Source organism: Streptomyces sp. NPDC040610, from assembly GCF_055594065.1.
Window position 1 is genome coordinate 305,102 of record NZ_JBVIXA010000005.1, and the last position, 112,960, is coordinate 418,061.

Consider the following 112,960-nt stretch of genomic DNA (forward strand, 5'->3'; position numbering starts at 1 on the left):
GCATCCTATGCGACCACGCTACGTAAGATGGTGGGAAAAAGGGGGGTGGGGGGGGGGGGGGGGGGCTGGGGGGGGGGGGGGGGGGGGGGGGGGGGAGGGGGGGGGGGGGGGGGGGGACCCCCCCCCCCCCCCCCCCACCCCCCTTTGTCGTACGCCCGACGCGCTAGTCCTTGTCGGGCTCCGGCTCGCACTTCGGCTGCGGCCCCGTCGGGCCCCCGTAGTTCGACGCGATCCGCACGTCACCGGGCTTCTTCACCGTCAGGCGCGTGAAGTCGCCCTCCTTGTAGAGGCAGCCGCCCTCCGCCCACAGCCACGGCGAGTAGGCGACGCGGACGGTGACCGAGCCGGGCTCGGGCATGCGGACGGTGAGGTGGGCGCCGTCGGCGGTCACCACGGAGCCGGGCTTGTCGACCAGCGGGACGGCGTCCTTGACGCGGTAGATCCGCCAGTTGTCGTCGTGCCAGACCTGGTCCAGATAGCTCGGCTCGCTGGTCACCAGGTCGTGCTCGCGCTCGGCGGCGCCGTCCGGCTTGCCGTCGCCCTTGTAGAGCACCACGAAGCCGACGGCCCAGTGGTTCAGCCAGGCGCGGTACGAGGACGACGTGAAGATGCCCTCCTTGACCTCGGAGACCGGCCTGCCCTCGTAGAACAGGCGGCCGCGCTCCACGTCGGCCTGGCGGTTCCAGCCGCGCGCCATGTTGATGTACGGCGACAGGACGGCCGCCTCGCGGTGGTCGCGGGCCGGGACGACCTCGACGCGGGTGCGTTCGGCGCCCAGGCGGTTGAGCTCCTTGACGACGCCGTCGGTCTCGACGGCCCAGGTGGGCACCTTGGTGTACGCCACTATGTCGGAGGTCGTCTTGATGGACACCCAGATGAGGGAGAGGGCGACGGCGCAGATCAGCACCGTCCGGTGCCAGAAGTGGCGCGGCTTGCCGCTGGGCCGCAGCAGCCGCAGGGTGGGGAACTTCCGGTTCAGGACGGCGGCAAGCAGGATCGGCGGGGCCGCGATCTCGGCGAAGCGCTCGACGTTCGTACCGATCGGGGTGGGGATCAGCCAGGTCAGGACCACGCCCACCGCGTACACCGCGGCGCCCACCTTCAGCAGCTTCCAGGAGCGCGGCGCCGCCAGGATGACGACCCCGCAGAGCAGCACCGGCGGGAAGATCCGGATGAACGCCATCGGCTGCTCGCCCTCGAAGGGGAACAGCCACGTGGTCAGGCCGACGACGACGAACGGCGGCAGGACCAGGGCGAGCGCCTTGCCCCACTCACGCAGCAGCAGATAGGCGCCGCCCACCACGACGAGGAAGAGACCGGCGACCGGGCTGCCCATGGTCGCGAGGGCCGCGCAGAGCGTGGCGGCCGCGACCCGGCGCCGGTTGGCGGTGCCGGTGACCGCCAGGACCGCGCCGACGCCGAACGCGACGCCCAGCATGAACGTCGCCCGGCCGCACACGACCTGGCACCACATCGAGAAGCCGACGATGACGGATGGCCACAGCGGTTTGCGGATGCCGCTGCGCATGATGATCGCGACGCCCATCCAGGTGGCGGCGATGCCGGAGGCCGCCGCCACGGTCCGCACGCCGAACGCGGCCATCAGATACGGCGAGATGACGCTGTAGTTGGCGGTGTGCAGACCGCCGTACCAGAAGAGGCTGTACGCCGAGCCCGGGTAGCGCCGGGCGAAGCCCGCCCACGCCTCCTGGGCAGCGAGGTCGCCGCCGCCCGTCGCGAACACGGTCCACCACAGCAGATACAGCGGCAGCACGCCGGCGGTGATCAGCAGCGGCATGCGGTACCGCACGTGCCACGGTTCGGGCATGCCACTGCCCCGGTCGGCTCGGCTGAGAGTCGGGGTGGACAGGTCGGCAGAGGCCACGGTCGGCGGTCCGTTCGGCTGGCTGGGACAACTCCTTCGGAGTAGACGCTAACCGCTGCGGAATGGTTGGCAGACAGCGACCCCGGGGGCCCGGTCCATGTAAGTATGCAACCGAATGTCTGTTCCCGCAGGTCGTTCCGGGCGAGGTCGGGTGCCCTCGCCGGGCGGGTGTGTGGGGCGGCTCACCCCGCCGCGGGGGGTGCGCAGAGGGGGCCGGGGGCGAGGGTCCTGCCGCGGGTCTCCTCGCGGACGGTGTCGAGCTGGCCGAGGAGGGTGTCGAGGCGGGTGGCCGAGGGGTCCCGGAAGTAGCGGAGCACCGCGCGGTGGAAGGCGTTCCGCAGCGCGGGCGGCATCGCGTCCGAGGCGTCGAAGCACAGCGTCCCGGCGCCGCCCGTGAGGATCGCCGCGACCTCGTCGCCGCCCGGGTCGGTCGGCCGGGGATCGTCCGCGCCGGGGAAGAACGGCCGCAGCTCCGGCTCGGCCTCCTCGTGCCAGAGCCGCCGTGCCTCGCCGCCGGAAAGCCGCTCGACCAGCTCACGGGCCTCCGGGCCGCCCCTGAAGACGGCCGCCATGTCGCCCGCGACCTCGTACGCGTCGTCGTGGGCGGCGGGCCCGGGCAGGAACCGGGCGGAAGGATCCACCCGCACACCCCCGCCACCACTCCCTTTTGCGCCCTCTTTACCCTTCGCGTTCGCATACAGATACCGGATGAAGGCGCTCTGGTGCTCATGCGTGCAGTCCAGCTCCGGCGAGTTGAGCAGCCCTCGGGGGCGCGGACGCTCGGCGTCCGGATCCCGGGTCCCTTCGTACGAGGTGGTGAGCGAGAGGTCGACCGACCTCCTGGACCGCTCGCCCAGCAGCCGCGCCCACGCGGTCCAGGCCCCCCGCACCTCGGGGCTGCGCCAGCTCAGCCGACCGGCGGCCCACCGCGCGTAGACATCGGGACCGGACCGGTGCAGGACCAGATCCTCGATCCAGTCGGTGCCGGGCCACCCGGAGGTGGCCTGAGAGGCAAGCCCGACGCACCACCGGGACACGGCACCCTCCCCAAGCCCCGCCTCTCCCTCCCCCTTCCCCTTCCCCTGCTCCCTCCCCCTCTCCTTGCTCCAGACCAGACTCTTCAGATCGACTTTCAACGGGACCCAGTAGGTGCGGTGGGAGCCGTCGATGTGGATGCGGGGGGCCCAGGGCGGGTGGCCGGGGGCGTCGAGGGGTTCGAGGCGGTTGCGGCGGGCGTACTCGGTCAACTCGCCCAGGCTGTTGAGGACGGCGACGTCCGGCGGGTCACCGGCCTCCAGCTGCGCGACCAGAGTCTCGCGCAGCGAGCGGGTGCCGCGGTAGGCGTACGTCTCGCCGGTGCCGTCGTCGAGCCGCTTCAGCATCGCCTCGAACGCGGCGCCCTCCGCGCCGGTCCACGGGCCGAGGACGACGAGGGTGTCGCGGCTCTCGGCGGAGCAGCCGCCGCTGGTGAGGGCGGCGACGAGGGCGAGGGCGGTGAGCCAGGAGGCGAGGGCCGTACGCCGGGTGCCGCGGGTCATGGGGTGGTCCCCGGGTGGGTGAGGCGGACGTACTCGCGCCGGTAGGAGTGCAGGGTGGCGCCGGTGACGGCGGCGCTGAACAGGCCCGCGGGGATCACCCAGGCGGGCGCGGGGCCGAGGAAGGTGAGGCGGCCGTCGGCCAGTTCGCGGTCCACGGAGTCCTCCAGGGCGGCGATGACGTACCGGTCGGGGGCGGCGAAGGGGTGGGCCTCGGCGGTGGACTCGACGCGCGGGGAGGTCTTGGTGGACAGGGCGCGGGCGGTGGACTCGGCGGCGCGCTGGGCCTTCTGTACGAGGACGGCGTCGGCGGCCAGGAGGGGCAGGGCGAGCAGGGGCAGGGCGGCGGCGAGCAGGGGCAGGCTGACGTACAGCCGGAAGCGGTGGTGGAGGAGGACCTGGGTGCGCCAGAGGCCGTGGACCAGGAGCAGGAACGCGACGCCGGAGACGGCGAAGGCGGCGAGGACGTCGGCGCCGGGGGCGGCGCGGCCGGCGATGCGGTCCTGGAGGGCGTGTTCGAGGGCGGTGACGCGGTCGACGACGGCGGTGGCGGTGGAGCCGGTGGCGGGGCGGCAGACGAGGGTGGCGGGGTCCGCGCGGGTGGAGCACAGGATGCTGCGGGCGTACGCGAGGGAGGCCTCGCGCAGGGCGCGGTCGGAGGCGTTGGCCTGGGCCCAGGCGGTCCAGGTGCCGTAGTCGGCGACGAGGCCCGCGACGACGTCGAGGTCCTGGCGCTCGGAGGTGGACAGGGCGCCGCTGCGGGCCACCTGGTTCAGGCGCTGGGTGGCGCGGGTGGTGCGGGTGCGGTAGCGCTCGTTGAGCCCGCTCAGCTCGACGGCGCGGCCCGCCCGCAGACTGTCGGCGGCCTCGCCGTCGGCGATCTGGAGGGAGACGCGGACGTCCGCGAGGTCGCCGAGGGCGGGGGCGGCGCGGTCCTGGATGTACGCGGCGTCGGCCCGGACGGTGCTGTGGGCCCAGGCGAAGGGGGTGAAGGCGAGGGCGGTGAGGAGGGGCAGCGCGAGGAGGCGCTCCCGCAGGTACGCGTGGTTGCGGCAGCCCCGGACACCGGGCGCCCACACCCACTTCCAGAGGCCCGAGCCCTTCACACGCACCTCCGCCTGCGCCGCGGCCCCGGCCTCGCGCGAGGAGCGGGGGTCGCCGTTGTCGCTCTCCGGGGGGCCGGGCTGTCGGCCGCAAGGCGGGGCGGCAGGTGCGGCCCGTACCGCCCTCCCGCAGTGTGTGCCCACGCTTTCCGGTGCGTCGGTGTGGGGGCCCACGCTTCCTGGCGCGTCGGTGTGGCGGCCCACGCCTTCCGGCGCTTGGCTGGGGCGGTCCACGTTCCCCGCCAGGCCGGTGCGGGCGCCGTCTCGGGTGGCTGTGTGGTGGCCGGGTGGGGAGAGGCGGGGTGGCGGTGGTGCGGTGGGCGGAGTGTGGAGGGTGGGTGGGGGGATCGGGTCATCGGGGGCCCCTGTGGTGGCGCAGGCCGAAGGGGCGGATCGCGTAGGCGCGGTCCAGGAGGCGTTCGGCCAGGAGGGTGTCGGCGCCCGCGGGGTCGCGGGCCGCCTGGTGGGCCAGGCCCACGCAGAAGCCGGAGAGGTCGACGCGGACCTGCCGCTCGGACCCGGGGAAGCGCAGCCGGTCGTCCGCCCCGCTTGCGACGTCCCGCAGCCCGGCGGCGGACACCGCACCCTCGCTCAGCAGCGCCCGCGCCACCTCCCACACCTGCGCCCGCATCCGCAGCCGCGCCTGCTCGTCGGTGAGCCCGTGCGCGTAGAAGAGCCGTCCGAGGCGCCGCACCACCTCCGCGAGATCCTCGGCGCCCCGCGCGTGGTCCGCGCACACCCGCACCGCCGCGACCCGCGCCGCCGTCCGGTGCCGGGAGTGCTGCGCCACCGCGTCCAGCGCCTCGACGGCGTAGGCGAGCGCCCGCGACCCGCCGAGCGCGAGCCGCGCCCGTGCCGCCCCGAACGCCGCCCCGCCCAGCGACGGATTGCGCACCCGTACCGCCTCGTGGAACGTGAGCGCCTCCCGCCACCGCCCGAGCCGCTCCGCACATTGCCCGAGCGCCAGCTTGGGCGCGTACTCGCCGGGAATGGCGGCGTACACCCGGTCGAAGTGCCCGCGGGCGAGCGGCACGTCGTCGGCGGCGAGCGCCAGCAGCCCGCGGTGCCAGGTGAGCCGCCAGTCGTACGGGGCCGCGCCGGGCCCGATCGCGTGCTCGGCGCGGACGAGGGCGACGGACGCGTCGTGCAGGCGCGGCGGCACCTGCGCGCCCGGCCGCAGCGCGATCCGCATCGTCAGACGGCAGCGCAGCAACTGCACTTCGGGCGACCCCGGCCACTCCGCGGTGTGCTGGAGCAGCGCGGCCGGGTCGTCGTCACCGAGCCGGCTCAGCTCGGCGCGGCGGGCGTCGTCGGGATCGGGCCGGGGGACGGGCAACTGCTGGGCGATGTCGCCGGGGCGGGGGGCTTCGTAAGGGGCGGGGGCGGGGTGCGGGCCCACCCACCGCGACAACGGCGCCGGTACCCCGAGGCCGCCGTCCAGGGCGTACGCCGACTGGAGGAACAGCGGGGACGGCTCGAAGGTCTCCGTGCGCAGGCGCAGGGAGCGCAACTCGCGGAAGACGCCCCGCAGTTGCTCGTCCATCTCGCGGGCCGTGGCGAACCGGTCGGCCCGGTGCGGGCGGGTGGCCCGGCGCAGCGCGCGGGCGAGGGAGAGCAGGCCGAGGCCGAGGCCGTCGGGGGGCAGGGGCACCGTCATCAGCTGGGTGGCGCGGTCCGGGGGCCCCGGTGGCTCCGGCGTGCCGTCGGGGCGGGCCAGGGGCGGGAGCCCGGCCAGCTCGTCCAGGTCGCCGAGCCCGCACAGGTGGCGCAGCGTCTCGCCGAGGCTGAACAGGTCGTCGGCGCCGGTGGACTCGCCGCACGGGCCGACGGTCGGCGCGCGGTAGTCCGCGGAGGTGAGCCCGGGCGCCCCCGCCCGCCGCACGCTGCCGACGTCGACGAACTTGACGGCGGCCCCGTCGTGCATGACGTTCGACGGCTTCAGGTCCCCGTACACCTTGCCGCGTTCGGGCGCGTGCAGATACCCGAGCCCGGCGAGGAACCGCACCCCGTACGCGAGCACGAACTCGTAGAAGCGGGAGCCGCCGAACTCCTCCGGATGCAACTGCGCCCGGGCCCGCACCTCTTCGAGGGTCGGCCCGTCCACGTACTGCAGGACGAGGAAGTCACCCACGTCCGGATGGTGCCCGTAGTTGAAGACCCGGATGATGTCCTCGTGGTTGAGCTCGACCAGCTCCTGCCGCTCGCGCGCGAGGGGGTGCTCGGGGGAGTCGGGTGCGGGCTGCGGCGCGGCGCCCTCGCGGCCGGCGTTGTCCGGGCGCAGGATCTTGATGGCGACCTCACGCCCGCCGACCTTCGTGTCGAGCGCCAGATACACCTCGCCCATGCCGCCGTACCCGAGCGGCCGCACCACCCGGTACTGCCGGGCGAGCAGCCGGTCCGGCGGCAGCGGCAGGCCGTCGAGCGCGTCCGGGTCCTCGCCGCGGGAGACCGCCCGGTCCAGGAGGGTGATCTCGGGCAGGACGGTCGGGTCGGGGCTCTCCGGGGGCAGCTCCACGCGGGCGGCGCGCAGCGGCGGCCCGGCGACGAACAGGGGCGGCAGGGACGACTCGGGGCGCGAGGCGTCGCCCCAGCCCGACTCGGTCCGCGTCGAGTTGGGTCGGGTGCCGGTCCCGTCCCCCTCCATGTCTCACCAGAATAGGTGCGGGAGGGGGACGTTGACGCCCGCGCGACATCAAGTGAAGTACAGGAGTCCGCAAGAGATATGACGAAGCGTCACCGTCGTGCCGCGCAGGCCCCCTCACCTCACCGGATACGCCACATCGCACACGTCGTCCTCCGGCCCCGCCGCGTCCCAGTCCGTGAAGTACACCTCGCGGCAGGGGCCCGCCTGGTCAAGGCCCTCGCGCGTGATCCACTCCTCGACGGCGTCGTACGCGCCGATGATCTGCGGGTAGGCGACCTGCGCCTTGGTGATGCGGGCGTAGGCGAGCCGCCAGCCGGGCTCGGCGCGGGCCCGGATGTCCCGCTGCCTTCCCTGCGCCTCGGCCCAGGCGCGGGCCGCCTCCGGGTCGGCGACGGGCACGCAGGCCTCGGCGGGGCCGTCGCTGTCCTCGGTGACCTCGGAGTGGTAGATGACGAACGGCGAGGCGGGGATGCCGCCGCACAGCTCTTCGGCGACCCGCTCCAGGCGCTCGAACGAGGCGTCGATCCAGGTGGACAGCTCGTGGGTGAACACATGGCGCCGCTCGCAGATGACGAACGCCTCGGGGACGTCCGCGGTGCGGATCTCGAACTTGCCGTACAAGGTGGGACTCCTTCCCGACAGCCGGCCACGGAGGTAGTCCACGAGGGTGCGCTGGGCGGCGATCCGCTCCTCGACACCGGCCCAGTACGCCCCGAGCGCCGCGGCGGCGGCCGCGTCGTCGAGCCCCACGACCCCCGCGATGTCCGCGAGCGGCATGTCGAGGCGGCGCAGGAGCGCGACGGAGCGGGCCCGCTCGACCTGGTCGGTCCTGTAGTAGCGGTAGCCGGTCGCCTCGTCCACGTACGCCGGGGGCAGCAGGCCCTGGCGGTCGTACAGGCGCAGGGCCTTGGCGGACAGACGGGTGCGGGCGGCGAAGGCGCCGATGCTCAGGAGACCGGGCTCCCTGGCGGGTTCTGGATCTCTGCCGGGTACGTCCACGTGGTCATTGTCCGTGACCGGCGGTCACCGGTCACCGAAGGCGGCTGCCTTCGGTCACCCGACCTTGGACCCTGACCCAGGGGCAAGGTCAACGCCGAGCAGGGAGTCGCGCCAGATCCGCTCGGTGAGGGCGTTGCCGTGCCGCGACCCGCGGCCGCCGACGTCGGACAGCGGCTGGAGCAGCGGATCGCGCGGGCGCAGCCGGAACAGGGTCACCGCGGTGGACACCTTGGGCGTGTACCCGGCGAACCACGCCGACTTCAGGCGGTCCTTGTCGTTGGTGCGGCCCGCCGCGACGGGCGCCCCGTCGACCCCGGCGACCTTGCCGAGGCTGTCCTCGGCGACGTCCCGCAGCACCGTGTCGACCTGCGTGGCGACGCGCGAGTCCAGGGCGCGCCGGGTGCGCGGCGGTTCGAGCCCCTCGATCTGCTCCCGCTCCCCGCCGTCCCCCTCGGCGTCGCCCTCCCTGGTCACCGACGTCACGGAGTACGGGTCGTGCTGGAGGCCGCCGCGCGCGAACGTGCCGTACGCGCTCGCGAGCCGCACCGCGCTCGGCGTGGACGTGCCGAGCGGGAAGGAGTCGTCGGGCCGCGCCATGCTCGCCTCCAGCATCCCCGCGTCCACGGCGACCTCCCGCACCCGCTCCATCCCGATCCTCTTGCCGAGCTGCTGGTACGTGGCGTTGCCGCCCTCGACCATGGCCTCGCCCGGAGTCAGCCCGCCCGGCCCCTCCTTGTCGGCGCGCAGCCCGTCCTGGAGGGCGGCGGCCAGCACGAACGGCTTGAACGCGGAGCCCGCGGGGACGCCGGAGGTGTCGGCGTTGTTGCTGAAGTGGCGGGTGGCGTCGGCGCCGCCGTACGCGGCGAGGAGCGCGCCGTCCTGGGTGCGCACGGAGGCCGCGCCGATCTGGACGCCCTTGTCCTGCGGGCGCTTCTTCGGGTCGAGGCCGTCGAGCGCGCGCCGGGCGGTGCGGGCGAGCTGGTGCACACGGCGCTTGTCGAAGGTGGTGTGGATCTTGTAGCCGCCGCGGGCGAGGTCCTTGTCGGTGAGGCCGGTGCGCTGCTTCAGGTACTTGTTGGCGATGTCGACGAGGTAGCCGGTCTGGCCGTAGTGCCCGCTCAGGCTGGTCGAGCGGGACTCCTTCTGCGGCTCGGGGAACTTCTTGTACCGGGCGCGCTCCTTGGCGCTCATCCGGCCGACGGCGACCTGCCGGTCCAGGATCCAGGCCCAGCGGGCCTCGGACCTGCGGTGGTTGGCGGCGCTCCCGGAGGGGTCGTACAGCTCGGCGCCCTTGAGGAGGGCGGCGAGCACGGCGCCCTGGCTGGCGTTCAGCTGCCGTGCGGGCACCCCGTAGTACGCGTGCGCGGCGGCCTCGATCCCGTAGGCCCCGCGCCCGAACCAGCTGCTGTTCAGATACCCCTGGAGGATCTCGTCCTTGGTCTTGCGCTGGTCCACCTTCAGCGAGATGACGAACTCCCGGACCTTGCGCGTCATCGTCTGGTCCTGCGACAGGTAGGTGTTCTTCACGTACTGCTGCGTGATGGTGGAACCGCCCTGCGTCTCCTGCCCCTTGACCATGTTCACCACGGCCCGCCCGAGCCCCATCGGGGACACCCCGGAGTCGCTGTAGAAGCTCGCGTTCTCCGCCGCGATGACCGCGTTCCGTACGGACTCGGGGATGTCGTCGAGGTCCACGTTCTGCCGGTTGACGTCCCCGGTGCTGACCATCTGCGTGCCGTCGGCCCAGTAGTACACGTTGGCCTCACGACTGGCCGCGGTGTTCTCGTCCGGTATGTCCACGGTGACGTACACGTACGTGAAGAGCCCAGCGAGCCCGCCGGTGCCGAGCAGGAAACTCCCCAACCACTGCCGCCACGACGGCAGCCACCGCCGTGCGCCCCGGCGCCCTTGCCGCGGATAGTCGATCAGCCGCCGCCGACGACGACGCGTCCGGGTCGTGATCCTCTTCGCGTGCGCGCGTACGCGTTGCGCGTGTGTCCCCATGATCCAAGAGAGTGCCCCTGGGGGAACGAGGGTTGTGCGCGGAGGTGTCAGCGGCACGTAACAGTGGGGCAGGGCGCGGTGACTTGGGGGCACTTGGCCAGGTCAGGCCCCATATCGTACGCCTGGCCCGCTCTCCTGCCCTGGAGCGAGTCGATCTTCGATCAGGGGGGCGCGCCATGAACGGTAACGGCGACGGCGACGGCATCGGTGAGGGTGGTACGGGGACGACGGGCGGGGCACGTGAAGGCGAGGTGCTCTGGGCGGCGCGCACGGCGAGCCCCGGTCTGCACGCGCTCGCCGCGGTGGCCGGGGCGGTGGCGCTGGTCGCGGTCGCCCTGACGGTCGGCGGGGCGACGGCCCCCCTGTGGGCGCTGGCGATCCCGTTCGCCGTCGTCGCCGTGACGACCCTCTGCTGCGCCTCCGTCCAGGTCGTCGTGACCGAGGTCGGCCTGAAGGTGGCCTTCGGGCCGCTCGCCCGGCCCGCCCGCCGCTGGCGCGCCGCCGACATCGAGTCGGCCCACGCCGAACACTGTCGGTGGACGACGCGGAGCGGGGCGCGGCGGTGCTGAACGGGCTGCGGAAGCGGGCGTGAACACGCGGTTGCTTCCCCCCGACGGGACGCCCCAGCCCCCAACAGAACGGAACTTCCCCCTCGTTCCCCGGCGATGAGCGGCACTCTTGAAGTGTGCCGGGCCACGAGGGGGTACTCGGGATGGACCCTCGGCAGTCAGGGAGAGCCCAGGCAGAAGCCCGGGACCTGCACGAAGTGGACCTGTACGAAGAGGACCTGCACGAAGAGGACGGGCGCGACCTGAACGACACATGACACGGCGCGCACGAGGCGCGTCGGGGGGAACTGGGGGGAGCAGTCGCCCATGCGACGCAGTGATACCGATCCACGCGTCTTACACGCCCTACGGGCCCGCACTGCGACCGGGATGTCCCTCGCGGAGCCTGTGGAAGGGCGGTTGACCTGAGGTGGACATAACGAACCACAGGCCCGAGGAGCTGAGTCCGACGCTCCGAGGGGCCTGGTACCGAGCGATGGAGGAGTCACCCGAATACGCCAACCCGTTCCTGGCACCGGAGTTCGCGGCCGGAGTGGGCCACTGCCGGGGCGGGGCACGGGTGGCGATCATGCACGAGGGCGGGGAGCCGGTCGGCTTCTTCCCCTACGAACGCGGCGCATTCGGCGTCGGACGGGCGGTGGGCCTCGGCCTCTCCGACTGCCAGGGCCTGGTGCACCGCCCCGGGTTCACCTGGGACCCCCAGGAACTGCTGCGGGCCTGCGGCCTCTCCGTCTTCGAGTTCGATCATCTCGTGGAGGAGCAGAAGCCGTTCGGCGAGTACGTCACGGGGACGTTCGCGTCGCCGGTGGTGGACCTGACGCACGGGGGCGGTGGAGACGGCGGGGACGCCGACGGCTACGCGCGGTGGCTGCGGGCGACGTACCCCGGACTCGCGAAGACGACCCTCAAGAAGGAGCGCCGCCTCGGCCGCGACCTCGGCGAGATGCGGTTCGTGTTCGACGACCGCGACCCGAGGGTGCTGCGGCAGCTCATGGACTGGAAATCGGCGCAGTACCGCAGGACGGCCCGGATGGACCGGTTCGCGAAGCCGTGGATAGTGGACCTGGTGAACCACCTCTTCCAGGTCAGACACGAGCACTTCACAGGGGTCCTCTCCGTGGTGTACGCCGGGGACCGCCCGGTCGCGGCGCACTTCGGGCCGAGGTCGCGCACGGTGTTCGCGGCCTGGTTCACGGCGTACGACCCGGAGCTGCGCTACTACTCGCCCGGGCTCATCATGCACCTCAGGATGGCCGAGGCCGCGGGCCGCCAAGGCGTGCGGATCATGGACCTGGGGCGCGGCGAGAAGGAGTACAAGGACTGGCTCAAGACCCGCGAACTCCGCGTCTGCGAGGGCTTCGCGAGCCGCCCGCACCCGGTCGCCGTCGCCCACCGCCTCTGGCGCCGCCCGGTCCGCGGCCTGCGCAACACGGTGCTGGCCCACCCCCAGCTCCGGAAACCGGCGGACCGGCTCCTGAAGACGGTGGGGGCGGTGCGGACGTCAGGGCCGGTGGGACGCCGCTGAGGGCGTTCGTTCGGCACACACCCGCGCAACCGCGCACCCGTGCGGCCACCGCCACTGGGCCGGTGGCCGCACGGCCCTGGGGCCTCGCCCCGATCGCCCGAGGCCGATGCCTAACCCTGGGCCCTGCTGATCCGCCAGTCCCCGACGTTGCTGGACCGGTTCCAGTAGGCGCTGGTGCACACGTCGTACTTGCCGCCGACGGCGCTGGTGCCGCCGTTGGTCTCCAGGAAGCTGCCGGTGGCCGAGTACAGGTTCCACAGGATGACGATGTCGCCGAACCGCACGGCCTGGTCGGCGGGCGCGGAGGTCTGGGCGAAGATCCGCCAGCTCCCGGTGTGCTCCCCGGCCCGGTCCCGGTCCTTGCTCGTGCTCACGTCGTACTTGGCGGCCGGGCCCTGGGAGGACGCGGCGTGCCCGTTGGTGTCGAGGTACCCCCCGTCGTTGGCCCACAGGTTCCGCAGATGCAGGACGTCCCCGCTGAGCACCTGCTCCCCGGCCTTCTTCCCGGTGGCGGAGACGACCTCCCAGGTCCCCGTGCCCTTGCCCCGCGTGGGCGTATCAGCGGTCGACACCCCGTACAGCGCCCCGCTCTGCTGACTCCCGCCATTGGTGTCGAGGTACCCACCGCTCCAGTTGCTGTAGCCGTTCTGGATGTGGACCTTGTCGCCGTACTTGAGTACGTCGGCCATGGCGGCCCCCTCTGGTCGATGGGTGATCCCCCTGACGGCGGCCACCCGGGCCCACCGCGTAGTGGGGACCCAACCAGCGAACGCCCCCGACGAACAGCCCTGAATCCGGCCGAGCAGCCCAAGAGCCCTGTTTCAGGCCTGCCGACGCCGTGCGTGCCCCTACGTCCGGCCGACCGAAACCGACGGCACCTGCCGAGGCGGTTCTCAGGTCTTCCCGGGGCCTCCCGTCCTCGGGTGCAGTGGGAGTGAGAACCACACGGCTTTGCCCTCCTGGGTGAGCAGGGCACCCCAGGAGGAGGCCAGTTGGTCGAGGAGGGCCAGGCCGCGGCCCGACTCCTCATCAGGGCGCGCGGTCCGGGCGTGCGGCAGGACGGGGCTGCCGTCGCTGACTTCGACGTGGAGTTCGTCCCTGGTGCGGCGCAGTCGTAGCCGCAGTGGGTCGCAGGCGTGGCGTACCGAGTTGGACAGGAGCTCGGAGGCCAGGAGGCAGGCGGTGTCGGTGAGGTCTTCGCAGTCCCAGTCCTGCAGGGTGCGGCGCAGCAAGCGGCGCCCGTCGCCCACACTCATGGGTTGCGCCGGGAGGAGCGTGGTGACGGTGGTCACCGGTGCGGGAGGGACGCGGGCGAGCAGCAGTGTCACATCGTCGGCGTAGTCCTGGAGGCCGGGCAGCAGGGAGGCGAGTACGGAGTCCGCGGCCCGATCCAGACAAGGGAGATCGGCGGTGGCCTTCTCCAGGGCGATGGCGAGGGCGTCGATCTGCTCCTCGATGTCGCTGGTCGGGGTCTCCACCAGGCCGTCGGTGTACAGGGCCAGCACCGAGGCCGGTGGCACGGTCAGGCGGGTTTCCTGGTGGGGCACCTCACCGACGCCCAGGGGCACGCTGACTGGGACCGGGAGCCTTCGGACCTGCCCGGTGGGATCCACCATCAGCACGGGCAGGTGTCCGGCGGAGCACACCGTCAGCGTGCTGTCGTCGGGGTCCAGGATCAGGTAGCAGCAGGTGACGAGCTGGTCGGGCAGTTCACTGACGACCGCGTCCAGGGCGCGCATCAGCTGCCAGGGCGGCATGCCGGTCTTGGCCAGGGCGTGGGAGGCCGAGCGCAGTTGACCCATGACGGCAGCGGCTTCCAGCCCTCGGCCCATGACGTCACCGATCAGTACTCCCACGCGGCCGCTGCCCAGTGCGATCAGATCGAACCAGTCCCCGCCCACACCTGGGCCCTGCCGGGCGGGAAAGTATCGGCTGGCGGTGTCCATGCCGGGCAGCGGGGCGGGTGAGCCCATCAGGCTGCGCTGCAGGGTCAGGGCGACGTGGCGCTGCTGTTCGTAGAGTTCGGCGAGCTGGGCCTCGGCCGCCTTGCGCTCGCTCACGTCCCGGATGGCCGCGGAGACCAGGGTGCCCTCCGGGGTCTCCAGGGGGCTGAGGCTGATCTCGACCGGGAATTCGGCTCCGTCCTTGCGCAGCCCGTACAGGTCCAGACCGGCGCCCATGGGGCGCACGCGGCGGTTGCTGACATAGCCGTGGCGGTGGGAGGGGTGATGCTGGTGGAACCTCTGGGGAACCAGGATTTCCACCCGGCACCCCAGGAGCTCTTCGCGCCGATAGCCGAACAGGGCTTCGGTCTGCGCGTTGACCAACTGGATGATGCCCGCGTCGTCCACGATGACGATGGCGTCCGGAGCGGCTTCCAGCAGGGCTCGAAAGCGTGCTTCGGCGGCCTTTCGCTCGCTGACGTCGCGCACGGCGGCAGAGATCAGGAGACCGTCGGGGGTCTGCAGCGGGCTGAGGCTGATCTCGACCGGGAACTCGGCTCCGTCCCGGCGCAGTCCGTACAGTTCGAGGTTGGCGCCCATCGGCCGGACCTGCTGGTTGTCGGAGTAGCCCAGGTGGTGACCCGGGTGCTGGTCCCGAAAGCGCTGCGGCACCAGAATCTCGACCGGACGGCCGAGCAGTTCGTTTCGTGGGTACCCGAACAGCGTCTCGGTCTGGGCGTTGACCAGCTTGATGATGCCCGCGTCGTCCACGATGACCATCGCGTCCGGAGCCGCCTCCAGCAGCGCGCGAAATGGTTCCCCGGTTACGGGGAACATGCGGGGACCCGTTCTGTGCTCACCCTGTGCCATGGAACATGTCAGCATCAAGCAGCTCCGGCGCGGGCAGCTTGTCACCAAGCGCCTGTTTCTGACTCTTCTTTGCCGGAACAGGGGCCAGGCAGTGCCCGTCGTCACTCACGTATGCGTCCTGTTCGCCACCACCGCTCCTCCTGTCGCACGTGGTGAGCCGGGCGCCCTGCCCCCCCGCACGGACGACTGCCTGGCACGGCTCCACCACCTACGGCTCCCTGCGCGCCGAGGGGTTCGGGGGCCGGGCGGCGGGCGAGGGGGCGACCATGCTGGTCGGCTGGCACAGGGCGAGCGCGATGTCGTCGGTCGGTGCGCGGCCTGTGTGCGCGGCCACCATGGCGTACAGCGTGTCGAGCGCGTCGGAGGGGGAGAGCACCGCCAGTGCGTCACCGACCTGTTCGAGGAGCGGGAAGTCGGCGCCGTTCGCATCGCGTGCCTCGCTCAGGCCGTCGGTGTAGAACAGGAGCCGGTCCCCATGCGTGAGATAGAAGCGGTACAGCCGCGGCTTCGGACCCAGGCCCAACGGGGGCGTCGGCATGAGTGGTTCCAACAGCCTGACCTGCTTGCCTGCCCGTACGGGCGCGGGGTGCCCGCAGTTGACGATGCGGACCTCGCCCGGGGCGAACTCGGCGAGTACGGCGGTGACGAAGTCCTCCGCCTCCAGTTCCGGGGCGAGCCTGGCGTCCAGGGCCGTCGCCAGGTCGGCGAGGTCGGGAGTGAGGTAGGCAAGGTCCTTGAAGGCCCCGATGGTCGCCGCGGTCGTCCGCAGGGCGTCCAGGTCGTGGCCGCGTACGTCCCCGATGAGCAGGCGCACTCCGTACGCGGTGTGGACGACGTCGTACAGATCCCCGCACACCGACGCCCCCTGCACGGCACAGCGGTGCCGGGCGCACACCTCGATGCCGCCGAACTCCACCGACATCGGCCGCAGGATCGCGTCCTGGGATGCCTGCGCGACATCGGTGGCCCGGGCCAGCGCGGCCGCGTCGGCCGTGTGCCGGGACGCATCGCGGACGGCCAGCGCGCCGCCGACCAGCAGGACGAGGAACTCGATCGCGAAACCCGGAGTCGCCACGAGGCCGTTCGCGGCGCCCGCTCCGAGAGCGAGCGACAGCGCCAGGGCCACCACCGCCGCGGTGCGCCGTGCGTCCAGGCGGGCGCAGGCGAGCACAGGACCGATGACCAGTACGGCGACTCCCGGCCGCCAACTGCCAAGACCGCTGAGGACGGCGAGCAGGACACTCACCCCCAGCGCGAGCACCGGCCGGCCCCGGCCGCGCCAACTCCGCGTGCTCGTCTTCCGCCACCACCGCCCGACTGCCCTGACGCCCATGTGCGGCCCCAGCCTCCCCCTCTGTCTCGTGAGTCCGCGGCAGAGGACGGCCACTCTGGTCCAACGCGCCGCTGGGCAGGTCCGGCCGACCGGAGAGGACCGAGAGGCGGTCGGGTGTGTTCGCCGTGGTGCGGTCATGTGAGCGCCTTGCTCGAAGAAGAGGGCCTCTCGTGACATGCGTGGCCCGGGGACGGAGTCGGGGAGAGGGCGCCGTGGCGCGGCGCGCCCGCGTCCCCGCTTCGCGAGGCCGCCTCCCAGGGCACCCGGGTGTGGACAAGGGACAGCGGTGATCCGGGATCGCCGCCCCGGATCACCGCCGCCGTCCTCCGCGGCCGCCCTACCCCTGGAACTTGGCCAGGGTGAAGTCGAGCCCCGTGCCGCTCGATGTCGCGCCGCCGGCGATGACGATGTCGTCACTGCCGGTCAGTGCGATGCCGCGAGCGACATCGGCCCCGCCGGAGTAGTCGAGGGTGGCGATGCCGTCCCCGCTGAAGCCGGTGTCCAGGGTGCCGTTGGAGTTGTAGCGGATGACGAGGGCGTCCCCGTCGACGGGGTCGATGGGGAACACGACGGATTCTCCGGCCAGTCCGGCAATGACGATCTTGCCGTCGCTGTCCACGGCGACATCGCGCGCCTCGTCGGCTCGCAAGGTGTTCACGTCCGTGGTGACCTTGCCGTCCCCGCTGAAGCCGGTGTCCAGGCTGCCGTCGGAGTTGTAGCGGACCACGCCGACCTTGATGGGGCCTGCGATGCCGAACGGCTCGGGAGCGTCGACCGCGCCCGCGAGCACGTAGTCGCCGCCTGGCGCTTGGGTGAAGCCGAACGCCAGGTCGGAGAGTCCGTTGAAGTCGGTGGTGACCTTGCCGTCGCCGCTGAAGCCGGTGTCGAGGGTGCCGTCGGAGTTGTACCTGACCAGCAGGAAGTCACTGTTGGCGCTGCCGGCCGCGACCAACTTCCCGCTGGACAGCTCCTCCAGGGCGAAGAGGTGGTCGCCGGTGCCGAAGTCCGTGATGACGATGCCGTCGCCGCTGAAGCCGGTGTCCAGGGTGCCGTCGGAGTTGTAGCGGGCGATGAAGGAGTCCGCCCCGGCCGCCCCGGCCACGAGGATCTTGCCGCTGCTCGTCAGGCTCAGCCCACGGACACCGTCGCCGAGCCCGCCGGTCAGGTCGGTGGTGACCTTGCCGTCGCCGCCGAAGGAGGTGTCGAGGGTGCCGTCGGAGTTGTACCTCGCCAGCGCCAGGTCGGCTATCTGCTCCCCTCCGGTGAACCCGCCCACCAGGATCTTCCCGTCGCCGGCGTCGATGATCGACCGGGCCATCGACAGGGTGTCGCCGAAGCCGGTGGTGACCTTGCCGTCGCCGCTGAAGCCGGTGTCCAGCGCTCCGCTGGAGGTGTACTTGGCCACGCCGAAATCGCTCGGGCCGACGCCGGGGGTGCCGAATCCCGCTCGCCCGGCGACGAACAGGGAGCCGTTGGACGTACGGAGCAGGTCGTTGCCGATCTCGGGCTCCGACGGGGTGGCGCCGAAGTCGGTGGTGACCTTGCCGCCGGTGCCGAAACCGGTGTCCAGGTCACCGGGCGCGGCCGCCGCGGTGGGTGCCAGGGCCACCATCAGGCCCACGGCCAGGGCGGACACGGCTGCCACGTGGGCTCTCCACGTCGGGCGGCCTTCGAAGCGTGGGAAACATCTGGTCATGAGCAGAACTCCTTACGCTTGCCGAGGCGATATGCCCCCGGTACGGCGGGCACCATTCCGCGCCTTTCGCACGCGTACAACCGGCGCACCGGCGGCGCCTGGATGGGCGTCAGGGCGCGCTGTCCGTTCACCGGGGCGTGCCGATGGCGACGCTCCGTAGTGCGCGCCGTGCACTCGACAGCCCCGCCGGTCGTGGACCGAGACGAACCGGTCGCCATGTACCCCGAAGCGAACGGGGACGGCCAGGCGATGCCGTGTTTCTGTCCGCATGGCCGGTGCCCCGCCACAGGGGGGTACCGCCGGAGCAGACTCTGCGGGGTTGAGTCGGGGAGTCAGCCAAGGGAGGGGGCCCGTGACACACGGCGTGCCGGGAGAGACGGGGATGGGCGAGTGGTCGGGGAACCTGCCGCCGGAGACTCGCAGTTTTGTCGGACGGCAGGACGAACTCGCCCTGCTCGACGTCATGCTGCGGCCGGACGACGGGGCGACCGAGGGCGGACGGGGACGGAGAGACCGGAACGGCGGGTGCCGACTGGTGACTCTCCTGGGACCCGGTGGGATCGGCAAGACACGTCTCGCGGTGGAGGCCGCGCGCCGGATGCGGCCCGCCTACCCGGACGGTGTGTGGCTGGTGGAGCTCTCCTGCCTGCACAACAGCGGTCTGACCGGGCCCAGCACGCTGGGGCTGGCGACGATGGAGGCGCTGTGGGTGTCCGACCAGACGACGCGCCCGGCGACGGCGGCGCTGGCCGAGTGGATCGCGGACAAGCAACTGCTGCTGGTACTGGACTCATGCGAACACCTGCTGGAGGACTGCGCGGCCTTCATCGACGAGTTGCGGCTCGCTCCGCACGTGCACATCCTGGCCACCAGTCGCCGGCGGCTCGGGCTGCCCGGGGAGCAGTGTCTGGAAGTCGAGCCGCTGCCGGTGGACGAGTCGGGTACCGCGGTTCGCGGGGACGCGGTGGCCCTGTTCGCAGAGCGGGCGACCGCCGTGCGCTCCGGCTTCGTACTCGACGAGGCCACCCGGCCGGTCGCGGTCTCCGTCTGCCGGTACCTGGACGGCATCCCGCTGGCCGTCGAACTGGCCGCGGCCCGGCTGTCCACCCTGTCGCTCGCCGAGCTTGCCGACCACCTCGGGACGCGGACGGACCACCGCCTTGCCCTGCTGGCCTCGGACGACGGCAGCGAGGAGCCGTCGCGCCACCAGGCCCTGCGCACCACCATCGGCTGGAGCCACGAGCTGTGCGCCCCGCTGGAGCGGCTGCTGTGGGCCCGACTCTCGGTGTTCACCGGCGGCTTCGACGCCGAGGCCGCCCAGGAAGTGTGTGCCGGGGGACCGCTGGCGGCCGGACAGGTGCCCGTCCTGCTGGACGAGCTGGCCGCCCAGTCCATCGTGCAGCACGACCAGCGCACCGGCACGGTCCGCTTCCGGATGCTCGACACGGTGCGCGAGTACGGCGCGGACTGGCTGGGGGAGTTGGGCGAGGAGGACGCCGTACGGCTGCGTCACCGCGAGTACTACCGACGCCTGGCCCGCGACGGCTGCGCCGAGTGGAACACCGGCCGCCAGGTGCAGTGGAGCGCACGCGTGCTGGCCGACCACGCCAACCTGCGCGCCGCGGTGGACTGGTCCCTCGACCGGCCCGACCGGCAGGCCGCCCTGGAGATCGCGGGCACCGTGGGCTTCCTGTGGCGGCACTGCGGCCATGCGCGCGACGCGAACCGGTGTCTCGACCGGGCGCTCGTCGCCGATCCGGCTCCCGGGCCCGACCTCCTGCGGGCCCTGTGGACGCGGGGCGCCGGAGCGATCCTGCAGGGCGATGTGGACACCGCGGCCGAGTGCGGACGGCGGTTGACCGACGAGGCACGCCGACAGGACGACCCGGTGGCCCTCTCCGTCTCCGCCTACCTCACGGGCGCCCACCTTGCCATGAGCGGCCGGTCGGCCGAGGCGGTCGGCCCGATGTCCGCCGCCGCCCGCCTGCCCGTCCGGGACGACTGGCTCGGTTCGGCCCAGCTTCAGTCGATCGGCGCCCTGGCGTACGCGCACTTGATGAGCGGCAAGCACGAAGCGGCCCGCGCGGTGGCCGAAGAGGTCCGCGCCGCATGCGCCCGGCGCGGCGAGCACTGGACGTGCTCGGCCGTCGACGTGGTCGTGGCGATGCTGGACCTCGCCCACGGCGACATCGCCTCGGGGGTCCGCAACGCCGCCCGCGCCGTTGCCGCACACCGGCTGCTGCGCAGCGCCGGCAGCCTCGCGGCCCTGGCCCTCGACACCCTGGCGTCCGCCACCGTCGCCGCGGGCGAAGCTCACCGGGCGGCCGAACTCCTCGGCATCGCCCAGCGCCTGTGGGACCGCACCGGCGGCCGCGCCCAACTGAACTCCCCGGAGTTGATCGCCGCCCGCCAAGCCTGCGAACGCGCCCTCCGCGACAAGATCGGTGACCCGGCCTACGAGCACGGCTACGAGGCGGGTCGCGCCATGTCGTACGAGCAGGGAATGAGCCACGCGACAGACACCACGCCCCGCGCAGCCGACTGAGCCCGCCCTGCCAAATCCGCGCCGGACGGCGGAGGCCCTGGCGCCCCAGCGGGCGACAGGGCCTTCGACCAGCTGCTCAGGCGTGCCCCCGGCAGGATTCGAACCTGCGACACCCGCTTCAGGAGCGGGACGGAATCCATGAGCGGTGGTGTTTGCCCCCGCAGGCGGCGTGGTTCAGCGACGGCACAGACCCGCCGCCACGGTCTCCTCAAGGTGCTGCACGGCTTCGCCGGTCTTCGGTTCGAGGTTCATCGTGGCGCTGGCGGCGCGGCCGTCGTCGGTGGCCCCGGCCCAGGTCCCGAAGCCGGGGATGCCGCCGCTGTGGCCCCAGAAGGCGCACTTGTCCGACTGCTGAACACGCATGATCCCCAGTCCCATGGCGTAGCGGGAGTTCCCCTTCCGCATGGGGACGGTGGTGCGCAGCTGCTTGCGCTGGGCCTTCTTGAGGAGAGGGTTGCCGTCGTCCTTGAGCAGCGCGGAGAAGAAGCGGTTGAGGTCGGAGTTGGTGGAGACGATCGCGCCCGCCGCCCAGGCCGCGGAGGGGTCGATCTCGGTGACGTTGCGCGCGGGTACGCCCGGGGGCTCCGGGCGGTAGCCCTGGGGGTGGCGTTCCCGGATGGTCGTCTCGCCGGGGGCGGGGAAGTAGGTGTGGCGCAGCCCCAGCTTCTGGATGACGCGCTTGTCGATCTGCTCGGCGAGGGGCCGTCCGGTGACCCGCTCCACGATCAGGCCGGCCACCAGGTAGTTGGTGTTGCTGTACGACCACTTCTTGCCGGGTTCGAAGACGGCCTTGTGCTTGAGGGCGATGTCGAGGGCGTCGCGGGGCGAGAGGTAGCGGCGCTCCAGGATGTCGCTGGTGACGTCGTCTTCGTAGTCGGGCAGGCCGCTGGTGTGCTGCAGGAGCTGGCGCACCGTGATGTGGTTGCCGTCGATCCCCTCGCCCCGGACGAGCCCCGGCAGATACTCGTCGACCGGCTTGTCGAGGCTGATCCTGCCCTCGCCGACCAGTTGCAGCACGACCGCCGCGGTGAACGACTTGGTGACGCTGCCGATCCGCACCTGGGCGTCGCGGGGCATCTTCGCGTGCGTGTCCCGGTCTCCCACCCCCGCGGTGTAGGTGCGGAACTTCCCCTTGCCGTCCAGCACACTCGCCAGCGCGCCGGGCGCGTGATCCGAGTCCACCAGCGTCTCAAGACCCTGTCGCACGGGGTCCGGCCGGGCGGCGCTCGCGGGTGCCGCCACACCGGCGGTGACAGCGGTGGCCAGGGCAAGGGTGGTCAGGGCGAGACGTTGACGCATCGGGTTCCTCCAGAGTGGGGTGACGGGCCTGAGCGGCGAGATCAACTCTGCTGGAGGCACCCACCGTCACCCATCAGGGATGACCCTGACCAGACCCTCGGCCTCCCCGGGAGTCCGCTCCCAGAACCTCCCTGGGAGCGGACTCCCGGTCCGCCGCGCCTCACTTGTCCTGGCGGCACTTCACAGCCGCGGCGCCGGACGCTCCCCCCGCTTCCCCTTGCCGACCGCTTTGCAGAACTCCGCGTCGACCACGTCTCCCTTCGCGCTCCAGTCGCCGTTGGCGTTGTACGTGAGGGTGTGACGGCCGTCCGGAGTGGTCACGGTCTCCGTGATGGAGCCGGGGGTGCCACCGCTGTGGCTCCACAGCTTCGCGTGGCAGCTCGTCCTGACGCTGTACAGCCCGAGGCCGTAGCCGGAGTAGTAGGGGTCGTCGGGCGTGGGCACCGTCGTCTGCATGTCCGCGAGTTGCTTCTCGGGCAGCAACTTGCCGCGCATCAGGGCGCTGAAGAACCGGTTGAGGTCGCCGGTCGTGGAGATGCCCTCGCCTGCCGCCCAGGCCCAGGACATGTTGTTCTCGGTGACGTCGTGGATCCTCGTCGCGGCGGGATCCTTGCTCAGCTTCGAGTACGCCCGGCTGCTCGGCTTCGGCAGGAAGGGATCGGCGCCCGGGATACGGGTGGTCCGCAGGCCGAGCGGGTTGATGACGCGCTCACGGATCTCGTGCCGGTAGCTGTTGCCGCTGACCCTCTCGATGATCAACCCGGCCAGGACGTAACCGGTGTTGGAGTACGCGTGCCTGGTGCCGGGCGCGAAGTCCGGCTTGTGCGACAGCGCCACCCGTATCAGTTCCCGCGGCGTGTGGGTGTCGTAGCGGTGTGCGGGGAAGCCCTCCAGCAGGTTGTCGTGCGCGAACTCGGGGTCGCTGGTGTAGTTGAAGAGCCCGCTGGTGTGGTTGAGGAGTTGGCGCACAGTGATCTTGCGGCCGTCGTTGCCGTTGCCCCGTACGAGGCCGGGAAGCCGACGCTCCACGGTGTCGTCGAGGTCGAGTCTGCCCTCGGCCTCCATCTGCAGCAGCACGGTCGCCACGAACGTCTTGGTGATGCTGCCGATCCGGAACCGGTCGTCGGCGCCGCGCGGCGTGCCCGTCTTCAGGTTGCCGACGCCCGAAGTCCCCTGCCAGGCCCCGCCCTTGCCCACTGCCGCGGCCGTGACCCCGGGGACCCCGTCGGCCACCATGGCGTCCATCGCACGCTGGGTCGCCGGGTGCCCCTTCCCGGGCTCGGCGTGTGCGGGGAACGTGAACGCGGTAGCGGCCACCGCCGCTGCGGCGAGCCCCACCATCCCGGTGCGCACTCGTCGACGTACTGCCATGACGTGCTCCTTTGCGATTGAGCGTGCCGTGCCGCGGCCGCGGCACTCACCCGGTCCGTGCGCCCCTCGTGAAGCTCGTGGGGTCGCGGTGATCCGTGGTCGCAGGGAGGGACTGCGCCCAGAAGCACAGGAGTTGACTCGCCGGGCGTATCTGTTCGGGAAATGGCCCTAAGTCAGGAGCACGGTCCTGGCTGAGGGCCATCTCCAGGAGTCCGCTCCTGGGGGCGGTCTCGTCCTGGGAGCGGATGAACTCCCGTGCCCCCGAGTGGTCCTCTGGATGACGGCCGGGGATCACCGGCGCCGTCCAGCAGAGGGGTTCTTTCGTGCACGCACACGCACCGCACAGTCGCTTCTCACACTCCCGCCGCGGTCGGCGCGGGGTGGTGGCGCTCATGGCAGCCGGGGTCGTGGCGGCCGGAGCGACGGCATCGACGAACGCGAGATCACCGTCCGCCAACTGCTCCGGCACACCAGCGGCCTGCCCGAATACCCGGACACGAAGGCCGTCCTCGCTGATCCGACGCGGTACCACGAACCGCGCGAACTCCTCGGCGCGGCCTTGGCCCAGAAGGCCCACCTCGCCCCGGGCACGAGCTGGGAGTACGACAACAGCAACCACCTGCTCGCCGACCTGATCATCCAGGAGGTCACCAAGCGGCCCCTCGCCGAGGAGATCACCAAGCGCGTCATCAACCGCGTCGGCCTGCGCCACACCTGCTTCCCCGCCCCTGGGGACATGACCATCCGCGAGGCCCACCCCAAGGGCGTGCCGCCGGCATCGCGGTGACCATGATCCCGAGTGACGCGGCCGGTCGGCATGCGGAGGCCGCGGTGGACGCGGCCCTGTGCCGCTGATCCGCGCCTCCGCATGTCGACCACAGGGCGTCCCCGGACGGGCACAGCGCCCCCTCCGGGCCCCGCGTGGCCGTCTCCCGCCAGCCGGGCCCGACCGGGGTTCAGCCCGCCGCGTTCACCGACCCGGCCTCGACCAGGCCCGACTCGTAGGCCGCGATCACCGCCTGGGCACGGTCGCGGACACTCAGCTTGGCGAAGACACTGGTGATGTGGTTCTTGACCGTGGAGGGGCTGACGCTCATCGCCGACGCGATCTCGGAGTTGTCGAGACCGGTGGCCAGCAGTTGCCACACCTCGACCTCGCGGGGCGTCAGTTCGCCCCCGCCGGGCTCCGACGACGGCGGCCGCGGACGGCGGGGCGCGGTGACGTAGGTGGAGATCAGCCGGGTGAGCAGGCGCGGCGCCACGGCCGCCTCCCCACTGTGCACGGTGCGCACGGCCGCAAGCAGCTCCTCCGGAGAGACGTCCTTCGGCAGGAATCCGCAGGCTCCGGCGCGCAGGGCGGCGACCACGTACTCGTCCATGTCGAAGGTGCTCAGCGCCAGGACCCGGCAGGCGGGCAGCTCTCGCGTGAGCCGCTCCGTTGCCTGGACCCCGTCGAGAACCGGCATCCGGATGTCCATCACCACGACGTGGGGCCGGTGTCGGTGCGCGAGCTCGAACGCCCGCTGCCCGTCGTCCGCCTCGGCCACCACGTCGATCGCCGGGTCGGGGGTCAGGATCAGGGCAAGACCCCGCCGCACGAGGGGCTGGTCGTCCGCGATCAGCACCCTGATCCGGTCCTCGGGTCCCGTCATCCGAGCCGTTCCTCTCCGTCGACCGGCGCCGCCGGAAGGGTGGCCGCCACCCGGAAGCCACCGCCGTCGAGGGCGTCGGCCACCATGCTGCCGCCCTGCAGCGCGACGCGCTCGCGCATGCCGATCAGACCGTACCCGGTGCGGCCCGCCCTCGGCCCTGCCGCACCGGCCGCCCCCGCCAGGGCGCCCACCAAGGTGTCGGCCGACGCGGCCGTGCCGTTGTCGGACACCTCGACGGCGATCCGGTCCGGGTGGTACGTCAGCCGCACGCGCGCCTGGGCCCGGCCTGCGTGCTTGCGGGTGTTGGTCAGGGCCTCCTGGACGATCCGGAACACCGCGAGACCGGTGCTCGGCGGCAGCGGACGCTCCTTCCCGAGGACCGCGAAGTCGACGGGCAGGCCGGCCTTCCGGGACTCCTCGACGAGCTGCTCAAGACTTCCGACACCGGGTTGCGGCGCTGACGGCCCCTCCTCCAGCTCGTCACCGGCCCGCAGCACGTCGAGCAGCTGACGCATCTCCCGCAGCGCGATGCGCCCGGAGCCCTCCAGGGTGACCAGGGCGTCGCGCACCACCTCGGAGCCGCCCCCGAGGTTGGCCCTCGCGCCCCCGGCCATCAGCTGCATGGTGGTGATGTGGTGGGCGACGATGTCATGCAACTCCCGTGCGATGCGGCGCCGTTCCTGGGCCACCGCGCGGTCGGCCAGCCGCCTGCGCCGGACCTCCACCACGTGCTGCCGGCGCTTCAACGCCTCGGCCGCGGCGATGACCAGCGTCGCGGCGATCACGTTGCTCACCGCGTCCCCGACCTCCGGGGGCAGCGGATGCCCCCGGCCCAGCAGCGGCACGGCGGCCGCCACGAGGGCGGCTGGCGCCGCCACCGCGAGACCGCGGTACTGGGTCACGGCGAACAGCGCCACGGCGAGTGTGCCGTTGAAGTGGTGCGGCATCGGCCCGCTCAGGTTCAGCGCCAGGCCGAGGGCCAGCACACCCGCCAATGACGCCAGTGGGAAGCGGCGCCGGGTGAGCAGCGGCACGGCCGCCAGTACGAGCAGAACCAGCGCGGTCAGGGAGACCGGCCGTCCGTCGCCCGGCCCGCCGACCGTGTAGCCGAGGAGATCGACGACGGCCGCCCCGACAGCCACCAGCCAGTCGCTGACGGTCCAGGGCCGGCCGCTGGGTCTCGGTGACGGCGGCAGCGGCCGGTGATGCGTCGACATGCTGGTGGTGGTCCCTTCCGCGGCCGGTCGATCCCGGCTTTCGCCGGTCTGCTCGCGACCTCCGTCCGGGAGCCGTCCCCCGCGGCGGCCCGCAGTCCCGGGGTGAAGCCGACGTCCGTGGACCATTTTCGCAGTGGCACCCGGCCCCGGACCGGCACCCGGGACCGATCCCTGACCAGGACCCTGGTCCTGGTCAGGGCCATGCGTCGGCCCCAGGTCCTGAAGGCGTTCTCATCCCCCGCTCTGACGACAACACCCGGTGTGTCGGCATACATGACTCACCGGGCCGGTCTCGTCGTACAGCTCGCGCACCGCGTTGTCGGTACACCGCTTCGCCTGGCTCTCACCGTACCCACGGTGGGTGACGCCGGTTCACTATTCAGCAGCCGCCCGGAACGGTTCCGGGTTCCGCCCGTGATCCAGGTTCTTCCTCGGGCCGGGCGGCCGGCCCTCCGATTGGGCGCGGTCTGTGACCGTGATCAGCGGGCGTGACATCTGTGTGGCATCCGCGAACGAAAGAGGCCTCCCGCTCGAACGAACGGGAAGCCTCTTGACTCGCTGACCTGCTACGCAGTGCTGTGCCCCCGGCAGGATTCGAACCTGCGACACCCGCTTTAGGAGTTCGATCTGAGCCCGCTCCCGCTGGTGTCGTCGACTGGTGCCGCGGCCGGACAGAGTTGCTGATGTACGCCCCCGTCCGGCGTCGTTGATGTCAGCCGTAGATGTCAGAAGCCCTCTGGGGTTGCTGCACTTCGTTGCTGTACAGCGGCGAGGCGCCGTCGCTCCGACTGAGCCCGGACCGTTGTCAGTGCAATTTGTTCTCCCTATGGAGCGATGCCTAGATCGCGTCGCATGACGGTTCTCATCGCGGATAAAATGTCCCACGTTCCGCTCCGCGCCTCTGCGGCCACTTCGATGGTTTCACCTGGTTCAGGTTCTCCGATATCGATTCGCCGCAAGATTCCATACAGGTTGCTGAGATGGCTGTTCACGGTGCTAGCTGAAACTAACACGGCGTCGGGAACGAGCATCTGAGCTTCTGCATGGCGAGCTCTGTGATCTCGTCGCATTTCGTCCACGTCGGTGCGTATCTCATCGGTAACGGCACCGGAGCGAATGGCGACAAGGTAGTTAGTCAGTGCAGTCTGATACAAGCGGGCGGAGATGTTGAGGGCGACATAGCAGACACGCCGGCCCTCAATAGTTGCTTGTTCGGTTTGATAGGCACGGTCTTCTCTGCGTTGCTGGTCGGCCCGCTCAAGTTCTCGTAACTTGTTGCTGTTGGCGCTGCGTTGAGTGAGGAGCGCCGAAGTGAGTGTGCCTACGATGCCCACGAAGGCAATAACCAGTGCGCTAGTTGATGAACTCATAACCCCTCACTCGAGCGGCTAGTCGAAGGGGTCGTCGTTGGATGGCGGCAACGGCTCGTACTCTCGCTTAATCTTGAACGTTCTCAGTGATGCAGCATCCATCTTCAGATGGAGCTTGTCATTTGCGAAGCGCTCGATCTCGTCATCCTGATTGATGCATCGCTTGTTGGGTACGTCGAGCACGACACAGGTTTTGCCCGTCACAGCAGAGGTGTACATCAAGCCGCTGACGTCGCCCTCCTCGCGCTGATGCACCTTGAGGAGGTACTCAGTCAAGATCTGAGTCGGCACGTAGTCGATCTGCTCGTAATTTTCCCGAATCGGCTGAGTCAGGTCCTTCACGAAGTCTTTGAGGAACAAAATGCCATGACGATCGGTGAACCGGTCGACATCGAATTCGGAGGGGACTGCGGGGAGCTTGCTTCCAGTCAGGTCTACTACAGTAAATCTTTGTGTTGCACGAAAGGCAGCAACGCTGACGTGGGTGTCGCCGGTGCGGACAAGGCTCTCCCTCACCGCGGTGTCTTTATCTTCGGCACCGTAGAACATGGGTATGCCGGCAGGACTCATGCGATTTGCTTGCTTCGCGTGCTCTCGCCCGGCTGTTCCCAGGTCCTTCGCTCCCCAGAAAACTTTTTCGTTTGTGTGTGTGCGGGCCCGCCAGAGAGTGTCACCTACCTCGATGGTGTGGTACAGGTTGTGCTCATCGATGTGCTCGCTCAGTGATTCCATGATTCTGGCCGGGTGAACGCCGTCGGCGTCGTAATCCTGGCCTTGCCAGTCCTTGCGCAACCAGAAAACATATCGGGATTCGTACATGACGGCTTCCCGGAATCGTTCCCAACCGGCAGAAAGAGCTTCGCTTGGTGAGTTATACCAGGCAAACGAGTCAGTCCAGAGTTTATCATTGATCGCGTCGGCCACTGCTTCCTGAAATAGTGGCTCGCGGAAGATATTGCAGTACTCTCCGACCAATTCCTCAGTGTCCAGAGTGCTGCCGATGTAAACACCGTCCTCGCTGTCGTAGGGCAGTATCTCTTGCGCGTCTCCGTAATGGGTGAATATTCCTTGAACAAAGGCGTCAATGAAGAAATCCAGCTCGGCGGCCGGACTTTCTCCGCAATAATTGCATTCCTCTTCTTTGTGGGCTGATTCCCTGACTTTCCCTGCAAGGAAAGGTTCGTTGACGCAGTTTTCGCAGACCCATGTGTCATACGTTGGAGCCCAGCCTTGTTCTTCGATTTCCATCGCATGGCGTTTTGCGAGTCCCATGCTGCCCCCGGTTCTGGATTGTGACTCGTTACTTCTTTTTTCCTGCGGGTTCGATACCCGGAGCTGTGGGGTCTTGTACCAGCTCTGCCAAAACGATGGCTGGCTCTAGGGAGTTGAGTGCGGCCAACAGGCCTCCGTGGTGCTGCCTACGGCGTCCCAGTTCAGCGGGACCCTACCCACCGCACGCCGGTCCGGTTCAACCGATCAAGAACTTTATGGCTGAACTCTACTACGTCAATTGCGGTAGTTGGCATGAGTGTTCTCGCCTAACGGTGACCGGCACTCGCAATCACATCGCGGGCGAGGACTTAGTGCTGTGTCCTCATCCTTATCAGGTCGATCATGGGGGTCTGATCGCCTGCACCAACCGCCGGTACGCCCTTGGTAGTCGGTCGTCAGAGTTCGGCTCCGACCGCAGCCGTTCGCGGCTGTTGGTATCAGCTGGTGATGTCAGACGTCAGTACGCCACTTGACTGTTCACCAGGTTGTGCTACTGGGGTGCTTGAGCTGCGCCATGGCAGAAACTTTCGCCATCCGGGAGACTTTGGATGTGTTACCTCATGCATGTACGCGCTTCGCCCCTTACTTAGCAGGGTGATGGCGTCCCCGATGCCTTTCGGATCCCAGATCGCGCGAAGGTCGTCTGAGTCACCCGCGGCATAGGTCAGTGACTCTAGCCTTTTGATCGAGGCTTTGACCTCATCGATTCCTGGGAAATCGGGCAGGGCATGGGCCTCCACCCTTGCCCGACGAATCGGACCCAAGATCGCGAAGACGTACTCTCTTCGCTGCTCGTAGTCCTTCACGTCTATGTCCCTGCGCGCGTCCATGTACTGATCCCCTGCATCGGCGGCCTCGATGAAGTGCTCAAGGGTGGTCTCGAACCGAGCGACCTCGAATTTCGCGACCTCTAGTTTGCCCTCCCACCGGATTCGATCCCGAGCCACACCTCTCTGTGTCGCCCAGGTGACGCCTCCGACGATGAGTGCGGCACCTGCTGTGAACAGAGGGGCAACGGTGGCTATGGAATCAAGCTGCATAGCCATATGTTGCACGCCCGGCCTTCCCGCAGATACCCAAATCCCCTAACCCACCACTCGCCCCAGCTTCCATCCCGTCCGCCGTCGACCCACACACCGTGGAGCGGGCGTGGTTCATGGCGTCCAGGTGGAGCGCGCCACTGTACGAACGACCTGGACGCCATGGGCCGCGTCTGCTCGGCTCTGCCTGGGTCGACGGTGGACGGGATGGGAGCCTCCCCACGCTCACCACGATGTGCCCGCGGCCGGGAACGGCGCCCCCTCCCCCCGGTGCCGGCCGATCCCCCGCCGGAGGCATGTCTTTGACTGTGGGCCGCAGAGGTCGGGTGCTCGACTCATGGCCTCCGGGCCTATCCACAGTGGGCGGGCGTCGGCGCAGCGCCCGTAGCGCGGGCCGAAGGCATGAGCGCGAAGGGCAGCGGAGCCGGAAAGCCCGCCCGGCGGAGCGGAGCGCAGCCGGGGCTTGAACCAGTAGAGAAAGTTGTAACTCAGTTCGTCTGCTGGGGCTTGAAGTTGTGTGCGCAGGCCGGGAGTTCGCTTGCCTGGCGATGGGCGATGGGCGAGGGGCAGGAAGACAACCGGTCGTATCGTCCAGGTGATCCGAGTGTCGGCATGCGTCACAGAGACCGTGCAGGGCTCCATGCCCAGGAGCGCTCTGCGGGTCTGGACCCGTCCCGCGTGTAGCCACCCCCAGGCATCGTCCGAAGCGTCGGTGTCGAGTGCCGGTGAGATGGTGCGGAGTGCGATCGCCACCCACCTGTCGGCCTGCGCTGCCGAGTAGGCGTCGAATGATGCCCGTAGCTGTCGCTCGCCCTGATGGCCTGCGGTGGTCTCCGTCCAGCACTCGCACCAGTAGCCGCGTCGGGGCCCTCTCATCCGCATGGTTGGACTCCTCGGCCGGCATCGGTGAAGAGCTCCGCGGTGACCGTGTGGCCCTTGTCGCTGTCGTGGACGACGACCCGGTGTGCGATCGCGCTGACCATGCCCAGGCCCCGGCCGTGATCTGCCTCCTCGCCCTGGTGCTCGACCTTCGGCGCGGTTCTCGTGTTCCCGTCGTCCGTGACCGACAGGGCAACCATCTGTGGTGATACCTCGACGGCGAGGGAGAAGCTGCCCGACTGGCGACCGCTCGCCGTATGCAGGATCGCGTTCGCGCTCAGCTCGCTCACGATCAGTTCGGCGTCCTCCGCCAGCGGCGAGCCACTCAGGATGTCCCGCGTCCAGCGCCGGACCCGGCTGACCTCTTCTGGGAAACCTGGGCAAGTGAGGCCCCAGACTCGGATAGTGCTCGTATACTCGTGCATACAAGTTCCTTCGTGCTGGTAGGCCGCCATGTGCAGCGGGTTCGAGCTAGACGAGTTTCACGCCGTCATGGGCGCGAATGGCCGGCGGGGATGCTGCGTCGAGTGCGTCCAGTACGCGGATCGCGTAGGCCTCGTCGGCGAGTTCGGTGACTTCTTCGCGGGTCGCCCAGCGCAGAGCGCGGGTCTCGTCGCCGGTGGTGGGCGTACCGTCGGCGGCCTCGCAGCGGAAGACCATGGAGACGATCAAGCCCGTCATGTTCTTGTAGATGCCGGTGAGGGTCGCCGGAAGCACGATCTTGATTCCGGTCTCTTCGAGGACCTCGCGTTGCAAGGCCTCGGGGATGGTCTCTTCGCGTTCGAGGATTCCGCCCGGGGGCTCCCACTTGCCGTTGTCCCGGCGCTTGATCAGGAGGGCACGATCCTGATCGTCGACGATGACTCCGGCAACGCTCACGGAGTGCGGACGGTCAGTGCTCACGGTCCTCGACCCTCTCGGATGGCTAGGCTTTCCACCGTAGCAACAACACTCGCCCACTCGTCTAGATACCTAAAGGAGTACACGTGACGTCACTCCCGAGCCTGCTCGGCGACATCGACCCCACGAGTGATCGTGCAGTCTTTCGGCAGATCGCCGACCAGCTGCGCGAGGCCATCGACCGTGGGCGATTCAAGGAGAGCGAAAAGCTGCCTTCGGAGGCCGAACTCGTCGAGCACTACGGCGTATCCCGGATGACCGTTCGGAACTCCTTCTCCGTGTTGCAGGGCGAGGGCCTGGTCCATGCCGAGCATGGCAAGGGCGTCTTCGTACGACCGCGGCCTCCCGTGCGACGGCTCGCCTCCGACCGCTTCGCCCGGCGCCACCGCGAGCAGGGCAAGTCTGCCTTCATCGTCGAGGCCGACGCGGCGGGAAGTCATCCGCAGGTCGACAGCCTGGAGGTCAAGGAGGAGAAGGCCAGTCAGGACATCTCCACCCGGCTTGGCTCGGTGCGGCGGGTGCTCGCTCGGCGGCGGCGGTATCTGCTCGACGGCCGGCCGGTCGAGTTCGCCACCTCCTACCTCCCGCTCGACATCGCGCGCGGCACGCAGATTGCCGAGCCCAACCCCGGTCCTGGCGGCATCTACGCCCGCCTCGAAGAACTGGGCCACCACCTCGACCACTTCGACGAGGAGATCCGGGCCCGGATGCCCGCACCGTCCGAGGTGAAGACGCTCCGGCTGGCCTCCGGTGTACCCGTGATCCACCTGGTCCGCACCGCGTACGACACCGAAGGGCGGGCCGTGGAGGTCTGCGACACCGTCATGGCGGCGGACGCCTACGTCCTGTCGTACCAGCTCCCGGCCACGTGAGGGCCTGACGACTGTGGCGCGCGGTGGTCCTCACCCTGAACTCGTATACGCCAACAGGCCTACTCGTATAGACGAGTTGGCAAGTTGTGTGGCACAGTGGACGGCGTTCCCGGAGATCGGGTTCGAACGCCGCATCTTGTATAGACGAGTAGATGGGAAGAACCTTGCGAACCATTCGCGTGGAGACCTCGGCCGCGACGATCCTGCTTACTGAGGCGCCCGAGCCCAAGGTCCGCGACCGTCAGACCGGCGAGATCGCCAAGGACGCCACCAGCGGTGAATCGCTGATGACGATCGGCGTCGTCTACATCGAGGAGGGCGAGTCGTCCCTGATCAAGGTGACCATCCCGGAGAGCGGAGTGGCCGAAGGGCTGACGCTCGGTGCGCCGGTCTCGCTGCCGGGACTCGTCGCCCGACCGTGGGAGAGCGTCTTCAACGGCCAGCAGCGGCACGGCATCGCCTACCGCTGCGCTGCCGTCACTCCGGCCGGCTTCCCGGCCGCCATGGGGGCCTCGGCCTGATGACGGACCTGACGACGCTTCTGGAGGTGGGTGGTCCTGTCGCCGCACTCGGCGGCGGGGCTGCCTACACCCGGGCCAAGCACCCCGGGGTCTACTGGTCTGCGGTCGGCCTGCCGATATCCACGGCCCGGCTGCTCAGCTCCTACGGCTCGGTCATGGAGGCCTGCGGCCTGTCCGTGACTCCATCCCGACTGCGTGTCCTGGCGGTCAAGGCCACAACCCGTGGGGAGATCCGTCCCGTACCGCCTCGGCGCGGAATCATCCGCCCGACCACGACCGGCTTACGGCTCCGCCTGCGGCTCGCACCGGGCCAGGAACCCGCCGACGTGGCCGCCTCGGCCGAACGGCTGCGGCACGCATGGGGAGTTCACGCCGTCTACGTGACCACGGTCAAGCCTGGCGTGGTCGACCTGCGACTCGTTGGCTATGACGTGCTGCGAGAGGTCCGTATGCCGCGCAAAGCGGCGGGCGGATTCCTGAAAGTGCCCGTAGCGCTGCGGGAAGACGCCACACCATTCGTACGCGACTACCGCGTGGTGCCGCACGGCCTCTCCCTGGGCGCCACCCTGTCGGGCAAGTCCATGTACCTGCGGCACCTCGTTGCCGGACTCGCGCCGCAGCCCGTCGCCCTGGTCGGCATCGACTGCAAGCGCGGTGTGGAGCTGGCGCCCTTCGCCTCGCGGCTGTCGGCGCTCGCCACCGATCCCGAGCAAGCTGCTGAGTTGTTGCCCGTGCTCATCAAGGAAATGGAGGACCGGTACGACCTGATCAAGGCACGCCAGAGGATCGCACCAGGCACGCCGAACGAGGAGATCACCTCCGACATCTGGGGGCTTCCCGAGCAGGAACGGCCCGTGCCCGTAGTCCTGTTCGTCGACGAAGTGGCGGAACTCTTCCTCGTCGCCACGAGGAAGGAGGAAGAGCGGCGGGACGAGATGGTCACTCAGCTCATCCGGCTTGCCCAACTCGGCCGTGCGGCCGGTATCTACCTGGAGGTGTGCGGGCAGCGATTCGGCGCCGAGCTCGGCAAGGGTGCCACGATGCTGCGGGCCCAGCTCACCGGGCGGGTCTGCCACCGCGTGAACGACGAAGCCTCCGCGAAAATGGCGCTCGGCGACATCGCCCCCGAAGCGGTCTCCGCCGCCTGCGCCATCCCTGCCGAACGGCCCGGTCTCGCCGTCGCCGGTGACACCTCTGGCGGTTGGTCCCGCATCCGCACGCCGTATCTCTCCCTGTCCGACGCTGCCGAGACCTGCCGCGCGTCGGCCCACATGGTCCCCGACCTGCCCGCGCTGGAGCCCTTCCGGCCCTCCGTGCCCGCGCAGCCGGTCGAGTCCCCGGCCAACCCGGTCGTGCAGCCGCGACCGGTCACCGGCTGAGCCGCACCTTCCCGCACCCCCGGTCGGCGTGACCGTCTCGCGCCACGTCCCTACCCCTGCCATGCCTGAATCCGGAAGGAGCCGCAGCATGCGCGCCCAACTCGGCCGTATCGATGCGGTGCTCGTACAGGCCGTCATCGCGGCAGCCTTGTCCTTCGCCCACCTGCACGACGTCGCCTCGGCGGCCGGACAGGACGGGTGGAAAGCGTGGGCCTATCCGGTCTCGGTGGATCTGTTGCTCGTCGCCGCCTGGCGTCGGCTGCGGACCGGTGACGCCAAAGCCGCGGGCTGGTGCTGGTTCGTCATCGCGCTCGCGGCCTCCCTCGGTGCGAACGTCGCCACCGCCGGACTGCTCGACATGAACCACGTGCCGGCCTGGCTCCGCATCCTCGTCGCGGGCTGGCCTGCGGTCGCCTTCCTCGGCGGAACGCTCCTTGCCCACTCGGCACCGACCGGGCACGAGGTAACCGAGGAGGACGGCCGACAGCCCGAGCGCATCGACGACCAGGAGGGCGGCCAGGAGGACGCGCCCGATCCCGTACCGGAGCTCCCGCCGCCACCGGCCACCGAACCCGCGCCCACCTCTCCAACTCCCGTCTCCGTGCCGGCCGCCCTGGTCGAGCACGCCCGCAAAGTCGCCACCGAGCACCACACCCGTACCGGAACGGCCATCGACACCACGACCCTGCGCGCCCGCCTCGGCGTCCCGATGCCCATGGCCGACGCCATCGCCGCTCAGCTCTGAAAGCTCGGAACGTTCTGAAGGGAGATCCACATGAGCGCCAACCGCCGTTTCCGCTCCGTCGCCCGTATCGGTCCCGTCCAGGTCGGCACGTCGTACGACAGTCGGGGCCGCGAGAAGCACACCGCCGCCTGCACGGCCCCGCGCTGCGGCTTCTCCGCCGACTACGACAGCCGCGCCGCCGCCGAACTGGCCGCCCGGACCCACCGCTGCCCCGTGCGCTGAAAGGACCCGCCCCCGTGACCGTCAGCCTGCCGCTCGTCGTCGTCCTCGGCTTCTTCGCCTGGGGAGCGATCAAGTTCCTCGGCGTCCGCACCTGGATCGTCGTCGTGATCGCCCTGTTCGGCTTCCTGCTTTCGCACACCTTCATGGCACCCGCGATCGACTCCGGCACATGGTCCGGCGTCGACATCGTAAACGGCTCACATGACTAGACGAGTAGGTAAGGAGAACTTCGCCGTGTTCCTGCCCAAGTACCCCGACAGTCCGACGCCGCCGCCCGCGCACATCCACACCGTGGCCGATCCGGCCCCCGTGCCGCGGCCGACGCCCCAGATATCCGTCACCTCCGGGGCGGTCGTGGCCGTCCTCGTCGGCGGTGTCGTGCTGACCGCGCTCCTGGCCGCCGTCGCCGTCACGGCCATCTCCGTCGCCGTGTGCGCCGTGGTCATTCGCTCGATGCTCCGCGACCAGCGGCGGCGCTAGTCGCCAGCACTGCCAGACCCCCGGGGCGGCCCTGATACCGCCAAGCATCCGCCGCCCCGGGGGCCCTGCCCCTCCTAGCCGAAGCCAGAAGGAGAACAGCCATCATCACCCGCGCCACCCCGCCCCCGCTCCGCGAACTCGGTCAACTGGCCGCACTCGGCACCATGCCCGCGCTCCTGCGCCAGCTCTCCGGCCTCGGCGGCTGCACGCACCCGATCCGCCTCGACGGCCACCGCACCGAGCGCGCCGTGGACACCCGCACCGGCGAGATCGGCAACGTCCTCCACCACCTCGACTCCGCAGGCCTTCCGGCCGGTCACCTTCTCGTCCGCTGCAACAACCGCCGTACGACCCGCTGTGAGGCCTGCGCGGAGGTCTACCGCCGTGACACCTTCCACCTGATCACCTCCGGCCTGCGCGGCGGCAAGGGCGTCCCCGAACGGGTCGCCGCCCACCCCCGCGTCTTCGCCACCTTCACTGCTCCCGGGTTCGGCCGGGTTCACAACCGCCCCAAGGGACCGGCCCGAACAGTCCGCCCCTGCCGCTGCGGTGTGCTCCACGACCAGGAGGACGCCGCCCTCGGCACCCCCCTGAACCCCGACACCTACGACTACGAAGCGGCCGTGCTCTGGAACGCGCATGCCGGAGCGCTCTGGAGGCGCTTCTCCACCTACGTCCGCCGGGAGGTCGCCAAGCGCGCCGGACTCACGCAGCGGGCCCTCCCCGCGTACGCGCGGGTGTCCTTCGCCAAGGTCGCCGAGTACCAGAAGCGCGGTGCGGTCCACTTCCACGCGGTCATCCGTATCGACGGCCCGGGAGGCGGTGACACCCCACCTCCCGCCTGGGCGACCGCCGAGCTACTGACCGACGCCATCCGAGCCGCCGCGACCGCCGCCCGCGTGGACGGCCCGGTCGTCGACGGACGCGCCCACGCTTTCACCTTCGGCCACCAACTCGACGTACGCACGATCCGCTCGGCCGACTTCGACGGTGGCGAGGAGCTGACTGAACGGGCTGTCGCCGCCTACATCGCCAAGTACGCGACCAAGGGCGCCGAGACTGCCACGGGAGCTCTGGACCGCCCGCTGAAGTTCCTCGCCGAGCTGGCCCAGCTCGACATCAGCGACCATGCCCGCCGCATGATCCGCACCGCCTGGGCTCTCGGCGCTCGCAAGGAACTGGCAGAACTCCGGCTCCGGGCCTGGGCCCACATGCTCGGATTCCGCGGCCACTTCTCCACGAAGTCTCGCCGCTACTCGACCACCCTCGGTGCCCTTCGCACGGCCCGCGCCGAATGGCGCGCAACGCAAGCCACAGCGGCCACCGCCGCCCCGACCACCTACGGAAATCCGGAGGTGGTCGACACGACCCTCGTCCTCGCCCACTGGGTCTACGCCGGGACCGGCCTCACCGACGCCGAAGCCTGGCTCGCTGAATCCCTCGAACCTGCCCCCGGAACAGAAGGAGAACCGACGCATGCGTGACGACGAGCTGTTGACCGTGGCCGATGTCGTGGCGCGACTCAAGCTCGGACGATCGACGGTCTATGACCTGATCCGCTCGCGTCGGCTGCCTTCGCTCACGATCGGCCGGTGCCGCCGTATCCCGGCTCGGGCCTTGCGGGACTACATCGCCAACGAACTGGAGGTAGCTGCCTGATGGCTGCTAATCGCAAGCGGAATCCGAACGGCGCGGGCACCATCACCAAGCGCAAGGACGGGCGCTATCAGTGCGCCGTGTACGTGCTCCAGCCGGACGGCACCCGTGCCCGGAAGTTCGCCTACGGCAAGACCTGGCAGGAGTGTGACACCAAGCGCCGTGCGCTGCTCGCCAAGGTTGATCAGGGCGTGCCTGTGCCGACTCGTTCGGCCAAGCTCTCCGAATGGCTGCCGTACTGGCTGGACAACGTGATCAAGCCTCGGCGGAAGCTCAGCACGTACGACAAGTACGAGGCGCATGTCCGGCTGTACTTGGTGCCGGTTCTCGGTGGGAAGCGGCTCGAATCCCTCGGGGTCGCGGATGTGCGGCGCTTCCTGGTCCTTCTGGAGAAGGCGGCCACCGCAGCAACGGCCAAGGAGTCTCACCGCGTGCTGCGTTCCGCCCTGACGGCTGCCTGCCGAGAGGAACTCATCACGCGCAACGTCGCCAAGCTCGTCGAGCCGCCCCGCACGGATAACCGGGAGCTGAATCCCTGGAGCCTGGACGAGACGCTCGACTTCCTCGCAGCCTCTCGCAGAGATCCGCTTTACGCGGCCTTCGTGCTCGCCATCGCGATGGGCCTCCGGCGGGGCGAGATCGTCGGTCTGCGCTGGTCGGACCTCGACCTCGAAAACCGCGTCCTCTACGTCCGTCAGCAGACCCAGAGGCGTCGTGGCGTCCTGTACGACGACGACCCCAAGAGCCGTCGCCGTCGCGCCGTCCCGCTGCCCGCGCTCTGCATCGCACCACTGCGTTGGCACCGGATGCGGCAGTCCGCTGCACGCACGAAGGCGGGGGAGCAGTGGCACGGGTCGGGATACGTCTTCACCACCCGCACCGGCCGCCAGGTCGAGCCGCGCAACATCTACCGCTCATTCACGCGCGTCGCCAAGTCGGCCGGCCTCCGCGTCATCCGGCTGCACGACGCTCGCCACGGCACGGCCACTCTCCTCACGGCGGCCGGAGTCGCGCCCCGCGTCGTGATGGAGATCCTTGGGCACTCGCAGATCAGCATCACGATGGACGTCTACACGCACGTCGTGCAGGACACGCAGCGTGAGGCCATGAGCCACATGGACCGGCTGCTCAGGAAGCGCCCCGGTCGTCAGTGACCGTCGCCGTTGATGTCAGATCTGGATGTCATAAGGGGTCCACCTCCGAAAATCTGGAGGTGGACCCCTTATGAACTGGTGCCCCCGGCAGGATTCGAACCTGCGACACCCGCTTTAGGAGAGCGGTGCTCTATCCCCTGAGCTACGAAGGCCGGCCTTGCTGGGAACGTGGGCTGGTCCGGTGGAATCGCCGGGCCGTGTCCTGTCGCCGCAAGGGCCTGGGCTGCCGTGTGTGGCAGTCCAGGACAGCGTAGCGGATCGAGGTGTCGGGGTGGACGGTGGTGGGGGCGGTGCCTGGGCAGGGGGCAGGAGGCAGGTCGGGCTGTGGGGGCGCCGGGTTGGCCCGCTTGGGGGGCTAGGCCGCTTCGCCTTCGAGGAGGGCGATCAGTGAGGTCAGCGTGGGCAGGGACGCCGTGGCCGTGCGGTAGATCATCACTATGTGGCGTTCCGGGGGTGGGGTGAGGGGGAGCACGTCCACGTGGGAGGGGCGTAGGCGGAGCATCAGGTTGGTGACCGGGGTGACGCCGATGCCTGCCTCCACGAGGGCCAGCGCCGCCGCCGTGTCGGTCACCTCGTGGTGGACCCGGGGTTCGAAGCCCGCTCGGCGGCAGGCCGTGCGGATCGCTCGGCCGTAGTAGGAGGAGGGGGACGGGAGGATCCAGGGGAGGGGTTCGGTGTCGGCCAGGGGGAGGGGGGCGGGCGGTCGGTCGGCGTACGTGCCCGGTGGCAGCGCCAGCGCGAAGCGTTCCGTGCGCAGGTGGCGTACGCGCAGGGCCGGGTCCCGGGGGATCGGTACGTCCGGGTAGTCCAGGCCGAGCGCCAGGTCCGCCGTCCCCGACGCCACCGCGTCGTACACGTCGTCCACCTCCATGTCCCTGCTGCGCACCTCCAGGCCGGGGTGGGCCTCGCGGGCCCGGCGCAGCGCCTCGGGCAGGATGTCCGCGGCCGCCGTCGCGAACAGCGCGACCCGGAGGATCCCGGTGATCTCGGTGCGCGTGCGCTCCACGGCCGCCACGGCCTCCGCCTCCGCGGCCAGGATCAGCTCCGCGTGCGCGGCGAGGGTGCGGCCCGCCTCGGTCAGCTCCACCCTGCGGCCCGCCCGGCGCAGCAGTTCCCGGCCCGTGGCCCGCTCAAGCGCCGCGATCTGCTGCGATACGCCGCCGGGGGTGTAGCCGAGCGCGGCGGCCACCGCCGTGATCGTGCCCCGTCTGCCGAGTTCCACCAGGGAGCGCAGTTGGGCGCTGGTCCAGTTCACGTCGTGCGCCTTCCGTCCGCTCGCTTCTGCGGTGTTTCGTCCGGGGTCTTCTGCGGTGTTTCCTCCGGCGTTCCCTCGGCACGTTCGTATAGCGGCGCTCAACGGTCACGCGCAGGATCTGTTCATGGACGTCAATGGTCGCGCTGCTGCACGATGTCCGGTAGATCGAGTCGAGCCCCTGACGAACGGGAGCGCACCTTGACCTCTCCGTCCAACGCCCCCTCCCTCGTCATCGTCGGCGGCGGCGTCATGGGCGTCTCCATCGCCTTCCACCTCGCCGAGGCCGGGGTCAGGGACATCGTCGTCGTCGAGCGCGGCACGCTCGGGTGCGGCAGTTCGGGCAAGCCGATCGGCGGGGTGCGGGCGCAGTTCTCCGACCCGGTCAACATCGAGCTGGGGCTGCGCAGCCTGCGGGCGTACGGGGACTTCGGGCGTCGGCCCGGCGGCGACATCCGGTTGGAGCGGGCCGGGTATCTGTTCCTGCTGAGCGACGACGCGGACCTCGCGGCCTTCGAGGAGGGCGTCGCCACGCAGAACGCCCTGGGGGTGCCCAGCCGCGTCATCAGCCCGCGGCGGGCGCGTGAGCTGTGTCCGTACGTACGCGACGAGGGCCTCGTCGGCGCCGTGCACTCGCCGGACGACGGCCACGCCCGCCCCGGCCTCGTCATCCGGGGCTACGCCCGCGCCGCAGCCCGCGCCGGGGTCCGGTTCCGCACCGGCACCACGGTCACCGGCGTGGACCTCGACGACGACGGCGGGCGCGTCACCGCCGTCCGCACCGACCGGGGCGTCATCCCCTGCTCCACCCTCGTGTGCGCCGCCGGAGCCTGGTCCGCCGGGGTCGGCGACGCGGCCGGGGTGCGGCTGCCCGTACGGCCCGTGCGGCGGCAGATAGCCCTCACCCGGCCGCTGGACCCGCCCGCCCCGCGCATCCCCTTCACCATCGACTTCTCCTCGACCGCCTACTTCCACAACAGCGACGACGGGCTGCTCGTCGGCCTCGCCGACCCCGCCCAGGAGGAGGGCTTCGACACGACCTGGACCGAGGACTGGGTCGAGCTGTTCCGGGACGCGGCCAGGCGGCGCGCCCCCGCCCTCGCGGACCTGGAGATCGCCGACGGGTGGGCCGGTCTCTACGAGCTCACACCCGACCGGAACGCCCTGATCGGCCGGGACCGGCGCGTCTCCAACTTCCTTTATGCCACCGGGTTTTCCGGCCACGGGTTCCTTCAGGCCCCGGCTGTGGGAGAGGTTGTACGGGATCTGTACCTCGGGCGGCGGCCGGTCGTCGACGTCACCCCGCTCGACGCCGACCGCTTCCGGGAGGGCGGCGGGGCCACCGGCGGGCGGCCCGAGGCCCACGTCGTGTGACGAGCAGGAACTGTCGGACAGGGAGGCAAGTTGATGGATCATCAGGCAGCGCGCGAGGTGTCCGGCACCATCCCCGAAGGGGCCGCCCGGCTCACCCCATGGCAGCTCCGCGCCGCCTTCGCCGCCCGCCTCTCCACGATGTACGGGCGCGAGGTCCCCGCGTACACCACCCTCGTCGACGTCTCGCGCGAGGTGAACGAGGACGTGCTGCGTGAGCGCGGCGCGGACGCCGAGCGGCTCGGGGCGATCGGGCGGGTGACCGCCGAGCGGCACGGGGCCATCCGGGTCGGGACGCCCGCCGAGCTGGCGCAGGTCGGCCGGGTCTTCGGCGCCCTGGGGATGCGGCCCGTCGGGTTCTACGACCTGCGGGAGGCCGCCGCGAGCGCCGTGCCCGTCGTGTCCACCGCCTTCCGTCCGGTCGAGGGCGACGAGCTGGCCCGCAATCCCTTCCGTGTCTTCACCTCGCTGCTCACCCCGGCCGACCCCCGCTTCTTCGACGCCGACCTGCGGGACGGGCTCGAACGGTTCCTGGGGGAGCGGGAGTTGTTCCCCGCCGAGCTGCTCGCCCTCGCCGACCGGGCGGAGGCGGAGCAGGGACTGCCGGGCGGCGACGCCGAGCGGTTCCTGCAACTGGCCGTCGGCGCCTTCGAGTTGTCGCCCGAGCCGGTCGACCGGGCATGGTACGAGACGCTGGAGCGGGTCTCCGCCGTCGCCGCCGACATCGGGGGCGTGCGGAGCACCCACATCAATCATCTGACGCCTCGGGTCCTCGACATCGACGAGCTGTACCGGCGCATGACCGACCGGGGCGTCCGGATGATCGACGCCATCCAGGGGCCGCCCAAGTGGGAAGGGCCGGACGTGCTGCTTCGCCAGACCTCCTTCCGGGCCCTGGACGAGCCGCGCGCCATGCGGCAGCCGGACGGGAGCGTGGTCCCGGGGGCGCTGCGGGTGCGGTTCGGGGAGGTCGAGGCGCGGGGGATCGCGCTCAGCCGGCGGGGGCGGGCGCTGTACGACGAGCTGCTGGCGCGGCTCGACGCGGAGGGGGCGGCCGGGGTGCACGAAGGCGCCGCCCCGACCCGCGCCGACCGCGCCCGCGCCCTGTGGCCCGACCACTTCCCCCGCACCGAGCACGCCCTCGCCGAACGCGGCCTCGCCCACTTCACGTACCACGTCGTCGCCGACCGGCCCCGCGACGGCCGCACCCCGCCGCCGGACCTGCCCGGTCTGCTCCGCGAGGGCTGGGTGCGGGCCGATCCGATCGTGTACGAGGACTTCCTGCCCCGGTCGGCCGCCGGGATCTTCCAGTCCAACCTGGACGGCTCCGGCACCCGCAAGGACGGCGAGGCGGGCGCCGCGTACGACAGCGACTGGCTGTCCGGCGCCGTCGGCCGTGACGTACTCGATCCGTTCGCCCTGTACGAGGGGCAGCAGGAACGGTCCCTCGGGCGGGTGGCGGAGGAGCTGGGGATCGGGCGGGTGGAGGTGCCGCCACCCGCCTGAGCCCGGGCCCGAGCCGCGCCCACGCCCCCTGGCCTGCCCTGCCCCCGGCCCCTGACCCGCGCGTCGCCCGGCGCGTCCGCCCACCCCGAGGCCCCCCGGCCCGCACCCCCGCCCCGAGGCCCCCGGCCCGCACCCCACCCCAAAGCCCCCGGCCCGCACCCCACCCCGACCAAGGAGACCCATGCCCCGCACCCTCCCCACCACCGACGACCTCCGCACCCGCGCCCGCGCCGCCCTCGACCGCGTCGGCGTCTCGCTCGACGAAGGCGTGGGCGGCGGCGGGACCGAGCGCGAGGTCTGTCACGCGCGGACGCCCCTGACCGGCGAGCGCCTGTTCCCCGTGCCCGCCGCGACCCCCGCCGACGTCGAGCAGGCCGTGGCCGACGCGCACGCGGCCTTTCTGACCTGGCGCTCCACACCCGCCCCGCGCCGGGGCGAACTGGTGCGCCGCCTCGGCGAGTTGCTGCGCGAGCACCAGGGCGACCTCGCCGACCTCGTCACCGTCGAGGCGGGCAAGATCCGCTCCGAGGCGCTCGGCGAGGTCCAGGAGATGATCGACATCTGCGACTTCGCGGTCGGCCTCTCCCGGCAGCTGTACGGGCGGACCATCGCCTCCGAGCGGCCCGGACACCGGCTCACCGAGACCTGGCACCCGCTGGGCGTCGTCGGTGTCGTCTCGGCGTTCAACTTCCCCTGTGCCGTGTGGTCCTGGAACACCGCCGTGGCCCTGGCCTGCGGCGACACCGTCGTCTGGAAGCCGTCCGAGCTGACCCCGCTGATCTCGCTGGCCTGCGCGCGGCTCCTCGACCGGGCCGCCGAGGACGTCGGCGCCCCCGACGGCGTGCACCGGCTCGTCATCGGCGACCGGGCCGTCGGCGAGCGGCTCGTCGACGACTCCCGGGTCGCGCTCGTCAGCGCCACCGGGTCCACCCGCATGGGGCGCGAGGTGGGGCCGCGCGTCGCCGCCCGGTTCGGCCGGACGCTGCTCGAACTCGGCGGCAACAACGCCGCCGTCGTCGCGCCCTCCGCCGACCTGGACCTCGCCGTGCAGGGCATCGTGTTCGCGGCGGCGGGCACGGCAGGGCAGCGGTGCACCACGCTGCGCCGCCTCATCGTGCACCGCGACATCGCCGACACCCTCGTGGCCCGGCTCACCGCCGCCTACGCCAAGCTGCCCGTCGGCGACCCCTTCGACGAGGCCACCCTCGTCGGGCCGCTGATCTCCACCGCCGCGCTCGACCGCATGCAGGAGGCGGTGGCCCGCGCCCAGGCCGAGGGCGGCAAGGTGCTCGCGGGCGGCGGCCGGCGGTTCGCGGACATCGCGCCCGACGCCGCGTACGTCGAGCCGGTGATCGTCCGCGTCGGCGCGCAGACCGGTGTCGTACGCGAGGAGACCTTCGCGCCCGTCCTGTACGTCATGACGTACGAGACCCTCGAAGAGGCCATCGCCCTGCACAACGACGTGCCGCAGGGCCTGTCCTCCAGCATCTTCACCCGCGACCAGGCCGAGGCCGAGCTGTTCCTGTCCGCCGAGGGCTCCGACTGCGGCATCGCCAACGTCAACATCGGCACGAGCGGGGCGGAGATCGGCGGGGCGTTCGGCGGCGAGAAGGAGACCGGCGGCGGTCGGGAGTCCGGGTCCGACGCGTGGCGGGCGTACATGCGGTCCGCGACGAACACCGTCAACTACTCGGGGAGGCTGGCGCTGGCGCAGAACGTCAGCTTCCTGTGAGGCCCTCGTTTCCTGTGAGGCGCCTGTTTCCTGTGAGGCCCTCTGAGGTTACGTAATGTCCTGAATGTTCCTTACGCGGTGTACCGTCGCCCGGACACGGCCCCCGTCCGGGCGCGGCCCGTAAGGTCCCGTGTGTAGGTGATCCCGGGGCGGCCGTCGAGCTCGATCTCGCCCGCGGGGACGAAGCCGCAGCGGGCGAGGACCGCCTCCGAGCCGGGGTTGTCGTGGGTCGTCGACGCCCGCAGGGACGTCAGGCCGTACTCGGTGGCCGCGAGGGCGCAGACCTTCTCCACGGCGGACGTGGCGAGTCCCCGGCGGGCGGCCTTCTCGGCGATGCGGTAGCCGAGTTCGGCCGAGCCGTCCGCCACGTCCACGAGGTTGACCCGCCCGAAGATCTCGCCGTCGCCGCCCACGAGGACGTGGAAGTGGCAGGCCCCGGCCTCCTGCTCGGCCAGGAGTGCCGAGTGCCGTGCGTCGAACTCGGCGAAGTAGGCGTCGCCGCGGTCCGGTACCGACGCGGCGAAGTACGCGCGGTTCTCCCGTTCGAAGGCGAGCAGGGCCGGGGCGTGGTCGGGGCGCAGGCGCTGGAGTTCGGGCATGGGAGAACGGTACGGCGGGGCGGGGCCGGAACGGCAGGGCGATCGGCCTGAGTTGTCGAGTCTCTTGCGGTGTTGGGGGGTTGTGGGGGGCTTTGTCCCTCGGGGGGCGCTGGCGTGGGCCGGGCCTGCGGGGCGCGCTGGTCCCGCCCGCGCGGACCGGCCCTGGTCCCGTCGGGCAGGCCCTAGTCCCGTGGCTCCAGGTGGAACTTGAACGCCGCCGTGCCGGGGTCGAGCGCCGTCACGCCGCCGTCGACCGTGAGGCTCGCGCCGTTCACGTACGACGCGGCGGGGGACAGCAGCCAGGCGATGGCCTCGGCCACCTCATCGGGGCGGCCGGGGCGGGCGGCGGGGGTGAGCCGGGTGGCCTCGTCGTAGGCCGCGTCGACCGCGTCGGGCCCGTCCCCGAGCCCCGCGTCCTGCGCGAACCGTCCCATCCGCCAGTCCGCCATCTCCGTACGCACCCAGCTCGGGCAGACCGAGTTCGCCCGCAGGCCGCGCGCCCCGTAGTCGACGGCCAGGGAGCGGGTGAGCTGGAGGAGGGCGGCCTTGGAGGTGGCGTACGCGGCGTTGCCCACGCCGTTGCGCAGCGCGGCGACGGACGCCACCGCGACGACGGAGCCGCGGGCTTCCAGGAGGTGCGGGAGCGCGGCGCGCAGGAGGAGGAAGGGGCCCGTGAGGTTGGTGTCCATGACGGTGGCCCAGTCCTCGGGGTCGATGTCGCCGACGGCTCCGGGGCGGCCGGTGCCCGCGTTCAGGACGAGGCCGTCGAGGCGGCCGTACGTCCGCGTGGTGAACTCGACCAGTTCCGCGACCGCGTCGGGGTCGGCGGCGTCGGAGGGGTGGGCGAGGGCGCCGGTCTCCTCGGCGATCCGGTGCAGCGGCTCGGGGCGGCGGCCGGAGACGACCACGCGGTGTCCGGCGGAGCGCAACTGGCGGGCGGTGGCGGCCCCGATGCCCGTACCGCCGCCGGTGACGATGACAACTCGGCTGTCCGTCATGGGTGTTCGGCCCTCCACGTCCCTCGGGTGCTGGTCGGGGCGTCGGTGGGCCCCCGGCAGCCAGGGTCGCACGCGGCGTTCTGGGACCGCGTGCGACCCTCCCGCCGCCCGCGCCCACCCCCGTCCGGCTGCCCGTGGGGGGCGCAGTCGGGCGGGGCGGTCAGCTGTGGGACGGGCCGTCCGGGCGCCGGCCGACGCGCTCAGGGGCATCGGCCGACGCGGTTCGTGGGGTGTTCTCCTGCCTGTGGGGCCGCTTGCGCGTCCCTCACGAGTACTGACCGTACTGGATCACGCACGTAGCGTCACCAGGCGTGCGGAGGCTCAAGATCCCCAGCGGATTGCGCCGTGAGCGCCGTCGGTGTGCTACGGTGCGGAGAGCACGTGTGTACGCCCCCTCTGGGCGCCGGTGCTTCTCTTCCCCGTTCGGGGTGCAGCTTGTTCTCGGGTGTCAGTGCTTCACGGCTGTTCTCGGGTGTCCGTGTCTGACGGCGCACCTCCACCCATCTCCACTCGGCACCCCCTGCTCGATCCCGTCGGCTCCACGCCGTACGGGGTTCTCGTTCCACTTCACGGCTCGCTCGTGGTCCGCGTTCCGTCGGCCGCGCTCCCGCCGATCCGCCCGTCGTACCAGGCGTGAACTCTCCGCCGCGCGGGCCCCCTCATTCGCATGTCCGCGAAAGGACCCACACTCATGACCAGCCAGATCCTCCACAGCGGTGTCCTGGACATCGCCCGCACCGCAGCCGACCGCAACGGCGCCGACCGCAACGGCACCGGCCGCGGCAACGCCGGTCGCGGTGCCCCCAACGGGCACCTGCGCGCCGCCGGTTGCCTCCCCGGCCCGGACGACGTGCTCGTCCCGGCCGCCCTCATCCGCCGATTCGGCCTGCGCACCGGCGACTTCGTCGAGGGCACCTGCGGCGAGAAGCCGCGCGTGCTCACCGACGTCGCCCGCGTGAACGGCCGCGCGCCCCAAGCGCCCGGCGCCCGCCGCAAGTTCGCCGACCTCACCCCGCTGCACCCGCGCGAGCGGCTGCGCCTGGAGCTGCCCGGCGGCCCCGACAGCGTGGGCGGCACCCGCGGCTCCGTCGCGACCCGCGTCGTCGACCTCGTCGCGCCCGTCGGCAAGGGCCAGCGCGGCCTGATCGTCGCGCCGCCGCGCACCGGCAAGACCGTCCTGCTCCAGCAGCTCGCCGCCGCCGTCGCGGAGAACCACCCCGAGTGCCACCTCATGGTCGTCCTCCTCGACGAACGCCCCGAGGAGGTCACCGAGATGCGGCGCTCCGTACGCGGCGAAGTGCTCGCGTCCACCTTCGACAAGGCCCCGAAAACCCACATCGCCCTCGCCGAACTCGCCGTCGAACGCGCCAAGCGGCTCGTCGAGGAGGGCCGCGACGTCGTGATGCTCTTCGACTCCCTGACCCGGCTGTGCCGCGCCTACAACAACTCCGCCGCGTCCGGCGGCCGCACCCTCAGCGGCGGCGTCGACGCGGGCTCCGTCCAGGGCCCCAAGCGCCTCTTCGGCGCCGCCCGCCTCGCCGAGGAAGGCGGCTCCCTCACCATCCTCGCCACCGCCCTCGTCGAAACCGGCTCCCGCGCCGACGACTACTACTTCGAAGAACTCAAGTCCACGGGCAACATGGAGCTGCGCCTGGACCGCAGGCTCGCCGACCGCCGCGTCTTCCCGGCCGTCGACGTCACACCGTCCGGCACCCGCCGCGAGGAACTCCTCGTACCGGCGACGGAGTTGACCGCCCTGCGCGGACTGCGCCGCGCCCTCCGCGCCCGCGACGACAGCGGCCTCGAAGCCCTCCTCGACCACATCCGGCGAACACCCAGCAACGCGGCTTTCCTACGGCAGGTACGGGAGACGGTGCCGGGGGCCGTGGCGGCGTGAGGCCTGCGGCGAAGTATCCCGCCGAGTTGTCCCAGTGATGGCTCTCTCAGCGGTCGCCGCGCGTGATGTGCACCCGATAGTTCCCCTCCAGATCCGCCCCCGCGACGGTCACCCGCACTCCCGCGTCCCGGTCCCGGAACGTTTCGCCGGGGATGTACGGCGCGTCCGAGAGTTCGGCGTGGACGTTGGGGCTGCGGGTGCAGCCGCCGCTGTCGCGGGTGGAGTCGGAGACGGTGACCGGGCCGCGGCCGGTGTCGACGTCGGCGTCGACGCGGTAGATGAGGACGCCGGGGCGGCAGACGGCCTCGTCGTTGCCCGCCTGGGTGCGGACCTCCACGGCGTAGCCGGTCTTCTTGGTGAGGGGGATGAAGGCGAGCTTCGTGCCGCCGGGCCCGGCCAGGGGGCTGAGCAGGTGTTCCGTGGTGCCGGGGGACGCGGCGCAGTTCACCTGGGTGTCGTCGAGCCAGCCCAGCTTCCACTTGTGCCAGGCCAGGAGGTCGTTGTTGGCGCCCCAGTCCTCGCTCATGATGTCCCAGTGGCCGACCGAGCCCCCGCCGTCCTGCGTGTAGAGGTCGGGCAGGCCGAAGACGTGGCCGTTCTCGTGCGGCAGGACGCGGTAGCCGGTCTGGTCGTAGCTGCCGGAGCCGTCGTCCTGGCGGCTGTAGACGAAGGACGCGTTGGAGACCGGCACGCCGTCGGCGACGGGTGCCTCGTGGTTGCCCGCGAACGTCACCGACAGGACGGTGTCGAGGGCGGAGGGGCCCGCGTTCGGGGTGACGAGGATGTTCACCAGGTCGTACTGCGAGAAGTCCACGTCCGGGTCGGCCGCGGCCACGATGTCGTCGACCAGCTCCCGGTAGCCGGGGTCGAAGGGGGCGCCGCGCTCTATCCCGTACTTCTTGAAGGGCTTCGGCATCCGCAGCCAGTCCTGGACGGGCGCCTCCGCGCGGTAGTCCACGCGGCCGTAGGAGCTGGTGCGGAACCAGTCCGTGGTCTGCGGGAAGAACTCGCCGAGCCGGTCGAGCGCGGAGCCCTCGCCGGGGGCGTCGGAGAAGTCGACCATCAGGTTCAGGGCGCGCACCGTGCCGGTGGAGCGGGCGTAGCCGGGGCCCGTGGGGATGCCCTCCGGCATCTGCACCCCGAGGTCCCCGCTGATCATGCACGGGCCGAGGGCGCTCGGCCGCGCCTGCGCCGTGGACCCCGCGGCCGAGGGCGCCTCCGCCATCAGCCGCCCGGTGCTCGCCGACGCGGTGACCGCGAGGGCGAGGGCAGTGAGCCCGGCGAGGGCCGCCGTGCGCGGGGGGACCCGTCGGGCCGCCCGGGCCGTCCCGGCCGACCGGGTGCGCGGGCGGGGGCGGGCTATCGGCTTCGGGGTCGGCTGCTGCATGCGTGGGCCCTCCACTCCGCGGCAGCCGCCGGTCCTGGCTGCACCCTGTTCGCTCACCCTGTGCCGGGGTGTGCGCGGGCGCTCGCTGAGCGCGACCGATCGTGGGTTTCTGCCGGTGGGAGGGGGTGTGCGGGGCGGCCGCGGCGGGGGTTTGGGCCATTGGGAGGGTCGCGGGTGGGGGTGCGGGCGGTGGCGGGGGTGAGGGGGCGCACCAGGCCAGGAAGAGTGTGGCGCAGGTCACATGAAAGGCGGGAAATAAGCGGGGATCGTTTCCCCGTTTAGACCGGTGTCCGTGCGAAACGGGGATCCACTCCCCGGATCGCACACCTCAGTTCTCCCACCGGGAAAATCGTTGGACCCGCCACCGCGGGCCCTGCGAACCTGAGGCCTTTGACCGCTTAGAGGAGTGTTCGCCGTGGAAACCGCCACCGTCGCGCAGCGCCGTGTATCCCGTCCGCGGGCCGACGCCCTGCGCAACCGGGAGCGGATCGTCACCGCCGCCCGCGAGATGTTCGTCGAACAGGGCCCCGACGTGCCCCTCGACGAGATCGCGCGCCGCGCCGGCGTCGGCAACGCCACGGTCTACCGTCACTTCCCCGACCGCGGCGAACTCGTGCACCACGTCGTCCTGTCGGTCACCGACCGCGTCACGGCCCAGGCCGACGACGCCATCGCGGCCGCCGAGGCCGACCCCGGGGCCGCCTTCGAGGCGCTGCGGGCCTTCGTCCACGCCGCGGTGGACGAGCGCATCGGCGCCCTCTGCCCGATCCTGTCCGAGGCCATCGACCCCGACCACCCCGATCTGCACGCCGCCCGCATCCGGCTCGAAGACGCCGTCGAAGGGCTGATGGCGCGGGCCCGCGCCGTCGGGCAGCTGCGTACCGACATCGCTGTCGGAGATCTGATGGTCGCCCTCTCCCAACTGACCAGGCCGCTGCCCGGCGCCGGCTGCCTGGTGGACTTCGACCAGTTCGTCCACCGTCATCTGCAGCTGTTCCTGGACGGCCTGATGGCACCGGCGCGCTCCGAACTCCCGGGGCACGCCGCGACGTTGGAGGAGCTGCGTCGCGATCTCGACAGTTCGCGGCCGCGGCAGCCGCGAGACAGCGAGGAGGGCCTGGGTCAAAAGTAGGACCCGACCTCACGACCAGGGGCCCATGCGCTCGCAGGCCCCTCAGGTGTCTCGTTTACCCCGTACTCACCTCTTTGTCTTCCTAGGTGGACCCACCCATGTCTCAATCACCCGTCACCCCACCCGCTCCCGACCCGATGCGCTGGAAGGCGCTCGTCTTCATCGCCCTGGCGCAGCTGATGGTCGTCCTGGACGCGACCATCGTGAACATCGCGCTGCCGTCCGCCCAGGAGGACCTCGGCATATCCGAGGGCAACAAGCAGTGGGTCATCACCGCTTACGCCCTCGCCTTCGGTGGTCTGCTCCTGTTCGGCGGCCGCATCGCCGACCTGTGGGGCCGTAAGCGCACCTTCGTGACCGGCCTCATCGGCTTCGCCGCGGCCTCCGCCCTCGGCGGCGCCGCGACCGGCGAGGCCATGATGCTCGGCGCCCGCGCGCTCCAGGGTGTGTTCGGCGCGCTGCTCGCGCCCGCCGCCCTCTCGCTGCTCGCGGTGATGTTCACCGAGGCCAAGGAGCGCGCCAAGGCGTTCGGCATCTACGGTGCGATCGCCGGTGGCGGTGGCGCCGTCGGCCTGATCCTCGGCGGCTTCCTCACCGAGTACCTGAACTGGCGCTGGACGTTCTTCGTGAACATCCCGTTCGCGATCATCGCCGCCGCCGGTGCGTACTTCGTGATCCGTGAGCCCTCCGAGGGCCGCAACCGCTCGCCGCTCGACATCCCCGGCGTGGTCCTGTCCACCCTCGGTCTGGTCGCGCTGGTCTACGGCTTCACCCGCGCCGAGTCCGACGGCTGGTCCGACGCCGTGACCGTGACGATGTTCGTCGCCTCCGTCGTGCTGCTCGCCGCGTTCGTCGTCACCGAGGCGAAGGTCAAGTCGCCGCTGCTTCCGCTGCGCGTCCTGACCGAGCGCAACCGCGGCGGTGTCTACCTCTCGCTCGGCCTCGCGATCATCGCGATGTTCGGCCTGTTCCTGTTCCTCACGTACTACCTGCAGATCGTCCAGGGCTACTCGCCGGTCAAGACCGGCTTCGCGTTCCTGCCGATGATCTTCGGCATGATCGTGGGTTCGACGCAGATCGGCACCCGTCTGATGACCCGCGTCGCGCCGCGCCTGCTGATGGCTCCGGGCTTCCTGCTCGCCGCGGTCGGCATGCTGCTCCTGACGCAGCTGGAGGTCGACACCTCGTACGCCGGTCTGATCCTGCCCGCGCAGCTGATGCTGGGTCTCGGCATGGGTACGGCGTTCATGCCCGCCATGTCCCTCGCCACGCACGGTGTCGAGCCGCGTGACGCCGGTGTCGCCTCCGCGATGGTCAACACCTCGCAGCAGGTCGGCGGCGCCATCGGCACGGCCCTGCTGAACACCATCGCGGCCTCCGCGACCACCGCGTACCTCACCGACCACGCGGCCTCCGCCACCACCCCGGCGGCGCAGAAGCTGCTCGCGGCCCAGTCGATGGTGGAGGGCTACACGTCCGCCATCTGGTGGGCGGTCGGCATCCTCGTGGCGGCGTCGGCGATCGCCTTCGTCCTGGTCAACACCGGTGCCGACGACGGCTCCGCGGCGGCCTCCGGCGATGGCGAGGGCGTCGAGGACGCGGTGAAGATCCCGGTCGTGGCGCACTGACGACCCGTACGACCCGTGTGACACGGCGGGCCGGACCTGCCCGGCGCTCCTAGCGGAGCCAGGGCAGGTCCGCCCCCACGTCCTTGGGCTGAAGTCCCTCGGCGACGATCCTCATGATCTCGCCGAGGGACTTCTGCTGTTGGGGGCTCAGCCGGTCGAAGAGGGCCTGGCGCACCGCGTGCACATGCCCCGGCGCGGTCTGGCGCAGCACCTCGAACCCCTCGTCCGTGAGGATCGCGAACTGCCCGCGCTTGTCCGTGGCGCAGTCCTCGCGCCGCACCCAGCCGCTCTTCTCCAGGCGCGCCACCGCGTGCGAGAGCCGGGACCGGGTGATCTTCGAGCTCTTCGCCAGCTCGGTCATGCGCAGCCGTCGCCGGGGCGCGGCGGACAGCTGCACCAGCAGGCCGTAGTAGACGTGCGGCATGCCCGCGTCGCGCTGGAGCTGCCGGTCGAGGAAGTCCTCCAGGAGCGTGGAGGCGTGCACATACGCCAGCCAGGTGCGCTGTTCCTCGTCGTCGAGCCAGCGCGGCACGGTGGCGTCCGCGGCGTCTACGGCGTCTGCGGTCGCGGTGGATGGCGTGTCCATGTATCCCACTGTACGAGGCCTTTCTGTGTCCCTCGGAGTGGTGTCCTCCGGGCCCACGGATTCGTGCCCTCCGAGTCCCCCGGAGCGGGGCGCGTCAACTCGTTCAGAGGGCGGGCGGGTTGAGCTCCACGCCCCGCAGCGCCGCGGCCCGCGCCAGACGGTCGCCCACGTCCAGGGCGGTGTCCGCGAACTTGATCGTGTGGTCGTCGCCGTGCGCCGCGGCCCGCGCGAAGACCTCGTCGAAGGTGCTGCGGCCCGCTTCCGCGTCGGCTTCTCGGTACGTCTCCGGGGTGGCCGGCGAGTACGCCGCGGTCACCGCCGCGCTCGCCGCCCAGGCCGCGTCCAGGGAGGCGGGCCACAGCTCGCGGGGGAGCGCGGGCAGGGTGCGCAGGACGGCGTTGGGGGCGGTCGCGGCGTGCACCAGCATGATCGGCTCGCCGTGGCCGTGGGAGGCGAAGCGGTGGACGGCGGCGGTGACGAGGTCGGTGAGGCGGGCGCGGGCAGCTTCGGGGTCATTCGTGCTCGCGGGCCACACCGGGACCGTCGTGAGCTGGGCGAAGCGGTCCGGGAGGCTGCCGTCCTGCACGGGGACGCGCTCCACCGCGGCGAGCGCGGCCGCCGCCCCGGCCGACGGCGGCAGGGCGACGGGCGTGCGCGGGGGCAGCGGGGTGTGCCGGGCGGCCCAGTAGCCGAGGCCGTGGGCCAGCTCGGCGACGCGGGGCGCGGTCTCGCCGCCGGGGCCGAGGAGGGTGCGCACGGCGTGGCCGACGCGGATCACCGGGTGCGTGGAGCCGCCCGCGATGCCCGGAAGGAACACCGGCCACCAGTCGGCGAGCACCTCGCGCCAGGGCCGCTCGGCGAGGGCGCGCTCGAAGTAGCCGATCCAGTCGGCGGCGCGCCGCGGGTCGCCCAGGGCCGTGCGCCAGTTGGCGTCGGTGACCCGGGTGTCGGGCGCGGGCATGTCCTCCAGCTTGGCGCGGTAGTAGTCGAGCCAGCGGTGCACGGAGCGGCCCTGCCCGCCTCGCACCAGGGCCTCGACGGCCATCGGTCCGTGGTTGGTGAGCCGCCCGAGCCGCTCGGGGCCGGAGGCGTGCAGGCGCTGCAGGGCCTCGTCGAGGATGCCGCTGTCGCTGATCGTGCCGGGGGCGTCGGTCCCGCCGGTGTGGCTGATTCCGCTGGTGTCGGTCATGGCCGCACGCTAAGGCGCGCCTGTGGGTGACCGTAACGGTCTGGGGTACTAGTCCCCTGGGCCTGGTCCTGGGTCCGAGCGGCCTCGCGTACCGGCTCGTGGGTGCCGGAGGTCACGTACCCGGGAATGCCGGATTTGTCCCGCTGGGCAACCATCGGGCGACGCGGGCCGTCTTCTGGGTGGGAGGACGGCCAAAGGCGGCCCTCTTCCGGTGGGACCCCGGCAGGACCCCGGCGAGACTCGGGCAGGACTCAGGCGAGACTCAGGCAAGAAAGAGCCTGTGTCACATGTGACGGCGGTCTCACGTACAGAGTGGTTGTGGATGTCGGCGCGAGCTTCGAGATCGGCCTCGGATCCCGGTCTGACCTGCACCTCTGTACGTTCCGACGGCAATCGCCCACCCGCTGTGGCGGCACAGGGTACTGCATGATCACAAAAACGGGTGCGCGGCTTGGGAATTCTGTCCGGATTCCAGTCGTTGTTTCCATCGGATGCAGAGCACCTGGGAAGGTGTGCCGTCCACCACAGGCCCGGCCCCCGGGCCCGGACCATCAGGGCCACCGGTCCATGACGGACCGACCAGTGACAACCACGCAAGGGAGCACGCATGGCAACCCGTGCCGTCGCCCGTCGTAAGTCCGCCGCCACCGGCGGGACCGACGCGGCACGCAGTGTTCGCGCCGTAGGCGGCGAGATCGCCGACCGCGACCTGGTCGGCATGTACCTCGACGAGATCGCACGCACCCCCCTGCTCGACGCCGCCAAGGAGGTCGAGCTGTCCCAGATCATCGAGGCGGGCGTCTATGCCCGGCAGATACTGGACGGTGTGGTGGGCCGCGACGCCGACGGGATCGAGGCGTCCGCCGTGTCCGCCTCGCGCGAGGAGCTCGAAGCCCTCGTCGCCGACGGCGAGCGCGCCAAGGACGTCTTCATCCGGTCGAACCTCCGCCTGGTCGTGGCCGTCGCCCGCCGCTATCCGCGCAGCGGCCTGCCCCTGCTCGACCTGATCCAGGAGGGCAACGCGGGCCTGGTCCGCGCGGTAGAGAAGTTCGACTACGCCAAGGGCTTCAAGTTCTCCACGTACGCGACCTGGTGGATCCGCCAGGCCATCACGCGCTCCATAGCCGACCAGTCGCGCACCATCCGGCTGCCCGTGCACCTGGTCGAGGAGCTGGGCCGGATCCGCCGCGTGCAGCGCGAGTTCAACCGCGAGAACGGCCGGGAGCCGGAGCCCGCGGAGATCGCCGCCGAGCTGGCGTCCACGCCCGAGCGCGTGGTCGACGTTCTCGACTGGGCCCGCGACCCCGTCTCACTGAACATGTCGGTGGACGACGAGGGCGACACCCAGTTCGGCGACCTCCTGGAGGACACCTCCGCCGTCTCCCCCGAGCAGTCCGTCCTCACCCTGCTGCGCAGCGAGGAGCTGGACGACCTCATCGGCCGCCTCGACCAGCGCACGGCCTCCATCATCAAGATGAGGTACGGCATCGTGGACGGCCGCGAGCGGACGCTGACGGAGGTCGGCAAGGAGCACGGGCTCACACGTGAGCGGATTCGGCAGATAGAGAAGCACGCGCTGCTGGAGCTGAAGAAGTTGGCGCGGGACACGGGCTTCGACGCGGCGGCCTGAGGCCGGCCGGGCGAGCAGGGGGTTCGTCCCCCTGGGCCCCGGTCTGCGGCGGTGCGTTTCCGGCGGTGCCCGTCACCGATATCGGCGCTGCGCGCCTCGTCCTCAAGCGCCGGACGGGCTGAAATCGTCGCCGGACGGGCTGAGATGGCGGCCCCAGAGAGAGGGGCTGGGGAAGTACGTCTCGGTGGCGGAGAGCCGCGAGGAATCCTCAGGGTGGGACGGCGGTCGCCGCGACGTCGCGCTTCCGTCCGGGGGTGAACGGGTAGGTGGAGAAAACCCCGCGCGGAGCGCGGGGCACCACCCCCCCGGCGGAAAGCCGAACGAGACGCTAGGCCGCACCGGACGCACGCGCCAGGCGGGTCCCCAAGTCACGCACCCGCACGACCAGTTCCTCCGGCCCGCGCACGCGAAATTCGCACTCGACCCAGATGAGCCGCGCCGCCACCCACTCCACGGGCTCGGTCACCGTCCCCCGCAGGCGGCAGCGGTCGGTGCCGAAGGCGACCAACTCGCCCAGGGAGGCGGGCAGCCGCCCGCCCACCCGGTCCGGCGGGGCGTGGAACTCCACATCCACCTCGTACGCCGTCCTCTCCTGCGGCCGCGCGAGGACACTGCGCCGCACATAGGCGTCCGCGCTCCCACCCGGCAGCATCCGCTCGGTGAACCGCACCCCCGTGGCGAACGGCTCCGACACCCGGTCCACCCGGAACGTCCGCCAGTCCTGCCGCTCCAGGTCGTACGCGACCAGGTACCAGCGCCGCCCCGTGGACACGAGCCGGTGCGGCTCCGTCAGGCGCCGCGACGGCGTCCCGTCCTTCGCCTCGTACGCGAACCGCAGCTGCTCGTGCGCGGCCGTCGCCGACGCCATCACCGTCAGCGTCTCCGGCGCGATCCGCACACCGTCCCCGGTGGCGAGCGACATCGTCGCGGCCCCGAGCGCGGACACCCGGTGCCGCAGCCGCGACGGCAGCACCTGCTCCAGCTTGGCGAGCGCCCGCACCGACGCCTCCTCGACGCCGTCCACGGCGTGCCCGGCCCCGGCCCGCAGCCCCACCGCGATGGCCACCGCCTCCTCGTCGTCGAGGACGAGCGGCGGCATCGCCTTCCCCGCGACAAGCCGGTAGCCCCCGCTCGCGCCGTGCGTCGCCTGCACCGGATACCCCAGCTCCCGCAGCCGGTCGACGTCCCGCCGCACCGTGCGCCGGCTGACGCTGAGCCGGTCGGCCAGCTCACCGCCCGGCCACTCGCGCGGGGTCTGCAACAGGGAAAGCAGTTGGAGCAGCCGTGCCGGTGTGTCCGTACTCATGAGGGGCCTCCCGTACGCCGTGGTCCCGGATCCGTGCCGAACCTGAGCCCAGGATCCCGTATATCTAGGACGTGACCTGACCTATATGACCCCTAGCCTTACGGCATGACTTCTTCCAGCAGCACCTCTACGTCAGCGGGGCACCAGCCCACGGCAGCGGGGTCCCCGACGGACCGGCGCCGCTGGTTCGCCCTCGCGATCGTCATGACGGCCGCCTTCATGGACCTGGTCGACGTGACGATCGTGAACATCGCGATCCCGTCCATCCAGCGGGACGAGGGAGCCTCGTTCAGCCACATCCAGTGGATCACCGCGGGGTACGCGCTCGCGCTCGGCGCGGGCCTGATCACCGGCGGGCGGCTCGGCGACATCTACGGCCGCAAGAAGATATTCCTCGTCGGCATCACCGGCTTCACCGTCGCCTCCGCGCTCTGCGGCTTCGCCGCCAACCCGGACATGCTGGTGGCGTCCAGGATCCTGCAGGGCGCGATGGCCGCCCTGATGGTGCCGCAGGTCCTCTCGATCGTGCACGCCACCTTCCCGGCGCACGAGCGCGGCAAGGTCTTCGGCCTGTTCGGCATGGTCGTCGGCCTCGGCGCGGTCTCCGGGCCGCTGCTCGGCGCGCTCCTGACGGAGTGGAACCTCTTCGGCCTCGAATGGCGCCCGATCTTCCTCATCAACCTCCCCGTCGGCATCGCGGGCCTGATCCTCGGCCGCAAGTTCATCGAGGAGTCCAAGGCCCCCAAGGCCCTCAAGCTGGACCTGGTCGGCGTCGTCCTGGTCACGGCGGGCGCGCTGATGCTGCTCTACCCGCTGACGCGCGGCCGCGAGCTGGACTGGCCGGTGTGGGGGTACGTGATGATGGCGGGCGCGCTCGTCGTCTTCGGCGCCCTCGTGGCGTACGAGAGGCACAAGAGCACGAAGGACGGTTCGCCGCTCATCGAGCTGTCGCTGTTCAAGGTGAAGAGCTTCGCCGGTGGCATCGCCGTGCAGACCGTCTTCGGTGTCTCGCTCGGCATCTTCTTCCTGGTCTGGACGATGTACATGCAGGTCGGCCTCGGCTGGAGCGCGCTGCGCGCCGGTGTGACGGGCGTGCCCTTCTCCATCGCGGTGTCCGCCGCGGCCGGTCTCTCCGTGCAGGTGCTCGTGCCCCGCTTCGGCCGCAAGGTCCTTCAGGCCGGTGCGCTGACCATGGCCGCGGGTGTCCTCATCTACATCTGGGAGGCCGACCGGTACGGCGCCGGGATCGCGTCCTGGCAGATGGCGCTTCCGCTGGTCGTCATGGGCCTCGGCATGGGCCTGATCGTGGCGCCCCTGACGGACGCGATCCTCTCCGAGGTGCCGCGTGAGCACGCCGGTTCGGCGTCCGGCCTCCTCAACACCGTCCAGCAGATGGGCAACGCGTTCGGCCTCGGCCTGGTGTCCGTCGTCTTCTACGGCGTCATCGACGAGAAGGTCACCCCGGACCGGATCCCGGCCGAGTTCATCAACGGCTTCCAGCACGCGCTGTGGTGGGTCGTGGCGGTCCTCGTCGCCATCTTCCTCCTGATGCTGACCCTCCCGAAGCACCCCAAGCAGCACATCGAGGGCTCGGACTCGTCCGACGACCCGACGGACACCCCGGTGTCGAAGACGCCGGAGCCCCGCGAGGCGGCGCTGACGCACTGACCCCACAGCTCCACACGGCGCAGGGCCCCGGCCACCTCTCGGTGGCCGGGGCCCTGCGCCGTGTTCTGGGACCTCGGTCCCACCCGCACCAGGGCCAAAGCCCGAACATGTCCACTGCGTGCCCGTTCATGTTTACTTCCAGAGGTCGAGGTCGTACTCTCCAAGAGAACCCACACAATCGGGCAAAAGCAGGAGGCCCCCAGCCATGTACGGCCCAGAGCGCCAGCAGGAGATCCTGCGCCTCGCCCGCGAGGGAGGCCGCGTCGACGTCCTCTCCCTCGCCGCCGAGTTCCAGGTCACCGCGGAGACCATCCGCCGCGACCTGAAGGCCCTGGACCGCGCGGGCCTGCTGCGCCGCGTGCACGGCGGCGCCATCCCGGCAGGCCGACTGGACTTCGAACCCGACCTCGCGGAACGCGAGAGCACGGCCGCGGACGAGAAGGACCGCATCGCCCACGCGGCCCTCGCCGAACTCCCCGCCGAAGGCAGCGTCATCCTCGACGCGGGCTCCACGGTGGCCCGCCTGGCCGCGGCCCTCCCACTGGAGGCGGAGCTGACGGCCGTCACGCACAGCCTCCCCACGGCGGCCCGCCTGGCCGACCACCCCGGCATCCAGCTCCACCTGGTCGGCGGCCGCGTCAGGCACCGCACGCGGGCGGCCGTGGACGCCTGGTCCCTGCGCGCCTACGGCGAGATCCGCGCCGACGTCCTCTTCCTCGCCGCGAACGGCTTCTCCACCGCCCACGGCCTGACCACCCCCGACCTGGCCGAGGCCGCCGTGAAGCGCGCCGCCGTCGCCGCGGCCCGCCGCGTGGTCCTCCTCGCCGACTCCGGCAAGCACGGCCAGGAGCACTTCGCCCGCTTCGGCGACCTCGCCGACGTGGACCTGCTCATCACGGACACGGGCCTGCCCGCGGCCGAGGCCGCGGCGATCGAGAAGGCGGGCACGGAGGTCGTACGCGCATGACGACCCGCGAAGCAGCAGCTCACGAGGCCGTGCAACGCGAAGCGGCCGCCACCGCAGCAGTAGAAGGCACCGCCGCAGCAGAAGGCGCCGCAGCAGTAGAAAGCACCGCCCACATGATCCTCACCGTCACCCCCAACCCCTCCCTCGACCGCACCTACGAGGTCCCCGCCCTCGACCGCGGCGAGGTCATCCGCGCCACCGGCGAGCGCATGGACCCCGGCGGCAAGGGCGTGAACGTCTCCCGCGCCGTCGCCGCAGCGGGCGTCCGCACCCTCGCCGTCCTCCCGCTCGGCGGCGCCCCCGGCGCCCTCGTCGCCAGGCTCCTGGACGAGCAGGGCATCGAGGTCGCCCCCGTCGACGTATCCGGCCAGACCCGCTCGAACATCTCCGTCGCCGAACCGGACGGCACCCTCACCAAAATCAACGCGCCCGGCCCCGAACTCACCCCCGCCGAGCGCGAGTCGCTGCTCGCCGCCATCGGGGAGAAGTCACCGGGAGCCGACTGGATCGCCTGCTGCGGCAGCCTCCCGCGCGGCCTCGCCCCCTCCTGGTACGCCGACCTGGTCGCCCGCTGCCACGCCGCCGGGGCCCGGATCGCCCTCGACACCTCGGGCCCCGCCCTCCTCGCCGCGCTCGCCGAGCGCCCCGACGTCGTCAAGCCCAACGCCGAGGAGCTCGCCGGAGCCGTCGGCCGCCCCCTCGCCACCGTCGGCGACGCCGTCAAGGCCGCCGAGGAACTGCGCGAACGCGGCGCCCGCGCCGTCCTCGCCAGCCTCGGCGCGGACGGCCAACTCCTCGTCGACGACTCCGGCACGTACTTCGGATCCGCCCACGTCGACGTCGTACGCAGCAACGTCGGCGCGGGCGACAGCTCCCTGGCCGGCTTCCTGATCGCGGGCGGCTCCGGCCCCGCCGCCCTCGCCTCGGCCGTGGCCCACGGCGCCGCCGCCGTCCAACTCCCCGGCAGCGCCATGCCCACCCCGTCCGACCTGTCCCCGGACACCGTCACGGTCACGTCCGAAGTCCCCCTGGACCGCGCCCTGACGGAACCCGCCCCCTGACCCCACCCCTCACCCTCGTCCCCCGCCCTCATCCCCGCCCCCGAGGGATACGCGTGCGAAGGAGCCCGCGATGAGCAGCGAAATGATCACCGCGGACCTGGTCGACCTCGAACTCGACCGGTCCGCCGACACCAAGGAGGCGGCGGCCCGCGCCCTCGCCACCCGCATGGTGACCCTCGGCCGCGTGACCGACCTCGACGGCTTCCTCGCCGACGTGGCGGCCCGCGAGGCCCAGATGCCGACGGGCCTCGACGGCGGCATCGGCATCCCGCACTGCCGCAGCGCCCACGTCACCGAACCGACCCTCGCTTTCGGCCGCTCCACCACCGGCATCGACTTCGGCGCCCCCGACGGCCCGGCCGACCTCATCTTCCTCATCGCGGCCCCCGCGGGCGCGGACGACGCCCACCTGACGATCCTGTCGTCGCTGGCCCGTCAGCTGATGAACGCGGAGTTCACGGACGCGCTGCGCGCCGCGCCCGACGCGGAGTCGGCGGCGACGTTGATCCGAGGCGAGGAACCCACCGCTGCGGCCGGTGACGCAGGCGGCGCCTTGGCTGCTGCCGCTACCGCTGAGGGCAGCGGTTCCGCTGGGGCGGAACGGGTGGGCACAGCCCCCGGTTCCGCTGAGCCCGACTCCAACGCAGAGAAGCCTGCCCCGACGTTCAGAATCGTGGCGGTCACCTCCTGCCCCACGGGCATCGCCCACACGTACATGGCAGCCGAATCCCTGGAGAACGCGGCCCGCGCCGAGGGCATAGAGATCACCGTCGAGACCCAGGGCTCCGCGGGCTTCACCCGCCTCACCCCCGAGACGATCGAGGCCGCCGACGCGGTCGTCTTCGCCCACGACGTCCCCGTACGGGACAAGACCCGCTTCGCGGGCAAGCCCACCGTCGACGTTGGAGTGAAGGCGGCCATCAACCGCCCCGCCGAACTCATCGCGGAGGCAAGGGAGAAGGCGGCCCGAGGCGAGGTCACGACCTCGGCGAACCCGACCCCGGTCGACAACGCGGGGGACAGCGGCGACAGCTACGCCACCAAGCTCCGCAAGTGGCTGATGTCGGGCGTCAGCTACATGGTCCCCTTCGTGGCGGCCGGAGGCCTCCTCATAGCCCTGGGCTTCGCCATCGGCGGCTGGAAGATCGACAAGGCCCCGTCCGTGGCGGACCACTTCATCTGGACGGACCACACCAGCTGGGCGGCCCTCCTCTTCCAGATCGGCGGCCTCGCCTTCGCCTTCCTGGTCCCGGTCCTCGCGGGCTACATCGCGTACGGCATGGCCGACCGCCCGGGCCTGGTCCCCGGCTTCGTCGGCGGCTCGGTGGCCGTCACCATCGACGCGGGCTTCCTCGGCGGCCTGGCCGCGGGCCTGCTCGCGGGCGGGGTGGTCCTCGGTATCCAACGGGTCCGCATCCCGCCCGTACTGCGCGGCATCATGCCGGTCGTGGTGATCCCGCTGATCTCCGCGGCGGTCGTCGGCTTCCTGATGTTCCTCGTCGTCGGCAAGCCCATCGCCTCGCTGCAGAGCGCGTTGACGGACTGGCTGGAGGGCCTGAGCGGCGCCAACGCGATCATTCTCGGCGTCGTCCTCGGCCTGATGATGTGCTTCGACCTCGGCGGCCCGCTCAACAAGGTCGCGTACGCCTTCGCGATCGGCGGCCTCACCCACCCGACGGACGGCTCCCTGAAGGTCATGGCCGCGGTGATGGCGGCGGGCATGGTCCCGCCCCTCGCGATGGCCCTCGCGACCACCGTACGGGGGCGGCTCTTCACCAGGACCGAGCGGGAGAACGGCAAGGCGGCCTGGTTCCTCGGCGCCTCCTTCATCACGGAGGGCGCGATTCCGTTCGCGGCCGCCGACCCGCTGCGGGTCATCCCCGCGTCGATGGCGGGCGGCGCGGTCACCGGCGCCCTGTCGATGGCCTTCGGCTGCACCCTGCGCGCCCCGCACGGCGGAGTCTTCGTGGTCCCGCTGATCGGGCAGCCGCTGCTGTACCTGGTCGCCGTCGCGGCGGGTGTCTGCGTGTCGACCGTCGTGGTCGTCCTCCTGAAGGGGGCGCGCGGCACGGCGGACCCGGCCGGTGACGGCGGCACGGCCGCCGCGGCGGCGGACGAGGCCCGGGTGCCGGTGGCCGCCTGAGGGCGCGGCGTACGAGCGGGGTGTGAAGGGCGCGTCGACACCGGCGTGCCCTTCACACGTTCCCGGACGCCCCGCGCGTGGGCATACTGCTGGTACTGCGGTTCGAACCCGGGTACGGGCACCTGGCGGGGGCCAACGTGAGCCACCTTCAGCAGAGTCACCTCACAAGCCTGCTCTCCATGGTCGGCCAGCTCACCGAGCAGGCACAGGCCGAGCTCGAGACCGACACCGAGGCGGCGCGCGTCTTCCTCGCGGTCTACTCCGGCTTCCTCATCGAGACCGGCACGGGCATCCGCTGGATCCTCGAACCGGATCTGATCGAGCACGCCACCGAGGTCATCGGCCGGCGCGCCCCCGACGCCGGTCCCGCGAGCGCGGACCTCGCCGCCCGGCTGCTCGCGACCCTGTGGGCCAGCAGCGTGCTCGCGGGCGTCGACACCGAGGACTGGGCCCGTGAGGCCCCCGAACTGCCCGCGATCTGCATCCGGATGGCTGGTTTCCTCACCGGAGAGCGTGAAGTGCCCCCGGAGGAACGGACAAAACGGAACGAGACGAGTGAGCCGTAGTGAGCCGTGATGTGCGAGATGCGTCACTTCAGGACCAAAGGCCCATTAATGCCTCTGTTGTAGATCCGGCCGCTGTTGTCTACTGAGCGGCATGTTCCAGGGTGCATCGATCGTTCAGCAGACAGGCATGGTCCTGCTCGCCGCGCTGACTGCCATCTGGGCCGTCACGTTCCTGCATGTGCAGCGCCGCCGCGCGGCGGAACCAGCGACCGGCGGCAGCCCCTCGCTGGGTTCGCTCCCGGTCCAGTCGGGGCCGCCGCGCGCGGAGTCCGTCGAGTTGACCCCGGACGAGCGCGCCGCGTTCGCCGGTCTGATACGTCAGTTCGGCCGGGGTCGGCCGTAACGACCAAGGGCGTTCGGCGGGTCCTGCGGTCCTGGCCGGACTAGCGGGACCTGGTCGCCGGATACGCCCGCGCCCGGCGCGCCATCGCCGACCGTGCCGCGCGCTCGCTGGTGTACACCTCGCACATGTGCCGGCCGTCGGCCGTCGCCGTGTGCTCGACCTCCCAGAGGCTGATCTCGGAGCCGTCGAACAGCAGGAACGCGTGCTCGTACAGCGAGAAGCCGAGCCGGGGCTCGCCGGTGCGGCCGAAGGCCTGGGTGATCTGGTGGGCGAACGCCGAGCGCAGCAGGCGGGCCATGTCGTCGCCGGGGCGGTCCGCGCCCGCCGGGTTCTCCGCGCGGCGCAGTAACCTGCGGGCGTGGTCGGCGGAGTCGTCCGGGACGTACGTGTGCCGGGGCTCGGGCGGCGGGGGCGCCTGGAGCAGGACGGGCAGGTCGCCCGCGGGGGTGTCCGGTGGGAGCGGAAGCCGGGCGGTCGCGACCCCCGCCTCCTCCTCGTCCAGATACAGCTCGTACTGCGCGTGGCTGCCGGGACCCGTGTTGTGCGCCAACTCCCAGAGGGTGAGCGCCTGGCCGTCGGCGAGCAGCCAGGTGTGGCGGAAGGTCTCGCGGTGCAGGCCCGCGCTGTGGTGCGCGGAGTGCAGTGAACTGTCGTACGCCAACGCCCGCTCGAGGCGCCGCACGACCTCGTCCGGCAGGTCGAAGGAGTTCAGGGCGCGGCTGAGCAGTCGCTCGAGGTGCTCCTCGGGGGAGGCTGGCTCGGGCGACTCGGGTGGTTCGTACGCTGTCTCGTACGGAACGCTCACGGATACTCCCGGATGCTTCCGGCGTTGCTGCATGTCACCTTGTGCGTGCATACCGTAGCCCCTGGGTCCGACATCATGTCCGGGAACGGGAAAACGATCGAGCCGCACGGCAAGTTCCCGTGCGGCTCGTTCCGTTGGCGCCCGAAGGGCACCTTGTGCGCTCTTGCGGGGCACTGAACGCGCCCCGCGCTGTGGGCCTTTCAGGCCCCTTCGGTGCCTTCAGGCACCTTCCGGTCAGGTGGCGCTGCCCGCCGTCCACTGGCTCCAGGACATGTTCCAGCCGTTCAGGCCGTTGTCCGGGGCGATGGTCTTGTCCGGCGAGCCCTTGACCGTCACGACGTCGCCGACGAGGGAGTTGTCGTAGAACCACTTGGCGACGGTGTCGCCCTGGGCGCCCTGGACGTCCCGGAGGCCGACGCAGCCATGGCTGGTGTTGGCGCTGCCGAAGATGGAGGGGGAGCTCCAGTAGTTGCCGTGGATGAAGGTGCCGGACGTCGAAAGACGCATGGCGTGCGGTACGTCCTTGATGTCGTACTCACCACCGAAGCCGACGGTCGAACCGTTCATCCGCGTCTGTGTGAACTTCTCCGAGATCACCATCTGCCCGTTGTACGTGGGGTTCTGGGGGCTGCCCGCGGAGATCGGGATGGTCTTGATGACCTTGCCGTCGCGCTCGACCGTCATGGTCCGCGCCTTCACGTCGACGGTGGAGACCTGGGAGCGGCCGACGGTGAAGGTGACCGTCTTGTCCTGCACGCCGGTCGCGTTCGCCGCGCCCTTCACGCCGTCCAGCTCGATCTTCATCGTGACCTTGGAGCCGGCCTTCCAGTACTCCTGCGGGCGGAAGTCCAGGCGCTGGTTGCCGAACCAGTGGCCGACGACCTTCTGGCCGCTGCTGGAGCTGACCGTGATGTGCGACTGCACGGCCTTCTTGTCGGTGATCGCCTTGTCGAACGTGAAGGAGACCGGCATGCCCGCGCCGACCTTGGTGCCGCCGTCGGGCGTGTACGTGCCGATGAAGCTGTTGGCGTTCGACACCGTCGTGAACGTGGCGTTCTCCGTGGCCGGGCGACCGTCGGAGTCCTTGGCGTTCGCGGTGACCTTGTACTTGGTGCCGCGCTCCAGCTGCGCCTTCGGCTTCCAGGTGCCGCCGTCGGCGGATATGGAGCCCTCGACGGCCGCGCCGGAGGCCACGTCCGTCATCTTGACGGTCGTGAGCTTGCCGTCCTTGACCTTCACGCCGGTGGCGTTGATGGAGGCGTCGGTCGCGCCGTCCTTGGACGAGATGGCGATGCGCGCGCCGGACGCGTCCTTGGACGTGTCGGACTTCTTGTCGCCCTTGGCGTCGCCGTCACCGCCGCAGGCCGAGAGGGTCAGCGCGCCGACGGCCGCGAGCGCGGCTGTCGCCAGCAGCACCCGCCGACGGCGACGGGGCTGAGGCTGCTGCGCTGCTATGTCCGGCGTTGTCACGAGCTGCTCCAAGTACGTCGTCTGGTCCAGTACGAGTAAAGAGCGCCCTGGCGGCGGAACGGTTCCGACGCGGGGGTGTGAGTGCACGCACACCGGAGCGCCCTCGTCCGACGCTAACAACACATGATTAAAGGGGACTTAATGTTCTCTATTGGCGATAGGGCTATTGCGGATAAAGATCCCGGTATGCCGGGAATGTTCCCCCTGGCGTCTCCACCGACTCCGCCGCGAGCAGCGCCCCGACGATCGCCTCCGTGACCATGTCCGCGCCCGCCGCGAGGACCTCGTTCAGCGCCAGCGGATCGGCCTCGTCCAGCGGCCGGGCGCCGGTCGACAGGGCGAACACCGTGTCGCCGTCGTGCAGCAGGTGCACCGGCCGCATGGCCCGGGCCATGCCGTCGTGCGACGTGCCCGCGAGCTTCTGCGCCTGCGCCTTGGTCAGCGCCGCGTCGGTGGCGACGACGGCCAGCGTCGTGTTCAGCGGCGGCGCCACGTTCCGCGCCGCGGCCTCGGCGAGCCGCCGCAGCGCGGCCGCGTGCACCTCGGGCGGGGGCGGTGCCACGGGGGCGGCGGCCCCGGCCCCCGTGTCGAAGAGCTGCCCGTACAGCACCCCCGTCCGCGGCTCGATCCCCGACCCCGCCGCGTTCGCCACCACGAGCGCCGCCACCGTGATCCCCGAGCCGAGCACCGTGCTCGCCGTGCCGACCCCACCCTTGACCTGCCCGACCACCGCCCCGATCCCGGCGCCCACCGCGCCCACGGCCACCGCGTGCCCGCTCTCCCCGGCCGCCGCGTCCGCCACCGCCGCCCGCCCCGTCGCCGCGTCGGGCCGCGCCCCGAAGTCACCGCCGCGCCCCAGGTCGAACACGCACGCCGCGGGCACCACCGGCACCACGTGCGCCGGGTCAGGACCGACCCGCACCCCGCGGCCCCGCTCCTCCAGCCACGCCATCACCCCGCCCGCCGCGTCGAGCCCGTACGCGCTGCCGCCGGTCAGGACCACCGCCTCCACCCGCTGCACCAGGTTCCGCGGGTCCAGCGCGTCGGTCTCCCGGGTGCCGGGGCCGCCGCCGCGCACATCCACGGCCGCGACCGCCCCGCCCTCGGGGGCCAGCACGACCGTCGTGCCGGAGAGCCAGCCGCCACCGGCGCGCCCCGCGTGCCCCACCCGCAGCCCCGCCACGTCGGTCAGCCCACCGGCCCGCCCGGATTCCCTCGGTACGTCACGTGTCGTCATGCGCCATGCGTATCACGCGTGTTGAGGGCGATCGGGCGAGGTCGCGCGGCACTCGGTCGACGTCGTACGGGACCCTGTCGAAGCCGCGCGGCACCCGGTCGACGTCACGCCGACTCCGCCCGCACCATCCGCGACGTCAGCGTCACCCCGGTCACCACCGCGAGCGCCGCCACGATCCCCGCCGCGAACACCGCCCAGCGGCCCGCGAACGTGCACGCGAGCACCGCCAACGCCGTCACCGGAAGCACCAGTTGCTGCGCGAGGCCGACCTTGAAGTAGCGCGAGTGCAGCAGCCACACCGTGAACATGTACACCGCTGCCGGGATCGTCACCGCCGCCGAGGCCGCCGTCTCCGAGATGTGCGCCTTGCCGACGGCCTGCTCCACCGCCACCTCGATGCCCGCCCCGATCGCCGCCGCCGACGCGAAGATCACGAAGTGGCCGTAACCCCACAGGAAGGCCTGGCTGTTGGAGCGCAGATGGCCGTGGATCGGCACCACGAAGTAGATCCACCAGGCGGCGAAGACGAGGAGGAGCCCGCCCGCGGCGATCGGCAGGACCTCGCCGAGCGCGTCGTTCTCGTCGATGCCCGACTTCACCGCGACCGTCGCCGCGGCGATCGTCTCGCCGAGCACGATGATCGTGAAGAGGCCGTACCGCTCGGAGATGTGATGCGGGTGCCAGGGCGTCGTCCGGGTCCGCTCCGCCCATGTCGGCACCGCCATCTCGGCGATCGCCAGCACCAGGAACGTCCACCCCCGCGCCCCCTCCGGCAGGAGCAGCAGCCCCAGCCAGCCGACCTGGCACAGCGCGACCCCGCCCGCGTACCGCAGCGCCGTGCGCCGCTCGTCCCCCGTCGTCGAGGCCGCCGCCCGCAGCCACTGGGTGATCAGGGCGAGCCGCATGATCAGGTAGCCGAGCCAGACGACCAGGAACTCGTGGTCCTGGAAGGCCTTCGAGACCCCGGCCGCCAGGACCAGGACACCGGCGATCTGGACGAGCGTCACGACCCGGTACAGCGTGTCGTCGTTGTCGTACGCCGACGCGAACCAGGTGAAGTTCATCCAGGCCCACCACATCGCGAAGAACACCATCGCGTAGTTGAGGACCCCCTCGCCCGGATGCCCCTCGGCGACCGCGTGCACCAGCTGCACACCGGCCTGGGCGACCGCCACCACGAAGCACAGGTCGAAGAAGAGCTCCAGCGGCGTCGCGGCGCGGTGCTCCTCCTCGCGGCCGCGGGCGACCATCGGACGCAGTGGGGGAGGCGGTGCGGGTGGGGCGGTCGCGGCACCCGGCGGGGGAGTGGTCGACGTCATGGGCCAACAACAGCAGAGCCCGGCGTTCCCACGTCCCGGCGCGAGCCGTGTCGGGGCCGGAGCACCCGAGTGGGCGGTGCGGGCGCCCCCTCGGGAAAATATTGTGAATGCTTTCACAAGCGAACACGGGACCAAAGTCCTCCGAGAATCCCCAGCTCACCTCGGTCCGCCTCGCGAAACCCGGGCCACAGACGGGACTTGTGGCCCTCAAGCCGGGACCAACGCGGCGCCCCGGACCGCCCGCGCGGGAGTGCAATGGAGCCGTAGCGACACGGCGACTCGGAAGGTGCGGGCGATGACTGCGACTCCTGCGGATGCGACTCCTGCGGCAACGGCGGCGCACGGCGAGGCCTGGGACGGCTTCAAGGGCGGCCTGTGGCGCGACTCCATCGACGTCCGCGACTTCGTGCAGCACAACTACGCCCCGTACGAAGGCGACGCGGCCTTCCTCACCGGCCCCACACCGCGCACCACCGCCGTCTGGCAGCGGCTCCTCTCGATGTTCCCGGAGGAGAACGAGCGCGGAGTGCACGACGTCGACATCGCGACGCCCTCCCGCATCGACGCCTTCAAGCCCGGCTACGTCGACGGCACCGCCGCCGACCACAAGGACCTGATCGTCGGTCTCCAGACCGACGCCCCGCTCAAGCGCGCCATCATGCCCAACGGCGGCTGGCGCATGGTCGAGAGCGCGCTCAACTCCTACGGCTACCCGGCCGACCCCGCCGTCAAGGACATCTACACCCACCTCCGCAAGACCCACAACGAAGGTGTCTTCGACGCCTACACCCCCGAGATCCGCGCCTGCCGCTCCGCCGGCATCATCACCGGCCTGCCCGACGCCTACGGCCGCGGCCGCATCATCGGCGACTACCGCCGCGTCGCCCTCTACGGCGTCGACCGCCTCATCGCCGCCAAGGAGGCCGACAAGGCCCGGCGCTGCCTCGACTGGCCGACCGAGCACGTCATCCGCGACCGCGAGGAGCTCTCCGAGCAGATCAAGGCCCTCGGCGAACTGAAGGCGATGGCCCTGTCGTACGGCTACGACATCTCCGGCCCCGCCCGCACCGGCCGCGAGGCCGTGCAGTGGCTGTACTTCGGCTACCTCGCCGCCGTGAAGGAGCAGAACGGCGCGGCCATGTCGATCGGCCGCATCGACAACTTCCTGGACATCTACCTCCAGCGCGACCTCGACCGCGGCCTCATCACCGAGTCCGACGCCCAGGAGTTCATCGACGACTTCGTCATCAAGCTCCGCATCGTCCGCTTCCTGCGCACCCCCGAGTACAACGAGGGCTTCTCCGGCGACCCCACCTGGGTCACCTGGTCCATGGCGGGCATCGGCGAGGACGGCCGCCCGCTGGTCTCCCGCACGACCTTCCGCGCCCTGCAGACCCTCTACAACCTCGGCCCGGCCCCCGAACCGAATCTGACCGTCTTCTGGTCCGGCCGACTGCCCCGCGCCTTCAAGGACTTCGCCGCCCGCGTCGCCATCGACACCTCGGCCGTCCAGTTCGAGTCCGACGAGCTGATGCGCCCCAAGTACGGCGACGACACCGCCATCGCCTGCTGCGTCTCCGCGATGGCCGTCGGCAAGCAGATGCAGTTCTTCGGCGCCCGCGTCAACGTCGCCAAGGCCCTGCTCTACGCCATCAACGGCGGCCGGGACGAGCTCACCGGCAAGCTCGTCGTCGAGGGCTTCGAGCCGATCGAGGGCGACTACCTCGACTACGACACCGTCGCCGAACGCTACGACGCGATGCTCGGCTGGCTCGGCAGGACCTACGTCCACGCGCTCAACGTCATCCACTACATGCACGACAAGTACGCCTACGAGCGCCTGGAGATGGCCCTGCACGACCAGGACATCCTGCGCACCATGGCCTGCGGCATCGCCGGTCTCTCGGTCGCGGCCGACTCGCTCTCGGCGATCAAGCACGCCCGGGTCAAGGTCGTCCGCGACGAGACCGGCCTCGCCGTCGACTACGAGATCGAGGGCGACTACCCGGCCTACGGCAACAACGACGAGCGGGCCGACGCCCTCGCCCAGCGGATCGTCTCCGACTTCATGGGCAAGATCCGCCGGCACCCGACCTACCGCGACGCCGTGCACACCCAGTCCGTCCTGACGATCACCTCGAACGTCGTCTACGGCAAGAAGACCGGCAACACCCCCGACGGCCGCCGCGCGGGCCTGCCCTTCGCCCCCGGCGCCAACCCCATGAACGGCCGCGACGCACACGGCTACATCGCCTCGGCCCTGTCCGTCGCCAAGCTCGACTACGACGACGCCGAGGACGGCATCTCGCTGACCAACACCATCACCCCGGACGCCCTCGGCCGCACCCCCGACGAGCGGGTCGCCAACCTCGCCGGAGTCCTCGACGGCTACATGGCGAGCGGCGGCTTCCACATGAACGTCAACGTGCTCGACAAGGCCACCCTCCAGGACGCCATGGAGCACCCCGAGAACCACCCGCAGCTGACCATCCGCGTCTCCGGCTACGCGGTCAACTTCGTCCGCCTCACCCGCGAACAGCAGCTCGACGTCATCAACCGCACCTTCCACGGCTCCCTGTGAGCCCCGGGCGCGCCCCGGGCCGCGCGCCCGCCGCGCCCCACCGACCCGCGGCCCCGGGGCCCGGCCCTCACCCCGGCCCCGGGCGCCGCGACCACCACGTCCCGTCCACGGAAGTCCTGGAGCCCCGCCATGACCGTCCTGCTCGGACCCGCCACGACCCCCGCAGCCGCCGCCACCCGCCGCCCCGTGACCGGCTCCGTCCACTCCTGGGACCTGTCCACCGGCGTCGACGGCCCCGGCACCCGCTTCGTCACCTTCCTCGCGGGCTGCCCGCTCACCTGCCTGTACTGCCACAACCCCGACACCTGGCGGATGCGCTCGGGGCGCCGGAGCACCGCCGACGACGTGCTCGCGGAGGCCGCCAAGTACACCGCGTTCATCGCGGCCGCGGGCGGCGGCGCCACCGTCAGTGGCGGTGAACCCCTCCTCCAGCCCGTCTTCACCGGCGAACTCCTGCACCGGCTCAAGCACGAGCTGGGCCTGCACACCGCCCTCGACACCTCCGGCTTCCTCGGCGTCCGGGCCACCGACGCGCTGCTCCGTGACGTCGACCTCGTCCTGCTCGACATCAAGTCCTGGGACCGCGAGACGTACCGCGAGGTCACCGGGCGCCCGCTGCGGCCGACCCTCGACTTCGCCGACCGCCTCGCCGCCCTCGGCAAGGACGTCTGGGTGCGCTTCGTCCTCGTGCCGGGACTGACCGACGACCCGGCCAACGTCGACGGCGTCGCCCGCTTCGCCGCCGGGCTCGGCAACGTCTCCCGCGTGGACGTGCTGCCCTTCCACAAGCTCGGCACGGCGAAGTGGGACGCCCTCGGCAAGGACTTCACCCTCCGGGACACCCCCGCGCCGACCGGGCGGCAGCTGGCGGCGGCCAGGGAGATCTTCGCCGCACGGGGCCTGCGGGCCGTCTGACGGCTCCCACCGCCCCGGCGGCCCCGGTCGCCGCGGCCACCCCGGCCGCTCCCGGCCCGCCGGCCGCCTCCGGCGGACGTACGCTGGAGGCATGAGCACCGCCCCCGCCCCCGAACCGCGCGATCCGAAGGACGCGAAGCCCCTGCAGGACGCCAAGAAGCCGGCGAACGCGCTGGTCTTCGACGACCCGCTGGCCCAGCAGTCCACGGACGACACGGACCGAGGATGGGGTGAGCGGCCGACGTCGTCCGGCGACAGCGCCGCCGACCTCGCCCGCTTCCTGGACGAGAAGCCGCCCCACCACATCTGAGCCCGCCGGAGCCCCCGGGCCCACCAGGGCCCCCGGGCCACGGCCTCGGGCCGGGCTACAGCCCCGAGCCGGGTTACAGCCCCGAGCCGGGCTACAGCCCCGAGCCGCCCGGCCTGCCCTCGCCGCCGGGCGTCTGATCGCCGCCCTGCCGGTCCTCCCCGCCGTTCCGCTGGGCGACCAGCACGTCGCGGATCTCCTTGAGCACCTCCAGCTCCGAGATCTCGATGACCTCCTGCGTGCCCTCCTTCGCCGCCTGCCGCGCGGCCTGCTTGGCCAGGTACTTCGCCATCGGCATGACCATCAGGAAGTAGACGACCGCGGCGGTGATCACAAAGCTGAGGGTGGCGCTGAGCACCGAGCCCCACAGGATCGGGATGCCGCTGACCGCCTCGCCGTTCTTCACCTCGCACGGCGCTTTCAGGCACGAGCTGTAGTGGTCGAGATCCTTGGTGCCCAGGGCGCCGACCAGCGGGTTGATGACGCCCTTCACCACCGAGTTCACGATGTTCGTGAACGCGGCGCCGATGACGACCGCGACGGCCAGGTCGACGACATTGCCGCGCATCAGGAAGGCCTTGAAGCCCTGCCAGATGCCCGGATCCTTCTTCTCGCTCACCACTGAGCCTTTCGTTGCATGTGCGGATTGTGCGGCAAACCGCCTCGCAACCTACGGCAGGGCGTGGCAGCCCTGTCCAATTCCATAACGCGAATGAGCGACTTGACAGGTGGTCAGCCGTGCCGTAACCGCTTCGGCCGCTCGGACGGGTATGTACCCGGCTCATCGCAGGGTCACCGCGAGCCGTGCGGTCGCGCTCGCCCCGGCGAGGCGGGCCGCCGTCGCGCGCGGCACCGCGAGGACGACCAGGGCCCCGCCCTCGGCCACCGCGTCGGAGGAGTCCGGCACCTCGGACACCCGCGCCCCGGCCGCGACCACCCGCGCCGCCCCGCCCGGCCGCGCACCCGCCGAACCCACAGACCCGGCCCCCGTGCCGTCCACCCCCGCGCCCTCGGCGGCCACGACATCCACCCGGTCGCCCGGCCGCAGCAGCCGCACCGTCGCCGCGTCCGCGATCCGCACCGGCGCCGTCACCAACCGGGCCGCCCGACGCGCCCGTTGCGGCGCCGGGCCCCCGCCGTGCTCCCCGGCGCTCACGGGCGCCGCGGACCCCTGCGGCTGCGGTCGCCCGGGCTCACGCGGCCCCGCGGTCACCAGCGCGGCCGCCGTCATCGCGAGGCCCACGGCCAGCGCCCGCCGCCGGTGCCGCAACAGGCGCCGCAGCCGCTGCCGTCCACCGCGCACATGCAGCGGGGAGAAGTGCGGCACCTGGCAGGGCGGCGGCGCACCGCTGCCCCGGCCGGGCGGAGAGGTATGTGTACGTGAAGGGACCTGCGCCATGACGACCACCACCCACCGTGAGAAGTTCGGACCCTGATCCCGGTCCTGATCCCGGTCCCGATCCCGATTCCGTTCTCACGATGCAGGCCCCCGCCAGATCCCGCTGAGCCCCGTGCACTACTCGCCGGTTGTGGACAACTCCCTCACCCGAAGGGGAAGTTCCACCCCTCGCCCCCCTCGCCCCCCTCGCCGCCCGCGTGGCCCTCGCCACCCGCGCCGCCCACCCCCAGCAGGCCGCGCCCAGCAGGCCCCCGCCCAGCCCCCGCGCCCCCTACGGCAGCCGAATCCCTGTCTCCAGCCCACCCAGAGCCCCCACGCACAGACAGTCCCGCTCCGCGTTCACCGGCAGCCCCGCCACCGCGTCGAACAGCACGGTCCGCAGTCGGCCCACATTGGCGGCGAAGACCTGGAGCACCTCGTCGTGCGAGACGCCCTCGCCGGACTCGGCGCCCGCGTCGAGGTCGGTGACGAGGGTCAGCGACGCGTAGCAGAGCTCCAGTTCACGGGCGAGGATCGCCTCGGGGTGGCCCGTCATGCCGACCACGGACCAGCCCTGCGCCGCGTACCAGCGCGACTCGGCGCGGGTCGAGAACCGGGGCCCCTCGATCACCACGAGCGTGCCGCCGTCCACCGGCTCCCAGTCGCGGCCGCGCGCGGCCTTGAGGGCGGCGGCGCGGCCCGTCGGGCAGTAGGGGTCGGCCAGCGACACGTGCACGACCTTCGGCGTGCTGCCGTCGGCCAGCGGAAGGCCGTCGAAGTACGTCTGCGGGCGGGACTGCGTGCGGTCCACGAGCTGGTCGGGCACCAGGAGCGTGCCGGGCCCGTACTCGGGCCGCAGCCCGCCGACGGCACACGGGGCGAGCACCTGGCGCACGCCGACGGAGCGCAACGCCCACAGGTTGGCGCGGTAGTTGATGCGGTGCGGAGGCAGATGGTGGTCGCGGCCGTGGCGCGGCAGGAAGGCGACCCGCCGCCCGGCGATCTCGCCGAGGAACAGGGAGTCGCTGGGGGAGCCGTAGGGGGTGTCGACGTGCACTTCGGTGACGTCGTCGAGGAAGGAGTAGAAGCCGGAGCCGCCGATGACGCCGATCTCGGCCTGAGTCGCGTTCGCCGTATTCACCATGGCCAGCACAGTAGCCGGGCCCGGATACGCCGAGGACCCCGCCGTCGTACGACAGCGGGGTCCTGGGAAGTGCGGGGGTCCCGGCGGTGAGCCGGAGTCCCTGTGGGCCCGGTCAGGCCGCCGAGGAGCTCGTCGACGACGAGGAAGACCCCGAGGACGACGACGAGGACGAAGACGTGGTGGAGGACGTCGACGAAGAGGACGACGAGCTGTCCGACGACTTCGACGAGGAGGCCGAGGACGACGTCGACGCGGGCGAGCTGCTGGACGACGAGCCGCGGCTGTCGTTGCGGTAGAAGCCGGAGCCCTTGAAGACGATGCCGACCGCCGAGAACACCTTCTTGAGGCGTCCGTCGCAGTTCGGGCACACGGTCAGGGCGTCATCGGTGAACTTCTGCACCGCCTCGAGGCCCTCGCCGCACTCGGTGCACTGGTACTGGTACGTCGGCACTTGCTTCCTCCTGGCACTCTCACTCGATGAGTGCTAACGACGGTCCATAGTGACGTATTCCGCGGGATCAGTCCACCGTCACCGGCACGCGGTGACCGACGCCACGTGCCACGGTGCGGCCCGGGCTCTTCGGAGTGAGGCGGGAGCGCAGCGACAGGAGCACGGCGAGCGCGAGCGCCGTACCGCCGAGGGGCACCAGGAATCCGGCGCCGTCCCAGAAGCGGTCCTCCAGCTGTCCCGCGACCGTGACGGCCGCCGCCTGCCCGAGCGCGACCGCGCCGGTGAGCAGGGTGAAGGCCTCCGTGCGTGCGGTCGGCGCGACCAGGCTGTCGACCAGCGTGTAGCCGGTGATCAGGGCGGGCGCGATGCAGACGCCGACGAGCAGGCCGAGCCCGGCGAGCAGGAGCACGGAGTGCGCGGCCCACAGGCCGGACGCCATCAGCGTCAGTCCGGCGTACCCGAGGACGAGCCGCCGCTGCGGGGCGATCTTCCAGGCGATGGCGCCGCAGGCGATCCCGGAGAGCATGTTGCCCGCCGCGAACGTGCCGTACAGGACGCCGTTCAGACCGGGCTGCCCGATGGACTCGGTGAAGGCGGCCAGGGAGACCTGCATGCCGCCGAAGACGGTGCCGATGCCGAGGAACGCGACGATCAGGACGCGTACGCCGGGCACTCGCAGCGCCGAATCGTGCTCCACGCGCGCGTGGCCGACGGCGGGCTTCGGCTGGGTGGACTTCTGCGCGGCGAACAACAGACCGCCGACGAGGGTGAGGCCCGCCTCGGTGAGCAGTCCGGCCACCGGGTCGACGCCGGTGCACAGCGCGGTGGCGACCAGCGGGCCGAGGACGAAGGTCAGCTCGTCGGTGACGGACTCGAAGGCCGCCGCGGTCTGCGCGAGCGGGGTGCCCTGGAGCTTGACGCCCCAGCGTGCCCGCACCATCGGCCCGATCTGCGGGGTCGACGCACCGGTCGGCACGGCGGCCACGAAGAGCGCCCACAGGGGGGCGTCGGTGAGCGCGAGCACGGTCAGCGTGACGCCGGACGCGGCGTGCACGAGGACGCCGGGCAGCAGCACGGCGCGCTGCCCGAAGCGGTCGGCGAGCTTGCCGGTGAAGGGCGCGAACAGGGCCATGGAGACGCCGGTGACGGCCGACACCGCACCGGCGGCCCCGTACGAGCCGGTGGTGTGCTGCACGAGCAGCACGATGGAGATGGTGAGCATCGCGAACGGCTGTCGCGCGGCGAATCCCGGGAGCAGGAAGGTCCAGGCGCGAGGGGTGCGCAGAAGTTGTCCGTAGCCCGGGCGGGGTTCGGTGACCGTGGACGCCACGGCCCTTGCCTTTCTGCTGCCTGGTAGCGCGCCCGCTTTTCCGGTGCGGGGGTGCCGAGAGCTGTCCTCTTGCGCAGAACTGCGGTAGATACCGGTCGCCCACTGCGAGGGCGCCGCGGCCGCCATACGGTCGCGCCAGCTCTGCGTCAGACAGAGTTGGTTCGATCAGTGTCGGTACCGAGTGCCCGATGAGTCGGTGATTCGGTACGTTCCGAGTGTGCCTTCATCGTACAGGTGCTATGCAAGACGCACCTGGGATTACGAGAAGTGAGACCCCCGCCACCTGCGATTGCCCCCGCATCGCCCCGCACTGCCCCCACACGGGCCCCCGCCCGTCCACCCCCGGACCCCCGCCCGGCCTCACGCTGCCGCGACCGTCAGGCCGCCGCCCCCTCCGTCGCCGACCCCCTCCGTCGCCGACACCTCATCGCCGACACCTCACCGCTGCCCACCGGGCAGCCCCAGCCAGCCCACCAGCTTGCCGCCCTGTGCGACGGCCCGCAGCCGCTGCTCGGCCGCGTCGCGCACCGGGTCCGTGGCCACCACCAGGAGCTCGTCGTCGTGCCGCAGCACGGTCGTCGGGCCCGGCACGAAGGATGTGCCCTCGCGCACGATCAGGGTGACGGCGGACCCCGTGGGCAGCCGCAGCTCGCTGATCTCGACGCCGTGCAGCCGGGAGCCCTCGGGGACGGGCACCGAGAGCAGATGGCCGCGCAGGCGCTCCAGGGGCGCCGACTCGATGCCCAGATCGGCGGCTTCCGTGCCCTTGCCGATGCCGAGGAGTCTGGCGAGGCCGGGCAGAGTGGGCCCCTGCACCAGGGTGTAGACGACGACGAGCACGAAGACGATGTTGAAGATCTCCTCGCTGTTGTCGACGCCGTTCACCATCGGGATCGTCGCGAGGATGATGGGCACGGCGCCGCGCAGCCCGGCCCAGGACATCAGCGCCTTCTCCTGCCAGGGCATCCGGAACGGCAGCAGGCCCACCACGACGGACAGCGGCCGGGCGACCGCGGTCAGGATGAGGCCGATGATCACCGCGGGCCAGATGTCGTCGAGCAGCCGGTGCGGCGTGACCAGCAGGCCGAGCAGGACGAACATGCCGATCTGGGCGATCCAGCCGACGCCTTCGGCGAAGCCGCGGGTGGCCGCCCAGTGCGGCAGCTTGGCGTTGCCGAGCACCATGGAGGCCAGGTAGACGGCGAGGAATCCGCTGCCGTGGGCGATGGCCCCGGCGGCGTAGGCGGCGACGGCGATGGCCATCACCGCGATCGGATAGAGACCGGAAGCGGGCAGCGCCACATGCCGGAGCCCGTACGCGCCGAGCCAGCCCACCGCGAGCCCGATGGCCGCGCCGATGGCCAGCTCCAGGGCTATCTCCCCGACCAGGGCGTACCAGTGGTGCACCGGTCCCGCGGTGGAGAAGGCCACGACGAGGATCACCACCGGGGCGTCGTTGAAGCCCGACTCCGCCTCCAGGACCCCCGTGATCCGGGACGGGAGCGGCACCCTGCGCAGCACCGAGAAGACGGCCGCCGCGTCCGTCGAGGACACCACCGCGCCGATGATGAACGCCTGCCGCCAGTCGAGCCCGACCAGATAGTGCGCTCCGGCGGCCGTGACGCCGACGCTGACCGCGACGCCGACGAGGGCCAGACAGGCCGCGGCGGGCAGCGCCGGCTTGATCTCTTTCCACTTGGTGCCAAGGCCGCCCTCGGCCAGGATCACGACCAGCGCCGCGTAACCGATGACCTGGGTGAGCTGGGCGTTGTTGAAGGTGACGTTGCCTATGCCGTCCTGGCCCATGGCGACGCCGATGCCGAGGTAGAGCAGCAGGCTCGGCAGCCCACTGCGGGAGGAGAGGCGCACCGCGACGACCGCGACGAGCAGGACGAGTGAGCTGATGAGCAGAAGCTGGTTGAGGTCGTGGACAGACAGGGGCCGATCCTTCCGTCGTGCGAGCCATGATGCTTCGTTACGTTACCTAAGCTTTAACGCGCTCTTGACGCACGCCCCCGCGCTCCTTCCAGCATCTCCGAACCTTCGTTCGACGTCGGTTTCCGACTCCGCGTCCGGGGCCGTATCGCCCTGCGCCTATGGTTGCTCCAGCACTCCAGGACCCGCACAAGCCCCGCCCTGCCGCTCGCGAAGGACAGCAAGGACAGCGATGCCCTCCAACACCAACGCCTCTTCCGGTCGCAAGTCCGGTAGGAAGAAGGGGCGCCGAGCCCGACTGATCGTGATCGTCCTGGTCCTGGCCGTCGTAGGAGGCATCGGTTTCGGCGCGTACTGGAGCATCAGCACCGTCCGCGCCTCCTTCCCGCAGACCAAGGGCTCCATCGACCTGAAGGGCCTGTCGGGCACGGTCGAGGTCAAGCGCGACGGCAACGGCATTCCGCAGATCTACGCCGAGTCCGACGAGGACCTGTTCATGGCACAGGGCTTCGTGCAGGCGCAGGACCGCTTCTGGGAGATGGACGTACGCCGCCATATGACCTCCGGCAGGCTCTCCGAGATGTTCGGGAAGAGCCAGGTCAAGACCGATGAGTTCCTGCGCACTCTCGGTTGGCACCGCGTGGCCAAGAAGGAGTACGACTCCAAGCTCTCGCCGAAGACGAAGAAGTACCTCCAGGCGTACGCCAAGGGGGTCAATGCCTACCTCGACGGCAAGGACGGCAAGGAGATCTCCGTCGAGTACGCGGCGCTCTCCTTCGAGAACGACTACAAGCCGCAGAAGTGGACGCCCGTCGACTCGATCGCCTGGCTCAAGGCCATGGCCTGGGACCTGCGCGGCAACATGCAGGACGAGATCGACCGCGCCCTGATGACGAGCCGCCTCGGCCCGTCGCAGATCAAGGACCTCTACCCGGAGTACCCCTTCGACCTGCACAAGCCCATCGTGCAGGAGGGCCGCTACAACGAGGTCACCGAGAAGTTCGGCGGCGACGACTCGACGGGCGGGCAGTCGGGCACGGGAACGAGTACCGGGACGGGGACGGGTACCGGGACCGGCACGGGAACGGGCACAGGAACCGGCACAGGCACCGGTACGGGCACGGGAACAGGCACCGGCACGGGAACCGGCACCTCGGGAGCCGGCGGCGCCCAGAACCCCGGCAGCGGCCTGCAGTCCCAGCTCTCCGGCCTCTCCGACGTCCTCGACAAGATCCCGGACGCGGGCCTCGGCTCGAACGGCAACGGCATCGGGTCCAACTCCTGGGTCGTCGCCGGGGCGCACACCATCACCGGCAAGCCGCTCCTCGCCAACGACCCGCACCTCGCGCCGCAGCTGCCGTCCGTCTGGTACCAGATGGGCCTGCACTGCAAGTCCGTGTCGGCCAAGTGCCAGTACGACGTCAGCGGCTACACCTTCTCCGGCCTGCCCGGCGTGGTCATCGGCCACAACAAGGACATCGCCTGGGGCATGACGAACCTCGGCGCCGACGTCACCGACCTGTACCTGGAGAAGTTCACCGCCGACGGCTACCAGTACGACGGCAAGATCGTCCCGTTCAAGCCCCGCGAGGAGAAGATCAAGGTCGCGGGCGGCAAGACCAAGACGATCACGGTCCGGGAGACGAACAACGGCCCGCTGATCTCCGACCGCGACGACGAGCTGGTCAAGGTCGGCAAGAAGGCCCAGGTCGACGCGTCCGCACCGGACCGCGGCGACGGCTACGGCATCGCGCTGCGCTGGACCGCCCTGGAGCCCGGCAAGTCCATGGACGCGGTCTTCGAGCTGAACAAGGCGAAGAACTTCAAGGAGTTCCGCAAGGCCGCCTCCGACTTCGAGGTGCCCTCGCAGAACCTGATCTACGCCGACACCAAGGGCAACATCGGCTACCAGGCGCCCGGAAAGATCCCCACCCGCGGCAAGGGCGACGGCTCGCTGCCCGCGCCCGGCTGGGACCCCGACTACCGCTGGGGCGACCCGATCCCGCAGGACGCGCTGCCCTACGAGTACAACCCCAAGCGCGGCTACATCGTCACCGCCAACCAGGCCGTGATCGACGACGACGGCGGCAAGAAGTACCCGTACAAGCTCACGTCGGACTGGGGCTACGGCGCGCGCAGCCAGCGCATCGAGGACCTCATCAAGTCCAAGACGAAGAACGGCGGCAAGATCTCCACGGAGGACATGCGGCTGATGCAGACGGACAACAGCAGCGAGATCGCCCGGCTGCTCGTGCCCAAGCTGCTGAAGATCGACATCAACGACAAGCACGTCCGTGAGGCGCAGAAGCTCCTGGAGGGCTGGGACTACACCCAGGACGCCGATTCGGCCGCCGCCGCGTACTTCAACGCCGTCTGGCGCAGCATCCTGCAGCTCGCCATCGGCAACAAGCTGCCCAAGGAACTGCGCGTCAAGGGCCAGTGCCTGTCCGTCGAGCCGACGGGCAACACCCGCCCGGCCGACGAGGAGAACCGGGTGCGCGAGTGCGGCGAGCGCGACGCGGACTCCGCCCAGCCCGACGGCGGCGACCGCTACTTCGAGGTCATCCGCAAGATCCTCGACGACCAGGACAACGACTGGTGGAAGACGCCGGGCACGCGCACCGACAAGGAGACCAAGAACCGCGACCAGCTGTTCGCGCGGGCCATGGAGGACGCCCGCTGGGACCTGACGGCCAAGCTCGGCAAGGACATCGACACCTGGAGCTGGGGGCGCCTGCACACCCTCACGCTGAAGAACCAGACGCTCGGCACCGAGGGTCCCGGCTGGCTCCAGTGGGTGCTCAACCGCGGCCCCTGGAAGCTCGGCGGCGGCGAGGCCACGGTCAACGCCACCGGCTGGAACGCGGCCGGCGGCTACGGAGTGATCTGGGTGCCGTCGATGCGGATGGTCGTGAACCTGAAGGACCTCGACAAGTCCCGCTGGATCAACCTCACCGGCGCCTCCGGGCACGCCTACAGCGACCACTACACCGACCAGACCGGTAAGTGGATCAAGGGCGAGCTGCTGCCGTGGGCCTACTCCGAGAAGGCCGTCGAGGACAGCACGAACGACACGCTGGTGCTCAAGCCCTGACGGGCGGACGACATGGCGAAGGGCCCTCCACGCGCGCGTGGAGGGCCCTTCGCCATGTCACGGGAAGCGGTGCACCGCCGACGGCGTCACCACGGCGTGCACCGGCCGGTCGTGCGCCTCCCCGGGGACGTGCGCGACCACTTCGGAGTCGTACAGGAGCACCACGAGCGCGGGCGAGAGCGCCGCGCGCTCAAGGCGGGCGAGCACCCGGTCGTACGATCCGCCGCCGCGGCCGAGCCGCATCCCGTGCGCGTCCACCGCGAGCCCGGGGAGCAGCACGGCGTCGGCCTCCAGGACGGCGTCAGGGCCGAGGCGCGGGCCCGCGGGCTCCAACAGCGTCATCTTTCCCGCGTGTTGGACGGGGGCGAGGGAGTCGGGTCCGTCGTACGCGGCCCAGTCCAGGTCGTTGTCCGGGAGCAGAACGGGCAGCAGGACACGTGTCCCGCGCGCGTGGAGGGTGTCCAGGAGGGCACGGGTGCCGGGTTCGGTGCCTACGGAGACGTACGCCGCGACCGTGCGGGCGCCGGAGAGTTCGGGCAACTCCAGCGCGCGCTCGGCGAGGGCGGCGGCCGTCTTCTGCGTGTCACCGGGCGTCAACCCACGTCTTACCGCGAGGATCTCCGCACGCAATGTGCGCTTGTTTCCCTTGCCCGGGCCGGGTTGATCCATGGTGAACTCACAAATCCTTCCTATTGTGCGTACATGTGGGCCTCTATTCCGGAGCCACAGATTTCACACATAGGCACCGGTTAAGGTAACGCTCATGACTGAGTCTCCCCCCAAGATCACCAAGGCTGTCATCCCAGCAGCGGGACTTGGCACTCGCTTCCTGCCCGCCACGAAGGCCACGCCCAAGGAGATGCTGCCGGTCGTCGACAAGCCGGCGATCCAGTACGTGGTCGAAGAGGCTGTCGCCGCGGGCCTGGACGACGTCCTCATGATCACGGGCCGCAACAAGCGCCCCCTGGAGGACCACTTCGACCGCAACTACGAGCTGGAGTCGGCCCTCGCGAAGAAGGGCGACGAGTCCCGGCTCGCGAAGGTCCAGGAGTCCAGCGACCTGGCGACCATGCACTACGTCCGCCAGGGCGACCCCCGAGGACTCGGTCACGCCGTCCTGTGCGCCGCCCCCCACGTCGGCCGCGAACCCTTCGCCGTCCTCCTCGGCGACGACCTGATCGACCCGCGCGACCCGCTGCTCGCGCGCATGGTCGAGATCCAGGAGCGGCACGGGGGCAGCGTCATCGCGCTCATGGAGGTCGCGCCCGAGCAGATCCACCTCTACGGCTGCGCGGCCGTCGAGCCCACCGCCGACGGCGACGTCGTGAAGGTGACCGACCTGGTCGAGAAGCCGGAGGCGGCGGACGCCCCGTCGAACTACGCGATCATCGGCCGCTATGTCCTGGACCCCCACGTCTTCGACATACTGCGCAAGACCGAGCCCGGTCGCGGCGGCGAGATCCAGCTGACCGACGCGCTCCAGCAGCTCGCCGCCGATGAGAAGATCGGCGGCCCGGTGCACGGTGTGGTCTTCAAGGGCCGCCGCTATGACACCGGCGACCGCGGCGACTATCTGCGTGCCATTGTCAGACTCGCGTGCGAACGTGAAGACCTGGGCCCGGACTTCAAGGCCTGGCTTCGCAGTTACGTCACCGAGGAGATGTAGCACTTGAGCAGCAGCGGCACGACGACGCACCACACCACCGGCCAGGACCGCCTCTGGTCGGTGGACGAGCACCTGGACGACATCCTCGCGACCGTCCGCCCCCTGGAGCCCATCGAGCTCCAGCTCCTCGACGCCCAGGGCTGTGTCCTGATCGAGGACGTCACGGTGCCCGTCTCGCTGCCGCCGTTCGACAACAGCTCCATGGACGGGTACGCGGTGCGGGTGGCCGACGTCGCGGGCGCGAGCGAGGAGTTCCCGGCCGTCCTCACGGTCATCGGGGACGTCGCCGCGGGCCAGGCCGAGCAGCCCACCGTCGGCCCCGGCGAGGCCGCCCGCATCATGACCGGCGCCCCGCTGCCGCCCGGCGCCGAGGCCGTCGTGCCCGTGGAGTGGACCGACGGCGGGCTCGGCCAGGGCCCCGCCACCGGCATGCGCGCCCACAGCGCGGCCCCCGAGGGCGCCTCCGGCGAGGTCCGGGTGCACCGCCCCGCCGAAGCACGCGCCCACGTGCGCGCGCGGGGCAGCGACGTCCGCGCCGGGGACCGCGCCCTGACCGCGGGCACGGTCCTCGGGGCCCCGCAGATCGCCCTGCTCGCCGCGATCGGCCGGGGCACGGTCAAGGTGCGCCCGCGCCCGCGCGTGGTCGTCATGTCCACCGGCAGCGAACTGGTCCAGCCCGGCGAGGAGTTGGCCGACGGGCAGATCTACGACTCCAACAGCTTCGCCCTCACCGCCGCCGCCCGCGAGGCCGGAGCCATCGCCTACCGCGTCGGCGCGGTCACCGACGACGCCGAGATCCTGCGCTCCACCATCGAGGACCAGCTGATCCGGGCCGACCTGCTCGTCACCACGGGCGGCGTCAGCGTGGGGGCGTACGACGTCGTCAAGGAGGCCCTGGACTCCATCGGCGACCCGGACGACGAGGAGGGCCTGGGCGCGGGCGGCGGGGTGGAGTTCCGCAAGCTCGCCATGCAGCCGGGCAAGCCGCAGGGGTTCGGCACCATCGGCCCCGACCACACCCCGCTCCTGGCCCTGCCGGGCAACCCGGTGTCGTCGTACGTCTCCTTCGAGATGTTCGTACGACCCGCGGTGCGCGCCCTGATGGGCCTGCCGGACGTCCACCGGTCCGCCGCCCGCGCCCGGCTCACCGCCGACAAGGCGCTGACCTCGCCCGCCGGGCGGCGCCAGTTCCTGCGCGGACGCCATGACGCGGACGCGGGCACGGTGACGCCCGTCGGCGGCTCCGGGTCGCATCTGATCGCCGCCCTCGCGCACGCGGACGCCCTGATCGTCGTCCCCGAGGACACCACGTCCGTGGAGCCGGGCACGGACGTCGACGTGGTGCTGCTCGGCTGACGGGCCCCGCCGCCCGGGCGGGCGCGCGGCTCGGGCGGGGCGGCGCCGGGGCGGTACTGTGTCGCGCACAGCAGGCCCGCGCACCGCACCGCGCGGGGCCCGGACCGGGAGCGCCACAGCACATGAGCACGCAGCAGCGACTGACGCACATCGACGAGGCGGGCGCCGCCCGCATGGTCGACGTATCCGAGAAGGACGTGACCGCCCGCACCGCGCGCGCCAGCGGCCGGGTCCTGGTCTCGCCCCGTGTGATCGAGCTGCTGCGGGGGGAGGGTGTGCCCAAGGGCGACGCCCTGGCGACCGCCCGTATCGCGGGCATCATGGGCGCCAAGCGCACCCCCGACCTGATCCCGCTGTGCCACCCGCTGGCCGTCTCCGGAGTGAAGGTCGACCTGAGCGTCGCCGACGACGCCGTGGAGATCCTGGCCACCGTGAAGACGACCGACCGCACCGGCGTCGAGATGGAGGCCCTCACCGCGGTCACCGTCGCCGCGCTCACCGTCATCGACATGGTCAAGGCCGTCGACAAGGGCGCCGTCATCACGGACGTGCGGGTCGAGGAGAAGACGGGCGGCAAGTCCGGCGACTGGAACCGGCGGGGAGCGGGGGCATGACCCACCGCGCGCCCGCCGACGACGGGGCGGCGGCCGAGGGGAGCGAGGGCCTGGCGTACCGGGCACTCGTCGTCACCGCCTCCAACCGCGCCGCCGCCGGCGTCTACGCCGACAAGGGCGGCCCGATCCTCGCCGAAGGCCTCGCCGCCCTCGGCTTCGCCGTCGAAGGACCGCGCGTGGTGCCGGACGGCGACCCCGTCGAGCGGGCCCTGCGCGAGGGCGTCGCCGCCGGGTACGACGTCATCCTCACCACCGGCGGCACGGGCATCTCGCCCACCGACGCCACCCCCGAGGCGACCCGTCGCGTCCTCGACCACGACGTCCCCGGCATCCCCGAGGCGATCCGCGCGTACGGCCGCGAGAAGGTGCCCACCGCCGTGCTCTCCCGGGGCCTCGCCGGGGTGGCGGGGCGCACGCTGATCGTGAACCTGCCGGGGTCCAGCGGCGGTGTGCGCGACGGACTCGCCGTCCTCACGCCCCTGTTGATCCACGCCGTCGACCAGCTGCGCGGCGGCGACCATCCGAGGACCGACGGGGGTGCGAGCTGAACAGCCCCAGCTGGCCCGCCGAGCTGACGGACGGCGATGTCGTCCTGCGGCCGATAAAACTGCGTGACCAGCGCGCCTGGCGGGAGGTGAACCGGCGCAACCGCGACTGGCTGCGCCCCTGGGAGGCCACGATCCCGCCGCCCACCCCCAGCGGCCCGGTCGCCCACCGCCCCACCTACCGGCAGATGGTCCGGCACCTGCGCGCCGAGGCGAACGCGGGCCGCATGCTGCCGTTCGTCATCGAGTTCCAGGGCCGCCTCGTCGGGCAGTTGACGATCGCCGGGATCACCTGGGGGTCGATGTGCTCGGCCCATGTGGGCTACTGGGTCGACGAGTCGGTCGCGGGGCGCGGGGTGATGCCGACCGCCGTGGCGCTCGCCGTCGACCACTGCTTCCGCACCGTCGGGCTGCACCGCATCGAGGTCTGCATTCGGCCCGAGAACGCGCCGAGCCGCCGGGTCGTGGAGAAACTCGGATTCCGCGAGGAGGGGCTCAGGCCCCGCTATCTCCACATCGACGGGGCCTGGCGCGACCACCTGGTGTTCGCGCTCACCGTGGAAGAGGTCCCCGAGGGGCTGCTGCGCCGCTGGCAGCAGGCGCGTCCGCAGAACACCGCGTGACGTCGCGTGACGTCGTCCGCAGAACACCGCGTGACACCGCGTGACGTCGTCCGCAGCGCGTGGAGCGGGCGCCTGACGGGCCGTCGCGCCCCTGGCACGGCACAATGCTGCCACTCTCATAAATGAAATACCTGTTCGAAATTGATCGGTGAGTGACCGTTAAATTCGGTGCCGCGTCGGCCTGTTGATCGCATCAGTCACAAAAAAAGTTCGAGATATCAGCCAGATCGTGCGACACACCGGCTCAATTGGCGGATGGCCTCGACAAAACCCCTCTACCGTGTGAGGCGTGAGCAGCAGCGGCCTCATCTACGCAGTCATCGTCGGGGCCTGGGCCGCCTACTTGGTGCCGATGTGGCTCCGTAGGCAGGACGAGCTCAACGAAGCTCGTCCGACGGAACGCTTCAGCACCGCCATCCGGCTGCTGTCCGGACGGGCGGGAATGGAGCGCCGGTACGCCAAGGACCTGCAAGCGCGCTCGCCTGAGGAGGAGGAGTCGCGCAGCGACCCGGACGCCGTGACCGACTCGGTCGACGTCCGGGCCTTCGCCGTGCCTCCGGGCGCGGAACGCGAGGGGCGCGCCACGGACTCCCGCGGCCGTCCCCCGGCCGCCCGGCCCCAGGCCCGCGCGTCCGCCGCCGAACAGGCCAGGCCCGGCGCGCAGGCGCGCGTCGGCGCGCGCCCGGCGGCCAAGCAGGGGTCCGGGCAGGGGCAGGGGCCCGGGACGGCCGGGGGCTCCGGTGTGGAGCGGGGCCAGGGTCAGGGACACGGGCAGGGCCAGGCGCACGGGCAGGGGCAGGCGCACGGGCAGGGCCAGGCGCACGGGCAGAGTCAGGGCCACGGGCAGAGCCAGGGGCCGTCCGCCGCAGCCAGGCGTGCCGCCGCTGCCGACGCCGCCGCGCGTGCCCGGCGCACGAAGGTGCTCGCGCGCCGTCGCCGCACCACAGTGATGCTGTTCCTCGCGTTCACGGTCGGCACGATCATCGCGGCGGTCGGCGGCTTCGCGTTCCTGTGGGCGCCCGCCGTCCCGGCTGCGCTGCTGAGCGCGTACATCGTCTATCTCCGTCGCCAGGAGCGGCGCCGCTTCACGTACACGATGGACCGGCGCCGGGCCGAGGCCGCCGCGCGGCGGCTGCGCGAGCGGCAGCCGCGCGGGCGCGAGGCGAGCCCCGAGCCCGCCGCCGAGGAGCCCGCACCGGAGCCGGAGACCGGTCTGTCGGCGCTCGCCGCCGACCGCCGCGCCCTCGTCGAGCAGACCGACCACGCCGAGTGGGTCGACCAGCAGCGCGAACGCCAGCACGGCCCCGGCCGCGCCGACAGCTGGGACCCGGTCCCGGTGCCGCTGCCGACGTACGTGACGGCGCCGGTCGCCCCCCGCGCCCCCGGCAGCGTCGACCTGGGCGCCCCCGACACCTGGAGCTCGGCCCGGTCCAGCACCGCCGAGCCCGCCGCCGACCGCGGGCCGGTGCCCGAGGCCGCGGCGCCCGCCGACGAGCAGCGGGCCGACGGCGGCGAGGGCGACGAGGGCGGAGCCGACGGCGGCCGCAGCGACGCCCGCCGCGCGGCTTCCGCCCGCCGCTCCCGCGAGCGCGGCCGCACCCCGCTGTTCGACCAGTACGACGACGGCGCCGACGGGCGCCCGCGCGCCGCCAACGAGTGACGGGTCTGACCAGCACGGGAACGGATTTCCAAGCACCCGGATGGGGATGCTAGAGTTTCACTCGTTGCAAGGGCCTGTGGCGCAGTCCGGTAGCGCACCTCGTTCGCATCGAGGGGGCCAGGGGTTCAAATCCCCTCAGGTCCACTGCACAACCGTTCTTGAGGAAGCTCAAGTCGGTGACAGAGATCCCGTCCGATCACTTCGATCGGACGGGATCTCTGCGTATCTAAGCCAGTTTCAAGGGCAGTCGGGTGGGCGCTGCCCCCGTGCTCGGTCAGTAGGCGACCGTCCCGCCCACGTCGCGGTTGAACTTGAGGTAGAACTTCGTCCCGTTGAGGACGTCCTTGGCCGCGATTCCCCACTGGCCGGCCCGGATGGTCGTCGGGGCGTTGCAGGCGTGGTTCTTCCAGCAGGTCCGCACGCTGACCGTGGCGTTGGGCTTGATGTTGATGTCCGCGCAGTTGGCCGTCGTGTAGGCCCAGTTCGGGTACTTGGGCCACACCTTGTTCGCCGTGGTGAAGGCCTTGCCGCTGCCGTAGCAGGACTGGGCCGTCGAGGGCGCCGCGGTGGCCGCCCCGGTGGTGACTGCGGCTGCTCCTCCGGTCATCAGGAGCGCCGCGGTCACGATGCCGGCGGTGCGGAAGGAACGGGTGCGCATGGATGTCCCCCGGTTTCTTCTCGTGGGCTACCCCGTGGTTCTGGTCGTGGGGTGCGCCGGTACGTCCGGCGCCGGGTCCCAGCCTGCGCGCCTCCGGCGGCGGCACTCGACGTGATTCGGCCTGGACCGAACAACGGCATTCCCGGAGGATCGTCTCGAACTGTGTCGTACGGGGGGCGGGCAGCCGTGGTCTACCGCATGCACTTCACGGTCGACGATCTGGCGCGGACACGGGTGCTGCCGCGCGCCCTGCCGCTGATGGAACTGGGGCGGCCGTCCGCACCCTTCAACAGCGCGGTCACGCGGTGCGCTTCGATGCCTGGCGGCGTCGCGCCCTGGCCGGACTGCGTCCGGAGGCCCGGATGGTTCTCGAACTGATCCGGGCCAACCGCTGGGCACCCGACTTCCTCACCCGCGCCGAGACCGGCACTCCGGAGGAGGCGCTTGAGCGGGTACGGGCCACGCCGCGCGCACGGATCCGCGGTGACCTGGCGCAGGTGGCAGCGGACTGGCCCCTCCCGGCCTGGGCCAGGAACCTGGCCGACGACCGCGACCTGTTCCAGCGGCTCTGCGACAGCCTGGAGCACACGTACACCGTGCTCCTGTCGCCCTACTGGCCGCAGATCACCAGCAGCGCCACGGCCGAAGGGGGAATGAAGGCGCGGCAGGCGCTGGTCGGCGGCATGGAGCACCTGCTCACCTCCGCGAACCCCCAGCGCGTCCGCTGGAACGCTCCCGTACTGGAGGTCACGATGGCCCATGGCCTCGACGGCGACCTGCTCCTCGAAGGCCGCGGCCTCCTGCTCGTCCCGTCCTACTTCGGACCGCGGTGGTCCGCCGTCTGCACCGCCGCCGCACCTCAGCCCGTGCTGACCTATCCCGCCCACAGCCCCGAGGGCGCGCGGCCCCTCCCCGCTCCGCCCCCGCACGCCGAGCACTCAGGAACAGGGTCGGCGGCGCTGTCCGCCCTGCTGGGGCACACCCGTGCCGCCGTCCTCACCTCCATCGGGGAACACCCGGGGTGCTCCACCAAGGAGCTCGCCCTCCTGGCCGGGGTCACGCCTCCCACCGCGAGCGAACACGCCACCACCCTGCGCTGTGCGGGACTGGTGCACACGGCCCGACAGCGCAACACGGCTCTCCACACGCTCACCGCGCTCGGCACCGCCCTGCTCGACTCCCCGTAGCGTTCGCCGGTCCGATACGTCGGTTCGGCCGGGGCCGGCGGTCGGCCCGTTCCCGGGATCTCAGTCCGGGAGCACGGCGAGGGGCAGGCCGCGCAGTCGGGACGGGGCCGAGACGACCTCGTACGACGTGATCCTGCCCGACCTCACCGTGAGGGTGAGGGCCAGGAGGAGGCGGCCGCGCGGGGCGACGACGATGCCGGGGGTGCCGTCGAGCAGGAGCACGGCCGCGTGCCGGGCGTTGCGGGTGAGCAGGACCGTCTCACGGGCCACCGCGTCGGCGCCGTGGATCTCGGCGGCGGTGCCCGGCGGGAGCGCCGCCGGGTCGGCGCGGCGGACGACGTCCGGGGCGAGGACCGCGAGGAGGGCGTCGAGGTCGCCGCCGCGGGCCGCGGCCAGGAAGGCCTCGACGGCCCGCCGGTGCCCGGCCGGGTCCGCCTCCGGGACGGCCGGGGTGCCGCGCACCTTGCCGCGGGCGCGGCTCGCCAGCTTCTTCGCGGCCGCCGGTGAGCGCTCCACGATGGCCGCGATCCGGTCGAACGGCACGGCGAAGGAGTCGTGCAGCACGAAGGCGACCCGCTCCGCCGGGCCCAGGGTGCCGAGGACCACGAGCAGGGCGCGGCCCACCGACTCGATCAGGAGCGCCTCCTCCTCGGGGGTGTGCGCGTCGGCGGCGGCGATCTGGTCGGGGACCGGGCCGCCGACGAAGTCCTCCCTGCGGGTCGCGCGGGTGCGGAGCATGTCCAGGCAGACGCGGGAGACGACGGTCGTCAGCCAGGCCGGCAGGTTCTCCACCGGCTCGGGGCGCCCCGGGGCGTGGGCCGTGCGGCTCAGGCGCAGCCAGGTCTCCTGCACCGCGTCGTCCGCCTCGTGCAGCGAGCCGAGCATGCGGTACGCGATGCCCCGCAGCCGCCCGCGCTGCGCCTCGAAGCGGTCCGCCAGTGCGGCCGGCTCGTCCATCGGTCACCTTTCCACGTCGTGCTCCGTCACCTCCTTGACGTACCGGACCACAGGGATGTGACAGGAGTTGAGTCGACGTGAGCGACATGGGTGACACGGAGATAGGTGGCACAGAGGACGTCAGGGGCGGCCTTCTGCACCTGGACTCCAGCGCCGATCGGCGCGGGGAGTCCGTGACGCGGACGCTGGGCGGGCTGTTCGCGCGGAGCTGGCGGGAGCGGTACGGGGACGCCGGGTACCGCTACCGGGACCTGGTCGCCGAGCCGGTGCCCCTGGTGGGGTCCGGCTATGTCGCGCTCGGGACGCGCGCGGAGCGGCAGGGCGCCCTGCCGCTCGCGAAGGTGGCCGCGCTGGCCGGGGGCGCCGACGAGGAGCGGGAGTGGGCGCTGACGCTGCCGCTGGTCGAGGAGGTGCGGGCGGCGGGGACCGTGCTGATCGGGGTGCCCATGTACAACTTCGGGGTGCCCGCGGCGCTGAAGGCGTGGATCGACCGGGTGTCGTTCCCGGGGGCGTACACCGACCCGGACAGCGGGCGGCCGCTGCTCGGCGGGACGCGGGTCGTGGTGGTCGCCGCGTGCGGCGGTGGCTACGGGCCGGGGACGCCCCGCGAGAGCTGCGACTTCCAGGTGCCCTACCTGCGGGCGTACTTCGCCGCTCTCGGGGTGCCCGAGGAGGAGCTGCACATCGTGCGGGCCGAGCTGACGCGGGCCGGGGACATCCCCGGGCTCGCCGCGTTCCAGGACCTCGCGGCGGACTCGCTCGCGGCGGCGCGGGCGGCGGTGGCCGAGCTCGCCGTACGCCCTTACGGCGGGCGCCCGGCCGCTCTCCACATGTGAGAAATGGTGTGATCGATACATTTGGGGCATGTGGAGCAGCCCCGGCAGCCCCGGCAGGACCGTCGCCGCCGTCTGCGGCACGGCCCTGACGGCCGCGCTCGCCGGTGGCTGCGCCGAGCACGGCGGCCTGTACGTGGAGGGGCCCGCGCTGCGGCCCTCGCGGATCAGCGGGCCCGTGTACGTGGCCGACGCGCTCGGCTCGCCGCTCCAGAAACCGGCCGTCATCGGGCTCACCGACGACGTCGCGATGTCCTCGCTGCGCTGGAAGGGCTGGGGCGGGCCCACCGCGCGCGCCACCGGGAGGCTGAGCGGCACCTGGTGTCTGCCCGGGTGCTCGCGGGAGCCGTACGCCGCGACCCTGACGCTCAGCGGGGTGGAGCGGCAGGACGCGGCCGCGTACGCCTACCGGCGGGCGACCGTCGAACCGGACCGGCCCGAGGCGCTGCCGCCCGCCGCCGTGAACGTGCAGTTCCAGGGGATCCGGCTGATGGTGCCGGAGTTCTGAGCCGCCATGGGGCTGCGGACGAAGATCGGGATCGCCATCGCGGGCACGGCCGCCGTGGTGTCGGTCGTGATCGGTCTGCTCGTGCACCACCGGACGGTCGAGGCGCAGTACGCGAGCGCCCGCAGCCAGGCCAGGGACCGGTTGCAGACCGCCGTCCAGGACCATGCCGCCGGGATCGACGGCGACCGCACGCTGATCGACCCGCCCGATCTGCCGAGGCCCCTCGCCGACGCCGTGCGGCGGGGCAAGTGGGGCAGCTATCTCGACTGGAGCGGGAAGGTGCCGCAGATGTGGGCGGCCAGCCCGTACCGCGACGAGGTCGTCGCCCTGAAGCGGCCCTACGAGCGGGAGGCCGGGACCGTCCGCGACCTCGACCGGGTGCTGTGGATCTCCGGCGCCATCGGGACCGCGCTCGCCTGTGTCGCCGGGCTGCTCGTCGCCACCCGGCTCGGGCGGCGGCTCACCGCGTCCGCGGACACCGCGCAGCGCATCGCCGACGGGGATCTGACCGCGCGCCTTCCGCTGCGCGGCCAGGACGAGATCACCAGGCTGACCGCCGCCGTGAACACCATGGCCGACGCGCTCGCCGGGCGGCTGCGGGCCGAGCGCGAGGTCACCGCCAACATCGCGCACGAGCTGCGGACGCCGGTCGCGGGGATGGTCACCGCCGCCGGGCTGCTGCCGCCCGGGCGGCCCGCCGAGCTGGTACGGGAGTCCGCCGCGCGGCTGCGGGAGCTGGTCGACGACGTGATCGAGGTGGCGCGGCTCGACGGGGCGGGGGAGGAGGTGCGGGCCGAGGTGTGCGGGGTGGGGGAGGTGGCGCGGCGGGCTGTCGCGGGGGTGCGGGGGGCCCAAGGGGGCACCGCGGGCGGGGTGCGGGTGGAGGTGGTGCGGGACGCCTCGGTCGAGACCGATCCCCGGCGGGTGGAGCGGATTCTGGTCAACCTCGTCAGCAACGCGCTGCGGCACGGGCGGGAGCCGGTGGTGGTGGAGGTCGACGGGGGTGTGGTGCGGGTGCGGGACTCCGGGGGCGGGTTCCCCCAGGGGCTGCTCGCGGGTGGGCCGCAGCGGTTCCGCACGGGGGCGGAGGGGACCGGCCTGGGGCTCGGGCTCACCATCGCGGTGGGGCAGGCGAAGGCGCTGGGGGCTTCGCTGCGGTTCGCCAACCCGGCGGGGGGCGGGGCGCTGGCGGAGCTGGACCTCACGGGGGCCCTGCTCCGCCCCGGCCCACCGGACCGGCCCTAGCGCAGGGGCTTGGCGAAGCAGCGGCTCAAGGGGGTGTCGCGGTAGTAGCCGAACTTGGGGCAGGGCTCGTAGGCGGTGGAGGTGTAGAGGGCTATGGCCTCGGGCTGCTTGGTGCCGGTCTCGAGGACCATGCGGGTGCGGCCCGCCTCGCGGGCGTCGGTCTCCAGGGCCGCCAGGATGCGGCGGGCGAGGCCGAGGCCCCGGGCCTCCGGGGTGACGTACATGCGCTTTATCTCGGCGTCCCCGTCGGAGTACCCCTCGCCGTTCCGATCCATTGCGCGCCAGCCGCCCGTGGCCAGCGGGGTGCCCGCGTCGTCGTACGCGATCAGGTAGAGGCCGTACGGCGGCTTGAACATGGCCGGGTCCAGCGGGGTCGCGTCGCCCTCGTCGCCGTAGCGCTCGGCGTACTCGAGCTGGACGCGGTCGTTGAGCTTGACGGCGTCCGGGTGGTCGAAGGCGACGGGCTGTATGTTCATGCTCTCCATCGTACTTCTATGCAGGGCCGTGGGGGCGGCCGTGGGATTCCGGGCGGCTACCAGTGTGCCGGTATCGTGCCGGGATGCTCACAGTGACCAGCGTGAATGTGAACGGCCTGCGTGCCGCCGCCAAGAAGGGCTTCGTGGAGTGGCTCGCCGGGACCGGCGCGGACGTGCTGTGCCTGCAGGAGGTGCGGGCCGAGCCGCAGCAGCTGCCGGACGAGGTCCGGGACCCGGAGGGCTGGTACGTCACGCACGCACCGGCCGCCGCGAAGGGCCGCGCGGGGGTGTCGCTGTACACGCGGCGCGAGCCGGAGCGGGTGCGGGTGGGCTTCGGGTCGCAGGAGTTCGACGGCAGCGGGCGGTACGTGGAGGCCGACCTGCCGGGTGTCACGGTCGCGAGCCTCTATCTGCCCTCGGGTGAGGTCGGCACCGAGCGGCAGGACGAGAAGGTCCGGTTCATGGCCGAGTTCCTCGTCTACCTGAAGGACCTCAAGGTGCGGGCCGCCGCCGACGGGCGCGAGGTCCTGGTCTGCGGCGACTGGAACATCGCCCACCAGGAGGCCGACCTCAAGAACTGGAAGGGCAACAAGAAGAACTCCGGGTTCCTGCCCGAGGAGCGGGCCTGGATGGGGGAGGTCTTCGAGGACTTCGGGGCCGACGTGATGCGCGCGCTGCACCCGGACGTCGAGGGCCCCTACTCCTGGTGGTCCTACCGCGGCCGCGCCTTCGACAACGACTCGGGCTGGCGCATCGACTACCACGTGGCGACCCCGGGCCTCGCCGGGCGCGCCGTCAAGGGGTACGTGGAGCGGGCCGCCACGCACGCCGAGCGCTGGTCGGACCACGCGCCGGTGACCGTCGTCTACGAGTAGGCCGCTCGGCGACCGGCGGGCGAAGTCGCGGCCAAAAGTCCGGCGGAGGACTGTCCGGCCGCCGCGTGGCGTGACAGATTGCGGGCGCGCTCATCGTTCATGATGGGCGCGCCAACTGTCGCCCGCACGGGGGTACTTCATGTCTGCCGGTCTTTCCAGGGATCCTTCCAGAGGTCTTTCCAGACGAGGGCTGCTGACCGGCGCCGCGGGTGCGGTGGCGGGCGCGGGGCTCGCGGGCGCGCTGCCCGCGGGTGCGGCGTACGCGGCGTCCACGTCCACTGCCTCGGCTCCGGCCGCCCCCGGCCCCGGCGTCCCCCCGGGCACCCCGCCCGTCCTCGTCACCGAGCAGGCGAGCAAGCGGCTCCTCGTGCTCGACCCGCGCCGCCGCGTCTGGGACCCGGCGGCCGAACCGGGCGTCGTGCGCTGGCAGTTCTCGCCGCTGGGCGACCCCCGCTACCGGGACCTCCAGCCGGAGGCCAGCTGGGTGTACCCGTGCGAGGCGAAGGTGCGGGTGCACCGCAAGCGGACCCTCGTGCTGACCACGGCGTCGTTCGGGTTCGTCGCCGCCGTCGAGTACCCGACGGGGCGGCGCTGCTGGGGCGCGGCGCTCGGCCCCGGCGACGACCTGTTCAACCCGCACAGCGCGGAGATCCTGCCGGACGGCAATGTGGCGGTGGCGTGCAGCTCCGGCGCGCTCGTGCGCCTGTACGCCGCCTCGCTCGGCCCCGACGCCACGCGGTACGCCGAGGACCGGCTCAAGGGCGCGCACGCGCTGCACTGGGACCGCGCCCGGCGGGTGCTGTGGGCGCTCGGCGACGACGACCTGGTGGCGTACGAGGTCGGCGGCACCTCCGCGCGGCCCGAGCTGACGCGGACGTCCGTGACCCCGCTGCCGGTCGCCGTGCCGGGGAAGACCGCGGGCGGGCACGACCTGTTCCCCGTCGCGGGGCGGCCGGGGCGGCTGTGGGTGACGACGAACGCGGCCGTGTTCCAGTACGACCTGCGCCACGGCACCTTCGTCCGCGACTACCCGGGGCACGAGCTGATCGACCGGGCGTCGGTGAAGGCCGTCGGCAACGACCCGCGCACCGGGCAGGTCCTCAGCACCGTGCCGGAGAAGGGCCTGGAGGAGACCTGGTGGACCACGAAGGTGGGCGTGCACCGGCCCACCGGGACGTACACGCTGGTCAACGGGGGGATCTACAAGGCGCGTTGGTGGCTGCCGCGCTGAGATCTCCGTGCTGAGGCTGCCGTGCTGAGGCTGCCGTGCTGAGGCCTATTCCTTGGGTTCGTCGTCCGGCTTCTCGCCCGCGAGCCGCCGGTCGAGGGCCAGCGAAAGCTCCGCCTCCACCACGGCCTTGGCGACCGGCCGCAGCATCTCGACGCCGACGTCCGCGTCGTCGGGGGCGTGCGTGCGGACGACCGTCAGGAACAACTCGGCGAGCGCGTCGGTGTGTTCGCGCACGCGCTGGCCAGCCTCCAGGACCGCGGCGAGCGGGATGCCCTTGCGCACCAGGGTGGTCGAGGCGTCCAGGAGGCGGCGGCTGATGTGGACGATCTCGTCGCCGTCGGTGCCGAGATAGCCGAGGTCCAGGGCCGCCGACAGGTTCTCCGGGGTGACCTCGCCCGCGAAGCGGTCGGCCAGCTCCTCGGGGGTGAGGCGGACCGGGGTCTCCTCCGACGGGCCGTCCATGCCGAGGAGTTCGGCCACGTCGCGGCCCTGCTCGAAGGCCTCGGCCAGCTCCGCGATGCCGTTCAGGGTGTGGCCCCGCTCCAGGAGGGCGGCGATGGTGCGCAGGCGGGCCAGGTGGTGCTCGTCGTACCAGGCGATGCGGCCCTCGCGCCGCGGCGGCGGGATAAGACCGCGCTCGCGGTAGAAGCGGACGGTGCGCACGGTGATGCCGGCCTCCTTGGCCAGCTCGTCCATGCGGAACTCGCGTACGTCTGCCGCGGCTGCCGCGTCTCCCGTGTGATCTGCCACGTGGGCAGCCTATGCCGGGACGGCTGTGCCGCGCCGGTGTCGTACCGTCGGTAACTTTCCCCGCCCGACCCCTACCCATGAGTACGAGGCTGTTCTACGCTCCCCATTGCGCCAGTACTTACTGGCAGGGTCACACCTCGGGAGGCGTCGGCATGGCCGGGAGCGAACGTGTGGAGCACGTGCGGGTGGCGGTGATCGGGTCCGGGTTCGGCGGGATCGGCGCGGCCGTCCGGCTGCGCAGGGAGGGCGTCACCGACTTCGTCGTCCTGGAGCGGGCCGGTGCGGTCGGCGGCACCTGGCGGGACAACAGCTACCCGGGCTGCGCCTGCGACGTGCCGTCCCACCTGTACTCGTTCTCGTTCGCGCCGAACCCGGACTGGCCGCGCACCTTCTCCGGGCAGGAGCACATCTGGGACTACCTGGAGCGGGTCGCGGACACCTTCCGGCTGCGCCCGCACATCCGCCTCGACACCGAGGTCCTGAAGCTGACCTGGGACGCCGACGAACTGCGCTGGCTGATCGAGACCAGCACCGGAAAGCTCACCGCCGACGTCGTGGTCTCCGCCACCGGACCGCTCTCCGACCCCAAGACGCCCGACGTCCCCGGCCTTGACACCTTCCCCGGCAAGGTCTTCCACTCCGCGCGCTGGGACCACGACTACGACCTGCGCGGCAAGCGCGTCGCCATGGTCGGCACCGGGGCGTCCGCGATCCAGATCGTGCCGGAGATCCAGCGCGACGTACGGCGGCTCACGCTGTTCCAGCGCACCCCGCCGTGGGTCCTGCCGCGCGCCGACCGGGCCATCAGCGGCGTCGAGCGCTGGCTGCACCGGCAGTTGCCGTTCACCACGCAGGCGCGCAGGGGCATCCTGTGGGGCATCCGGGAGCTCCAGGTGCAGGCCTTCACCAAGCGGCCCGACGAGCTCGGCCTGATCGAGCGCATCGCCAGGCGGAACATGGAGCGGTCCGTCAAGGACCCGGCGCTGCGGGCCAAGCTGACGCCGACGTACCGCATCGGCTGCAAGCGGATCCTGCTGTCCAACGCCTACTATCCGGCGCTCGCCAAGCCGAACGTCGACGTCGTCGCGAGCGGCCTCGCCGAGGTGCGCGGGTCCACCGTCGTGGCCGCCGACGGCACCGAGGCCGAGGTCGACGCGATCGTGTTCGGCACCGGCTTCCACGTCACGGACATGCCGATCGCCGAACGCGTCGTCGGCGCGGAAGGACAGACGCTGATGGAGTCCTGGAAGGACGGCATGAAGTCGCTGCGCGGCGCCACCGCCGCGGGCTTCCCGAACTTCTTCACCGTCATCGGTCCGAACACCGGCCTCGGCAACTCCTCGATGATCCTCATGATCGAGTCCCAGCTGAACTATCTCGCCGACTACATGCGGCAGTTGAACACCATCGGCGGCCGCACCGCCCTGTCCCCGCGCACCACCGCCGTCGACGCCTGGAACCACCGCGTCCAGGAGCGCATGAAGCGCACCGTCTGGAACACCGGCGGCTGCACCAGCTGGTACCTGGACGAGAACGGCGTCAACACCACCGTCTGGCCCGGTACGACGACGGAGTTCCGCACCGCCACCCGCCGCGTCGACCTGTCCGAGTACGAGGTCGTGCGCGCCCCCGCGGCCGACAACGGCCCCCGGCGCCGCAAGTCCGGCAGGGCGACCACGAAGGCGGAGGCCACCGCATGACCCGGCTCACCCACGTCCGCAGCGGGCCCTACGCGCCGCCCGTCCCCGCGCACGAGCTCACCGCCGTCTCCGCCGACGGGGCGCGCGTCCACGTCGAGGTGCACGGGCCCGAGCACGCCCCCGCGATCGTCCTCGTGCACGGCTGGACCTGCTCGACCGCGTTCTGGGCGGCGCAGGTGCGGGCCCTCGCGGGCGGCTACCGCGTGATCGCCTACGACCAGCGCGGGCACGGGCGCACCGAGGCGCCCCTGGAGGCCGCCGGGTACGGCACCCGGGCCCTCGCCGACGACCTGGAGGCCGTGCTCGCCGCGACCCTCGCCCCCGGCGAACCCGCCGTGCTCGTCGGCCACTCCATGGGCGGCATGACGCTGATGGCGGCGGCCGGTCGGCCGGGGGTGCGCGACCACGCGGCCGCGGTGCTGCTGTGCAGCACGGGCAGCTCGCGGCTCGTCGCCGAGTCGACGGTCCTGCCGCTGCGCGCCGGGGGCCTGCGGACCCGGCTCACCCGTCGGCTGCTGGGCTCGCGGGCGCCCTTGGGGCCCGTGACGCCGATCGCCCGGCGGGTCCTCAAGTACGCCACGATGGGCCCTGGTTCGGCGCCCGAGCGGGTCGAGGCGTGCGCGCGGATCGTGCACGGGTGCCCGCGCGTGGTGCGCTACCGCTGGGCGCACGTCCTGGACGAGCTGCACCTGGACGCCGGGGTGGCCGCGCTGACGGCGCCCACGGCGGTCGTCGCCGGGACCGCCGACCGGCTCACCCCCGTCGTGCAGGCCCGGCGGATCGCGGCCGCGCTGCCGCACTGCCTCGGCCTGACCGAGCTGACCGGCGTCGGGCACATGACGCCGGTGGAGGCGCCCGAAGCGGTGACGCGCGGGATCACGGAACTGGCCGAGGCCTACGTCGTACGACAGCCGGTGCGGGAGTCCGCGCGGCAGCACGAGAGGGAGGGCGCGTGAGCAAGGTGAGCCTGGAAGGGCAGGTCGCGGTCGTCACGGGGGCCGCGCGCGGAGTCGGTGAACTCCTCGCCCGCAAACTGTCGGCGCGCGGCGCGCACGTCGCGCTCGTCGGGCTCGAACCCGACGAGCTGAAGCAGGTCGCCTCGCGGTTGCACGGCGAGGCCGAGTGCTGGCACGCCGACGTCACCGACCACGAGGCGATGGCGCGGGTCGCCCAGGAGGTCAAGGAGCGGTTCGGGAAGGTCGACATCGTCGTCGCCAACGCCGGGGTGGCGAGCGGGGGTCCCTTCCTCTCCTCCGACCCCGTCGCCTGGCGGCGGGTCATCGAGGTCAACCTCATCGGCAGCGCCGTGACCGCCCGGGCGTTCCTGCCCGTCCTCATGGAGAGCCGCGGGTACCTCCTCCAGATCGCCTCGCTCGCCGCGATGACGCCCGCGCCGATGATGACCGCGTACTGCGCGTCCAAGTCCGGAGTCGAGGCGTACGCCCACTCGCTGCGCGCCGAAGTCGCCTACAAGGGCGTGCGGGTGGGCGTCGGATATCTGTCCTGGACCGACACCGACATGGTGCGGGGCGCCGATCAGGACGACGTGATGCGGGAGTTGCGGTCGCGGCTGCCGTGGCCGTCCAACAAGACCTACCCCCTGGGGCCCGCGGTCGACCGGATCGTCGCCGGGATCGAGCGCCGGAGCGCCCACGTCTACGCGCAGTGGTGGCTGCGGGGCATGCAGGGCCTTCGGCCGTATCTGCCGGGGATCATCGCGGGCGTCGGCCAACGGGAGATGCGGAGGTTCGAGCCGAGGCTCGGGGAGGTTTCGACCGGTCTCGTCGGGGCCGGGGGCAGCGCCGACGCGGAGGCCCGCCGGGGGCGGTAGCGCGGGAAACGGGGCCCGCCCGAAGTTCGGGTGAGCCCCGTTCCTGTTCCGCCCGGTGCGACGGCTACGCGTCGTAGTCCTGGTCGAACTTGTCCTGAGCCTCCTGCGCGGCGCGCTGGGCCTCGTCCGGGGTCTCCGGCCGGCCCCTCTCCTGGGCCTGCGAGGCGCGCTCGCTCGCCTCTTCCTTGGCGTTGCCCATGGCGTCCTGCGCCTTGTTGCGGAGGTCCTCGGCCTTGTCCTGGAACTGGTCCTTGATGCCCATGAAGTGTCACTCCCGTAGTGGGTGAGGGGATCGGGGCTCGACCAGACTCACATGACGGGACAGGCCGCGCATTTCGATCACTAACCCTCCGTGATCCGCCCCGCTCAGCGCCGCGCTACGCACCCCGCGGCGGCAGCTTCGGCCGCCGCCGGTCCGGCACGTCCGAGTAGCCCGGCGGCACCGCCGCCGGGCGCAGCGCCAGCAGGTCCAGCGCCACCCGCACCGCGTCGTCGAGCTGTGCGTGCCGCCCCTCCGCCCAGTCCAACGGCGTGCGCAGGACGGCGAGATCGGGCTCCACGCCGTGGTTCTCCACGGACCAGCCGTACCCGTCGAACCACGCCGCGTTCATCGGCACCGTGATGACCGTGCCGTCGCCGAGCGTGTGCCGCCCGGTCATGCCGACCACCCCGCCCCAGGTCCGCTGCCCCACCACGGGCCCGAGCCCGAGGAGCTTGAACACGGCCGTGATCATGTCGCCGTCGGACGAGGTCGCCTCGTCGGCGAGGGCGACGACCGGGCCCCGGGGCGCGTTGGAGGCGTACGACACCGGCTGGGCGTCCCGCGTGAGGTCCCAGCCGAGGATCTTGCGGGTCAGCTTCTCCACGACCAGCTCGCTGATGTGACCGCCCGCGTTGCCGCGCACGTCCACGAGCAGCGCGGGCAGCGACACCTCAAGGCGCAGGTCCCGGTTGAACTGCGCCCAGCCCGACCCGCCCATGTCGGGGATGTGCAGATAGCCGCACTGGCCGTCGCTCAACTCCCGTACGACCTCACGCCGTTTGGCCACCCAGTCCTGGTAGCGCAGCGGCCGTTCGTTGACGAGCGGCACGATCGCGACCCGCCGGGAACGCCCTTCCCCAGCGGCGGGCCGGAACGTCAGCTCCACGGTGGTGCCGCCCGCCGCAGCGAGCAGCGGGTAGGGCCCGGTCACCGGGTCGACGGGCCGCCCGTCGACGTGGGTGAGGACGGCGCCCTCGCGGATCCCGGCCCCGGCGAGCGGCGAGCGCGCCTTGGAGTCGGAGGACTCGCCCGGCAGGATCCGCTTGACCACCCAGCCGTCGTCCCTGCGCACCAGGTTGGCGCCGAGCAGCCCCATCGCGCGCTGGTAGTGCGGCGGCCCCTCGTTGCGCCGGGCGGCGGTGACGTACGCGTGCGAGGTGCCGAGTTCGCCGAGGACCTCCCGGAGCAGGTCGGCGAACTCGTCGGGGGACGCGACCCGTTCCACGAGCGGGCGGTACTGGTCCAGGACGGCGTCCCAGTCGATGCCGCACATCCCCGGCTCCCAGAACAGGGCGCGGATGAGGCGGCCCGCCTCGTCGAAGGACTGCCGCCACTCCGCGGCCGGGTCGACGTCGTGCAGGATGCGGCGCAGGTCGAGCCAGACGGTGCTGTCGCTGTCGCCGGACTCGGTGGACGGCACGGCCCGCAGGTCGCCCTCGTCCACCACGACGAGCCGCGAGCCGTCCCCGCTGGTCGCGAACCAGTCGAGGTGGTCGACGAGTTCGGACTTCTTGGCCTTGGTGATGTTGAAGTACTCCAGGGTCGGACGGCCCGAGGTGTCGGCGGGGTTGGCGAAGGTCTCGCCGAGCGCGCCCGAGATCGGCCAGCGCAGCCACACCAGGCCGCCGCCGCTCACCGGGCACAGCGCCGAGTACTTCGACGCCGCCACCGGGAACGGCGTCACCCTGCTCGCCAGGCCCTCCGCCTCCACGGTCACCGTCCCGTCGCCGGGCCCGTCGTCGCCCGCGCCGTCCGCGTCGGGGTCGAGCCCGCCCGCCGCGGGCCGCCCGTCGGGCAGCAGCGCGAACGGCGAGGGGGTCGCGGACGACAGGGGTACGAGGTAGGGGCGGCAGCCGAGCGGGAAGGACAGGTCGCCGGTGTGCACGTCGTAGACGGGGTCGAAGCCGCGCCAGGAGAGGAAGGCGAGATAGCGGCCGTCCCGCGTGAACACCGGGTTCTCGTCCTCGAAGCGGCCGTTGGTGACGTCGATGACCGTACGGGCGCCGGGCCCGGCGATCCGGGCCAGCTTGATCTTCCGCAGGGAGCGGCCGATGCCGGGGTGCGACCAGGTGAGCCAGGCGCCGTCCGGCGAGAAGGCGAGGTCGCGGACGGGGCCGTTGAGGGACCGGATCAGCTCTGTGACCTCGCCGTCCGGGGTCTCGGCGGCCGCGTCGTCGGAGCCCTCGGTGGCCGCCTCGTCGTCGGGCACCGTGACCAGGAGCAGCCGCCCGTCGTGCGAGGCGATGGCGAGCCGTTTCCCGTCCGGGTCGGACACCAGCTCCTGCACCCGGCCGAGCCGCCCGGCCGCCAGCCTGCGCGGCTCCCGGGCGCCGCTGGCCCGGGGCAGATAGGCGATCTCGACGGCGTCCTCGCCCTCGGCGTCGGTGACGTACGCGACCTGCCCGCCCGTGGCGAGGATCTCCGGCAGCCGCACCCGTACGCCCGGGGTGTCGGCGATGGTGCGGGCGGGGCCGTCGCGGTGGGTCAACCAGTACAGGCTGCCGCGTACGACGACGGCGCTCGCGCGGCCCGTGGTGTCCACGGAGAGCGCGTCGACATGCTGCGCCGCGGGCACCTGGTACGTCCGCCGCCCCGCGCGCGGGCCGCCGATCTCGACCTCGACCCGGCGCGGCTCGGAGTCCGCGGCCAGGTCGTCCACCAGCCAGATCTCGCCCGCGCACTGGTAGACGACGCGGGTGCCGTCGCTGGCGGCGTGCCGGGCGTAGAAGGCGTCGTGGTCGGTGTGGCGGCGCAGGTCGGTGCCGTCGGGGCGGCAGGAGTACAGGTTCCCGACGCCCTCGTGGTCGGAGAGGAACGCGACGCGCCCGGACACGAACATCGGCGCGTCCAGATGCCCCCCGAGGTCGGCGAGCAGCCGCTCGCCGTGCAGCCACAGGCGGCCCGTCGCGCCGCCCCGGTAGCGCTTCCAGGCGGCGGGCTCGTGCGGCGGCTTGCCGGTCAGGAGCAGGGTGCGGCGCTCGCCGTCGCCGTCGCCGTCGAGCACGGCGATGTCGTGGACCGGGCCCCAGGGCAGCTTGCCGCCGGGGGAGCCGTCGGTGGGGACGCTGTAGGCCCAGCAGAAGTAGGAGAAGGGCTGGCCGTGCGAGGAGACGGCGAGGATGTCGCCGTCGGGCGTCCAGCCGCAGACGCGGGTGTCGGTGGAGCCCCAGTAGGTCAGGCGCCGCGCGGGGCCGCCGTCCACCGGCGCCAGATGGATCTCGGGGTCCAGGCTGCGCCAGCTCGTGTACGCGATGTGACTGCCGTCGGGGCTGAAGCGGGGGTGGCCGAGCTTGGTGCGGTCCGCCGTGATCCGCCAGGCCCGGGCGGGTGGGGTGCCCTCGGGGGCGAGGGGGGTCACCCAGAGGTCGTCCTCGGCGACGAAGCAGAGTCGGTCGCCGCTGACGTGAGGGAATCTTAGGTACGCCTGAGTCACCTCCCCATGCTTTTCCTTGGCGTCGGGTGCGGCAACTTATGGGGCTTCGCCCCTTTCCCCCTGTTGGCGCTCCGCGCCTCGTCCTCAAGCGCCGGACGGGCTGGGGTGTGGCGCTCGGGTCTCGTCCTCAAGCGCCGGACGGGCTGGGGTGTGGCGCTCGGGTCTCGTCCTCAAGCGCCGGACGGGCTGGGGTGTGGCGCTCGGGTCTCGCTCTCGGGTGCGGACCGGTTGAGGAGGTGTGGTCCAGGACACGTACGAAACCGTTTCGTTTCGATAGGGGGCCCCGGTACAGTTCTCGGCGTAGCGATGGAATCGGGAAGGAGTCGGCCATGACCGAAGTGGCAGCGTCGCCGCGGCGGAGCCGGATCTCGCCCGAGCGGGAGGCGGAGCTCTACGGGGCCGTCCTCGATCTGCTGCGCGAGGTCGGGTACGACGGGCTGACGATGGACGCGATCGCCACCCGCACCCGGTCCAGCAAGGCCACGCTCTACCGCCAGTGGGGCGGCAAGGCGGAGCTGGTCGCGCGGGCGCTCAAGCACCGCAAGCCCGCGTCCATGGCGGACATCGACACGGGGTCCCTGCGCGGGGACTTCATGAAGATGGTCACCCTTCAGGACGACTGTGAGATGGAGCAGGACCAGGCGCTGATGCGAGGCCTGTTCCACGCCATCCACGACAACCCCGAACTGCACCTGGCGCTGCGGCAGTTGCTGATCGAGCCGGAGATCACCGGTCTCAACGAGCTGTTGCGCCGCGCCGTCGCCCGGGGCGAGGTCGCCGCCGACAACCCGGCGCTGGAGTACGTCATCCACATGCTGGTCGGCGGCTTCGTCGCCCGGGACCTCGTCGAGGATCGCCCCGCCGACCAGGACTTCCTCCGCAGTTACCTCGACGCCGTGGTCCTCCCCGCCCTCGGCGTCTGACGCTCTCCCCGACGGGGATTCCCCGTAGCCGCACCACCTGACACGACCGCTCACGTCGTCGGGCCGATCCCCCCTGCCCCTGGGCCGTTCCCCCCTGCCCAGAAGCCCTCAGCCATCAGCCACCACGACCCGACCGGGAGTACTCCCCGTGGCCACATTCCTGTACAAACTAGGCCGACTGTCCTTTCGGCGACGGCACTTCGTCGCCCTGATCTGGGTCGCCCTGCTGACCCTCGCGGGTGTCGGCGCGGCGTCCGCGCCCACCGCGGCGTCCAGCTCCTTCTCCGTGCCGGGGACGGAGGCCCAGAAGGCCTTCGACCTCCTTGAGAAGCGCGTGCCCGAGATGAGCGCCGACGGTGCCACCGCCCGCGTGGTGTTCAAGGCGCCGGCCGGTGAGAAGGTCACCGACCCGGCCAACAAGGCCGCGATCAGCAAGACCGTCACCGCCCTCAAGTCCAGCTCGGACGAGGTGGCTTCGGCCGCCGACCCGTTCGTGGCCAAGGCGGTCTCCAAGGACGGCACGACGGCGTACGCGTCCGTGACGTACAAGGTCACCTCCATGGAGCTGACCGACGACAGCCGGGACGCGCTGGAGAAGACCACCGACGACGCCCGCACCGACGGCATGACCGTCGAGGTCGGCGGTGACGCGCTGCAGGCCGTGCCGCACACCGGCGCCACCGAGATCATCGGTATCGCCGTCGCCGCCGTGGTGCTCGTCATCACCTTCGGCTCGCTGGTCGCGGCCGGGCTTCCGCTGCTCACCGCGCTGATCGGCGTGGGCATCGGCGTCTCCTCGATCGCCGCGCTCGCCGACGCGCTCGACCTCGGCACGACCACGTCGACGCTCGCGATGATGATCGGCCTCGCCGTCGGCATCGACTACGCGCTGTTCATCGTCTCGCGCTACCGCGCCGAACTCGCGGAGGGCAGGGAACGCGAGGACGCGGCGGGCCGCGCCGTCGGCACAGCCGGGTCGGCCGTCGTCTTCGCCGGTCTGACCGTCGTGATCGCCCTCGTCGGCCTCGCGGTCGTGAACATCCCGATGCTCACCAAGATGGGCTTCGCCGCGGCGGGCACCGTCGCCATCGCCGTCCTGATCGCGCTCACCATGATCCCGGCGCTGCTCGGCTACGCGGGCGGGAAGGTCAAGCCGACGGGGGAGAAGGGCAGGCTGTTCGGCGGCCGCAAGAAGGCGGCGTCCGCTTCGGCCGAGGGCGACGCCCCGGCCAAGGAGAACCTCGGCACCCGCTGGGCCCGCTTCGTCGTCCGTCGCCCCGTCGCCGTCCTGCTGCTCGGCGTCCTCGGCCTCGGCGCCGCCGCCCTGCCCGTCTCGCAGCTCGAACTCGGCCTGCCCGACGACGGCGCGCAGCCCACGTCCACGACCCAGCGCAAGGCCTACGACCTGATCGGGGACGGCTTCGGCCCGGGCTTCAACGGTCCGCTGATGACGGTCACCGACCTCAAGGGCGTCGACGACCCGAAGGGCGAGGCCGCCGCCGTACAGAAGAAGATCTCGGGCCTGGACGATGTGCTCTCGGTCAGCCCGCCCCAGCTCAACAAGGCGGGCGACACCGCGATCATCACCGTCGTGCCGTCCTCCAAGCCCAGCGGCACCGAGACCGAGAACCTGGTGCACGAGATCCGCGGCGAGGCGAAGGCCGTCGAGGCCGACAGCGGCGCCGAGGTCATGGTCACCGGCACCACGGCCATGAACATCGACGTCTCGCAGAAGCTCAACGACGCGCTGCTGCCGTATCTGGCGCTGGTCGTCGGCCTCGCGTTCCTGCTCCTGATCGTGGTCTTCCGCTCGATCCTGGTCCCGCTCAAGGCGGCCCTCGGCTTCCTGCTCTCGGTGCTCGCCGCGCTCGGCGCCGTGGTCGCGGTCTTCCAGTGGGGCTGGCTCGGCTCGCTGTTCGGCGTCGAGCAGACCGGGCCGATCATGAGCATGATGCCGATCTTCATGGTGGGCGTGGTCTTCGGCCTCGCGATGGACTACGAGGTGTTCCTCGTGACCCGGATGCGGGAGGCGTACGTCCACGGCGAGAGCCCGCACGAGGCGATCGTCACCGGCTTCAAGCACGGGGCGCGGGTCGTCTCCGCGGCGGCGGTCATCATGATCGCGGTGTTCGCCGGGTTCATCGGCTCCAGCGAGCAGATGGTCAAGATGATCGGCTTCGGCCTCGCCATCGCCGTCTTCTTCGACGCGTTCATCGTGCGCATGGCGCTCGTCCCCGCCGTTCTCGCGCTGCTCGGCCGCAAGGCCTGGTGGCTGCCGAAGTGGCTGGACCGCTCGCTGCCGAACGTGGACGTCGAGGGCGAGGGGCTGCGCACCCCGGACGAGCAGGGTGACCCCGACGAGAAGCGGGAACTCGTACGCGTCTGAGTCAGTGGGCCACGGGGGCGGCCGCGTACGTACGACGCAGGAAGCGGATCAGCGCCGAGGCGTCGAACTGCACGACCGCCACCCCCTGGGCCGAGTGGAACTCCAGGACCGTCTGGACCCGGCCGCACGGCCAGATGCTCACGTCGCCGCTCTCCGTCGGCGCCCGCAGGCCCTTCTCCAGGAGCTCGCGGGTGAAGACCCAGTCGTGCGATCCAGGGAGGTCGACCCGCACCGAGCGCGGGTCGGCCTCCGGGTCGTAGCGCAGCGCGACGGGGACGACGACGTGCTCGTCGGGGGAGTCGGTGACCAGGTGGGCCCGGGTGTACTGCTCGACTGCGGACATGCTGACTCCTCGTAGTCGTTCCGGCCCACGGAAAGCGGCTCTCTCCCCAATGTCCCATATGTACGTATATGTCACATGGGGTGAAGGGGGAGTGAAGGCGGCCCGGGGCGGTCCCGGTCCGCCCCCAATCGTTGCGAGGCCGCTCTTGCAAGCGATTCGCAACAACGCCCATCATTGAAAGGTTCACGAGCGACCCGCTCGGAGCGATCCGCTCTCGTCATGAGTGCCTCCCCACACTCATGACATGCGCCTTTCCAGGAGCACGCGCATGCATGTCCCCGATGGCTTCATCAATGCGCCCGTTTCCGTCGCCGCCGGAGCCGTAGCCGTCGGCGCGGTGGCCGTCAGCCTCCGCGGCGCCCGCAGAGAGCTCGGAGGTACCTCCGGCTCCAGTGCGGCCGAGAGCGGGGGAGAGCGCACGGCGCCGCTCGCCGGACTCGTCGCCGCGTTCATCTTCGCCGTGCAGATGCTGAACTTCCCGGTCGCGGCCGGGACCAGCGGCCATCTCCTCGGCGGCGCGCTCGCGGCGATACTCGTCGGCCCCTACACGGCCGTCCTCTGCGTCTCCGTCGTCCTGCTCATGCAGGGCCTGCTCTTCGCCGACGGCGGCCTGACCGCGCTCGGCGTGAACATCTCCGTCATGGCCGTCGTGACGACCGTCGTGGCGTACGCGATCTTCCGCGGCCTGGCGAAGATCCTTCCGCGTGGCCGCCGCTCGGTGACCGCCGCCGCCTTCACGGCCGCGCTCGTCTCCGTACCGGCCGCGGCCGCCGCCTTCACCCTCATCTACGCCGTCGGCGGCACCACGGACGTGCCCCTCGGCAAGGTCGCCACGGCCATGATCGGCGTCCACGTCCTGATCGGTGTCGGCGAGGCCGCGATCACGGCGCTCACGGTCGGCGCGGTCATCGCGGTCCGGCCGGACCTGGTGCACGGGGCGCGCGGCCTGACCGCGCCGCTGAAGCTGCGCGTGGGCGGCGAGCTGATCGACGCGCCCGACGCGCCCGACGCGCCCGCCGCCACCCCGGCCCCCGCCGCCGGCGCCCGCTCGCACCGCAAGCTGTGGGCCGCAGGCCTGGTCACCTCCCTGATCCTCGCGGGCTTCGTCTCCTTCTACGCCTCCACGAACCCCGACGGCCTGGAGAAGGTCGCCCACGACAAGGGCTTCGACAAGGGCGAGAAGGAGCACGACGCGGCCGACTCGCCCCTCGCGGACTACGGCGTGAAGGACATCACCAACACCCGCCTGTCCGGCGGTCTCGCGGGCGTCATCGGCGTCGGCGTGACGGTGGCCGCGGGCAGCGCGGTGTTCTGGGCGGTACGACGGCGGCGCGACGGGGACAGCGGCCCGGCGTCGACCGGCGCGGACGTCACGGCCGCCGACGACACGACCACCGGCGACACGGCCACCGCCCCGGCGACCCCCGCGTCCAAGTCCGCGGAGAGCGCCTGACATGGGTGCGGGCCACGCCCACCGCCTCTACCGCCACGGCCACTCGCCGGTGCACGCCCTGCCCCCGCACACGAAGCTCACCGCCGTCCTGTGCTTCGTGGTCGTCGTGGTCTCCACGCCCCGCGAGGCGATGTGGGCGTTCGCGGCGTACGCGCTGCTGCTGGCTTCGGTGGCGTACGCGGCGCACGTACCGCCCCTGTTCTGGCTGAAGCGGCTGCTCATCGAGATCCCCTTCGTGGCGTTCGCCCTGCTCCTGCCGTTCGTGGCGCAGGGCGAGCGCACCGAGGTCCTCGGGATGTCCCTGAGCGTCCACGGCCTGTGGGGCGCCTGGAACGTCCTCGCCAAGGGCACCCTCGGCGTCGCCGCGTCCGTCCTGCTCGCCGCCACGACGGAACTGCGCGAACTGCTTCTCGGCCTGCAGCGCCTGAAGCTCCCGCCGCTCCTCGTCCAGATCGCCTCCTTCATGATCCGCTATGGCGACGTCGTCACCGACGAGATGCGGCGCATGCGGATCGCGCGCGAGTCCCGCGGCTTCGAGGCGCGCGGCGTGCGCCACTGGGGCGTGCTCGCCAAGTCGGCGGGCGCGCTGTTCATCCGCTCCTACGAACGCGGCGAACGCGTGCACCTCGCCATGGTCAGCCGGGGCTACGCGGGGTCGATGCCGGTCATCGACGAGGTGGCGGCGACCCGCGCCCAGTGGACGTACGCCCTGACCCTGCCCCTGACCGCCCTCGCAGTCTGCCTGTTGGGATGGACCCTCTCGTGACCACCGCACCGCCCGCCTCCCTGGAGGTCACCGGCCTCGCCTACGCCTACCCCGACGGCCATCAGGCCCTCTTCGGCGTCGACCTGCGCGTCGCGCGCGGCGAACGCGTCGCGCTGCTCGGGCCCAACGGCGCGGGCAAGACCACCCTGGTCCTGCACCTCAACGGCATCCTCACCGCGGGCGCGGGGACGGTCACCGTGGCCGGACTGCCCGTCGGCAAACGGCACATGGCGGAGGTCCGGCGCAAGGTCGGCATCGTCTTCCAGGACCCCGACGACCAGCTGTTCATGCCGACGGTCCGCGAGGACGTGGCCTTCGGGCCCGCGGCGGCCGGAGTGCGCGGCCCCGAGCTGGAGGCGCGCGTCCTCAAGGCCCTCGGACAGGTCGGCATGGCCGACTGCGTCGACCGGCCGCCGCACCACCTCTCCTTCGGCCAGCGCCGCCGCGTCGCCGTCGCCACCGTCCTCGCCATGGAGCCCGAGATCCTCGTCCTCGACGAGCCGTCCTCCAACCTCGACCCCGCCTCGCGCCGCGAACTCGCCGACATCCTGCGCACCCTGGACGTCACCGTCCTCATGGTCACCCACGACCTGCCCTACGCCCTCGAACTCTGCCCCCGCGCCCTGATCCTCAGCGACGGTGTCATCGCGGCGGACGGCCCCACCGGCGCGCTCCTCTCCGACGCCGACCTCATGAGCAGCCACCGCCTGGAACTCCCCTTCGGCTTCGATCCGAAGTCCGTACGGGAGAAGAGCTAGTGGAATCTTCGGCGGAGGGCGGCTGTTGTGCGTGACATGAGCGCTGTTGAGGTCGAGGTCGGGAACGCCGGGGTGCACGGCACGGTGGCCGAGGGCTTCGAGCCCGTACGGGACGCCTTCGTGCGCAACTTCGCCGCGCTCGGGGAGCGTGGGGCCGGGGTCGTGGTGTACCGGGACGGGCGGCCGGTGGTGGATCTGTGGGGTGGCATCAGGGACTTCGACGGGGCTGAGGCTCTCGACGGGGCCGAGGCCGGGGGTGCCGCGCCCTGGGAGCGGGGCACCGCGCAGGTCGTCCGGTCCGCGACCAAGGGGGTCGCCGCGGCCGTCCTGCTCCTCCTGCACCAGCGCGGCGAGCTGGACCTGGACGCCCCGGTCGGCGCGTACTGGCCCGAGTACAAGGCCCACGGCAAGGACCGCACCCTCGTACGCCATGTCCTCGCCCACCGCGCGGGCGTCCCCGCACTCGACCACCCCCTGGCCCCCGCCCAGGCCCTCGACGCCGACGTGGCCGCCGCCGCGGTCGCCGCCCAGCGCCCCTTCTGGGAGCCCGGCACCGACCACGGCTATCACGCGCACACGTACAGCTGGCTCACCGGCGAACTGGTGCGGAGGGTCACCGGGCGCTCCATACGGGACGTGATCGCGTCGGAGATCGCGGGGCCGTTGGGGGCCGATCTGTGGGTGGGGATGCCCGCGGCCGACGGCCCGGCCGGGCGCGTGGGACGGCTCGGGCGGCTTCCCGACGTGCCCGCTGCCGCCTCGGGGCTCCGCACCCGCCCCAAGCCGCAGGTGTCCGACGCCTACCGGGACCCCGACTCCCTCACCCGACGGGCCTTCGGGGTGGTCGAGCCGTTCCCCGACGAGAACTCCGCCGCGTACCACTCGGCCGTGCTCCCCGCGTCCAACGGCATCGCGACCGCCGGTGCGCTGGCCCGCTTCTACGCGTCCCTCATCGGCGAAGTGGAGGGCGGCGCAAGGCTGTTCACCCCCTCCACCCTCGCCCTCGCCCGCGCCGAGGCGTCCGCCGGGCCCGACCGCGTCCTCGTCGTCCACACCCGACTCGGCCTCGGCTACATGCTCCACGGCGCCGCGTCGCCCCTCCTCGCCCCCACGTCCTTCGGCCACCCCGGCCGCGGCGGCACCCTCGCCTTCGCGGACCCCGAGTCGGGGCTCGCCTTCGGGTATGTCACGAACGGGATGGGGAAGGGAGTGACGGCGGACGCGAGGGCCCAGGCCCTGGTCCGAGCCGTCCGCACCGCCGCCGGGTAGCTCGCCCCCGACAGGGGCGGTAGTACGTCTGCGCGACGCGAATGGATGCCGAACAGAACTCCCGCCGGGTGCTTACGACTTTGAAGTCTCTTTGTTGCTGGGCCACTCGAACAGGACGACGTGCCAGTGGCTCTGCTCGTACACCAGATCAACCCTCTCCCGCAGCGGGGGTCCTTCACTGGCAGAAGCTGTCAGGGCGACCCTGCCTAGATAGTCGCCCATTTGTTCATACTCAATGGGTGCTTTCTTGATGGTTAGCCCTTTGCCGCCCTTGGCTTGAATGATCTTGTCTGCCTGCTTCCGCGACCACGGCTTGTCGGGGGCGTCCCCCACTTCCAGGAGGCCCTTCACGTCACGATTGTTGAGGGCTTCGACGTAGCGCTTGACTGCATCCGGAGCCCCAGAGGGCGGGGAGCTCCTGCCAGGGCCGCCGCTGTCATCAGAGGCGTCCCCGGCGTCGGCGGAGCTGCAGCCCGCGGCGAGGAGCAATGCAATGGTTGCTACGAGTGTGCGTTGCCTGCTCATGGCGCCTCCAGGGTCGGCCGACTGTCAGCTTCTCAGGTACGGCTGTCCGTGCGACGTCACCGTGGTCGCCCTCGGTCAGGGCCACGCCCCCGCGCGACGGCGAGTTCGAACCAGACCCTCTTGCCGATGCCCCCAGGGCGAAGCTCCGTGCCCCAGTTGTCCGACAGCGTGGCGACCAGTGCCAAGCCTCGGCCCGACTCGTCCTCCGGGCACGCCTGCCTGGGTGCGGGCGGTGTCGCGTTCGCGTCCGACACCGCGACGTGGAGGAGGCCCGCCTTCAGCACGCAGCGGGTCCAGATCTCTCTGCCCGGGGAGACCTTCGCGTGCCGGTACGCGTTCGTCATCAGCTCGCTCAGGAGCAGCGTCGCCGTCTCGGTGACCGCGGGTGGCAGGTCCCACGAACTCGCCTGCTCCCGGAGGAGGGTTCGTGCCCTCCCCACGCTCCTGGCGTGACGCGGCAGGCGCCATTCGATCTCCTGGGGGAGGGGTTCGTTGTCGCTCCTGCTCCTCTCCGGCGTGC

The 112,960-nt window shown here is 71.7% G+C and carries 97 protein-coding genes, 3 tRNA genes and 2 pseudogenes (1 of these 102 only partly in view); 53 read left to right on the forward strand and 49 right to left on the reverse strand.

The window, feature by feature from the left end:
- Positions 1–163 precede the first annotated feature (163 nt).
- The 6 genes from ACZ6AA_RS20120 to ACZ6AA_RS20145 all read right to left on the reverse strand — a co-directional run bounded on the left by ACZ6AA_RS20120 (position 164) and on the right by ACZ6AA_RS20145 (position 10,170).
- Entirely contained in the window at positions 164–1,828 is a 1,665-nt protein-coding gene (locus tag ACZ6AA_RS20120) for a hypothetical protein (RefSeq protein ID WP_468457068.1), read from the reverse strand.
- A gap of 239 nt (positions 1,829–2,067) precedes the next feature.
- Positions 2,068–3,423, reverse strand: a complete 1,356-nt coding sequence (locus tag ACZ6AA_RS20125) for an alpha-glucoside ABC transporter substrate-binding protein (RefSeq protein ID WP_471459247.1) — start codon at positions 3,421–3,423, stop codon at positions 2,068–2,070.
- Positions 3,420–4,526 carry a hypothetical protein gene (locus ACZ6AA_RS20130; protein ID WP_468482584.1) on the reverse strand — a complete coding sequence of 369 codons (1,107 nt, stop codon included), beginning with the start codon at positions 4,524–4,526 and terminating at the stop codon, positions 3,420–3,422. The genes ACZ6AA_RS20125 and ACZ6AA_RS20130 overlap by 4 nt, the downstream gene beginning before the upstream one ends.
- Before the next feature lie 349 nt (positions 4,527–4,875).
- Positions 4,876–7,167, reverse strand: a complete 2,292-nt coding sequence (locus ACZ6AA_RS20135; protein ID WP_471459249.1) for a serine/threonine protein kinase — start codon at positions 7,165–7,167, stop codon at positions 4,876–4,878.
- 114 nt (positions 7,168–7,281) lie between these two features.
- On the reverse strand, positions 7,282–8,166 hold the full coding sequence (locus ACZ6AA_RS20140) for a MerR family transcriptional regulator (protein ID WP_468482582.1): 885 nt from the start codon (positions 8,164–8,166) through the stop codon (positions 7,282–7,284).
- 54 nt (positions 8,167–8,220) lie between these two features.
- On the reverse strand, positions 8,221–10,170 hold the full coding sequence (locus tag ACZ6AA_RS20145; protein ID WP_468482581.1) for a transglycosylase domain-containing protein: 1,950 nt from the start codon (positions 10,168–10,170) through the stop codon (positions 8,221–8,223).
- Between the two features lie 176 nt (positions 10,171–10,346).
- Between ACZ6AA_RS20145 and ACZ6AA_RS20150 the strand changes: the two genes are divergently transcribed.
- Both ACZ6AA_RS20150 and ACZ6AA_RS20155 read left to right on the forward strand, forming a co-directional pair.
- Positions 10,347–10,739, forward strand: coding sequence for a hypothetical protein (locus ACZ6AA_RS20150; RefSeq protein WP_471459251.1), 393 nt, complete (start codon positions 10,347–10,349; stop codon positions 10,737–10,739).
- Positions 10,740–11,148: 409 nt separating this feature from the next.
- Positions 11,149–12,264, forward strand: coding sequence for a GNAT family N-acetyltransferase (locus ACZ6AA_RS20155; RefSeq protein ID WP_468457054.1), 1,116 nt, complete (start codon positions 11,149–11,151; stop codon positions 12,262–12,264).
- A gap of 110 nt (positions 12,265–12,374) precedes the next feature.
- Here ACZ6AA_RS20155 and ACZ6AA_RS20160 read toward each other — a convergent pair whose 3' ends face one another.
- The 4 genes from ACZ6AA_RS20160 to ACZ6AA_RS20175 all read right to left on the reverse strand — a co-directional run bounded on the left by ACZ6AA_RS20160 (position 12,375) and on the right by ACZ6AA_RS20175 (position 18,055).
- Positions 12,375–12,953 (reverse strand): hypothetical protein, encoded by a 579-nt coding sequence (locus tag ACZ6AA_RS20160; protein WP_468457052.1) that lies wholly within the window; start codon positions 12,951–12,953, stop codon positions 12,375–12,377.
- A 204-nt stretch (positions 12,954–13,157) separates the two neighbouring features.
- On the reverse strand, positions 13,158–15,044 hold the full coding sequence (locus ACZ6AA_RS20165; protein WP_471459253.1) for a PAS domain S-box protein: 1,887 nt from the start codon (positions 15,042–15,044) through the stop codon (positions 13,158–13,160).
- 241 nt (positions 15,045–15,285) lie between these two features.
- A complete protein-coding gene (locus ACZ6AA_RS20170; RefSeq protein ID WP_471459255.1) occupies positions 15,286–16,410 on the reverse strand; it encodes a PP2C family protein-serine/threonine phosphatase in 1,125 nt (374 codons plus the stop codon).
- Positions 16,411–16,747: 337 nt separating this feature from the next.
- Complete coding sequence (locus tag ACZ6AA_RS20175; protein WP_471459257.1) at positions 16,748–18,055, reverse strand: hypothetical protein; 1,308 nt, start codon at positions 18,053–18,055, stop codon at positions 16,748–16,750.
- Positions 18,056–18,458: 403 nt separating this feature from the next.
- Between ACZ6AA_RS20175 and ACZ6AA_RS20180 the strand changes: the two genes are divergently transcribed.
- A complete protein-coding gene (locus tag ACZ6AA_RS20180) occupies positions 18,459–20,651 on the forward strand; it encodes an ATP-binding protein (RefSeq protein WP_468457044.1) in 2,193 nt (730 codons plus the stop codon).
- Between the two features lie 83 nt (positions 20,652–20,734).
- Here the strand turns inward: ACZ6AA_RS20180 and ACZ6AA_RS20185 are convergent.
- The 3 genes from ACZ6AA_RS20185 to ACZ6AA_RS20195 all read right to left on the reverse strand — a co-directional run bounded on the left by ACZ6AA_RS20185 (position 20,735) and on the right by ACZ6AA_RS20195 (position 23,321).
- Positions 20,735–20,820 (reverse strand) — tRNA-OTHER (locus tag ACZ6AA_RS20185).
- A 5-nt stretch (positions 20,821–20,825) separates the two neighbouring features.
- Positions 20,826–21,950, reverse strand: a complete 1,125-nt coding sequence (locus ACZ6AA_RS20190; protein WP_471459259.1) for a serine hydrolase domain-containing protein — start codon at positions 21,948–21,950, stop codon at positions 20,826–20,828.
- 180 nt (positions 21,951–22,130) lie between these two features.
- Entirely contained in the window at positions 22,131–23,321 is a 1,191-nt protein-coding gene (locus ACZ6AA_RS20195; protein WP_471459261.1) for a serine hydrolase domain-containing protein, read from the reverse strand.
- A gap of 415 nt (positions 23,322–23,736) precedes the next feature.
- Here ACZ6AA_RS20195 and ACZ6AA_RS20200 point away from each other — a divergent pair.
- Positions 23,737–24,087, forward strand: a pseudogene (locus ACZ6AA_RS20200) (serine hydrolase domain-containing protein); the annotation flags it as partial.
- Positions 24,088–24,277: 190 nt separating this feature from the next.
- Here the strand turns inward: ACZ6AA_RS20200 and ACZ6AA_RS20205 are convergent.
- From ACZ6AA_RS20205 to ACZ6AA_RS20240, 8 genes and pseudogenes are all read right to left on the reverse strand, one after another.
- Positions 24,278–24,973 (reverse strand): response regulator transcription factor, encoded by a 696-nt coding sequence (locus tag ACZ6AA_RS20205; protein WP_468457039.1) that lies wholly within the window; start codon positions 24,971–24,973, stop codon positions 24,278–24,280.
- A complete protein-coding gene (locus ACZ6AA_RS20210) occupies positions 24,970–26,190 on the reverse strand; it encodes a sensor histidine kinase (RefSeq protein WP_468482575.1) in 1,221 nt (406 codons plus the stop codon). Before ACZ6AA_RS20210 ends, ACZ6AA_RS20205 begins: the two co-directional genes overlap by 4 nt.
- Before the next feature lie 824 nt (positions 26,191–27,014).
- Positions 27,015–27,560: a hypothetical protein gene (locus ACZ6AA_RS20215; protein WP_471459263.1), complete on the reverse strand. Its 546-nt coding sequence runs from the start codon at positions 27,558–27,560 to the stop codon at positions 27,015–27,017.
- A gap of 18 nt (positions 27,561–27,578) precedes the next feature.
- Positions 27,579–28,832, reverse strand: a complete 1,254-nt coding sequence (locus ACZ6AA_RS20220; protein WP_471459265.1) for a HEPN-associated N-terminal domain-containing protein — start codon at positions 28,830–28,832, stop codon at positions 27,579–27,581.
- A gap of 437 nt (positions 28,833–29,269) precedes the next feature.
- Positions 29,270–29,872 (reverse strand): hypothetical protein, encoded by a 603-nt coding sequence (locus ACZ6AA_RS20225; RefSeq protein WP_471459267.1) that lies wholly within the window; start codon positions 29,870–29,872, stop codon positions 29,270–29,272.
- Between the two features lie 488 nt (positions 29,873–30,360).
- A pseudogene (locus tag ACZ6AA_RS20230) lies at positions 30,361–30,754 on the reverse strand (hypothetical protein).
- Positions 30,745–31,176, reverse strand: coding sequence for an ATP-binding protein (locus tag ACZ6AA_RS20235; RefSeq protein WP_471459269.1), 432 nt, complete (start codon positions 31,174–31,176; stop codon positions 30,745–30,747). The pseudogene ACZ6AA_RS20230 and the gene ACZ6AA_RS20235 overlap by 10 nt, the downstream one beginning before the upstream one ends.
- A 46-nt stretch (positions 31,177–31,222) precedes the next feature.
- Positions 31,223–31,630, reverse strand: coding sequence for an NUDIX hydrolase (locus ACZ6AA_RS20240; RefSeq protein WP_150217308.1), 408 nt, complete (start codon positions 31,628–31,630; stop codon positions 31,223–31,225).
- A gap of 107 nt (positions 31,631–31,737) precedes the next feature.
- On the opposite strand from ACZ6AA_RS20240, the gene ACZ6AA_RS20245 reads away from it, so the two are divergent.
- From ACZ6AA_RS20245 to ACZ6AA_RS20290, 10 genes are all read left to right on the forward strand, one after another.
- The gene (locus tag ACZ6AA_RS20245; RefSeq protein ID WP_468329146.1) at positions 31,738–32,523 is read left to right on the forward strand and encodes a GntR family transcriptional regulator; all 786 of its coding nucleotides are present in this window, start codon (positions 31,738–31,740) and stop codon (positions 32,521–32,523) included.
- A 164-nt stretch (positions 32,524–32,687) separates the two neighbouring features.
- Complete coding sequence (locus ACZ6AA_RS20250) at positions 32,688–33,044, forward strand: SCO3933 family regulatory protein (protein ID WP_471459271.1); 357 nt, start codon at positions 32,688–32,690, stop codon at positions 33,042–33,044.
- Positions 33,044–34,423, forward strand: coding sequence for an FtsK/SpoIIIE domain-containing protein (locus ACZ6AA_RS20255; RefSeq protein ID WP_471459273.1), 1,380 nt, complete (start codon positions 33,044–33,046; stop codon positions 34,421–34,423). The genes ACZ6AA_RS20250 and ACZ6AA_RS20255 overlap by 1 nt, the downstream gene beginning before the upstream one ends.
- Before the next feature lie 88 nt (positions 34,424–34,511).
- The gene (locus ACZ6AA_RS20260) at positions 34,512–35,168 is read left to right on the forward strand and encodes a DUF2637 domain-containing protein (protein WP_471459275.1); all 657 of its coding nucleotides are present in this window, start codon (positions 34,512–34,514) and stop codon (positions 35,166–35,168) included.
- A gap of 30 nt (positions 35,169–35,198) precedes the next feature.
- A complete protein-coding gene (locus ACZ6AA_RS20265; RefSeq protein ID WP_365859152.1) occupies positions 35,199–35,390 on the forward strand; it encodes a mobile element transfer protein in 192 nt (63 codons plus the stop codon).
- 14 nt (positions 35,391–35,404) lie between these two features.
- Entirely contained in the window at positions 35,405–35,599 is a 195-nt protein-coding gene (locus ACZ6AA_RS20270) for a hypothetical protein (RefSeq protein WP_471458174.1), read from the forward strand.
- 25 nt (positions 35,600–35,624) lie between these two features.
- Positions 35,625–35,870, forward strand: a complete 246-nt coding sequence (locus ACZ6AA_RS20275) for a SpdD protein (RefSeq protein ID WP_471459451.1) — start codon at positions 35,625–35,627, stop codon at positions 35,868–35,870.
- A gap of 164 nt (positions 35,871–36,034) precedes the next feature.
- Positions 36,035–37,354, forward strand: a complete 1,320-nt coding sequence (locus ACZ6AA_RS20280) for a replication initiator (RefSeq protein ID WP_471459277.1) — start codon at positions 36,035–36,037, stop codon at positions 37,352–37,354.
- The gene (locus ACZ6AA_RS20285; protein ID WP_471459279.1) at positions 37,347–37,529 is read left to right on the forward strand and encodes a helix-turn-helix domain-containing protein; all 183 of its coding nucleotides are present in this window, start codon (positions 37,347–37,349) and stop codon (positions 37,527–37,529) included. The genes ACZ6AA_RS20280 and ACZ6AA_RS20285 overlap by 8 nt, the downstream gene beginning before the upstream one ends.
- On the forward strand, positions 37,529–38,680 hold the full coding sequence (locus tag ACZ6AA_RS20290; RefSeq protein ID WP_471459281.1) for a tyrosine-type recombinase/integrase: 1,152 nt from the start codon (positions 37,529–37,531) through the stop codon (positions 38,678–38,680). The genes ACZ6AA_RS20285 and ACZ6AA_RS20290 overlap by 1 nt, the downstream gene beginning before the upstream one ends.
- Positions 38,681–38,756: 76 nt before the next feature.
- Here the strand turns inward: ACZ6AA_RS20290 and ACZ6AA_RS20295 are convergent.
- Together ACZ6AA_RS20295 and ACZ6AA_RS20300 are read right to left on the reverse strand one after the other, a co-directional pair.
- Positions 38,757–38,832 (reverse strand) — tRNA-Arg (locus ACZ6AA_RS20295).
- A 203-nt stretch (positions 38,833–39,035) separates the two neighbouring features.
- Positions 39,036–39,935, reverse strand: a complete 900-nt coding sequence (locus tag ACZ6AA_RS20300) for a LysR family transcriptional regulator (RefSeq protein ID WP_468457035.1) — start codon at positions 39,933–39,935, stop codon at positions 39,036–39,038.
- Between the two features lie 153 nt (positions 39,936–40,088).
- On the opposite strand from ACZ6AA_RS20300, the gene ACZ6AA_RS20305 reads away from it, so the two are divergent.
- The 3 genes from ACZ6AA_RS20305 to amaB all read left to right on the forward strand — a co-directional run bounded on the left by ACZ6AA_RS20305 (position 40,089) and on the right by amaB (position 44,541).
- On the forward strand, positions 40,089–41,306 hold the full coding sequence (locus tag ACZ6AA_RS20305) for an NAD(P)/FAD-dependent oxidoreductase (protein WP_471459283.1): 1,218 nt from the start codon (positions 40,089–40,091) through the stop codon (positions 41,304–41,306).
- Positions 41,307–41,339: 33 nt separating this feature from the next.
- Positions 41,340–42,809, forward strand: coding sequence for a 2-oxoadipate dioxygenase/decarboxylase (gene hglS, locus ACZ6AA_RS20310; protein WP_471459285.1), 1,470 nt, complete (start codon positions 41,340–41,342; stop codon positions 42,807–42,809).
- Positions 42,810–42,990: 181 nt separating this feature from the next.
- Entirely contained in the window at positions 42,991–44,541 is a 1,551-nt protein-coding gene (gene amaB / locus ACZ6AA_RS20315) for an L-piperidine-6-carboxylate dehydrogenase (protein WP_468457029.1), read from the forward strand.
- Between the two features lie 71 nt (positions 44,542–44,612).
- Here amaB and ACZ6AA_RS20320 read toward each other — a convergent pair whose 3' ends face one another.
- Both ACZ6AA_RS20320 and ACZ6AA_RS20325 read right to left on the reverse strand, forming a co-directional pair.
- The gene (locus tag ACZ6AA_RS20320; RefSeq protein WP_468457027.1) at positions 44,613–45,140 is read right to left on the reverse strand and encodes a GNAT family N-acetyltransferase; all 528 of its coding nucleotides are present in this window, start codon (positions 45,138–45,140) and stop codon (positions 44,613–44,615) included.
- A gap of 182 nt (positions 45,141–45,322) precedes the next feature.
- A complete protein-coding gene (locus ACZ6AA_RS20325; protein ID WP_468457025.1) occupies positions 45,323–46,138 on the reverse strand; it encodes an SDR family NAD(P)-dependent oxidoreductase in 816 nt (271 codons plus the stop codon).
- A gap of 691 nt (positions 46,139–46,829) precedes the next feature.
- Here ACZ6AA_RS20325 and rho point away from each other — a divergent pair.
- Positions 46,830–48,035: a transcription termination factor Rho gene (rho, locus tag ACZ6AA_RS20330; protein ID WP_471459287.1), complete on the forward strand. Its 1,206-nt coding sequence runs from the start codon at positions 46,830–46,832 to the stop codon at positions 48,033–48,035.
- Positions 48,036–48,081: 46 nt separating this feature from the next.
- Here rho and ACZ6AA_RS20335 read toward each other — a convergent pair whose 3' ends face one another.
- A complete protein-coding gene (locus ACZ6AA_RS20335; RefSeq protein WP_471459289.1) occupies positions 48,082–49,422 on the reverse strand; it encodes a M6 family metalloprotease domain-containing protein in 1,341 nt (446 codons plus the stop codon).
- 415 nt (positions 49,423–49,837) lie between these two features.
- Between ACZ6AA_RS20335 and ACZ6AA_RS20340 the strand changes: the two genes are divergently transcribed.
- Positions 49,838–50,554: a TetR/AcrR family transcriptional regulator gene (locus ACZ6AA_RS20340; protein ID WP_468482569.1), complete on the forward strand. Its 717-nt coding sequence runs from the start codon at positions 49,838–49,840 to the stop codon at positions 50,552–50,554.
- Between the two features lie 98 nt (positions 50,555–50,652).
- The gene (locus tag ACZ6AA_RS20345; RefSeq protein WP_468457017.1) at positions 50,653–52,182 is read left to right on the forward strand and encodes an MFS transporter; all 1,530 of its coding nucleotides are present in this window, start codon (positions 50,653–50,655) and stop codon (positions 52,180–52,182) included.
- Positions 52,183–52,231: 49 nt separating this feature from the next.
- On the opposite strand, the gene ACZ6AA_RS20350 is transcribed toward ACZ6AA_RS20345, so the two are convergent.
- Positions 52,232–52,768: a MarR family winged helix-turn-helix transcriptional regulator gene (locus tag ACZ6AA_RS20350; RefSeq protein ID WP_468457015.1), complete on the reverse strand. Its 537-nt coding sequence runs from the start codon at positions 52,766–52,768 to the stop codon at positions 52,232–52,234.
- 103 nt (positions 52,769–52,871) lie between these two features.
- Positions 52,872–53,957: a questin oxidase family protein gene (locus ACZ6AA_RS20355; protein ID WP_471459291.1), complete on the reverse strand. Its 1,086-nt coding sequence runs from the start codon at positions 53,955–53,957 to the stop codon at positions 52,872–52,874.
- Between the two features lie 607 nt (positions 53,958–54,564).
- On the opposite strand from ACZ6AA_RS20355, the gene ACZ6AA_RS20360 reads away from it, so the two are divergent.
- Positions 54,565–55,587 (forward strand): sigma-70 family RNA polymerase sigma factor, encoded by a 1,023-nt coding sequence (locus tag ACZ6AA_RS20360; RefSeq protein WP_468457011.1) that lies wholly within the window; start codon positions 54,565–54,567, stop codon positions 55,585–55,587.
- A 328-nt stretch (positions 55,588–55,915) separates the two neighbouring features.
- Here ACZ6AA_RS20360 and ACZ6AA_RS20365 read toward each other — a convergent pair whose 3' ends face one another.
- Positions 55,916–56,893: a helix-turn-helix transcriptional regulator gene (locus ACZ6AA_RS20365; RefSeq protein ID WP_471459293.1), complete on the reverse strand. Its 978-nt coding sequence runs from the start codon at positions 56,891–56,893 to the stop codon at positions 55,916–55,918.
- Positions 56,894–56,998: 105 nt separating this feature from the next.
- Between ACZ6AA_RS20365 and ACZ6AA_RS20370 the strand changes: the two genes are divergently transcribed.
- From ACZ6AA_RS20370 to ACZ6AA_RS20395, 6 genes are all read left to right on the forward strand, one after another.
- On the forward strand, positions 56,999–58,561 hold the full coding sequence (locus tag ACZ6AA_RS20370) for an MFS transporter (protein ID WP_468457008.1): 1,563 nt from the start codon (positions 56,999–57,001) through the stop codon (positions 58,559–58,561).
- Between the two features lie 205 nt (positions 58,562–58,766).
- Positions 58,767–59,528 carry a DeoR/GlpR family DNA-binding transcription regulator gene (locus ACZ6AA_RS20375; RefSeq protein ID WP_468462207.1) on the forward strand — a complete coding sequence of 254 codons (762 nt, stop codon included), beginning with the start codon at positions 58,767–58,769 and terminating at the stop codon, positions 59,526–59,528.
- 113 nt (positions 59,529–59,641) lie between these two features.
- Entirely contained in the window at positions 59,642–60,589 is a 948-nt protein-coding gene (pfkB, locus tag ACZ6AA_RS20380; RefSeq protein WP_468462217.1) for a 1-phosphofructokinase, read from the forward strand.
- A 70-nt stretch (positions 60,590–60,659) separates the two neighbouring features.
- Positions 60,660–62,732, forward strand: a complete 2,073-nt coding sequence (locus tag ACZ6AA_RS20385; RefSeq protein ID WP_468462205.1) for a PTS fructose transporter subunit IIABC — start codon at positions 60,660–60,662, stop codon at positions 62,730–62,732.
- 77 nt (positions 62,733–62,809) lie between these two features.
- Entirely contained in the window at positions 62,810–63,298 is a 489-nt protein-coding gene (locus ACZ6AA_RS20390; RefSeq protein ID WP_468482567.1) for a hypothetical protein, read from the forward strand.
- A 91-nt stretch (positions 63,299–63,389) separates the two neighbouring features.
- Positions 63,390–63,641, forward strand: a complete 252-nt coding sequence (locus ACZ6AA_RS20395; protein WP_468482566.1) for a hypothetical protein — start codon at positions 63,390–63,392, stop codon at positions 63,639–63,641.
- A 40-nt stretch (positions 63,642–63,681) separates the two neighbouring features.
- Here ACZ6AA_RS20395 and ACZ6AA_RS20400 read toward each other — a convergent pair whose 3' ends face one another.
- From ACZ6AA_RS20400 to ACZ6AA_RS20415, 4 genes are all read right to left on the reverse strand, one after another.
- The gene (locus tag ACZ6AA_RS20400; protein ID WP_468462199.1) at positions 63,682–64,446 is read right to left on the reverse strand and encodes a DUF6227 family protein; all 765 of its coding nucleotides are present in this window, start codon (positions 64,444–64,446) and stop codon (positions 63,682–63,684) included.
- A gap of 234 nt (positions 64,447–64,680) precedes the next feature.
- Positions 64,681–65,916: a L,D-transpeptidase gene (locus ACZ6AA_RS20405; protein ID WP_468462197.1), complete on the reverse strand. Its 1,236-nt coding sequence runs from the start codon at positions 65,914–65,916 to the stop codon at positions 64,681–64,683.
- Between the two features lie 163 nt (positions 65,917–66,079).
- On the reverse strand, positions 66,080–67,153 hold the full coding sequence (locus tag ACZ6AA_RS20410) for a P1 family peptidase (RefSeq protein ID WP_471459295.1): 1,074 nt from the start codon (positions 67,151–67,153) through the stop codon (positions 66,080–66,082).
- A gap of 104 nt (positions 67,154–67,257) precedes the next feature.
- The gene (locus ACZ6AA_RS20415; protein WP_468462193.1) at positions 67,258–68,472 is read right to left on the reverse strand and encodes a low temperature requirement protein A; all 1,215 of its coding nucleotides are present in this window, start codon (positions 68,470–68,472) and stop codon (positions 67,258–67,260) included.
- Between the two features lie 295 nt (positions 68,473–68,767).
- Here ACZ6AA_RS20415 and pflB point away from each other — a divergent pair, with 295 nt between their 5' ends.
- The 3 genes from pflB to ACZ6AA_RS20430 all read left to right on the forward strand — a co-directional run bounded on the left by pflB (position 68,768) and on the right by ACZ6AA_RS20430 (position 72,278).
- The gene (pflB, locus tag ACZ6AA_RS20420; protein WP_471459297.1) at positions 68,768–71,053 is read left to right on the forward strand and encodes a formate C-acetyltransferase; all 2,286 of its coding nucleotides are present in this window, start codon (positions 68,768–68,770) and stop codon (positions 71,051–71,053) included.
- Positions 71,054–71,182: 129 nt separating this feature from the next.
- Positions 71,183–71,968 carry a pyruvate formate-lyase-activating protein gene (gene pflA / locus ACZ6AA_RS20425; RefSeq protein ID WP_468462189.1) on the forward strand — a complete coding sequence of 262 codons (786 nt, stop codon included), beginning with the start codon at positions 71,183–71,185 and terminating at the stop codon, positions 71,966–71,968.
- Between the two features lie 91 nt (positions 71,969–72,059).
- Positions 72,060–72,278 carry a hypothetical protein gene (locus ACZ6AA_RS20430; RefSeq protein ID WP_468462187.1) on the forward strand — a complete coding sequence of 73 codons (219 nt, stop codon included), beginning with the start codon at positions 72,060–72,062 and terminating at the stop codon, positions 72,276–72,278.
- A gap of 91 nt (positions 72,279–72,369) precedes the next feature.
- On the opposite strand, the gene mscL is transcribed toward ACZ6AA_RS20430, so the two are convergent.
- The 6 genes from mscL to ACZ6AA_RS20460 form a co-directional block, all read right to left on the reverse strand.
- Positions 72,370–72,894: a large conductance mechanosensitive channel protein MscL gene (gene mscL / locus ACZ6AA_RS20435; protein ID WP_468462185.1), complete on the reverse strand. Its 525-nt coding sequence runs from the start codon at positions 72,892–72,894 to the stop codon at positions 72,370–72,372.
- A gap of 162 nt (positions 72,895–73,056) precedes the next feature.
- Positions 73,057–73,602, reverse strand: a complete 546-nt coding sequence (locus ACZ6AA_RS20440) for an RcpC/CpaB family pilus assembly protein (protein ID WP_468462183.1) — start codon at positions 73,600–73,602, stop codon at positions 73,057–73,059.
- A gap of 343 nt (positions 73,603–73,945) precedes the next feature.
- Positions 73,946–74,797 carry an S-methyl-5'-thioadenosine phosphorylase gene (locus tag ACZ6AA_RS20445; RefSeq protein ID WP_468462181.1) on the reverse strand — a complete coding sequence of 284 codons (852 nt, stop codon included), beginning with the start codon at positions 74,795–74,797 and terminating at the stop codon, positions 73,946–73,948.
- 112 nt (positions 74,798–74,909) lie between these two features.
- A complete protein-coding gene (locus ACZ6AA_RS20450) occupies positions 74,910–75,248 on the reverse strand; it encodes an FmdB family zinc ribbon protein (RefSeq protein WP_468462179.1) in 339 nt (112 codons plus the stop codon).
- A gap of 67 nt (positions 75,249–75,315) precedes the next feature.
- Positions 75,316–76,578, reverse strand: coding sequence for an MFS transporter (locus tag ACZ6AA_RS20455; RefSeq protein WP_471459299.1), 1,263 nt, complete (start codon positions 76,576–76,578; stop codon positions 75,316–75,318).
- Positions 76,579–77,016: 438 nt separating this feature from the next.
- Positions 77,017–78,516: a potassium/proton antiporter gene (locus ACZ6AA_RS20460; RefSeq protein WP_468462215.1), complete on the reverse strand. Its 1,500-nt coding sequence runs from the start codon at positions 78,514–78,516 to the stop codon at positions 77,017–77,019.
- 229 nt (positions 78,517–78,745) lie between these two features.
- Here ACZ6AA_RS20460 and ACZ6AA_RS20465 point away from each other — a divergent pair, with 229 nt between their 5' ends.
- Positions 78,746–81,607: a penicillin acylase family protein gene (locus ACZ6AA_RS20465; RefSeq protein ID WP_471459301.1), complete on the forward strand. Its 2,862-nt coding sequence runs from the start codon at positions 78,746–78,748 to the stop codon at positions 81,605–81,607.
- A gap of 57 nt (positions 81,608–81,664) precedes the next feature.
- On the opposite strand, the gene ACZ6AA_RS20470 is transcribed toward ACZ6AA_RS20465, so the two are convergent.
- Positions 81,665–82,276 carry a 5-formyltetrahydrofolate cyclo-ligase gene (locus tag ACZ6AA_RS20470; RefSeq protein WP_468462173.1) on the reverse strand — a complete coding sequence of 204 codons (612 nt, stop codon included), beginning with the start codon at positions 82,274–82,276 and terminating at the stop codon, positions 81,665–81,667.
- Positions 82,277–82,370: 94 nt separating this feature from the next.
- Between ACZ6AA_RS20470 and galU the strand changes: the two genes are divergently transcribed.
- The 7 genes from galU (at position 82,371) to ACZ6AA_RS20505 (ending at position 88,215) form a co-directional block, all read left to right on the forward strand.
- Positions 82,371–83,273: a UTP--glucose-1-phosphate uridylyltransferase GalU gene (gene galU / locus ACZ6AA_RS20475; protein WP_030359420.1), complete on the forward strand. Its 903-nt coding sequence runs from the start codon at positions 82,371–82,373 to the stop codon at positions 83,271–83,273.
- 3 nt (positions 83,274–83,276) lie between these two features.
- The gene (glp, locus tag ACZ6AA_RS20480) at positions 83,277–84,629 is read left to right on the forward strand and encodes a molybdotransferase-like divisome protein Glp (RefSeq protein WP_471459303.1); all 1,353 of its coding nucleotides are present in this window, start codon (positions 83,277–83,279) and stop codon (positions 84,627–84,629) included.
- Positions 84,630–84,751: 122 nt separating this feature from the next.
- Positions 84,752–85,243, forward strand: coding sequence for a cyclic pyranopterin monophosphate synthase MoaC (gene moaC / locus ACZ6AA_RS20485; protein ID WP_468462169.1), 492 nt, complete (start codon positions 84,752–84,754; stop codon positions 85,241–85,243).
- Positions 85,240–85,791, forward strand: a complete 552-nt coding sequence (locus ACZ6AA_RS20490) for a MogA/MoaB family molybdenum cofactor biosynthesis protein (RefSeq protein WP_468462167.1) — start codon at positions 85,240–85,242, stop codon at positions 85,789–85,791. Before moaC ends, ACZ6AA_RS20490 begins: the two co-directional genes overlap by 4 nt.
- Positions 85,788–86,411 carry a GNAT family N-acetyltransferase gene (locus ACZ6AA_RS20495; RefSeq protein WP_468462213.1) on the forward strand — a complete coding sequence of 208 codons (624 nt, stop codon included), beginning with the start codon at positions 85,788–85,790 and terminating at the stop codon, positions 86,409–86,411. Before ACZ6AA_RS20490 ends, ACZ6AA_RS20495 begins: the two co-directional genes overlap by 4 nt.
- 289 nt (positions 86,412–86,700) lie before the next feature.
- On the forward strand, positions 86,701–88,071 hold the full coding sequence (gene sepX, locus ACZ6AA_RS20500) for a divisome protein SepX/GlpR (RefSeq protein ID WP_471459305.1): 1,371 nt from the start codon (positions 86,701–86,703) through the stop codon (positions 88,069–88,071).
- Positions 88,072–88,141: 70 nt separating this feature from the next.
- Positions 88,142–88,215, forward strand: a tRNA-Ala gene (locus ACZ6AA_RS20505).
- Between the two features lie 130 nt (positions 88,216–88,345).
- Here ACZ6AA_RS20505 and ACZ6AA_RS20510 read toward each other — a convergent pair.
- Positions 88,346–88,729, reverse strand: a complete 384-nt coding sequence (locus tag ACZ6AA_RS20510) for a hypothetical protein (protein ID WP_468462163.1) — start codon at positions 88,727–88,729, stop codon at positions 88,346–88,348.
- 362 nt (positions 88,730–89,091) lie between these two features.
- Between ACZ6AA_RS20510 and ACZ6AA_RS20515 the strand changes: the two genes are divergently transcribed.
- Entirely contained in the window at positions 89,092–89,916 is an 825-nt protein-coding gene (locus ACZ6AA_RS20515) for a winged helix-turn-helix domain-containing protein (RefSeq protein ID WP_471459307.1), read from the forward strand.
- 60 nt (positions 89,917–89,976) lie between these two features.
- Here ACZ6AA_RS20515 and ACZ6AA_RS20520 read toward each other — a convergent pair whose 3' ends face one another.
- On the reverse strand, positions 89,977–90,873 hold the full coding sequence (locus ACZ6AA_RS20520; protein ID WP_471459309.1) for a sigma-70 family RNA polymerase sigma factor: 897 nt from the start codon (positions 90,871–90,873) through the stop codon (positions 89,977–89,979).
- Positions 90,874–90,959: 86 nt separating this feature from the next.
- On the opposite strand from ACZ6AA_RS20520, the gene ACZ6AA_RS20525 reads away from it, so the two are divergent.
- Genes ACZ6AA_RS20525 through ACZ6AA_RS20535 form a run of 3 tightly spaced genes read left to right on the forward strand, consistent with a single transcriptional unit; the run spans position 90,960 to position 93,459 of the window.
- Complete coding sequence (locus ACZ6AA_RS20525) at positions 90,960–91,709, forward strand: FMN-dependent NADH-azoreductase (protein WP_471459453.1); 750 nt, start codon at positions 90,960–90,962, stop codon at positions 91,707–91,709.
- A 28-nt stretch (positions 91,710–91,737) separates the two neighbouring features.
- Positions 91,738–92,214 carry a hypothetical protein gene (locus tag ACZ6AA_RS20530; RefSeq protein ID WP_471459311.1) on the forward strand — a complete coding sequence of 159 codons (477 nt, stop codon included), beginning with the start codon at positions 91,738–91,740 and terminating at the stop codon, positions 92,212–92,214.
- A 6-nt stretch (positions 92,215–92,220) separates the two neighbouring features.
- Positions 92,221–93,459: an ATP-binding protein gene (locus tag ACZ6AA_RS20535; RefSeq protein ID WP_471459313.1), complete on the forward strand. Its 1,239-nt coding sequence runs from the start codon at positions 92,221–92,223 to the stop codon at positions 93,457–93,459.
- Here ACZ6AA_RS20535 and ACZ6AA_RS20540 read toward each other — a convergent pair.
- Positions 93,456–93,935 (reverse strand): GNAT family N-acetyltransferase, encoded by a 480-nt coding sequence (locus tag ACZ6AA_RS20540; protein ID WP_468462153.1) that lies wholly within the window; start codon positions 93,933–93,935, stop codon positions 93,456–93,458. The two genes, ACZ6AA_RS20535 and ACZ6AA_RS20540, sit on opposite strands and share 4 nt — an antisense overlap.
- An 83-nt stretch (positions 93,936–94,018) precedes the next feature.
- Here ACZ6AA_RS20540 and ACZ6AA_RS20545 point away from each other — a divergent pair, with 83 nt between their 5' ends.
- Together ACZ6AA_RS20545 and ACZ6AA_RS20550 are read left to right on the forward strand one after the other, a co-directional pair.
- Entirely contained in the window at positions 94,019–94,810 is a 792-nt protein-coding gene (locus ACZ6AA_RS20545) for an exodeoxyribonuclease III (RefSeq protein WP_471459315.1), read from the forward strand.
- Between the two features lie 139 nt (positions 94,811–94,949).
- Positions 94,950–96,041 (forward strand): DUF6528 family protein, encoded by a 1,092-nt coding sequence (locus ACZ6AA_RS20550; RefSeq protein WP_471459317.1) that lies wholly within the window; start codon positions 94,950–94,952, stop codon positions 96,039–96,041.
- 45 nt (positions 96,042–96,086) lie between these two features.
- Here ACZ6AA_RS20550 and ACZ6AA_RS20555 read toward each other — a convergent pair whose 3' ends face one another.
- Positions 96,087–96,737, reverse strand: a complete 651-nt coding sequence (locus ACZ6AA_RS20555) for a MerR family transcriptional regulator (RefSeq protein ID WP_468462209.1) — start codon at positions 96,735–96,737, stop codon at positions 96,087–96,089.
- A 206-nt stretch (positions 96,738–96,943) separates the two neighbouring features.
- Between ACZ6AA_RS20555 and ACZ6AA_RS20560 the strand changes: the two genes are divergently transcribed.
- From ACZ6AA_RS20560 to ACZ6AA_RS20570, 3 genes are read left to right on the forward strand one after another with little or no spacing between them, the layout of a single operon-like run.
- Positions 96,944–98,491: a flavin-containing monooxygenase gene (locus ACZ6AA_RS20560; RefSeq protein WP_471459319.1), complete on the forward strand. Its 1,548-nt coding sequence runs from the start codon at positions 96,944–96,946 to the stop codon at positions 98,489–98,491.
- Complete coding sequence (locus ACZ6AA_RS20565; RefSeq protein WP_468462146.1) at positions 98,488–99,447, forward strand: alpha/beta fold hydrolase; 960 nt, start codon at positions 98,488–98,490, stop codon at positions 99,445–99,447. Before ACZ6AA_RS20560 ends, ACZ6AA_RS20565 begins: the two co-directional genes overlap by 4 nt.
- Complete coding sequence (locus ACZ6AA_RS20570) at positions 99,444–100,322, forward strand: SDR family oxidoreductase (RefSeq protein WP_468462144.1); 879 nt, start codon at positions 99,444–99,446, stop codon at positions 100,320–100,322. The genes ACZ6AA_RS20565 and ACZ6AA_RS20570 overlap by 4 nt, the downstream gene beginning before the upstream one ends.
- Positions 100,323–100,386: 64 nt before the next feature.
- Here ACZ6AA_RS20570 and ACZ6AA_RS20575 read toward each other — a convergent pair whose 3' ends face one another.
- Together ACZ6AA_RS20575 and ACZ6AA_RS20580 are read right to left on the reverse strand one after the other, a co-directional pair.
- Entirely contained in the window at positions 100,387–100,584 is a 198-nt protein-coding gene (locus ACZ6AA_RS20575) for a hypothetical protein (protein WP_468462142.1), read from the reverse strand.
- A 115-nt stretch (positions 100,585–100,699) separates the two neighbouring features.
- A complete protein-coding gene (locus ACZ6AA_RS20580) occupies positions 100,700–104,017 on the reverse strand; it encodes a S41 family peptidase (RefSeq protein ID WP_468462141.1) in 3,318 nt (1,105 codons plus the stop codon).
- Between the two features lie 329 nt (positions 104,018–104,346).
- Here ACZ6AA_RS20580 and ACZ6AA_RS20585 point away from each other — a divergent pair, with 329 nt between their 5' ends.
- The gene (locus ACZ6AA_RS20585) at positions 104,347–104,940 is read left to right on the forward strand and encodes a TetR/AcrR family transcriptional regulator (RefSeq protein ID WP_468462139.1); all 594 of its coding nucleotides are present in this window, start codon (positions 104,347–104,349) and stop codon (positions 104,938–104,940) included.
- A 148-nt stretch (positions 104,941–105,088) separates the two neighbouring features.
- Positions 105,089–107,326: an MMPL family transporter gene (locus ACZ6AA_RS20590; protein ID WP_471459322.1), complete on the forward strand. Its 2,238-nt coding sequence runs from the start codon at positions 105,089–105,091 to the stop codon at positions 107,324–107,326.
- A gap of 1 nt (position 107,327) precedes the next feature.
- On the opposite strand, the gene ACZ6AA_RS20595 is transcribed toward ACZ6AA_RS20590, so the two are convergent.
- Complete coding sequence (locus ACZ6AA_RS20595) at positions 107,328–107,669, reverse strand: SsgA family sporulation/cell division regulator (protein ID WP_468462135.1); 342 nt, start codon at positions 107,667–107,669, stop codon at positions 107,328–107,330.
- Between the two features lie 268 nt (positions 107,670–107,937).
- On the opposite strand from ACZ6AA_RS20595, the gene ACZ6AA_RS20600 reads away from it, so the two are divergent.
- Genes ACZ6AA_RS20600 through ACZ6AA_RS20615 form a run of 4 tightly spaced genes read left to right on the forward strand, consistent with a single transcriptional unit; the run spans position 107,938 to position 111,915 of the window.
- The gene (locus ACZ6AA_RS20600; RefSeq protein ID WP_471459324.1) at positions 107,938–109,122 is read left to right on the forward strand and encodes an energy-coupling factor ABC transporter permease; all 1,185 of its coding nucleotides are present in this window, start codon (positions 107,938–107,940) and stop codon (positions 109,120–109,122) included.
- 1 nt (position 109,123) lies between these two features.
- Positions 109,124–109,888 (forward strand): cobalt ECF transporter T component CbiQ, encoded by a 765-nt coding sequence (gene cbiQ / locus ACZ6AA_RS20605; RefSeq protein WP_471459326.1) that lies wholly within the window; start codon positions 109,124–109,126, stop codon positions 109,886–109,888.
- Positions 109,873–110,646: an energy-coupling factor ABC transporter ATP-binding protein gene (locus ACZ6AA_RS20610; protein ID WP_471459328.1), complete on the forward strand. Its 774-nt coding sequence runs from the start codon at positions 109,873–109,875 to the stop codon at positions 110,644–110,646. The genes cbiQ and ACZ6AA_RS20610 overlap by 16 nt, the downstream gene beginning before the upstream one ends.
- 36 nt (positions 110,647–110,682) lie before the next feature.
- The gene (locus tag ACZ6AA_RS20615; RefSeq protein ID WP_471459330.1) at positions 110,683–111,915 is read left to right on the forward strand and encodes a serine hydrolase domain-containing protein; all 1,233 of its coding nucleotides are present in this window, start codon (positions 110,683–110,685) and stop codon (positions 111,913–111,915) included.
- 72 nt (positions 111,916–111,987) lie between these two features.
- On the opposite strand, the gene ACZ6AA_RS20620 is transcribed toward ACZ6AA_RS20615, so the two are convergent.
- Together ACZ6AA_RS20620 and ACZ6AA_RS20625 are read right to left on the reverse strand one after the other, a co-directional pair.
- Positions 111,988–112,440, reverse strand: a complete 453-nt coding sequence (locus tag ACZ6AA_RS20620) for a hypothetical protein (protein ID WP_471459332.1) — start codon at positions 112,438–112,440, stop codon at positions 111,988–111,990.
- Positions 112,441–112,496: 56 nt separating this feature from the next.
- Positions 112,497–112,960, reverse strand: the 3' portion of a protein-coding gene (locus ACZ6AA_RS20625; RefSeq protein ID WP_471459334.1) for an ATP-binding protein. Its footprint extends 232 nt past the window's final position; the window shows 464 of its 696 coding nt (coding positions 233–696); the start codon falls outside the window, past its right edge; it ends in the stop codon at positions 112,497–112,499.

Bases quoted from the DNA above. Each gene is read 5' to 3' on its own strand.
- ACZ6AA_RS20120 (WP_468457068.1), bottom strand. From the start codon at position 1,828: ATGCCCGAACCGTGGCACGTGCGGTACCGCATGCCGCTGCTGATCACC.
- ACZ6AA_RS20125 (WP_471459247.1), bottom strand. From the start codon at position 3,423: ATGACCCGCGGCACCCGGCGTACGGCCCTCGCCTCCTGGCTCACCGCC.
- ACZ6AA_RS20135 (WP_471459249.1), bottom strand. From the start codon at position 7,167: ATGGAGGGGGACGGGACCGGCACCCGACCCAACTCGACGCGGACCGAG.
- ACZ6AA_RS20145 (WP_468482581.1), bottom strand. From the start codon at position 10,170: ATGGGGACACACGCGCAACGCGTACGCGCGCACGCGAAGAGGATCACG.
- ACZ6AA_RS20150 (WP_471459251.1), top strand. From the start codon at position 10,347: ATGAACGGTAACGGCGACGGCGACGGCATCGGTGAGGGTGGTACGGGG.
- ACZ6AA_RS20160 (WP_468457052.1), bottom strand. From the start codon at position 12,953: ATGGCCGACGTACTCAAGTACGGCGACAAGGTCCACATCCAGAACGGC.
- ACZ6AA_RS20165 (WP_471459253.1), bottom strand. From the start codon at position 15,044: ATGTTCCCCGTAACCGGGGAACCATTTCGCGCGCTGCTGGAGGCGGCT.
- ACZ6AA_RS20170 (WP_471459255.1), bottom strand. From the start codon at position 16,410: ATGGGCGTCAGGGCAGTCGGGCGGTGGTGGCGGAAGACGAGCACGCGG.
- ACZ6AA_RS20190 (WP_471459259.1), bottom strand. From the start codon at position 21,950: ATGCGTCAACGTCTCGCCCTGACCACCCTTGCCCTGGCCACCGCTGTC.
- ACZ6AA_RS20195 (WP_471459261.1), bottom strand. From the start codon at position 23,321: ATGGCAGTACGTCGACGAGTGCGCACCGGGATGGTGGGGCTCGCCGCA.
- ACZ6AA_RS20205 (WP_468457039.1), bottom strand. From the start codon at position 24,973: ATGACGGGACCCGAGGACCGGATCAGGGTGCTGATCGCGGACGACCAG.
- ACZ6AA_RS20210 (WP_468482575.1), bottom strand. From the start codon at position 26,190: ATGTCGACGCATCACCGGCCGCTGCCGCCGTCACCGAGACCCAGCGGC.
- ACZ6AA_RS20215 (WP_471459263.1), bottom strand. From the start codon at position 27,560: ATGAGTTCATCAACTAGCGCACTGGTTATTGCCTTCGTGGGCATCGTA.
- ACZ6AA_RS20220 (WP_471459265.1), bottom strand. From the start codon at position 28,832: ATGGGACTCGCAAAACGCCATGCGATGGAAATCGAAGAACAAGGCTGG.
- ACZ6AA_RS20225 (WP_471459267.1), bottom strand. From the start codon at position 29,872: ATGCAGCTTGATTCCATAGCCACCGTTGCCCCTCTGTTCACAGCAGGT.
- ACZ6AA_RS20235 (WP_471459269.1), bottom strand. From the start codon at position 31,176: ATGCACGAGTATACGAGCACTATCCGAGTCTGGGGCCTCACTTGCCCA.
- ACZ6AA_RS20255 (WP_471459273.1), top strand. From the start codon at position 33,044: ATGACGGACCTGACGACGCTTCTGGAGGTGGGTGGTCCTGTCGCCGCA.
- ACZ6AA_RS20260 (WP_471459275.1), top strand. From the start codon at position 34,512: ATGCGCGCCCAACTCGGCCGTATCGATGCGGTGCTCGTACAGGCCGTC.
- ACZ6AA_RS20265 (WP_365859152.1), top strand. From the start codon at position 35,199: ATGAGCGCCAACCGCCGTTTCCGCTCCGTCGCCCGTATCGGTCCCGTC.
- ACZ6AA_RS20280 (WP_471459277.1), top strand. From the start codon at position 36,035: ATGCCCGCGCTCCTGCGCCAGCTCTCCGGCCTCGGCGGCTGCACGCAC.
- ACZ6AA_RS20285 (WP_471459279.1), top strand. From the start codon at position 37,347: ATGCGTGACGACGAGCTGTTGACCGTGGCCGATGTCGTGGCGCGACTC.
- ACZ6AA_RS20290 (WP_471459281.1), top strand. From the start codon at position 37,529: ATGGCTGCTAATCGCAAGCGGAATCCGAACGGCGCGGGCACCATCACC.
- ACZ6AA_RS20305 (WP_471459283.1), top strand. From the start codon at position 40,089: ATGTCCGGTAGATCGAGTCGAGCCCCTGACGAACGGGAGCGCACCTTG.
- hglS (WP_471459285.1), top strand. From the start codon at position 41,340: ATGGATCATCAGGCAGCGCGCGAGGTGTCCGGCACCATCCCCGAAGGG.
- amaB (WP_468457029.1), top strand. From the start codon at position 42,991: ATGCCCCGCACCCTCCCCACCACCGACGACCTCCGCACCCGCGCCCGC.
- ACZ6AA_RS20320 (WP_468457027.1), bottom strand. From the start codon at position 45,140: ATGCCCGAACTCCAGCGCCTGCGCCCCGACCACGCCCCGGCCCTGCTC.
- ACZ6AA_RS20325 (WP_468457025.1), bottom strand. From the start codon at position 46,138: ATGACGGACAGCCGAGTTGTCATCGTCACCGGCGGCGGTACGGGCATC.
- rho (WP_471459287.1), top strand. From the start codon at position 46,830: ATGACCAGCCAGATCCTCCACAGCGGTGTCCTGGACATCGCCCGCACC.
- ACZ6AA_RS20335 (WP_471459289.1), bottom strand. From the start codon at position 49,422: ATGCAGCAGCCGACCCCGAAGCCGATAGCCCGCCCCCGCCCGCGCACC.
- ACZ6AA_RS20345 (WP_468457017.1), top strand. From the start codon at position 50,653: ATGTCTCAATCACCCGTCACCCCACCCGCTCCCGACCCGATGCGCTGG.
- ACZ6AA_RS20350 (WP_468457015.1), bottom strand. From the start codon at position 52,768: ATGGACACGCCATCCACCGCGACCGCAGACGCCGTAGACGCCGCGGAC.
- ACZ6AA_RS20355 (WP_471459291.1), bottom strand. From the start codon at position 53,957: ATGACCGACACCAGCGGAATCAGCCACACCGGCGGGACCGACGCCCCC.
- ACZ6AA_RS20360 (WP_468457011.1), top strand. From the start codon at position 54,565: ATGGCAACCCGTGCCGTCGCCCGTCGTAAGTCCGCCGCCACCGGCGGG.
- ACZ6AA_RS20365 (WP_471459293.1), bottom strand. From the start codon at position 56,893: ATGAGTACGGACACACCGGCACGGCTGCTCCAACTGCTTTCCCTGTTG.
- ACZ6AA_RS20370 (WP_468457008.1), top strand. From the start codon at position 56,999: ATGACTTCTTCCAGCAGCACCTCTACGTCAGCGGGGCACCAGCCCACG.
- ACZ6AA_RS20375 (WP_468462207.1), top strand. From the start codon at position 58,767: ATGTACGGCCCAGAGCGCCAGCAGGAGATCCTGCGCCTCGCCCGCGAG.
- pfkB (WP_468462217.1), top strand. From the start codon at position 59,642: ATGATCCTCACCGTCACCCCCAACCCCTCCCTCGACCGCACCTACGAG.
- ACZ6AA_RS20385 (WP_468462205.1), top strand. From the start codon at position 60,660: ATGAGCAGCGAAATGATCACCGCGGACCTGGTCGACCTCGAACTCGAC.
- ACZ6AA_RS20395 (WP_468482566.1), top strand. From the start codon at position 63,390: ATGTTCCAGGGTGCATCGATCGTTCAGCAGACAGGCATGGTCCTGCTC.
- ACZ6AA_RS20410 (WP_471459295.1), bottom strand. From the start codon at position 67,153: ATGACGACACGTGACGTACCGAGGGAATCCGGGCGGGCCGGTGGGCTG.
- ACZ6AA_RS20415 (WP_468462193.1), bottom strand. From the start codon at position 68,472: ATGACGTCGACCACTCCCCCGCCGGGTGCCGCGACCGCCCCACCCGCA.
- pflB (WP_471459297.1), top strand. From the start codon at position 68,768: ATGACTGCGACTCCTGCGGATGCGACTCCTGCGGCAACGGCGGCGCAC.
- pflA (WP_468462189.1), top strand. From the start codon at position 71,183: ATGACCGTCCTGCTCGGACCCGCCACGACCCCCGCAGCCGCCGCCACC.
- ACZ6AA_RS20430 (WP_468462187.1), top strand. From the start codon at position 72,060: ATGAGCACCGCCCCCGCCCCCGAACCGCGCGATCCGAAGGACGCGAAG.
- ACZ6AA_RS20445 (WP_468462181.1), bottom strand. From the start codon at position 74,797: ATGGTGAATACGGCGAACGCGACTCAGGCCGAGATCGGCGTCATCGGC.
- ACZ6AA_RS20465 (WP_471459301.1), top strand. From the start codon at position 78,746: ATGCCCTCCAACACCAACGCCTCTTCCGGTCGCAAGTCCGGTAGGAAG.
- ACZ6AA_RS20470 (WP_468462173.1), bottom strand. From the start codon at position 82,276: ATGGATCAACCCGGCCCGGGCAAGGGAAACAAGCGCACATTGCGTGCG.
- galU (WP_030359420.1), top strand. From the start codon at position 82,371: ATGACTGAGTCTCCCCCCAAGATCACCAAGGCTGTCATCCCAGCAGCG.
- moaC (WP_468462169.1), top strand. From the start codon at position 84,752: ATGAGCACGCAGCAGCGACTGACGCACATCGACGAGGCGGGCGCCGCC.
- ACZ6AA_RS20490 (WP_468462167.1), top strand. From the start codon at position 85,240: ATGACCCACCGCGCGCCCGCCGACGACGGGGCGGCGGCCGAGGGGAGC.
- ACZ6AA_RS20510 (WP_468462163.1), bottom strand. From the start codon at position 88,729: ATGCGCACCCGTTCCTTCCGCACCGCCGGCATCGTGACCGCGGCGCTC.
- ACZ6AA_RS20515 (WP_471459307.1), top strand. From the start codon at position 89,092: ATGGTTCTCGAACTGATCCGGGCCAACCGCTGGGCACCCGACTTCCTC.
- ACZ6AA_RS20520 (WP_471459309.1), bottom strand. From the start codon at position 90,873: ATGGACGAGCCGGCCGCACTGGCGGACCGCTTCGAGGCGCAGCGCGGG.
- ACZ6AA_RS20525 (WP_471459453.1), top strand. From the start codon at position 90,960: ATGGGTGACACGGAGATAGGTGGCACAGAGGACGTCAGGGGCGGCCTT.
- ACZ6AA_RS20530 (WP_471459311.1), top strand. From the start codon at position 91,738: ATGTGGAGCAGCCCCGGCAGCCCCGGCAGGACCGTCGCCGCCGTCTGC.
- ACZ6AA_RS20535 (WP_471459313.1), top strand. From the start codon at position 92,221: ATGGGGCTGCGGACGAAGATCGGGATCGCCATCGCGGGCACGGCCGCC.
- ACZ6AA_RS20540 (WP_468462153.1), bottom strand. From the start codon at position 93,935: ATGAACATACAGCCCGTCGCCTTCGACCACCCGGACGCCGTCAAGCTC.
- ACZ6AA_RS20545 (WP_471459315.1), top strand. From the start codon at position 94,019: ATGCTCACAGTGACCAGCGTGAATGTGAACGGCCTGCGTGCCGCCGCC.
- ACZ6AA_RS20550 (WP_471459317.1), top strand. From the start codon at position 94,950: ATGTCTGCCGGTCTTTCCAGGGATCCTTCCAGAGGTCTTTCCAGACGA.
- ACZ6AA_RS20555 (WP_468462209.1), bottom strand. From the start codon at position 96,737: ATGGACGAGCTGGCCAAGGAGGCCGGCATCACCGTGCGCACCGTCCGC.
- ACZ6AA_RS20560 (WP_471459319.1), top strand. From the start codon at position 96,944: ATGGCCGGGAGCGAACGTGTGGAGCACGTGCGGGTGGCGGTGATCGGG.
- ACZ6AA_RS20565 (WP_468462146.1), top strand. From the start codon at position 98,488: ATGACCCGGCTCACCCACGTCCGCAGCGGGCCCTACGCGCCGCCCGTC.
- ACZ6AA_RS20575 (WP_468462142.1), bottom strand. From the start codon at position 100,584: ATGGGCATCAAGGACCAGTTCCAGGACAAGGCCGAGGACCTCCGCAAC.
- ACZ6AA_RS20585 (WP_468462139.1), top strand. From the start codon at position 104,347: ATGACCGAAGTGGCAGCGTCGCCGCGGCGGAGCCGGATCTCGCCCGAG.
- ACZ6AA_RS20595 (WP_468462135.1), bottom strand. From the start codon at position 107,669: ATGTCCGCAGTCGAGCAGTACACCCGGGCCCACCTGGTCACCGACTCC.
- ACZ6AA_RS20600 (WP_471459324.1), top strand. From the start codon at position 107,938: ATGCATGTCCCCGATGGCTTCATCAATGCGCCCGTTTCCGTCGCCGCC.
- cbiQ (WP_471459326.1), top strand. From the start codon at position 109,124: ATGGGTGCGGGCCACGCCCACCGCCTCTACCGCCACGGCCACTCGCCG.
- ACZ6AA_RS20610 (WP_471459328.1), top strand. From the start codon at position 109,873: ATGGACCCTCTCGTGACCACCGCACCGCCCGCCTCCCTGGAGGTCACC.
- ACZ6AA_RS20615 (WP_471459330.1), top strand. From the start codon at position 110,683: ATGAGCGCTGTTGAGGTCGAGGTCGGGAACGCCGGGGTGCACGGCACG.
- ACZ6AA_RS20620 (WP_471459332.1), bottom strand. From the start codon at position 112,440: ATGAGCAGGCAACGCACACTCGTAGCAACCATTGCATTGCTCCTCGCC.